The organism is Psychrobacter sp. 2Y5 (genome assembly GCF_051847375.1).
Lineage (GTDB): Bacteria > Pseudomonadota > Gammaproteobacteria > Pseudomonadales > Moraxellaceae > Psychrobacter.
Genome location: NZ_JBPYDA010000002.1, coordinates 115,343 through 230,685, shown reverse-complemented (window position 1 = coordinate 230,685; position 115,343 = coordinate 115,343). Strand labels below are relative to the sequence as shown.

The 115,343-nt window shown below is 44.1% G+C and carries 89 protein-coding genes and 1 pseudogene (2 of these 90 running past the window's edge); 51 read left to right on the top strand and 39 right to left on the bottom strand.

The window, feature by feature from the left end; all coding sequences use genetic code 11:
- From ACS8E3_RS02880 to ACS8E3_RS02865, 4 genes are all read left to right on the top strand, one after another.
- A protein-coding gene (locus ACS8E3_RS02880; RefSeq protein WP_439241028.1) for a BCCT family transporter crosses the window boundary here: on the top strand, positions 1 to 1,387 show its 3' portion. The gene continues 659 nt to the left of window position 1, outside the view; only the last 1,387 of its 2,046 coding nucleotides appear in the window; its start codon lies off the left edge, out of view; its stop codon occupies positions 1,385 to 1,387.
- A gap of 308 nt (positions 1,388 to 1,695) precedes the next feature.
- A complete protein-coding gene (locus ACS8E3_RS02875) occupies positions 1,696 to 3,774 on the top strand; it encodes a BCCT family transporter (RefSeq protein WP_439241026.1) in 2,079 nt (692 codons plus the stop codon).
- Positions 3,775 to 3,873: 99 nt separating this feature from the next.
- Entirely contained in the window at positions 3,874 to 4,911 is a 1,038-nt protein-coding gene (dusB, locus tag ACS8E3_RS02870; protein WP_439241024.1) for a tRNA dihydrouridine synthase DusB, read from the top strand.
- Positions 4,912 to 5,168: 257 nt separating this feature from the next.
- Positions 5,169 to 6,056: an SDR family NAD(P)-dependent oxidoreductase gene (locus ACS8E3_RS02865; protein ID WP_299039571.1), complete on the top strand. Its 888-nt coding sequence runs from the start codon at positions 5,169 to 5,171 to the stop codon at positions 6,054 to 6,056.
- Positions 6,057 to 6,382: 326 nt separating this feature from the next.
- Here the strand turns inward: ACS8E3_RS02865 and ACS8E3_RS02860 are convergent, their stop codons facing one another.
- Complete coding sequence (locus tag ACS8E3_RS02860) at positions 6,383 to 7,300, bottom strand: DMT family transporter (RefSeq protein WP_439241021.1); 918 nt, start codon at positions 7,298 to 7,300, stop codon at positions 6,383 to 6,385.
- Positions 7,301 to 7,448: 148 nt separating this feature from the next.
- Between ACS8E3_RS02860 and ACS8E3_RS02855 the strand changes: the two genes are divergently transcribed.
- Both ACS8E3_RS02855 and ACS8E3_RS02850 read left to right on the top strand, forming a co-directional pair.
- Complete coding sequence (locus ACS8E3_RS02855; RefSeq protein ID WP_299039575.1) at positions 7,449 to 7,904, top strand: Lrp/AsnC family transcriptional regulator; 456 nt, start codon at positions 7,449 to 7,451, stop codon at positions 7,902 to 7,904.
- A gap of 88 nt (positions 7,905 to 7,992) precedes the next feature.
- Positions 7,993 to 8,664, top strand: a complete 672-nt coding sequence (locus tag ACS8E3_RS02850) for a hypothetical protein (RefSeq protein ID WP_439241019.1) — start codon at positions 7,993 to 7,995, stop codon at positions 8,662 to 8,664.
- Between the two features lie 10 nt (positions 8,665 to 8,674).
- On the opposite strand, the pseudogene ACS8E3_RS02845 reads toward ACS8E3_RS02850, so the two are convergent.
- A pseudogene (locus ACS8E3_RS02845) lies at positions 8,675 to 8,953 on the bottom strand (IS1595-like element ISPssp3 family transposase); the annotation flags it as partial.
- Positions 8,954 to 9,175: 222 nt separating this feature from the next.
- Between ACS8E3_RS02845 and ACS8E3_RS02840 the strand changes: the two are divergent.
- Together ACS8E3_RS02840 and ACS8E3_RS02835 are read left to right on the top strand one after the other, a co-directional pair.
- A complete protein-coding gene (locus ACS8E3_RS02840) occupies positions 9,176 to 9,604 on the top strand; it encodes a hypothetical protein (protein WP_238062387.1) in 429 nt (142 codons plus the stop codon).
- Between the two features lie 277 nt (positions 9,605 to 9,881).
- Positions 9,882 to 10,538: a tetratricopeptide repeat protein gene (locus ACS8E3_RS02835; protein ID WP_439241017.1), complete on the top strand. Its 657-nt coding sequence runs from the start codon at positions 9,882 to 9,884 to the stop codon at positions 10,536 to 10,538.
- A gap of 148 nt (positions 10,539 to 10,686) precedes the next feature.
- Here ACS8E3_RS02835 and ACS8E3_RS02830 read toward each other — a convergent pair whose 3' ends face one another.
- The 3 genes from ACS8E3_RS02830 to lipB form a co-directional block, all read right to left on the bottom strand.
- Positions 10,687 to 11,151, bottom strand: coding sequence for a hypothetical protein (locus ACS8E3_RS02830; RefSeq protein ID WP_299039589.1), 465 nt, complete (start codon positions 11,149 to 11,151; stop codon positions 10,687 to 10,689).
- Positions 11,152 to 11,376: 225 nt separating this feature from the next.
- On the bottom strand, positions 11,377 to 11,907 hold the full coding sequence (locus ACS8E3_RS02825; protein WP_439241014.1) for an inorganic diphosphatase: 531 nt from the start codon (positions 11,905 to 11,907) through the stop codon (positions 11,377 to 11,379).
- Between the two features lie 172 nt (positions 11,908 to 12,079).
- Entirely contained in the window at positions 12,080 to 12,880 is an 801-nt protein-coding gene (lipB, locus tag ACS8E3_RS02820) for a lipoyl(octanoyl) transferase LipB (protein ID WP_439241012.1), read from the bottom strand.
- 357 nt (positions 12,881 to 13,237) lie between these two features.
- Between lipB and ACS8E3_RS02815 the strand changes: the two genes are divergently transcribed.
- The 5 genes from ACS8E3_RS02815 (at position 13,238) to pncB (ending at position 21,531) form a co-directional block, all read left to right on the top strand.
- The gene (locus ACS8E3_RS02815) at positions 13,238 to 14,734 is read left to right on the top strand and encodes a coniferyl aldehyde dehydrogenase (RefSeq protein ID WP_439241010.1); all 1,497 of its coding nucleotides are present in this window, start codon (positions 13,238 to 13,240) and stop codon (positions 14,732 to 14,734) included.
- A gap of 281 nt (positions 14,735 to 15,015) precedes the next feature.
- Positions 15,016 to 16,986, top strand: a complete 1,971-nt coding sequence (locus tag ACS8E3_RS02810) for a glycine betaine ABC transporter substrate-binding protein (protein ID WP_439241008.1) — start codon at positions 15,016 to 15,018, stop codon at positions 16,984 to 16,986.
- Positions 16,987 to 17,058: 72 nt separating this feature from the next.
- Positions 17,059 to 17,952, top strand: coding sequence for an ATP-binding cassette domain-containing protein (locus ACS8E3_RS02805; RefSeq protein WP_439241006.1), 894 nt, complete (start codon positions 17,059 to 17,061; stop codon positions 17,950 to 17,952).
- A gap of 452 nt (positions 17,953 to 18,404) precedes the next feature.
- A complete protein-coding gene (gene msrAB / locus ACS8E3_RS02800) occupies positions 18,405 to 20,174 on the top strand; it encodes a bifunctional peptide-methionine (S)-S-oxide reductase MsrA/peptide-methionine (R)-S-oxide reductase MsrB (RefSeq protein ID WP_439241341.1) in 1,770 nt (589 codons plus the stop codon).
- 130 nt (positions 20,175 to 20,304) lie between these two features.
- Positions 20,305 to 21,531: a nicotinate phosphoribosyltransferase gene (gene pncB / locus ACS8E3_RS02795; protein ID WP_439241004.1), complete on the top strand. Its 1,227-nt coding sequence runs from the start codon at positions 20,305 to 20,307 to the stop codon at positions 21,529 to 21,531.
- Positions 21,532 to 21,630: 99 nt separating this feature from the next.
- Here the strand turns inward: pncB and xseB are convergent, their stop codons facing one another.
- The 3 genes from xseB to ACS8E3_RS02780 all read right to left on the bottom strand — a co-directional run bounded on the left by xseB (position 21,631) and on the right by ACS8E3_RS02780 (position 24,060).
- Positions 21,631 to 21,876, bottom strand: coding sequence for an exodeoxyribonuclease VII small subunit (xseB, locus tag ACS8E3_RS02790; protein WP_439241002.1), 246 nt, complete (start codon positions 21,874 to 21,876; stop codon positions 21,631 to 21,633).
- Between the two features lie 49 nt (positions 21,877 to 21,925).
- A complete protein-coding gene (gene xseA / locus ACS8E3_RS02785) occupies positions 21,926 to 23,482 on the bottom strand; it encodes an exodeoxyribonuclease VII large subunit (protein ID WP_439241000.1) in 1,557 nt (518 codons plus the stop codon).
- Positions 23,483 to 23,661: 179 nt separating this feature from the next.
- Positions 23,662 to 24,060, bottom strand: coding sequence for a hypothetical protein (locus tag ACS8E3_RS02780; RefSeq protein ID WP_439240998.1), 399 nt, complete (start codon positions 24,058 to 24,060; stop codon positions 23,662 to 23,664).
- A gap of 290 nt (positions 24,061 to 24,350) precedes the next feature.
- Here ACS8E3_RS02780 and ACS8E3_RS02775 point away from each other — a divergent pair, with 290 nt between their 5' ends.
- The 11 genes from ACS8E3_RS02775 (at position 24,351) to purF (ending at position 35,726) form a co-directional block, all read left to right on the top strand.
- Complete coding sequence (locus tag ACS8E3_RS02775; protein ID WP_439240996.1) at positions 24,351 to 25,010, top strand: alpha/beta hydrolase; 660 nt, start codon at positions 24,351 to 24,353, stop codon at positions 25,008 to 25,010.
- A gap of 312 nt (positions 25,011 to 25,322) precedes the next feature.
- Positions 25,323 to 26,423, top strand: a complete 1,101-nt coding sequence (gene zapE / locus ACS8E3_RS02770) for a cell division protein ZapE (protein WP_439240994.1) — start codon at positions 25,323 to 25,325, stop codon at positions 26,421 to 26,423.
- Positions 26,424 to 26,710: 287 nt separating this feature from the next.
- The gene (locus ACS8E3_RS02765) at positions 26,711 to 27,340 is read left to right on the top strand and encodes a nitroreductase family protein (RefSeq protein ID WP_439241339.1); all 630 of its coding nucleotides are present in this window, start codon (positions 26,711 to 26,713) and stop codon (positions 27,338 to 27,340) included.
- A gap of 144 nt (positions 27,341 to 27,484) precedes the next feature.
- Positions 27,485 to 28,870 (top strand): NAD(P)H-dependent glycerol-3-phosphate dehydrogenase, encoded by a 1,386-nt coding sequence (locus ACS8E3_RS02760; RefSeq protein WP_439240992.1) that lies wholly within the window; start codon positions 27,485 to 27,487, stop codon positions 28,868 to 28,870.
- Positions 28,871 to 28,915: 45 nt separating this feature from the next.
- A complete protein-coding gene (locus ACS8E3_RS02755) occupies positions 28,916 to 29,401 on the top strand; it encodes a SixA phosphatase family protein (RefSeq protein ID WP_439240990.1) in 486 nt (161 codons plus the stop codon).
- 70 nt (positions 29,402 to 29,471) lie between these two features.
- Positions 29,472 to 30,683, top strand: coding sequence for a type II secretion system protein GspL (gene gspL / locus ACS8E3_RS02750; protein WP_439240988.1), 1,212 nt, complete (start codon positions 29,472 to 29,474; stop codon positions 30,681 to 30,683).
- Positions 30,684 to 30,763: 80 nt separating this feature from the next.
- Positions 30,764 to 31,339, top strand: a complete 576-nt coding sequence (gene gspM / locus ACS8E3_RS02745) for a type II secretion system protein GspM (protein ID WP_439240986.1) — start codon at positions 30,764 to 30,766, stop codon at positions 31,337 to 31,339.
- A gap of 168 nt (positions 31,340 to 31,507) precedes the next feature.
- Positions 31,508 to 32,053 carry a DUF4870 family protein gene (locus ACS8E3_RS02740; protein ID WP_439240984.1) on the top strand — a complete coding sequence of 182 codons (546 nt, stop codon included), beginning with the start codon at positions 31,508 to 31,510 and terminating at the stop codon, positions 32,051 to 32,053.
- A gap of 194 nt (positions 32,054 to 32,247) precedes the next feature.
- Positions 32,248 to 33,306: a quinone-dependent dihydroorotate dehydrogenase gene (locus ACS8E3_RS02735; protein ID WP_439240982.1), complete on the top strand. Its 1,059-nt coding sequence runs from the start codon at positions 32,248 to 32,250 to the stop codon at positions 33,304 to 33,306.
- A 138-nt stretch (positions 33,307 to 33,444) separates the two neighbouring features.
- Entirely contained in the window at positions 33,445 to 33,942 is a 498-nt protein-coding gene (locus tag ACS8E3_RS02730) for a CvpA family protein (protein WP_439240980.1), read from the top strand.
- A 248-nt stretch (positions 33,943 to 34,190) separates the two neighbouring features.
- Positions 34,191 to 35,726 carry an amidophosphoribosyltransferase gene (purF, locus tag ACS8E3_RS02725; protein WP_439240978.1) on the top strand — a complete coding sequence of 512 codons (1,536 nt, stop codon included), beginning with the start codon at positions 34,191 to 34,193 and terminating at the stop codon, positions 35,724 to 35,726.
- 149 nt (positions 35,727 to 35,875) lie between these two features.
- On the opposite strand, the gene ACS8E3_RS02720 is transcribed toward purF, so the two are convergent.
- From ACS8E3_RS02720 to yajC, 6 genes are all read right to left on the bottom strand, one after another.
- Positions 35,876 to 36,235 carry an AzlD domain-containing protein gene (locus ACS8E3_RS02720; RefSeq protein WP_439240976.1) on the bottom strand — a complete coding sequence of 120 codons (360 nt, stop codon included), beginning with the start codon at positions 36,233 to 36,235 and terminating at the stop codon, positions 35,876 to 35,878.
- Positions 36,228 to 36,872, bottom strand: coding sequence for an AzlC family ABC transporter permease (locus tag ACS8E3_RS02715; RefSeq protein ID WP_439241337.1), 645 nt, complete (start codon positions 36,870 to 36,872; stop codon positions 36,228 to 36,230). The genes ACS8E3_RS02720 and ACS8E3_RS02715 overlap by 8 nt, the downstream gene beginning before the upstream one ends.
- 202 nt (positions 36,873 to 37,074) lie before the next feature.
- On the bottom strand, positions 37,075 to 38,505 hold the full coding sequence (locus tag ACS8E3_RS02710; RefSeq protein WP_439240974.1) for an MATE family efflux transporter: 1,431 nt from the start codon (positions 38,503 to 38,505) through the stop codon (positions 37,075 to 37,077).
- Positions 38,506 to 38,804: 299 nt separating this feature from the next.
- Positions 38,805 to 40,067 (bottom strand): protein translocase subunit SecF, encoded by a 1,263-nt coding sequence (gene secF / locus ACS8E3_RS02705; protein ID WP_439240972.1) that lies wholly within the window; start codon positions 40,065 to 40,067, stop codon positions 38,805 to 38,807.
- A gap of 9 nt (positions 40,068 to 40,076) precedes the next feature.
- Positions 40,077 to 41,954 carry a protein translocase subunit SecD gene (gene secD / locus ACS8E3_RS02700; protein ID WP_439240970.1) on the bottom strand — a complete coding sequence of 626 codons (1,878 nt, stop codon included), beginning with the start codon at positions 41,952 to 41,954 and terminating at the stop codon, positions 40,077 to 40,079.
- Positions 41,955 to 42,143: 189 nt separating this feature from the next.
- The gene (yajC, locus tag ACS8E3_RS02695) at positions 42,144 to 42,482 is read right to left on the bottom strand and encodes a preprotein translocase subunit YajC (protein WP_439240968.1); all 339 of its coding nucleotides are present in this window, start codon (positions 42,480 to 42,482) and stop codon (positions 42,144 to 42,146) included.
- A gap of 697 nt (positions 42,483 to 43,179) precedes the next feature.
- Here yajC and ACS8E3_RS02690 point away from each other — a divergent pair.
- From ACS8E3_RS02690 to ACS8E3_RS02680, 3 genes are all read left to right on the top strand, one after another.
- Positions 43,180 to 44,376: a CNNM domain-containing protein gene (locus ACS8E3_RS02690; RefSeq protein ID WP_439241335.1), complete on the top strand. Its 1,197-nt coding sequence runs from the start codon at positions 43,180 to 43,182 to the stop codon at positions 44,374 to 44,376.
- 128 nt (positions 44,377 to 44,504) lie between these two features.
- The gene (locus ACS8E3_RS02685; protein ID WP_439240966.1) at positions 44,505 to 44,999 is read left to right on the top strand and encodes a nuclear transport factor 2 family protein; all 495 of its coding nucleotides are present in this window, start codon (positions 44,505 to 44,507) and stop codon (positions 44,997 to 44,999) included.
- Between the two features lie 406 nt (positions 45,000 to 45,405).
- Positions 45,406 to 48,372 (top strand): LysM peptidoglycan-binding domain-containing protein, encoded by a 2,967-nt coding sequence (locus tag ACS8E3_RS02680; protein ID WP_439240964.1) that lies wholly within the window; start codon positions 45,406 to 45,408, stop codon positions 48,370 to 48,372.
- 135 nt (positions 48,373 to 48,507) lie between these two features.
- Here ACS8E3_RS02680 and ACS8E3_RS02675 read toward each other — a convergent pair whose 3' ends face one another.
- Together ACS8E3_RS02675 and ACS8E3_RS02670 are read right to left on the bottom strand one after the other, a co-directional pair.
- On the bottom strand, positions 48,508 to 49,707 hold the full coding sequence (locus ACS8E3_RS02675) for an MltF family protein (RefSeq protein ID WP_439240962.1): 1,200 nt from the start codon (positions 49,705 to 49,707) through the stop codon (positions 48,508 to 48,510).
- Between the two features lie 733 nt (positions 49,708 to 50,440).
- Positions 50,441 to 51,355: a Nif3-like dinuclear metal center hexameric protein gene (locus ACS8E3_RS02670; protein WP_439240960.1), complete on the bottom strand. Its 915-nt coding sequence runs from the start codon at positions 51,353 to 51,355 to the stop codon at positions 50,441 to 50,443.
- Between the two features lie 524 nt (positions 51,356 to 51,879).
- Between ACS8E3_RS02670 and ACS8E3_RS02665 the strand changes: the two genes are divergently transcribed.
- A complete protein-coding gene (locus ACS8E3_RS02665) occupies positions 51,880 to 53,193 on the top strand; it encodes a S1C family serine protease (RefSeq protein WP_439240958.1) in 1,314 nt (437 codons plus the stop codon).
- A gap of 210 nt (positions 53,194 to 53,403) precedes the next feature.
- Here the strand turns inward: ACS8E3_RS02665 and yfaE are convergent, their stop codons facing one another.
- The 13 genes from yfaE to ACS8E3_RS02600 form a co-directional block, all read right to left on the bottom strand.
- Positions 53,404 to 53,670, bottom strand: coding sequence for a class I ribonucleotide reductase maintenance protein YfaE (gene yfaE, locus ACS8E3_RS02660; RefSeq protein WP_439240956.1), 267 nt, complete (start codon positions 53,668 to 53,670; stop codon positions 53,404 to 53,406).
- 145 nt (positions 53,671 to 53,815) lie between these two features.
- Positions 53,816 to 54,949, bottom strand: coding sequence for a class Ia ribonucleoside-diphosphate reductase subunit beta (nrdB, locus tag ACS8E3_RS02655; RefSeq protein ID WP_439240954.1), 1,134 nt, complete (start codon positions 54,947 to 54,949; stop codon positions 53,816 to 53,818).
- A gap of 85 nt (positions 54,950 to 55,034) precedes the next feature.
- Entirely contained in the window at positions 55,035 to 55,190 is a 156-nt protein-coding gene (locus ACS8E3_RS02650) for a hypothetical protein (protein ID WP_439240952.1), read from the bottom strand.
- 87 nt (positions 55,191 to 55,277) lie between these two features.
- Positions 55,278 to 55,637, bottom strand: a complete 360-nt coding sequence (locus ACS8E3_RS02645) for a hypothetical protein (RefSeq protein ID WP_439240950.1) — start codon at positions 55,635 to 55,637, stop codon at positions 55,278 to 55,280.
- A gap of 39 nt (positions 55,638 to 55,676) precedes the next feature.
- Positions 55,677 to 55,964 carry a type II toxin-antitoxin system RelE family toxin gene (locus ACS8E3_RS02640; protein ID WP_439240948.1) on the bottom strand — a complete coding sequence of 96 codons (288 nt, stop codon included), beginning with the start codon at positions 55,962 to 55,964 and terminating at the stop codon, positions 55,677 to 55,679.
- On the bottom strand, positions 55,954 to 56,205 hold the full coding sequence (locus ACS8E3_RS02635) for a type II toxin-antitoxin system Phd/YefM family antitoxin (protein ID WP_439240946.1): 252 nt from the start codon (positions 56,203 to 56,205) through the stop codon (positions 55,954 to 55,956). Before ACS8E3_RS02635 ends, ACS8E3_RS02640 begins: the two co-directional genes overlap by 11 nt.
- Positions 56,206 to 56,289: 84 nt before the next feature.
- A complete protein-coding gene (locus ACS8E3_RS02630; RefSeq protein ID WP_439240944.1) occupies positions 56,290 to 56,508 on the bottom strand; it encodes a hypothetical protein in 219 nt (72 codons plus the stop codon).
- A gap of 102 nt (positions 56,509 to 56,610) precedes the next feature.
- A complete protein-coding gene (locus ACS8E3_RS02625; protein WP_439240942.1) occupies positions 56,611 to 57,498 on the bottom strand; it encodes a hypothetical protein in 888 nt (295 codons plus the stop codon).
- Positions 57,499 to 58,135: 637 nt separating this feature from the next.
- Positions 58,136 to 60,412 carry a class 1a ribonucleoside-diphosphate reductase subunit alpha gene (gene nrdA, locus ACS8E3_RS02620; RefSeq protein ID WP_439240940.1) on the bottom strand — a complete coding sequence of 759 codons (2,277 nt, stop codon included), beginning with the start codon at positions 60,410 to 60,412 and terminating at the stop codon, positions 58,136 to 58,138.
- A gap of 577 nt (positions 60,413 to 60,989) precedes the next feature.
- Positions 60,990 to 61,370: a YbeD family protein gene (locus tag ACS8E3_RS02615; RefSeq protein ID WP_439240938.1), complete on the bottom strand. Its 381-nt coding sequence runs from the start codon at positions 61,368 to 61,370 to the stop codon at positions 60,990 to 60,992.
- Between the two features lie 142 nt (positions 61,371 to 61,512).
- Entirely contained in the window at positions 61,513 to 63,435 is a 1,923-nt protein-coding gene (rpoD, locus tag ACS8E3_RS02610; RefSeq protein ID WP_439240936.1) for an RNA polymerase sigma factor RpoD, read from the bottom strand.
- A gap of 432 nt (positions 63,436 to 63,867) precedes the next feature.
- Positions 63,868 to 65,976, bottom strand: a complete 2,109-nt coding sequence (locus ACS8E3_RS02605; RefSeq protein ID WP_439240934.1) for a DNA primase — start codon at positions 65,974 to 65,976, stop codon at positions 63,868 to 63,870.
- A 197-nt stretch (positions 65,977 to 66,173) separates the two neighbouring features.
- The gene (locus ACS8E3_RS02600) at positions 66,174 to 67,403 is read right to left on the bottom strand and encodes an outer membrane protein assembly factor BamD (protein WP_439240932.1); all 1,230 of its coding nucleotides are present in this window, start codon (positions 67,401 to 67,403) and stop codon (positions 66,174 to 66,176) included.
- Positions 67,404 to 68,108: 705 nt separating this feature from the next.
- Between ACS8E3_RS02600 and ACS8E3_RS02595 the strand changes: the two genes are divergently transcribed.
- From ACS8E3_RS02595 to ACS8E3_RS02570, 6 genes are all read left to right on the top strand, one after another.
- Positions 68,109 to 69,257, top strand: a complete 1,149-nt coding sequence (locus tag ACS8E3_RS02595; protein WP_439240930.1) for an RluA family pseudouridine synthase — start codon at positions 68,109 to 68,111, stop codon at positions 69,255 to 69,257.
- Between the two features lie 66 nt (positions 69,258 to 69,323).
- Entirely contained in the window at positions 69,324 to 70,364 is a 1,041-nt protein-coding gene (locus ACS8E3_RS02590) for a polyphenol oxidase family protein (protein ID WP_439240928.1), read from the top strand.
- A 41-nt stretch (positions 70,365 to 70,405) separates the two neighbouring features.
- Positions 70,406 to 71,011: a flavodoxin family protein gene (locus ACS8E3_RS02585; protein WP_439240926.1), complete on the top strand. Its 606-nt coding sequence runs from the start codon at positions 70,406 to 70,408 to the stop codon at positions 71,009 to 71,011.
- A 673-nt stretch (positions 71,012 to 71,684) separates the two neighbouring features.
- Positions 71,685 to 73,127 carry a cytochrome c gene (locus tag ACS8E3_RS02580; RefSeq protein WP_439240924.1) on the top strand — a complete coding sequence of 481 codons (1,443 nt, stop codon included), beginning with the start codon at positions 71,685 to 71,687 and terminating at the stop codon, positions 73,125 to 73,127.
- Between the two features lie 302 nt (positions 73,128 to 73,429).
- Positions 73,430 to 75,031, top strand: coding sequence for a flavin monoamine oxidase family protein (locus ACS8E3_RS02575; RefSeq protein ID WP_439240922.1), 1,602 nt, complete (start codon positions 73,430 to 73,432; stop codon positions 75,029 to 75,031).
- A 73-nt stretch (positions 75,032 to 75,104) separates the two neighbouring features.
- Positions 75,105 to 75,737, top strand: coding sequence for a c-type cytochrome (locus ACS8E3_RS02570; RefSeq protein WP_439241333.1), 633 nt, complete (start codon positions 75,105 to 75,107; stop codon positions 75,735 to 75,737).
- A 159-nt stretch (positions 75,738 to 75,896) separates the two neighbouring features.
- Here the strand turns inward: ACS8E3_RS02570 and ACS8E3_RS02565 are convergent, their stop codons facing one another.
- The 4 genes from ACS8E3_RS02565 to tolQ form a co-directional block, all read right to left on the bottom strand.
- Entirely contained in the window at positions 75,897 to 77,234 is a 1,338-nt protein-coding gene (locus tag ACS8E3_RS02565) for a translocation protein TolB (protein ID WP_439240920.1), read from the bottom strand.
- Positions 77,235 to 77,360: 126 nt separating this feature from the next.
- Positions 77,361 to 78,344, bottom strand: coding sequence for a cell envelope integrity TolA family protein (locus tag ACS8E3_RS02560; protein WP_439240918.1), 984 nt, complete (start codon positions 78,342 to 78,344; stop codon positions 77,361 to 77,363).
- 44 nt (positions 78,345 to 78,388) lie between these two features.
- Positions 78,389 to 78,844 carry a protein TolR gene (gene tolR, locus ACS8E3_RS02555; RefSeq protein ID WP_439240916.1) on the bottom strand — a complete coding sequence of 152 codons (456 nt, stop codon included), beginning with the start codon at positions 78,842 to 78,844 and terminating at the stop codon, positions 78,389 to 78,391.
- The gene (gene tolQ, locus ACS8E3_RS02550) at positions 78,841 to 79,563 is read right to left on the bottom strand and encodes a protein TolQ (protein WP_439240914.1); all 723 of its coding nucleotides are present in this window, start codon (positions 79,561 to 79,563) and stop codon (positions 78,841 to 78,843) included. The genes tolR and tolQ overlap by 4 nt, the downstream gene beginning before the upstream one ends.
- Before the next feature lie 815 nt (positions 79,564 to 80,378).
- Here tolQ and ACS8E3_RS02545 point away from each other — a divergent pair.
- The 11 genes from ACS8E3_RS02545 to ACS8E3_RS02495 all read left to right on the top strand — a co-directional run bounded on the left by ACS8E3_RS02545 (position 80,379) and on the right by ACS8E3_RS02495 (position 100,932).
- On the top strand, positions 80,379 to 81,674 hold the full coding sequence (locus ACS8E3_RS02545; RefSeq protein ID WP_439240912.1) for an NCS2 family permease: 1,296 nt from the start codon (positions 80,379 to 80,381) through the stop codon (positions 81,672 to 81,674).
- Positions 81,675 to 82,485: 811 nt separating this feature from the next.
- A complete protein-coding gene (gene putA / locus ACS8E3_RS02540; protein ID WP_439240910.1) occupies positions 82,486 to 85,740 on the top strand; it encodes a bifunctional proline dehydrogenase/L-glutamate gamma-semialdehyde dehydrogenase PutA in 3,255 nt (1,084 codons plus the stop codon).
- An 11-nt stretch (positions 85,741 to 85,751) separates the two neighbouring features.
- A complete protein-coding gene (locus ACS8E3_RS02535) occupies positions 85,752 to 86,444 on the top strand; it encodes a 1-pyrroline-5-carboxylate dehydrogenase (protein WP_439240908.1) in 693 nt (230 codons plus the stop codon).
- A 631-nt stretch (positions 86,445 to 87,075) separates the two neighbouring features.
- Positions 87,076 to 88,725 (top strand): xanthine dehydrogenase small subunit, encoded by a 1,650-nt coding sequence (locus ACS8E3_RS02530; protein ID WP_439240906.1) that lies wholly within the window; start codon positions 87,076 to 87,078, stop codon positions 88,723 to 88,725.
- Complete coding sequence (gene xdhB, locus ACS8E3_RS02525; protein ID WP_439240903.1) at positions 88,725 to 91,319, top strand: xanthine dehydrogenase molybdopterin binding subunit; 2,595 nt, start codon at positions 88,725 to 88,727, stop codon at positions 91,317 to 91,319. Before ACS8E3_RS02530 ends, xdhB begins: the two co-directional genes overlap by 1 nt.
- Positions 91,312 to 92,328, top strand: coding sequence for an XdhC family protein (locus tag ACS8E3_RS02520; RefSeq protein ID WP_439240901.1), 1,017 nt, complete (start codon positions 91,312 to 91,314; stop codon positions 92,326 to 92,328). The genes xdhB and ACS8E3_RS02520 overlap by 8 nt, the downstream gene beginning before the upstream one ends.
- A gap of 262 nt (positions 92,329 to 92,590) precedes the next feature.
- Positions 92,591 to 94,003, top strand: a complete 1,413-nt coding sequence (guaD, locus tag ACS8E3_RS02515) for a guanine deaminase (protein ID WP_439240899.1) — start codon at positions 92,591 to 92,593, stop codon at positions 94,001 to 94,003.
- Positions 94,004 to 94,223: 220 nt separating this feature from the next.
- Entirely contained in the window at positions 94,224 to 95,192 is a 969-nt protein-coding gene (locus tag ACS8E3_RS02510; protein ID WP_439240897.1) for an alpha/beta fold hydrolase, read from the top strand.
- A 130-nt stretch (positions 95,193 to 95,322) separates the two neighbouring features.
- Positions 95,323 to 95,640, top strand: a complete 318-nt coding sequence (locus ACS8E3_RS02505; RefSeq protein ID WP_439240895.1) for a hypothetical protein — start codon at positions 95,323 to 95,325, stop codon at positions 95,638 to 95,640.
- Positions 95,641 to 95,802: 162 nt separating this feature from the next.
- Positions 95,803 to 100,074: an ATP-dependent RNA helicase HrpA gene (gene hrpA, locus ACS8E3_RS02500; RefSeq protein WP_439240893.1), complete on the top strand. Its 4,272-nt coding sequence runs from the start codon at positions 95,803 to 95,805 to the stop codon at positions 100,072 to 100,074.
- Positions 100,075 to 100,332: 258 nt separating this feature from the next.
- The gene (locus ACS8E3_RS02495) at positions 100,333 to 100,932 is read left to right on the top strand and encodes a class I SAM-dependent methyltransferase (RefSeq protein ID WP_439240890.1); all 600 of its coding nucleotides are present in this window, start codon (positions 100,333 to 100,335) and stop codon (positions 100,930 to 100,932) included.
- Between the two features lie 128 nt (positions 100,933 to 101,060).
- Here the strand turns inward: ACS8E3_RS02495 and ACS8E3_RS02490 are convergent, their stop codons facing one another.
- The 6 genes from ACS8E3_RS02490 to pnuC form a co-directional block, all read right to left on the bottom strand.
- Positions 101,061 to 101,432 (bottom strand): MliC family protein, encoded by a 372-nt coding sequence (locus tag ACS8E3_RS02490; RefSeq protein ID WP_439240888.1) that lies wholly within the window; start codon positions 101,430 to 101,432, stop codon positions 101,061 to 101,063.
- 167 nt (positions 101,433 to 101,599) lie between these two features.
- Positions 101,600 to 102,553, bottom strand: coding sequence for a DMT family transporter (locus tag ACS8E3_RS02485; RefSeq protein WP_439240886.1), 954 nt, complete (start codon positions 102,551 to 102,553; stop codon positions 101,600 to 101,602).
- Between the two features lie 126 nt (positions 102,554 to 102,679).
- Complete coding sequence (locus ACS8E3_RS02480) at positions 102,680 to 103,300, bottom strand: hypothetical protein (protein ID WP_439240884.1); 621 nt, start codon at positions 103,298 to 103,300, stop codon at positions 102,680 to 102,682.
- A gap of 154 nt (positions 103,301 to 103,454) precedes the next feature.
- Positions 103,455 to 105,074, bottom strand: coding sequence for a cell envelope integrity protein CreD (gene creD / locus ACS8E3_RS02475; protein WP_439240882.1), 1,620 nt, complete (start codon positions 105,072 to 105,074; stop codon positions 103,455 to 103,457).
- A gap of 197 nt (positions 105,075 to 105,271) precedes the next feature.
- Positions 105,272 to 105,877 carry an AAA family ATPase gene (locus ACS8E3_RS02470; protein ID WP_439240879.1) on the bottom strand — a complete coding sequence of 202 codons (606 nt, stop codon included), beginning with the start codon at positions 105,875 to 105,877 and terminating at the stop codon, positions 105,272 to 105,274.
- Positions 105,822 to 106,550 carry a nicotinamide riboside transporter PnuC gene (pnuC, locus tag ACS8E3_RS02465; protein WP_439240877.1) on the bottom strand — a complete coding sequence of 243 codons (729 nt, stop codon included), beginning with the start codon at positions 106,548 to 106,550 and terminating at the stop codon, positions 105,822 to 105,824. Before pnuC ends, ACS8E3_RS02470 begins: the two co-directional genes overlap by 56 nt.
- Positions 106,551 to 106,834: 284 nt before the next feature.
- Here pnuC and ACS8E3_RS02460 point away from each other — a divergent pair, with 284 nt between their 5' ends.
- The 6 genes from ACS8E3_RS02460 to ACS8E3_RS02435 all read left to right on the top strand — a co-directional run.
- Entirely contained in the window at positions 106,835 to 107,980 is a 1,146-nt protein-coding gene (locus tag ACS8E3_RS02460) for a beta-ketoacyl-ACP synthase III (RefSeq protein WP_439240875.1), read from the top strand.
- 201 nt (positions 107,981 to 108,181) lie between these two features.
- Complete coding sequence (gene prfA, locus ACS8E3_RS02455) at positions 108,182 to 109,270, top strand: peptide chain release factor 1 (RefSeq protein ID WP_439240873.1); 1,089 nt, start codon at positions 108,182 to 108,184, stop codon at positions 109,268 to 109,270.
- Positions 109,271 to 109,394: 124 nt separating this feature from the next.
- Positions 109,395 to 110,942 carry a lysine--tRNA ligase gene (gene lysS / locus ACS8E3_RS02450; protein ID WP_439240871.1) on the top strand — a complete coding sequence of 516 codons (1,548 nt, stop codon included), beginning with the start codon at positions 109,395 to 109,397 and terminating at the stop codon, positions 110,940 to 110,942.
- Between the two features lie 203 nt (positions 110,943 to 111,145).
- Positions 111,146 to 112,417 carry a hypothetical protein gene (locus ACS8E3_RS02445; RefSeq protein ID WP_439240869.1) on the top strand — a complete coding sequence of 424 codons (1,272 nt, stop codon included), beginning with the start codon at positions 111,146 to 111,148 and terminating at the stop codon, positions 112,415 to 112,417.
- A 200-nt stretch (positions 112,418 to 112,617) separates the two neighbouring features.
- Complete coding sequence (gene dnaX, locus ACS8E3_RS02440; RefSeq protein WP_439240867.1) at positions 112,618 to 114,720, top strand: DNA polymerase III subunit gamma/tau; 2,103 nt, start codon at positions 112,618 to 112,620, stop codon at positions 114,718 to 114,720.
- Positions 114,721 to 114,931: 211 nt separating this feature from the next.
- On the top strand, positions 114,932 to 115,343 hold the start of the coding sequence (locus ACS8E3_RS02435; protein ID WP_439240865.1) for a LysR family transcriptional regulator. The gene runs 488 nt beyond the window's last position; only the first 412 of its 900 coding nucleotides appear in the window; it begins with the start codon at positions 114,932 to 114,934; its stop codon lies beyond the right edge, outside the window.

Below are 115,343 nucleotides of genomic sequence, written 5' to 3'. Positions count from 1 at the left end.
GTTGCCCAACATGGTTCCTGTGAGTACAACGGTGCAGGTCATTATCATTGCCTTGGTAACGTCGGCAGCGCTACTCTCGGTATTGGCTGGGATGGATAAAGGGGTTAAACGGTTGTCTATCCTAAACATGGTGTTGGCAACTGCGTTGATGATATTTGTGTTTATCGTTGGTCCATCGGTATTTATCCTCAATGCTTTTATGGAAAATACAGGCAGCTATTTGGGCAATATCGTTGAGCGCACCTTTAGCTTACAAGCTTATCAATCGAGTGATTGGATCGGTAGCTGGACGCTATTTATCTTTGCATGGACCATTGCATGGGCTCCTTTTGTCGGTCTGTTTATTGCTAAGATTAGTCGCGGCCGCACCATTCGTGAGTTTGTAGTGGGTGTGATGTTGGTGCCAACTCTCTTTACTTTCTTTTGGTTTTCGGTATTTGGTGATACTGCGCTACATATGATTATGGTTGACGGTTATGACGCCTTGATTGGCGAAGTGCAGAACAACCAAGCGATAGCGTTATTTAAATTATTAGAGAACTTACCCTTTACCCAGATAGTATCGTCCTTGACAGTATTGTTGATTATCACCTTCTTTGTCACCTCATCAGATTCAGGGTCGTTGGTTATCGACTCGCTTGCTGCGGGTGGACGTAGTGATACGCCATGGTGGCAGCGCTCGTTTTGGGTGGTAACCGAAGGTGCGGTCGCCGCAGTTTTACTCATCGCAGGTGGTTTAAGCGCGTTACAAACAGCCGCTATCGTCAGTGCTTTGCCGTTTGCGGTCATTATATTGATTTCGACATTTGGTATGTGGCGTGCGCTACGTATCGAAGGACATCGTAATCAGAGTTTAGCCAATGACAATCATTTGCCGCCCCATTTACTTAAACTCGATGCATGGCGTGACCGTATTGACTACATGACCAATCAGCCAACTCGCGATAAAGTGCTTGATTATATCAAAGGCACAGTTATGTCATCAATGAATGAGGTTGCAGAGAAGTTCAAAGAGACAGGTTGGTTGCCTGATGTTAATTATGATGAGGTCAATAATCGCGCAGTGCTTGAATTAAGACGTGGCGAAAACGTTGAGTTCTGGTACGAGGTTCGTTTGTCTGAGCATGACATTCCTGATTATTATACAGAGGATACGGCGAATTCATTGCCGCAAGAGCACCATCATCGTGCTGAGGTATATCTGCGCCGTGGTGGTCAAACCTATGATCTATATGGCTATCAGTCAGAGTCGGTGATTAACGACATCATCGATCAGTTTGAAAAATACCTACACTTCGTTAATGTCTCCCCAAATATTCTGCCTTGGCGTATGCAAGAGCATGATGAAGACATCACACTTGAACAGGGCAGTGTGTTTGATAAGTAGACCTTTTGTTTTTAAATGAAGAAAGGCAGCTGAAAAGTTGTCTTTTTTTAGGGCCAAACTATTTCTCATGCTTTATTTTTCTATAAAGGTAGTTTTACTAATAGATCTATCAATACGGATTTTTACATGAGTCACGTATGTAATGGCAGTTAGCAGTCATTTTTAGGTGGTTTTTTATCATTTTAAAGGCGTTTTAATTATCAACAACTGTTATTTGTGAATACAATAGACACTTTAATACTTTGAAAAATTGATGGTTATATAACAGTATTAGACGCATATACCATTTTATTATTTGAGAGCATTTTATGAGCCAGTTATCCCGCTCCACGATTTTGATGCCAGTCTTTATACCGACTGCCATTGTGATGATTTTATTAGTCATTGGTGCTTCGGTGAACCCCCAACTGGCAAGCGGTCTATTCGAGCAAGTGCTTATCTTTACCACTGAGAGTTTCGGTTGGTTTTACATGCTTGCCACCGCGCTGTTCTTAATCTTTATTGTGACCTTGGCGTTTTCGCCTTATGGTAGCATTAAGCTTGGGCCGGATCATGGCGATGCACAATATAACTTTATCGAATGGTTTTCGATGTTGTTTTCGGCAGGCTACGGTATTGCGTTGCTGTTTTATGGGGTCGCCGAGCCGGTATTGCATTTTGCTACACCGCCGCTCTCCGAGCCACAAACGATTGCCGCTGCCAAAGAAGCCATGCAGATTGCTTATTTTCATTGGGGATTCCATATTTGGGCGATCAACGGTGTTGTTGCGTTGACATTGGCTTATTTCGCGTTTCGGCAGGGTTTGCCTTTATCGATGCGCTCAACGCTTTATCCTATTATCGGTGACAAAATATATGGTCCTATTGGGCATGCAGTCGATGTGTTTGCTATCTTGGGCACCTTGTTTGGATTGGCAACCAGCTTGGGTATATCGGTCTCGCAGATTAATACCGGCTTGAATTATTTAGTGCCAAGCATCCCTGTCAATACCACAGTACAGGTCATTGCGATTACTCTGATTACTGGTTTGGCACTGATATCCGTATTGGCTGGGATGGACAAAGGGGTAAAAAGACTCTCCATCTTGAATATGATATTGGCGACATCGCTGATGTTGTTTGTATTTATTGTTGGTCCTTCCGTGTTTATTCTCAATGCCTTTATGGAAAATACAGGCAGTTATTTAGGCAATATCGTTGAGCGTACCTTTAGTCTACAAGCCTATCAGCAAGGCGATTGGATCACTAGCTGGACACTGTTTATCTTTGCCTGGACGATTTCATGGTCGCCGTTTGTCGGTATCTTTATCGCCAAAATATCTAGAGGTCGCACCATCCGTGAGTTTATCGCCGGTGTCATGTTGGTACCGACTATTTTTACTTTCTTTTGGTTTGCGGTTTTCGGCGATACCGCCTTAAACATGATTATGGTACAAGGTTATGAGACACTGATTAGCGAGGTACAAAATAATCAAGCGATTGCGCTATTTAAGTTACTAGAAAACCTGCCCTTTACACAAATCGTTTCAGCATTAGCAGTGGTGTTGATTATCACCTTTTTTATCACCTCGTCTGACTCAGGTTCATTAGTGATTGACTCGCTAGCGGCGGGCGGTCGCAGTGATACACCAGCATGGCAGCGCACGTTTTGGGTACTTATATTAGGCGTTGTGGCTTCTGTACTTTTGCTAGCAGGGGGTCTACAGGCTCTGCAAACAGCAGCTATCGTCAGTGCTTTACCATTTACCATGATTATTCTGATTGCGATGTTTGGCATGTGGCGCGCGCTACGTATCGAGGGGCATCGTAATGAAAGCTTAGCCGATAATAATCATCTACCGCCGCATCTGCTCAAGCTTGAGGCTTGGCGAGATCGTATTGACTATATTACCGACCAGCCGAGTCGTGAGGAAGTGCTCGCTTATATTAAGGGTACGGTGATGGCCTCGATGACTAAGGTCGCTGAGAAGTTTGCTGAGAGAGGCTGGGTACCTGAAGTCAATTACGATGACACTAATAATCGCGCGGTACTAGAGCTGCAACGCGGAGATGATGTTGAGTTCTGGTACGAAGTGCGCTTATCTAATCATGAGCTGCCCGATTACTATGCCAAAGACGCTTATGGCTCAACAGATGACAATGCAGCAGTAGATAAAACAGAAGAAGCAACGCAAACTCATCAATACCGCGCTCAAGTGTACTTGCGCCGCGGCGCCCAAACTTATGATCTGTATGGCTATCAATCGGAGTCGGTCATTAACGACATCATTGATCACTTCGAGAAGTACTTAAAGTTCTTACATGAATCACCCAATAGTCTACCGTGGCGCATGCAAGAGCACGATGATAATATTACTTTAGAGCAGGGCAGTGTGTTTGATAAATAGTTTAGTCATGCATGTTAATCACTTGCAATAAGGATATTAATCCTTAGAATAACGGTTTGTTTTCATTCACTTATTTTTATGAAGGGCAAGCCGTTTTTTATGTCGATAGATATCTTAGCTCATCCTAATGTGCAATCGCTTGCTGTTGACGATCACTCGTTATTGCAGCCACTAAAAATTGGCGACTTAACGATAGAGAATCGTCTGATGGTTGCGCCGATGGCAGGGGTCACAGACAACCCTTTTCGTAGGCTTTGTAAGTCCTTTGGCGCCGGGCATGCAGTGAGTGAGATGATTATCGCTGATACCGCGCTTTACGCTCGCAAAAAATCCTTATATCGAGCCAATTTCGATGGTGAGATTGCGCCAATATCAGCGCAGATAGCGGGCGCTGAGCCGGATAAACTTGCTGAGGCGGCGCGTTATCAGATCGACAACGGCGCCCAGATTATCGACATCAATATGGGCTGTCCGGCTAAAAAAGTCTGCCGTAAGCTCGCAGGATCGGCGCTATTGCAGGATGAGGATTTGGTTGCGCGTTTGCTTGATGCGGCGGTAAATGCCGTTGATGCGCCTGTGACGCTAAAGACGCGTTTGGGCTTTGAAAATGGCCGTGAAAATATCTTGCGAGTTGCCAAGCGCGCAGAGCAAGCAGGCATAGCGGCTATCGCCATTCATGGGCGTACGCGCGAGGATATGTACACAGGTAATGCCCGTTATGAGCTGATTCGTGAAGTCAAAGACAGCATCAATATTCCGGTGATTGCTAATGGCGATATCGATAGCGCGCAAAAAGCGCAACAAGTGTATGAGCTGACGGGCTGTGATGCGGTGATGATAGGCCGTGCCGCACAAGGCCAGCCGTGGCTGTTTCGCGATATTGAGCACTACTTGCGTACCGGTGAACAATTAGCTGCGCCTACTATCCGCGAGATCAAAGATATAGTGTTAGCGCACTTGCAAGAGCTGTATGACTTTTATGGTGAGTATTCAGGATGCCGTATCGCGCGTAAACATATCGCTTGGTACACCACAGGTATTCCTAGTTCTAACGCCTTTCGTCAAGCGATGTATGGCGAGGAGAGTACAGCAGGACAGTTTCGAGTAGTGGAGGAGTTCTTACAAGCGCACGAATGATAGTAAGCCTTTATTTTTCTGCTCAAACGGTATGCAGCGTCAAAGCTGAGATGAAGTCACTAGATAAAACGTTCTCAAAGCACCTTTTACGCTTAGAGTGTCTCGATGACCATTGTATATATTCTCCAAATCAAGTAAAGTCAAAGATGCAGGTCTTACTATGTAGTCTTTATAGGAGTAGGGGCTATATTCTGCTCGAGGTTACGCTGTACACACAGCCAGTCACGTATACAATAATTAAATAACAAGGATGTTTTATGGCAAACCCTTCAAAGAAAAAAATTAGCAAAGTCGTCAAAGGTAAAAATATTATCATCACCGGTGCTTCAAGTGGTATCGGTGAGCGTACGGCTTTTTTACTTAGTGAGTGCGGTGCACACGTTATCTTACTTGCCCGTACTGAAGAGAAGCTAAAAGTCGTCAAAGAAAACATCGAAGTATTAGGCGGTAAGGCCAGCTACTATCCTTGTGACTTGACCGACATGGACGATATCGAAAAGACCAGTCAGCTCATCCAAGAAGACTTCGACAGTATCGACGTACTCGTCAATAATGCAGGCCGCTCCATCCGCCGCTCCGTTCACGAGTCAGTCAATCGCTTTCATGATTTTGAGCGCACGATGGATATTAACTACTTTGGCGCAGTTAAGATTATCTTGGCTTTCTTACCTGGCATGATAGAGCATAAAACCGGTCAAATCGTCAATATCTCTTCGATTGGCGTACTAGCCAATAGTCCACGTTTTGGCGCTTATGTCGCCTCAAAATCTGCTCTAGATGCTTTTAGTCGCTGCTTAGCTGCTGAGGTCAAAGGCGATAACATCACCATTACCAATATCTTTATGCCGCTGGTGCGCACACCGATGATTGCACCGACCAAACTATATCGCTACATGCCAGCACTAATGCCTAATGAGGCGGCTATGATGGTAGCCAAAGCTATCGTGAAAAAACCCAATAGTATCGCCAGCGGCATGGGTAAGTTTGCCTCTGCAACTTATTCGCTAGCGCCAGCCATCAACGTTGGCATTCAGTCTATCGGCTATCGTATCTTCCCAAGCTCATCGGCTGCGCAAACGACAGATACTAAGCCTACTTTAGCGCAGCGCGCCTTTGCTAGAATCCTGCCAGGCGAGCATCATTAAAATAGCATTTTAGTTGACTTGGTATGAATAAAAAGGATGCTTCGGCGTCCTTTTTAGTTTGTCGTCAGTTTTGTTAAGGGAGCAACGAGTGGTTCCCTAGTGAGGATTTGAACCTTTGTCTAGGAGCTAATGATATCAATATCTCTACTCATTGAAACAGCTTCGGTTTACCTAACCTATCATGCATACTCTATTCGTAATCGGTACGCTATAGATATTAACTTGGGAGGTTCTAGTTATATAGCTCAACAATAATAATCAAACCAAAAATTATGCGTTTATTAAAATCAGCTCTACGGTTTTTTAGCAAGCTTACTGGTTTTCATTTACTTCACTCGATTAGATAAAATAACGCCAATTGAGCTTAACATTATGCCGCATACCACTACTATTGTTAAAGGCTCATGAAGTATTAACGCTGCAAGTAAGGCGGTCAGTCCAGGAGACAAGGAACCAAGTAGCAAGGTGCGAATAGAGCCCAGCTTGTTGACTGCATAAGAAAACCCAATGGTTGAGACCACCCCAACACCAACGCCTTGTACCAAAATAAAAGGTAGCGCGTCGTCAAAAGAAACGACTCCTAGGTTTGTCTTTAGAATGCCAACAAGAGCCATTACTAATACTATAAAAAATGATGTGTAAGAAAGTACGATAGCCACCGCTATTGGACTTAACTTTGTATTTTTAAGACCCAAGGTATAACCTGCCCAGACCAAGCTTGCAAGCAATAAGAAGGCCACGCCATGTAGCAAACTTTCAGGCGAAGACCCTGCATTCCCTATAATCATAGCGGTTACACCAAACAGAATCAGCATGAATGCCAAAAACTTTTTTAACGATATCTTTTGACGATAAAAAATAAAAGATAAGAGGGCGGCAAAGAATACTGGCGTCCCTGTCAAAATAGTACCAACGTAAGCAGCAGGAGCAGTTCTTGCGCCAAAGGAAGCTAGTAAAAGAAAGGGCACGCCGCCACATAATATAAATAAGACATCAAACCATTTGATATTTTTGATCTCCTTCAAACTGGAGTATGCCCAAGGTGTCAATAAAAGTAATGGCACGCTAAATCGAATGAGCATGACATCAGCAATACTTAGCGATGACCCACCAATAGCTCGGACAGTCAATGCAAAACCTGACCAAATAAGTAGCACGGCAATCATAGCCACATAGCCTTTCGCTAGCGGAGACATTGCAAATGAGGTGTTTTTGCGCGGAGATGATTGAAAGATTGTATTCATGTCGATATCTTAAGCTTATATACAAAGCCTAATTATCAATCAAATATCGCGCTTTTATCTTTATTCTTTTATTGCAAATCTATACTTATTTAGTGGATAATGCCAATTAATGTAGAATTATTGGCTTAAAAAACCAGAAAGGCAATACATGGATAAAATCGACCGTCATATTTTGGAAGTGCTTCAGAAAGAAGGACGCTTATCGACAGCTGAATTAGCTGAGCGCATTGGTCTGTCACCCTCACCTTGTGCTAGGCGCCTGAAACGTTTAGAAGATGAATCCTATATAGAGGGTTACCAAGCGAACGTTAGTAGAGTGAAAGCTGGCATTAAGATGAGCTTTTTTGTGGAAGTCAGTCTCAATAATCATCAAGAAGCGTCAATTATCGCTTTTGAAAATGCGTTATCTGAGATGGAGGAAGTCATTAATGGCCATGTGGTCTCGGGCCCTTATGATTACTTATTGGAAGTAGTCAGCGCAGACCTCAACGGTTATGAAGAGTTTACACGTAAGTTGCATAAGCTGACTAGCGTTAAAGACATACATACTCACTTATCAGTGAGAAAAGTGGTTAATAAAACAACGTTGCCCATTTTTACATGATATCTTTTGATGCCTATTAGGGTCTGTGCTCAGTTTAAAAAACAGTCATTCAAATGACTTAAATAATTAATAAACTTAAGAAGATGCCATGAAGACTTTACAACTCAGCTCAATCATTTTATTAGTAGCCTTATCTGCGCTAACCGGTTGCCAAAAAACTGACAAAGCATTAGAGACATCACTAGAAACACAGTCCCCTAGCGTCATGAAAAAGTTATTCAATATTGATGTTGGTAAAGCATTTTATATCACTTTTCCCGATCATAAGAATCAAATCCAATTGACAGAGTTTACCAAGTTGAGCACTAGTAAAAATGAAAAGCCTTATGTAAAAGGCGTCCTGTCAAACAATGAACATTATGCAGCATGGCTTGACTATACTAATATCACTGCGTTGAACATTTCAAATGATAAAAACATTTTTAAGTTTGTTGCGCCTTATACTCTAACGAATACCAATCCTGATACGGATAAAAAATCCAGTCTAGATAGCCCTAATCTACCTAGTAGCGCACTCTATCTAGGTGCTTTTGAGCTAGATTACCGTACTAATGACATCAACCAATACGGGCAACAGCTCTTAGGTAAGTACAGTACACTGACTGCGATAGATTATGATGGACAAAAGACTGTTGATGTCACTATACGTCAGTATCCAACACAGGCTGACCAAGATAAGGAAATCAACTCAAGTGCTCATAGGCTAACGTTTGATGTAGATGAAGGGTTGAGCTTAGTTGATGACGTTATCGTAGAATAAGCGTTAATGGCTTTAATAGACCAAACACAGGCACTTTGCTACCAGCACCTCGCCCTCGCTTGCCTTTACGAGTTCCACCAAAGTATGATTCGTCTACTTCGATTTCGCCTTCAAATAGACCAGGGTCTTGGCTATTCGCGTAAATAAGCAGTCTTAGCCTATGAAAGTAATAACTGGCTGTCGTTTTATTAACACCAACTAAGCTTGCTGCTGTTCTCGCGGTAGAACCGGCAACAAATAGCTCGATTAGTCTGTTTTGTTTATACCAACTTAGTTTACTCTTTCTCATAGTGCTATCCTAAATAATTTTACTTATCTAGGACAGCCCCAATTTTATAGATATGTTACATTAGAATTACTAACATAAAGAGTGTATCGGTAAGGTACTAATGGGCATACCTGTAATGAATAGTGTGAACCAATGCGCTAGCCAAAACCTGAATTTCATCACGTAAACCAAGAGAATACTGCTAGATAGCAGTGTTCTCTTATTATATTCAAAGGGAAAATCATGCGTTCTTTGCTTCTAACGACAATATGCTTAACGGGCAGTTTAGCTCTAGTGGCGTGTAATAACCATCGAGCCGAAACCACGGATCTTAGTCAGCAATCTACAATGAAAATGCCGGTAGCATCAGCGGCATTTACCGCTTTTGGCAATAAAGGAAAAAGTTGGCGGACAGTGGTTAAAGGAAATAGATTAAGTGTAGAAGCAGATTTCTTAAAGCCCACAACAGTTGTGGTAGTGGGCTCCGCTAATACTAACGGCTTTGAATACGAGAGCACAATAAACGGGCAACCTATTATTTTGAATATACGAAAAAATATCTGTATTGATGACAATGGCTATCAAAATGAATTTATTGCCACATTAAGCTATGCAGGTAGAACATATCAGGGTTGTGCTGTTGCCGGTGCAATAGAAATTGCGCCCACATAGAAGATAAGTCTAAGCGGTATCCAACGTATGCCTATGACAAACCAATTTCACTGGTTCGGTTCCCTAGTGAGGACTTGAATACTAGGCTGTGTGCTAATGATGTCAACATTTTAACTCACTAAGATAGTCGCGGTGTACTTCATGGTGTACCTACCATACATATTCTATCTATGATCGATGCGCTATACAGGCATAGAAGCTAGCGTTAGATATGAGTTTAATGGCTATAAATCGATGGTATGATTAACGAATAAACCACAGTTAGTGACGCGACTCTATGATCTTTCCTAAATCCAAAATGACAACTGCCTTTCTTTTTCTTTTATCCTCACTATTTCTGCTGATAGGTTGCCAACAAATTCAAAGTGCAACTAATCAACAAGCTTCTCAGACGCAATTAAGTCATAAGGAAAAAAGTGACGTTACAAAACTACAAAAATTGGCCGAACAAGGTGATGTAGAAGCTCAGTTTGAGCTCGCTGAGAAATATAGAGAAGGTACAGAAATAAATCTAGATACTGTAAAAGCAGTCTATTGGTACACAAAAGCAGCCGATCAAGGAAATGTAGCGGCTCAGTCTAACTTAGGCGTGATATACGGTTTAGGTTATGGCGTATGTCAAAATACTATGAAAGCAGTCTATTGGTATACAAAAGCAGCCAATCAAGGAGATGTAGCGGCTCAGTTTACTTTAGGTGATTTGTACCACAAAGGTTCTAGTGTGCCTCAAGATTATAATAAAGCAATTTATTGGTACAAAAAAGCAGCTAATCAAGACTATCCGTTTGCTCAATATGCTATAGCCACTATGTACGAAAAAGGTCAGGGCGTACGTCAAGATTATGCTATTGCTAAAGAATGGTATGACAAAGCATGTGATATTGGATTTCAATCATCAGGTTGCGATGAATATAAGACTAATTATAGTAAATAGTTTTGAATACAGAAGAATTGATTTAGATTAGTCTTCCTGAGGTATACCCCAGCGGAACCAGTCATTTCACCCTTCAAACCTATTAACAGACTACTTAAAACAGACCACTATTAAACAACCACCTATAACAGACTCACGAAACTGTCATCTAGCCAAAAATACGCCACAATATCCAAAACAACCCTAACATCACGACAGCGATAATTAATAGGCGTTTAGCCCAATAGGGCAGTAGGGGTTTTTTATAGCCGATATCATCGAGCTTACTATCGACACCGCGCTGCAAGCTCTTAAACCCTGCTTCAGGAGGCGTAGATTTCACCCGTTGTTTTTGTAGAGGTGCAGTATCTTCATTAGCGACCTCTCTATCTGAGCTAATAGCACTATTTGGAATGCCTTGCTTACTGGCGATAGAAGTGAGTTGTTGGTGTTGTTTGGTTTTGAGGGCGGCTTCATATTCATCGATACACGCTTTAGCGGCGTCCATACTGATACCCTCGTCAGCGGCTAATGTCTTGATGGCCATGACAAGATTACCTTTTTCGATCATTATGACGACCGACTTTGGCAGTTTTTTACGGATGGCTTGAGAGCTGGCGTCTGGATTAAACATAAGGAGCCTTTTTTGATAGTAATATTTGGTCAGATAGGGTTTATTATAGCAACTCTAAAAGCGCTAAGGGATAAGCAAAACGTTACCTAAATTTGTATATAGAAAAATTATGCAAAAAAAAGCCGCAATCCATTCGGATCGCAGCAAATAAAAACTCGCTCTCAAATACTAAGCGACGACAGTAACGATTAAATTGAGAGCGGCGTCATAAACGCAAGTCTTAACTTATAGATTTTTCCAGCGTTGGATAGATTCTTTGATCACTTCTTTGGCTTCCGCAACATCGCCCCAAGATTCAACGACAGTAGTACCGGCTTTTTTCAGGTCTTTATAATGACTGAAATGGAAGTTCAGCTGATTGATCAGCTGCTTAGGTAAGTCCTCTAAGCTGTTATAAGCATTGCCCGTATCGCGATCATCAGCAGGCACGACAACGATCTTATCATCGACTTCGCCATCATCAACGAACTTCATAACGCCGATGACTTTAGCTTTCAAAAAGATACCCGTCGGTAGGGGCTGCTCAGTGATGATTAGCGCATCGAGTTCATCGCCATCTTCATCAAGGGTCTGCGGGATAAAACCATAGTTACAAGGCTTAGCAAAGATTTGCGGATCGATACGGTCAAGCTCGAATACGGCAAGCTCACGGTTCCACTCGATTTTGTGGCTGCTACCAGTAGGTATCTCAACGACCACATTGATAACGCCGCCATCAACATCACCAGCATCCAAAATCTGATTAAAATCTGCCATAAAGGGTCTCCAACTGTTGCTATTATTGAATATTAAAAAGGGATTTGTATGTATATCGCGCCATTAAACGACAAATATCATAGCGCTTAATGGTTGCCGAGTGCGAGTATAGCAAGTTTGCATTTATTTTTCTTGTTTGCCTTAAGTCTATACTGGCACGATATTATGCAGTCTAAGACTTTGGACCTACAGGACGCAGAACAATATCGCCGGTATGACGTTGAGCAATATTATCAATAAGCAGTTGGGTGACTTGCTCGTAGCTGAGTGACGCTTTGTTGTCATCCATAGAGATAAAGTCTGCTAACCGTAACATTTGCATGCCAGCATAACCGCAAGGGTTGATCGCGTTAAAAGCTGATAAGTCGCAGTTGATATTGAGCGCTAGACCATGATAACTAAAGCCATGTTTAATCTTGAAGCCTAATGACGCCACTTTACCTAGCATAATACTATCAACCTCTTTTACGTCAGCATTAGCTTCATCACAGCTCATATCTGAATACAGATAAACGCCTGGGGCATCGCGGCGAGCTTGAGCCATGAATCTGGAAGCTGAGCTTTCACTTAAGCCGTAACTCCTGAGGCAATCATTGATCACGTCTTCTAATGCTTGTTCTGCATGAGAGACTAAGTTACGTACGCTCCAGCCTAAGCTGTCTAAGTCAAACAGCCAATAGATCACTAACTGGCCATGTCCATGCCAAGTCACTTGTCCGCCGCGATCGGTTTGAATGATAGGGGTGTCTGTCTGCTGCAGTATGTGCTCTTTTTTGCTTGCTTGTCCTAAAGTATAGACATCGTTGTGATCGACGATCCACAGCTCATCGGGGGTACGCACGCCTTGCTGCTGCTTTAGCGCAATACGTTCTAATATGCGCTCTCGCATAGCATCATTGGTCGGAATATAGTCAGCAGCATTTAGGGTCTTGCTAACGAGCGTATCGGTAATCTTCAGCATTGGTTTTGCCATTTTTATCTCTATTTTCAAAAACAGGACGCGCCTTACTTATCAGCCTGACGTAATGGAAATAATTAGGAGATTTAGTGTAGCAGTTTTTATAACAGACGTATAAAAAGATGAGCAAAAAGTTGTTTTAGTAGGCGCTTAAACACGGTTTAAAGGAGCAAGCTCACCTTATTTTCCTCGCACAAAATCGCAGCGTAGTTAAAGCTTAATTATGGTCGAAGTAGATAAATGACAAACGAAGAAAATAGATTCGAACCTATAAGTCTGTTAATCGTGCTTTTCATTCGCCAATCAATAGGCTACATTAGATAGCAACCCGCTAGTGCGTCTTGACGCTAGCTTTTATGACAAGGACGACAAATGACAGATACACAGCAAACCAACTATCAAGCTGATGATCATATTATTGAGCAAGCCGGTGATCATATGGCAGACAAACCAAGTAAGTCGCCTAGCATTGCGACGACTATTGATGAGATGCAAGCACAGTTTTCGCGCTTATATAAGCTGAGCCGCGATCAGCCTATCAATGATTGGGCCACTCGTGATGAGCAATTAGATAACTTGGAGCTGATGTTAAGCGACAAGCAACATAGCTTAGCGCAAGCGATCAATGCCGATTTTGGCTATCGTAGCGAATCTGAGACGCAGTTTGCAGAGCTATTTCCAAGCTTTACCGGTATCAGCCACGCAAAAAAATACGGTAAAAAATGGATGAAGCCGCGCCGCGCTGCCATCTCGGCGCTCTATATGCCAGCTCATAATGAGATTCAGCCGCAGCCACTAGGCGTGGTCGGTATTATGGTGCCATGGAATTATCCGCTATTCTTAGCCGTAGGGCCGATGATAGACGCTCTTGCGGCGGGTAATCGCGTCATGGTAAAAATGAGTGAAGCGGCGCCGAAATTTGCGCAAGCATTTGCAGAGGCGGTGGCGCGCTATTTTTCGCAAGATATGGTCTGCGTAGTATTAGGAGAGGTTGATATTGCTGAGGAGTTTAGCAAACTGCCTTTTGATCATCTGCTCTATACCGGCTCAACCGCCGTCGGCAAAAAGATAATGGCAGCAGCAGCACCTAATCTAACGCCAGTGACGCTAGAGCTCGGTGGTAAATCGCCGGTTATCGTTTTAAATGGTGCCAATCTTGAGTCAGCGGTCAACCGCGTAATGATGGGTAAAACCCTCAATGCTGGTCAAACTTGTATCGCCCCTGATTATGTCTTGGTACAGCGTAAAGATCATGAGGCATTTATTAGCTTAGCCAAAGAGTGGATGGATAAGCACTATCCTAATATTGCTGATAATCCAGATTATTCCCGAATCATTAATAATCAACAATTCAAACGCGTAAAAGGCTATCTCGATCAGCTATCTGGTGAAGGCGTGCATCAATTAACCGATGCCCAGCCTAATATCGACACCCGCTTGATGCCGCCAGTTATCGTCAGCGAGCCTAATGATGATAGTGAAGTCATGCAAAATGAGATTTTTGCCCCTGTGCTGCCGTTAGTGCATTATGACACGCTAGAGGACGCTATCGACTATGTCAATGCGCGCCCGCGTCCACTTGCGCTATATGTCTTTGGTGATGATCAAAATGAGATTGAGCAAGTGCGCTCGCATACAGTATCAGGTGGTATGTGTATCAATGAAGTCGTGCTACATGTCGCGCAGCATGATTTACCGTTTGGCGGTGTGGGTCATTCGGGGACTGGAGCCTATCATGGTCAAGCAGGTTTTGAGCGCTTAAGCCATATGAAGCCTGTCTTTATCCAAAGTAAAGTCAATGGCTTGAACTTACTATTGCCGCCTTATGGTGGGTTCTTTAAACGAGCAATGGGCTTGATGCTAAAGTAGCTTTTGCTTTAAATGACTTGAAGTAGATAATAGCGTTTATTTTGATAAACGCTATTTTTTTGAAAAAATACTGTCAAAACTCGTGAAGGTTATACATACTATTTAATACCCATATTTCATGGTACTGCGATCACTGTCTAATGACTATAAGCTAACGGCTATAAAAACGAATAGCTATGAAGACCAGTAGTTATATAGACTAATAGGCATAAAGACTAATAGCTATAAAAGTTCGCCTTGATCATGAGTAGACATCGCTAAAATAATAAACAGGATTTATTATGCGCCAATGGATTGCTTTTAGCTTACTACTATTAAGCTCACTATTACTGCCTCTATCTGCCTCAGCTGCGGATTCTTTATCGTCTTGTCAGACCCCTATAAAGTTTGGCTCACTCACTTGGGAGAGCGGGCAATTCACCACAGGTGTCCTCAAATACATCACCGAAAGTGGCTACGGCTGCGTCGTTGAAGAAGTACCAGGAGCGGGGCCTGCGCTTGAGAACGCGCTATTGCAAGATGATATACAAGTCATCGGTGAGCAGTGGATAGGGCGTTCCCCCATCTTAGAGCAAGCTATCGAAGATAATAAAGTGACGATCATTGGCGACACGTTAGAAGGCGGTGCGACGCAAGGCTGGTACGTTCCGCAATACGTGATGGATGATAATCCAGGTCTACGTCGCTATCAAGACCTGCCTGATTATGCTGAGCTATTCACCGATCCTGAAAACCCTGGCGAAGCTCGTTTTATGAACTGTCCTGCAGGCTGGGCTTGTGAGATATTCAATGTGCGCTTGCTCAAAAATACCGGCTTAGATCGTATCTTTAATGTCACTAGCCCTGGAACAGGAGCGGCACTCGACGCTGAGATTTCCTCAGCGTTTGAGCAGCGTAAGCCGTTATTGTTTTATTACTGGCAGCCGACAGGGCTGATGGCGAAATACGACTTTGCGCCGCTCAAGTTTCCGGCACATGATGAGAAGTGTTGGGATGATTTATTATTAGCTAATGGTACCTCCGATTGTGTGACTGGCTTCCCCGTTTCCCCGTTAGCTATCGCGGTATCTACTCCGTTTCTCGATAGCAATCCAGAATTGACGCAAGCCTTCAAAAAAGTACAGTTCACTCCCGACCAGCTCAATGGCGCTATCTTGGAGATGAGTGAAAATAAGCGTAGCGGTGATGAGCAAGCTCTGCTGTTTTTGCAACAGAACCCTGATATTTGGCAAAACTGGCTCTCTACAGAAGCCGCCACTGCATTGGCGACTGATCTAGGTATTCGTTTGACAGGTACAACTGCTGGGGATACGAATATTGACTCGCCGCTAAATGACGCTACCCAATCGGGTAATTTATTAGGTCTGTCATCGAGCTTTCCAGAATGGTCGCTTGAGACCCCGCTTAATAAGACGCTAGCATTGGTGGTTCGAGATTATGGAGAGGTGTTTCGTAGTATTAGTCGCGTGACCCTAACATATTTATTATTGCCTATTGAGCGCTTGTTGACAGTGATTCCCCCTTGGCTGATTATTGCGTTAGTGACTGTATTAGCTTGGTTTGGGGTGCGTAAAGTATGGTTTGCTATCGCTTGCGGAGTCGGGCTGTTTTTGATTGGCGCTTTTGGGCTGTGGGGCGCTTTGATCGATACCTTGGCTTTATTGATCGTCTCAGTACTAATCACTGTAGTCATCGGTATTCCTATCGGTATTGCAATGTCGGGGAGTGTCTTATTACGCAAAATCGTTACCCCCATTCTCGATGTCATGCAAACCATGCCAAGCTTTGTCTATCTGATTCCAGTGCTGATGCTGTTTGGTATCGGTAAGGTGCCGGCGCTATTCGCTACTATTATTTATGCGCTACCGCCTTTGATACGTTTGACGACTTTAGGAATCAAGCAGGTCAATCATGAAATGATCGAAGCGGGTCGCTCGTTTGGTAGTACGCACTGGCAGCTGCTGATATGGATTAAGCTGCCGCAAGCGCTGCCGAGTATTATGGCAGGGATCAATCAGGCAGTGATGATGTCGCTGGCGATGGTAGTACTAGCCTCGATGATTGGTGCACCGGGGCTTGGCGAAGATGTACTACAATCTATTCAAACGCTCAATATCGGTCAAGGGTTACAAGCAGGTACAGCAATCGTCATTGTAGCGATTATTATTGACCGTATCAGCCAAGCTTTTGGTCAAGGTAAGCGTGCGCGCCAAAAGACTATTGAAGAAGGCAGGCGCCCAACGATTGGTTAAGTTGCCCTTTTTGTTGTGCTTATACGTCTAAATCGCAAACACGGACATGAATAATAAATATTGAGAAAAATGATGGATCATATTAAATTAGAAAATATCAGCAAGATCTATAATGCAAGCCCCAAGCAAGCGCAGTCTGCCTTAGACTTATTGGCTGAGGGAATGGATAGTACGCGTGTTAAGGCGCAAACTGGCTATTCGGTCGGTCTATACGATATCAACTTATCAATCGAAGCTGGCGAGCTGCATTGTATTATGGGCTTATCAGGCTCAGGTAAATCAACCTTGATACGCCACCTCAATCGCCTAATTGATCCTACTACCGGTAAGATTTGGGTCAATACGCAACAGGATAGCGGCGCCACTCACAAGCCAAGTGAGACGAGTCAAAAGCCTTCATTAGCTCACAATACCAGCTCTGAAATCAATATCTTAGATTTAGATGATAAAGGCCTGCAGCAGTATCGCCAGCATACGGTTAGCATGGTGTTTCAGCATTTTGGGCTGATGCCGCATATGACGGTGATACAGAATGTCGCTTATGGACTGCGTGTGCGTAAGATGAGTGTCAGCGAACGTCATCAGATTGCTCGTCATTGGCTAAATGAAGTCGGTTTGCCCAATCTTGAGAATAGCTATCCTGATGAGCTATCGGGCGGTATGCAGCAGCGGGTAGGGTTGGCGCGCGCTTTAGCCACTGACAACCCAATATTGCTGATGGATGAAGCCTTCTCCGCACTTGATCCGCTTATACGTGGTCAACTACAAGATCAGCTATTAGAGCTACAAGCTCGGCTGAATAAGACCATCGTCTTTATCACACATGATATCGATGAAGCGGTCAAAGTCGGTCAGCGTATTAGCATCTTAAACGGCGGCCGCTTAGTACAAACAGGAACGCCAAATGGGCTGCGAGACCATCCTGCCGATGACTATGTCGCGCAGTTTATGAGCGCTAAGCATTAAGCCACGATAGATAATGATATTTCGCGCTAAAAACCTGTCTAAAGTAAGTTTTGTATAGCGCTCTTTTGAGTAAAATATCATTACTTATTAACAGAATCTTAATATTCAGACAGTATTGTTAACATTACCTCATTGTTTTAGCTTATTAATGCTCATATTATATGGCTAAAACAAGCTGCTTAACATAGCGTTAATTCACTTTAGAAATAACGTAGCACGCTTAAATGCACAATAGTCTTACTTTAGAAAAAAAAGATCAGCCAAAGCTCTTTTCTCTTCAACACCTATTCTATACAGCCCATAAAACCTTCTTTAAGTTGGCTCTCGTTTTTCAAGAATCCGTAATAACCTTTTGATGTTAAAGCTGTTATACAAAAGACTTTGCCAAAAATAAATATTGCCTATAAAAGAATGACCGACGCTATAGATAATGAATTTGGATAAATAACATGATGACAAATAATAAGCCTCGTCCGCTTTGGCTCAAGCAGATCAGCGCTGCAAGCTTAACAACCGTATTGAGCGCCGGATTATTACTAGCCTGCGGTCAAGTCAGTAACGCTGAAAGTGGCGCGAGTAACACGCCAAAAAGTCAAAACAAAGGGGTGAGCCGTTCACGTGATATGCTGCCATCTGACATGTTAAAACAAATGCAAGCCTTGCCGCAATTGACACAAGGACTAGGTAGCAGTGGCTCCTCAGTTATTGACCCTAACAAGCCGACCTTGATAAAGTTTTGGGCAAGCTGGTGTCCGTTATGTTTAGGCACGCTTTCGGAAACCCAAGAGTGGCGCACAGATCCTAAGTTTGCGGATCTAAATGTCGTCACCGTAGCCAGTCCGGGACATCTCAACGAAAAAGCTGCAGGCGAGTTTGCAAGCTGGTACGCTGGTATCCAAGCCGACTATCCTCAGCTGCCCGTATTAGCAGATGCTTCTGGTCAGCTAATTAGCACCCTTGGCGTCCAAGTCTACCCAAGCTGGGCGATACTCGATAAAAAAGGCAATCTAGTACATCTGGTTAAAGGCAATATTTCAGCCGAGCAAGCCTATGCGCTAGCGGATAATGCGGACAATGACTTTGCAGAACTCAAGAGCGGGCAAACCAAATCGGTACAAGCGCAGACCTTAGATAATAACCCTAAGATAGAGACTATCAAGCAAAAACAGGGCGTTTATTATAATGATAAAGGCCTGCCAATTAAGACACGTAGTATCTACTTAGCCGGTGGCTGCTTCTGGGGTGTAGAGGCTTATATGGAGCGCGTCGCTGGCGTCGTCGATGCGGTATCCGGCTACGCCAATGGCGATACTGCCAACCCAAGCTATGAAGAGGTTATACGCGGCTCAGGGCATGCTGAAACGGTAAAAGTCACTTATGACGCCGATAAGACCGACTTAGAGACTATTTTGAAATACTACTTACGTGTGATTGATCCGACCAGTGTCAATAAGCAAGGTAACGATCGCGGCGTGCAGTATCGCTCAGGGATTTATTATACTGATAAAAAGGACAAGGCTGTTATTGATGCGGCGCTGACACGAGTGCAGAGTCAATATAAGCAGCCCATAGTCGTTGAAAACGAAGCGCTCGATAATTTTTATTTAGCGGAGATGTATCATCAAGATTACTTGGCCAAAAACCCTAACGGCTATTGTCATGTTGATTTGAGCTTAGCTGATGATAAGCTGGAAGAGAGTGGCAGTAATAACAGTAACGACATTCAACCAACCAAACTTGCGCCTGTCAGCACCGTTGCTGAGGCTTTAGATCCAAAACGCTACAGTGGCTATAATAAAAATGCACTAAAAGATACTCTGACGCAAGCGCAATATAATATCACCCAAGAGGCGGGCACTGAGCGCGCGTTCAGTCATGAATATGATGACTTATTTGCACCCGGCATTTATGTCGACGTGGTGAGTGGTGAGCCGTTATTTTTATCGACCGATAAATATCAGTCGGGCTGCGGCTGGCCGAGCTTTACTAAGCCTATCGACAAGCAAGTGATCACTGAGCGTGATGATTTATCTTATAACATGGTGCGTACTGAGATTCGCTCGCGAGTAGCCGACTCACATTTGGGTCATGTGTTCCCAGATGGGCCGAAAGATCGCGGCGGTTTGCGCTATTGCATTAATGGCGGAGCGTTACAATTTATCCCCGTCAGTGTCATGCCGCAATCAGGGTATGCACCGCTTGTGAAACTGGTTAAATCGTAACCGTCTTAAGGTTATTAAGCGGCAAATAGGCAAATGCTAGATAATGGCGTTATACTTAGGCTTTGATTTGTTTATCGTCGTTTGTTGCAAAAGCCCTTTATTACAAAAAATCATATGCTAAGGTTACCGCATGGCTGTTATTCATACCCCAATTATTACCTCATTGCTTGACAATGATCTCTACAAGTTCACTATGCTACAAGCAATGCTGCATCAGTTTCCGCAGACGCATGGGGTATATCGTTTTCGCTGCCGCAATAACAATGATGTCGCTTATCCACTAGCGACTATCAAAGACTCGCTAGAGCAGCAATTAGACAGTTTATGCCAGCTGCGATTTTTGCCTGATGAATTAGAGTACTTGCGAACGCTACGCTTTATGCGCTCAGATTTTGTCGATTATTTAGAGCTATTTCAGCTCAAGCGCCGCTTTATCACTGTGAGTACTGATAGCAAAGGGCGCTTGTTTATCGATATCGAAGGACCAATGATTCAAGCGATGTTCTTTGAGGTATTTGTTCTAGCTATCGTCAATGAGCTATATTTCAATGCGTTATCCAATCCGCAAGTCATCGCAGAAGGGCAGCGCCGCCTAGATGCCAAAGTGGCTTTGCTGCATCAGTATGCCGAGCAGCAGGACAACAATGAGCGTGATGTACCGCGCTTTATCGTTGCTGATTTTGGCACGCGTCGGCGCTTTAGTAAACACTGGCAAGCGCATGTAGTCAAGACTTTGCATCAGGCCGAACCCAAAATTATCAGTGGTACCTCTAATGTTCTCTTGGCAAAGACACTAGAGATGACGCCAATAGGTACGATGGCGCACGAGTTTATGCAAGCGTTTCAGGCCTTAGATGTGCGTCTGCGTGACTCGCAAAAGGCAGCACTAGAAGCTTGGGTGCACGAGTATCGCGGCGATTTGGGTATAGCCTTGACCGATGTGGTAGGGATGGATGCGTTCTTACGCGATTTTGATTTGTACTTTGCTAAGCTATTCGATGGCCTACGCCACGATAGCGGTGATCCTTATCTTTGGGGTGATAAAGCTATTGCCCACTATAAAAAGTTAAAAATCGATCCAAAAACCAAGATTATCACTTTCAGCGACGGCTTAAACTTAGAAAAAGCGTGGGAGCTGCATCAGTACTTTAAGGATCGCATCAGAACCAGCTTTGGTATTGGTACTAATCTCACCAATGACATGGGGTTGACGCAATTAAATATTGTTCTCAAACTGGTGGAGTGTAATGGTCAGCCAGTTGCGAAAATATCGGATAGCCCTGGCAAAACTATGATTAATAATGACACTTATCTGGCTTATTTACGGCAAGTGTTTGAGGTGGATGAACCAGAGTAATAGAATTATTTACAAGTAAAATCTCTTTAACAAGTAGCATTAGATCTAGATGTAGGGTTCGTCCCACGGACCCTACAAAAATTTTATTATCTAGTTCAACTACTGCTCTTCATTCTTCTCAATTACCTCTTCAGCGAAGGCGGCATCTAGCGCTTGCTGTACGGCGTTGATTCGAGTCTCACAGACACGGTAGGCCGCTATAGACTCTTCGACTGTGGTCATAAGATTGTCGATATCTGGCTCATCCTGCTGTTGTAGCTCTGCGGCATTAGTTTTTAGAATATCGTAGGCCGCCTTAAAGGTTTTTGGGGCGGCTTTTTTACGTCTGCGAGTCGAAGTGGCCATAAGGTTTCCTTGATTGCTGTTAAATTAAAATCATTGTAAATGAAAATTTCTATAGAGTGTTATTGTCGTCGTTGGTACGACTATTAGCTTCTAAGCTTTTGACGTTTAAGATTTGCGCCGTTGCTTGCCCATCTTTTAGCATAATCTTAATAGTTTGGTCAGGATAGAGCTGACTGCTACTAGTCAATACTTGCTGACCTTTATCAGCCATTAGCATACTATAGCCTTGTTTTAGTACTCGCGTAGGCCGATGCAGTAGGACAATATCGCGTAGATGTTCGCTGTTGCGCTGCGCTTGCGCTAGTTGCTGCTCGGCGCTATGTAGTAACGTTTTTTGATAGTTTTTGGCTGCGATACTGGCCGCTGTTAAGTGCTGGTGCGCGCCTTGCTGTATTTGAGCTTGCCAGTCGCTAGTCACTCTAGCCGCTTGTTTGACTTGACGCTGCGCGCTTTGCTGAATGCTTTGCCAAGCGTAATTGCTGTCTTTTTTCAGCGCGGTAAGTTGCCCGATAGTCTGTGATTGTAGTTGGCTCAGTTGTCTCACGCTTTGCTGCTGAGCAACTTTGAGCTGACGCTGCGCCGCTTGCTTGATCTGTGCTTGATAAGTCAAAGTTTGCGCTGTTAGGCGAGCTAAGTGAGCGATAATTGCGGCTATCACTTTGGATGGCGTATCAAAACTGCTATGCGCCACTTCATCTAAGATAACTTTATCGCGCTCATGACCGATACCGACCCAAACCGGTACCGGCTGCTCAGCGACTAATGCTGCAAGCTCGTAGTCATTGAGATAAGCTAAGTCGCCAACCGCGCCGCCACCACGAATAATCACTAGAAGATCAGGCAGACGCTGATAGCGCTCATAAAACTGCTGCTGAGCGCTGACGATAGCTTGGCGTATCTCGCTTGGCGCGTGATTGCCCTGAAAAGTGGCATGATGATAATGAAATTGGCAAGCACCAGTTGTCGCTAGACGATTGGCATCCGCTTGAAAATCACCTAGTCCGGCGGCTTTTTCTGGCGCAATGACAATCACGTGCTCGATATCGAAAGGAGCTTCTAGCTGCTGATTGAGTTGCATTAAGCCTTCGCCGCTCAAGCGATCGACCATCTGCGCGTATTGCCGCGCCAGATCTCCTAGCGTGTAGCTTGGATCAATATCTTCAATCGTTAAGGAAAATCCATATTGAGGGTGAAAGTTCGCTGATACTTTAAGTAGGACGGTCAGATCACGACTGAGCGCCATACCCGTAGCGCGTTCAAACTTAGCGAGTACGCGCGCGGCTTTAAAGCGCCAGAGGTTACCTCGGCAGCTAGCAACCACTTTGCCATCATCATCCTTTTCGGCTAATTCAAAATAATAGTGGCCGCCTTTGCTAGAGAGGTTACGAATCTCAGCCTTCACCCAAACCCGGTGGGCGAAGGTTTGCTTGACGACCATCTCAACTGCGCTCAAATAGTCGCTTAAACGTAGCACGGTGTCTTCAAGGTTATTTTCCAGACTACTCTCAACCTCAGCCAATTCTGCTTCTAAAGTCGCTAAATCTTTGGCAGGCGCTAAAGTTTTGGCATTAGAGGGCTTAACAGAGCTGAGGTTAGGTTTGCGCATAGAATCAGACCGAGTAGGGAGAATAAAAATAAACGATAATAAGTTGCTACGACATTTAAGCCCTCTACTTTACCTTAAAACATAGCGCTAAGCTAAACCAAATTGAGAAAATGGCTCAAGTTTGAAGAGGCAGCTAATGTGTTTAAGGGAGGGATCAAACGCTAAATAAGCTTTGAGCCTTACTGGCAGCGAAAGTTAATCGTATATTCATAGTCATCATCGCGTGACAATTCAGGCGAGCCTGTCCCAAATATAGTTCCTATTACCGCGCCAGCCTGTCCAACCATACGGCCAGTACGCTCATTCAAAATTCCATTATATTTAACGGTGTCTTTGACGACGATGACTTGTTTACTACGACAAGTTTTATTAGCACTAGTGATGGCATTTTGCTGAGCTTGTATCTTTGTTTCGCCAAGTCCAGTGGTCTCATAAGTTGAGTCAGCGCGCTGGATAACTGGAGATGAGGGCGTACTTTGACAAGCGCTCAGCGCCAGTGCTGCTATCAGGGTTGCTGCCAAGCTTATAGGCTTTGTCATGCTATGAGTATTGCTAGGTGCTATATTAAATATTGTCATAAGTTACCTTCCTGTTCATATTGAAAGACGAGTGTTAAGAGACTAGAGTCAAAAGCCGAGCATCTCTAAAAGCTCAAAAAGTTACTAGTCGTTATTGACGCTATATATTTAACCCATTTGTCGCCTTAACGTCTAGGGGCTTACTGTATGTACTTACTTGCTGTCAGTGCCAAGGCCGAGTATTAAGCCGGCCATGATTTAGTGGCAGCAGGATTAAAACAGCAAATCACTTGAAATATAGCAGATTTCTAGCATAATTGACCTCACTCTCTTAACTGATCGTTACTATTATGCCCTTAATTCCTGCTCCTGCTGGTGTGCTAGAAGTTGATGCGCTTTGGCAACAAGACAATCCTTGCAACCCTAATACCGATACTGTAGCGCTATTATGTCATCCGAACCCGTTATTTGAGGGCACGATGAATAATAAAGTAGTCACTACCATGTACCGATTTGCCCGCGACAACGGCATGCACGTAGTACGTTTCAACTTTCGCGGGGTGGGGCAATCGACAGGAGAACATGACTATGCTGAAGGTGAAGTTGTCGATGCCATGACCGTGTTACAATGGTTAGCAGGACAGACCGATGCCCGCAAGCTGTGGCTAGGAGGCTTCTCTTTTGGCGGGTATGTGATTGCTCGTACCGCTGAGCAAGTCTTAGTGTCGCCGCACGTCTGGGGGTTAAGCGATTTTGAGATTGCGAATGTCGCGCTCATCTCGCCTTCAATCGAAAAAAACGATAGTGAGCATATTGCTTTGCCGATTGAGAAAACGTTTGAGATTTATGGCGATGCTGATGAGGTCATCTCACCTGATAACATGCAAGCTTTTGCTGAGCGTTTAGGGATTGATGTCAGTGTAATCGAAGGCGCGGGGCATTTTTTCCACGGGCGTTTAACAGAGCTAAAAAAGCTATTAGAGCAGCATAGTTTCGGTTCTGACAGCTAGCTGAGTGCTTACAAAGCGTAGGTACTACTTACAAAGTGCAGGTGCTATATAATAGCTATAGAATAGTAGACCTAGAGCACGTTATAGTATTCGTATAGCTAGAATAATAATTATTGCTTTATATAAGTTGCAATATAGTCGTAAACATTTAGCCGTGTTGGTCTAGAGGGTAGGGTTGGTATAGCAAGCACAACTGCTTCAGCACACCTTACTTTGACGAGTCTATCCTTATTGTCTCAGTGTAAAAGACATAAGTTAGTAAGAATAGACGGCCAAAACACTTTTTTACTTTTGTTAAATATGAGTCGTATTATGAGATTATCTCCATTACAGCGCTACGAGCAAGCCATCAGCTCTGAAGACTTTACCCGAGATGAACAACAATATATAGCAATGAGCTATCTTGATGATCTTTATCATCAGCTTAATAATACGGTCGAAGAAAAAAAGGGCATTTTTGGGTTTTTTAAATCTAAACCTGCCGCGCCAAAAGGCCTATATATGTGGGGCGGCGTCGGCCGCGGCAAAACCTGGATGATGGATATGTTTTATGATTCGCTGACCATAGAGCGTAAGATGCGCCAGCATTTTCATCATTTCATGCAGCGAGTGCACAAAGAGCTTAACCAGCTCCAAGGCCAAAGCGATCCTTTAGAAAAAGTAGCCGATATTATCTATGACGAAGCCGTGATTATCTGCTTCGATGAGTTTTTTGTCTCTAACGTCTCAGACGCGATGATATTAGGCGACTTGTTTACGATGCTTTTCAATCGCGGCGTCACTTTGGTTGCTACCTCAAATATTGAGCCGGCAGGACTGTACAAAGATGGCCTGCATCGTGACCGCTTTATGCCAGCTATCAAAGAGGTTGAGACGCATACTACGGTGATGAATATCGACTCCGGTATCGATTATCGTTTGCGTGTCTTGCAGCAAGCAGAGCTATACAAATCACCTATGACGCGTGAAAACCATAATTGGCTTGCCAACCGTTTTGCTAGTCTATCGAACAATCTTAAAATCAGTAGCGAGCCTATCACCGTCAATGGCCGCGAGATTAAGATTAATGCCCGCACCGAAGATATCTTGTTTTGCGACTTTCGCCACTTATGTATGCAGCCGCGCTCCGCTGCTGATTTTATTGAAATTGCCAATCGTTTCAGCACCGTTCTGATTAATGCTGTCCCGGCGTTAGATGATGACCTGCGTGACCCGACCCGCCGCTTTATCTACTTAGTCGATGAGTTTTATGATCGTAGGGTTAAACTTTTGGTACGTGCTGAGCAGTCTATCCTGGATCTCTATCAAGGAGAGAAACTAGCCTTTGAGATTGAGCGTACTCGTTCACGCTTGCTTGAGATGCAATCAGAGGACTATCTAAAAATGAAGCATCGACTTGATGATGCCGCATAAGCATTTTATAGGTTTAAGTGCCTTACAAGCTTAAGCACCTTAAAAATCAAAGGATAATAGTGTAAAACTTCTCGATAAAATGATAACGGTAAAAGAGCTATTTATACCCATAAAAGCAATAATAATCATAATAGCCGACTACTATAAAAGGATGACAAATGAGTACGCCAAGAGAGCGCTTAATCACCGAGGAAGATGAACAGAGCGTAGCAACCAAAGAAACTTCTAATCATGAGAGTGACAGTCTTGAAACTAACCTTCGTGAAAATAGTAATGATCAAAGCGATATGGAAGGCAAACAGTTGCTAGATGAGACAGCACTTTCGGAGAGTATGATGCTCAGCGATGAGCAGTTGATAGAGTGGATTAAGTCCAGGCGCACCATTGGCAATCTACAAGAGCCGGCGCCTACTCACGAACAAATCAGAGCAGCGATTGGCTGCGCGGCAACAGCACCCGACCACAAAAAACTGCGGCCTTGGCGTTTTATCGTGAGCGAAGGTGAAGCGCGTCAGCAGCTAGGACAAGCATTACTTGAGGCAGCAGAAGCGCAGGCGGCGAGAGCAGGCGTGACGCTATCGGATAAGACCCGAATAAAGACCGCCAATCTGCCAATGCGAGCGCCAGTGATTATTACGGTCGTCACCAAGATGCAAGAGCATAAAAAAGTTCCGCCCTTTGAGCAGATGCTTAGTGCTGGGTCAGCGGTGCAAAACCTACTATTAGCGTTGATGGCCCAAGGCTTCGGCACCGTATGGCGCACGGGTCTGCTATGTAACGAGCCTGCGGTTAAAGCTTATTTTGATGTTGCTGATGATGACTATGTGGTCGCCTTTATTTATACTGGCACGAGTCCAAAAGCAAAACCTCGCAGAAAACCTATGGACATAGAGCCGCTGCTGCGTTTTGAGTCTTAAAGACTTATTGCGGCTAAGAGTAATGATAGTTGCCCTAGATTTGCGCCAAAAGATTTGCGCCAAAACATTTTTGATGAAGAAGTATAAAGTGCATGATAGCTACTCGATTCATCCTTTAAGCACTGACAATATGGATATAAGTATATGACAAGCTCCTCAGATACAGATAGGCAAGATAAAAATGCTGATAACGCAGAGCTCGAAAATAATCAAGCTAAAGAAACTGCAGGCCGCGACAATCTTAAAAATAACGACAATAGCAATGAAAACAAACCTACTGGCCTGATAGCTAGTATCCTTGATCGAGCTACTAAATCAGGATTTGGTCGCAAAAAATTAAACCCTAATAAAGTTGAGGCGGCGGTAGCCAAACAAATGGATCAAATACATAAAAACCCAGAAAAGATACGTCTGACAGTATTGGGCGGCGGTAGTTTCGGTACCGCAATGGCAAACCTAGCAGCGCGAAACGGCTGTGACACCACACTTTGGGTACGTAATAAGCGCACCGTCAAGTCTATGGCAAAAACGCAGATGAATAAAAAGTATCTGCCCGGGTATAAGCTAGACAATCGCTTAAAGTATAGCTACGACTTAGAAGCTGCGGTGAAAAATAAAGATATTATCTTTTTAGCAGTACCCAGCTCAGCCTTTCGCGAGACTCTCAAGAACATCAAACCATTTATCAGTGGCCAATCGATTGTTTCGCTTACGAAGGGCATGGAAAAAGACACCTTTGCAATGATGAGCGATATCATTAAAGATGAGTTGCCGGAGGTGAACTTTGGGGTAATGTCAGGGCCAAACTTGGCGGTTGAAATCATGAAAAATATGCCGTCAGCGACGGTGATCGCCAGTGAGTCAGAGCCGCTACGGCATGCCGTACAAGCGGCGTTACACAGCGCTTTTTTCCGAGTATTTGCTAGTGATGATATTCGTGGTGTTGAGCTTGGCGGCGCGCTTAAGAATATTTATGCTATCGCTATGGGCATGGCCGCTGCCTACGATGTTGGTGAAAATACCAAAGCGATGCTTTTGACGCGCTCACTGGCTGAGATGAGCCGCTTTGGCGTAGAAGAAGGCGCGAATCCGCTTACTTTCTTAGGTTTATCTGGCGTAGGCGACCTTTATGCTACTTGTAATTCAGAGCTGAGTCGAAACTTTCGAATTGGCAACATGCTCGGACGCGGTATGAATATCGATGCGGCGGTCAAAAAGTTAGGGCAAACCGCTGAAGGGGTCAATACTATTCAGCAAGTACACGAAAAAGCCAGTAAGCAAGGTATCTATATGCCCATCACGCATGCTCTGCACGCTGTCATCTACGAAGACAAGGCGGCGTTAGGAGTCGCGCTACATTTGATGGAAGCAGGCTTTCGCAGTGATGTAGAGTTTGTCATGCCGCATGACCATAGTAATGCGTCGCTTACCGCGCAGATGAATGCTGCTAGCAGTACTAACGACAGTGGCGAGGATAGTCGCGACAACAGCATTGACAACAATGACAGTAATAACGACAAAAATAAATAATTATTATTAAAAGTAAATCAAATAATGATTAGCAAAGGGAGTGCTATGAAGATTATACTTATGCGCCATGGACAAGCTGAAGACTATCCGCATCCAAGCAGTACTCATCCAGAGGATAATCGATCCGACAGCACTCGGCAGTTGACCGAATACGGTCGTCAGCAAGCAGCGCAGACGGCTGATTATATTATGGAACATTATCGTCCTGACTATTTTGTGGTCAGTCCGTACGATAGGGCGCAGCAGACGCTAGCTGAGCTCCAAGCGCGTGCGACCGATGTGCCAGCTAGTATACAAGATAATATTACGCCCTCAGACGATGCTCATGCAGCACTGATAGAACTTGGACATATTGAAGCAAACTGTCTGGTAGTAGTTTGTCATATGTCTATTATAGCTCATATTGCCAGCTTACTAACCGGCGCTAGCCCTGAGGCGTTTTCATTAGCTGAAGCGCGAGTGTTTGAGATGGAGTTTGTGATGTCAGGAATGGCCAAAGAGAGTGACCGTTTTGTGCCTATGCAGCTTTAGTCAGCACTAATAAATCATGCCTTCTCAAAAATAGTCAACTTCAACCGCTAAATATCAAAGGACACCTCTATTGTTACATGTTTGGTTAAGAGAGCAGCATAGCCCACTCGCAGTTTGGCAAGCAGAGGCTAAGCAGTGGCAGCTAGTAGATAACTGGCAGCAGCTGCAAGAGCGTTATAACAGCTATAAAGGTGGTAACGCCAAGCGGTTATGTCTGTATTTTCCTTCTAGACATGTGCTACAAGTGGATACTGAGCTAAGTGCTAATCAGCTTAAGCAGTTAGGCGATACTGGCAAGCAGTACTTATTTGAAGAGACCTCAATCACACCAGTCGAGCAGCTGATGGTGCGTCAGCAAAGTTACGCGAGTCATCATCATCTCTATGCGCTAGCGAAAGAAGATATTGACTCATGGCAACAAAGCGCGATACTGGCAGGGTTTAGTATTGGCGCGCTGCTGCCTGATTTTTTGTTGTTACCGGTTCCAGAGGAAGGTGCAGGTCAGCAGGTAGTGCTGTATGAAGATAAACACACCACTTTACTGCGTCAGTCGTTGCAGCAGGGCATGGCAGTCAGCTACCTGCCACTGATGGTTGAGCGCTTGCCTCATCTCAGTGAGCTATGCCTAGTAAGCGCTGTCGATGACTCTGTAGCGAGTATAGAGTTGTCACAATTCGCCGCCCAGCAATTACTATTAACTCAGATTGCTGCTCAGCCTGAGCCCGTCGATATACCCGATCGTCACGCTTTGAACTTTTTTATAAAAACCTCAGACACTAAACTATCCCCTTATTTACGGGTGGCTGCTATGGTGGCGCTATCAGCACTGGTATTACAAATGGCTGCAGATGGTTTACAAGCCTATCGCTATAACCAAGCAAGTGTGGCAACCCAAAGCGCTATCGGCAAACAATTTCAGTCTTGGTTTCCAGAAGATCGCCTTAATTCGCGTACGCTACTACAGACGCAAATGGAAGCAAAATTGCGCAGAGATAGCCAAGCTCAGTCTTCCCACATAGCAACTCTAGCGCGTATATCGCCTCTCATTAAACAGTCTTCATTAACTGCGCAAAGCCTAGTTATGCAGCCAAGCTCTCTTAGTTTTACGCTTATTGCGCCGAATCGCAATAGCCTTGATGAGTTTGCTAATACGCTAGTCACTCAAGGAATAGCGGCCAGCTTGCAAAGCGTCAATGGCAATGAGCAAGGCGAGTTCAGTGGCCAGATAATGGTAAATATAGGGGATAATAACGTTGAAACTGGCAAATTATCAGCCTCTTAATCTAGTTGTTCAGTGCCATACGATATGTCATTTTTAATTATTTATAACTTATTATCATTTAGGTAAAATAAGGTTCAGTGATGAATAGACCGCATCGCCGTAATAGCACTAACTCTTCAAATGCTTCAAATATGGCGACTAGCAGTAGTGGCTCTAGTCATACTTTTTCTGAGCGTTTAAGTCGCTACCAATCGATATTATGGACACGCTGGCAAGCGCTTTCTCCACGCGACCAGTTGGCTTTAGGAATCTTGTCGCTATTTTTATTGCTGTTTATTGGCGGTTATGGCGGCTATAGTGTCAATCAAGCTGCGAAAGATAGTAAGGCGCAGTACCAGCGGCAAGTGGCTGATTATTTTTGGTTGCGCGCGCAAGCGAGCAATATCGACAACAACGCGCTCAATGCTAATACTGATGGCGCGATAGTTGCCCCTGCGACGACGGTCAGTTCTCTGTTAACCAATGCGGGTATTGCTAATGCTCAGGTTGCTGCGGTTGGCGATACGGTGCAATTAAGCTTTACCAACCCGAGCCAAGCGCTTGTCAGTAGCGCGCTTGGTAAGCTTAGTGAGCAAGGTTGGCAGTTCACTCAGCTCGAGATGCAGCAAGATATCAATACCAAGCAAATTCAAGTACAAGCCACGCTTGCTTCTTAACGGTTAGGTTGGCCTGCAATCTTGAAAATCGTTTTAATAGCCGCAATATCAGATAGGTAGGCGCTACTGAGTATTCAAGCTTTATTATTAAAGCTATAACTTGGTTTTATGATTATGCGCCTTAATTTTTTGTCATCATTACGGTCAAGCGTGATAGGGATACTTATTATGACCTCACCTTCTAATCCTAATTCTGATAACTCTGATGATTTTGCATCTCAGCCAACCTTAGAGAAGTCAGGGTCTCGCTTTGAAAATAACATTGATGCTGAAGAGACCCATGACCTCACACGCTCAAGACAAAATACTACTCTCAATGATAAGCAGCAGCGCTCGTTAATCACTTATAATCATCTCACCTATCTACTTTATGTCATCAGTTATCTAACGGCAGGGCTGCTATGGATTGTGCCTATTGCTATGAATTATGCTAAGCGTCACGATGCTGATGGCACTTGGCTGGCCACGCATTTTGATTGGCAAATCAAGACTTTTTGGTATAGTATCGTCTGGTTCGTTATCGGTCTTATCATAACGCTAATGGCAGTTGGCGGCTTAGGTATCAGTGTGCTAGCCGAAAGCAATAACCTAGCTATTGGCTCAGGGTTATTTACCGGGTTAGGAATCTTGATTATCTTATTTACGATCATTTGGCATTTATATAGAATTGCTCGTGGCTGGATAGCTTTGAGCGATAAGCGGCCAGTGCCTTGATGGCTGCTGTGTTTGATAAGTAATGTTGAATAACGCTCAGTCTATCTAACTATCAAGTCGTCAGTAGCTACAAATTTATAGAATAATATTTAGGGTTATTTTGGCTAAGCCTAAAGCAAGCTGATATAATCGCAGCGCTCTACGGCAAGCATTTTGCCTTTTTATTCACTCTTTGATCAGGGTTTATTGTCACTATGTCCTACGCCTTACTTCGTCCGTTTTTGTTTAAGATGGATCCTGAGCGCGCTCATGATATGACGCTGTCTTTATTAGACAAAGCGCACAAAGCTCGCACCTTAGGCTTAGTTTATGGTCAGCCGATGCAGCCCACCACTTGTATGGGTCTACAATTTGCCAACCCAGTAGGACTAGCCGCAGGTTTGGATAAAAATGGCGATTATATCGACGCTTTAGCCGAATTAGGTTTTGGTTTTATTGAAGTTGGCACGGTGACGCCGCGTCCGCAAGAGGGTAATGACAAACCGCGCTTGTTTCGGCTCAGACAGGCTGATGCTATTATCAACCGTATGGGGTTTAACAACCAAGGCGTGGATTATTTAATTGATAATGTCAAACGCTGCAAGTATAAAGGCAATATCGGTATCAATATCGGTAAAAATGCTAGCACGCCTGTTGAGCAAGCCGCTGATGATTATGTGTATTGCTTAGAGCGCGTCTATCCCTATGCTTCTTATATTACTGTCAATATTTCCTCACCTAATACCGCCAATCTGCGCGATTTACAAAGCGGTGAAGCGTTGACCCAGCTACTAGATACTATCAAAAATCGTCATAGCCAACTGGCTACTGAATACGGCTTTTATGTGCCGTTAGTGCTAAAAGTCGCTCCTGATCTGGAGCCGCCGCAAGTCGATTATATCTCGCAGCAGCTTATAGATTTTGATATTGATGGCTTGATTGCGACTAATACCACCTTGAGCCGAGTCGGGGTAGAGGACTTGCGCGATGGCGATCAAGCGGGCGGGTTATCTGGTCGTCCGGTGAGTCATACGAGTACCCAAATCTTACAGCAATTCTCTGATCAGCTAGAGGATAAGGTTGCACTGATTGGCGTTGGCGGTATCGATAGTGGTGATAAAGCAGTCAAAAAGATCAAAGCTGGCGCTGAACTAGTGCAACTTTATACTGGCCTTATCTATCGCGGACCAGGATTAGTACAGTCTTGTATTCAAGCTATCGGTGGTTATTACGATACTATTTATGATACTCCCTATCATACTACGCAAGAGTGATTAGTAGGGTCTGTTGCACATCCGGCCTTGGTACTGATAGAGGCTAACCGTTTATCTATGTATTTGACTGATATACTTAGCGATAGATATGGATAAAAATACTTTTATACCTTTCCCTAAACGAATGAGGCAGTAGAGATGAGTGGTCTAGATATTATCATTGCTATCGTAGTACTCATTGGTCTATGGCGCGGCTTTCAGGTAGGTTTGATCAAAACGGCGGTGGGATTAATGGGCTGGTTTGTCGCTCTGATTGCCGCCACTCGACTAGCAACGTCAATTGCTCCGCAGTTATCAAGTCTAGTTGAAAATCCGGTACTGCAGACCGCTTTGGCTTTTTTGATAGTAGTGATCGTCATTTTAGCTATTATGCATGCACTAGCGTTTATCTTCTCAAGCGCGCTTAAAACATTAAATCTTAGCGTGCTCGATAAGATGGCAGGTGGCGTATTAGGAGCGGCCAAGAACGTCTTGATGGTCTTAGTAGTACTCAGTATCAGTGCGCCTTTATTGGTACAGTTGCCGCAGTGGCAGACCTCAGTACTCGCTCCTGAGCTGATGCCCTATGCTCCAATGGGCAAAGAGCTGGCTACCGACATGCTAGGCGTGGCTTGGGGCCAGATTAACCAATCTTAGTAAATTTATATTAGCTGCAGATCAAGTTCATTTTTAATCTCATTATTCTCTACTCATGGTTAGAGAATACGGTGCTATTTAGTCTTCAGCATAGTGATTTTATGGAATTAAACTAAAACATATCTTACGAACTTGCGTTATTACGGTAAGATTCACTCTTTAATTTTAGACGTTTCAACATCATATAGCCGTTGCATTATTTCTAAATTTTCTCGTTACTAATCTTTGCTCTAAAATAGGACATAACTATGTGTGGAGTCGTTGGGGTTGCAGCTCATGAGCCCGTTAACCAAATTCTTTATGATGGCTTGACTATGCTTCAGCATCGTGGTCAGGATGCAGCAGGTATCGTCACTTTACAAGATGGGCGTTTATTTTTGCGTAAAGAAAATGGCATGGTGCGCGATGTGTTTATGAACCGTCATATGATCAAGTTGGTTGGCGAATATGGTATCGGTCACGTACGCTATCCGACAGCCGGAACTTCTAGCAGCGCTGAGGCGCAGCCCTTCTATGTCAACTCACCTTACGGTATTACGCTTGCGCATAATGGTAATTTGACGAACGCTGAGAGCCTGGCGAAAGAGCTGTATAAAGAGGACCGTCGCCATTTAAATACTGACTCAGACTCTGAGGTTCTATTAAACGTACTTGCGCATGAGATGCAAAACTTAGGCAAAAATCATCCTAGCGCTGATGATATATTTGAGGCAGTAAAAGCGGTCTATAAGCGTTGTGAAGGGGCTTACGGCGTGGTGGCTTTGATTACCGGTCATGGCTTATTAGCCTTTCGTGATCCTAACGGTATCCGTCCGCTGGTGTTCGGTGAACGCTTGGCCGCTAACGGCGGTACAGAATATATGGTGGCCTCAGAGTCAGTAGCTCTAACAGGCTCAGGGTTTACGATCATTCGTGATGTGAAACCAGGCGAGGCGATTTTTATCGATTTAGATCATAATCTGCACACCCATCAGTGCGTTGAGCAACAAGAATATACGCCTTGTATCTTCGAGTACGTCTATTTTGCGCGTCCCGATTCAATTATGGATAATATCTCAGTCTATAAGTCGCGTCTGCGTATGGGCGAAAAACTAGGCGATAAAATTCTGGCTGAGTGGGGCGAAGATCATGATATCGATGTAGTCATTCCTATTCCTGATACTTCGCGTACCTCAGCGATGGAACTGGCGCTGAAGATGAATATTAAATACCGTGAAGGCTTTATGAAAAACCGTTACATCGGTCGCACTTTTATTATGCCAGGTCAACAGCAACGCAAAAAATCAGTACGGCAAAAGCTCAGTGCCGTGCCGTTAGAGTTTAAAGGTAAAAACGTGTTATTGGTGGATGACTCTATCGTGCGCGGTACCACTTGTCATGAAATCATTCAAATGGCGCGTGACGCTGGCGCGCGTAAAGTTTTCTTCGCTAGCGCCGCGCCGCCGGTGAAATATCCCAATGTCTACGGTATCGATATGCCAGTGCGTAGTGAGCTTATCGCCTCTGGTCATAGCGTGGAAGAAGTACGCAAAATTATCGGCGCGGATCGTCTAATATTCCAAGATTTAGATGACTTGATTGATGCGGTAAAAGATACTAAGCACAGTAAGGTGGAAGGCTTTGATTGTGCAGTATTCAATGGCTGTTATATCACCGGACAAATTAACGAAGCTTATCTTGATCATCTGCAGGCTCAGCGTAATGATACCGCGAAGACTGGTAAGAAAGGCGTACAAATTGTCGCTGATACACCAGTCGATATGATGGGTATTGAGGAGATATAATCCTTATGTTTATATCATAGTCAATGCTTGTCGTACTCAAAAAAAGCGAGCTTCTCTACTTAAATTGGAGAAGCTCGTTTTTTTATGGTGATATTTAATTGCTTGATGTTTGAGTATCCGCTTTTAAGGACGCTGTTAATGAGTAGCGTTCAAATCAAGAACTGAGCAAACACCCACAGAAAACCATTTAGAGCTGCTATACCGACTATCATACTTACTAGCAGCTGTTTACTGAAATGATAAATTAAAAATACCAGGGCTAATGCGCCAATCTGAGCTAACAACAGTTGCACTTCAGGACTGGCTAAACTGTGACTCAGCGACAAGTCTTGATAAGCTAAACTAGTCAAAATAAGCAGCACCATCACCGATAAGGGTAAGCTCTCATTAAGCCTGTGTAGCCAAGGCGTATCTAGGATTTTTTTAGGAATTAAAGCGGGGACAGCTCGGGTAATAAAAGTCACGGCTGCCATAGCGAGAGTGGCTATGATTAGATATTGGCTAGTCATCAGAGCTCTCTCCCAATACATGGTACTGCAACCAAAAACCTCGCGCTAAGATAAGTAGCATACAAAAGCTAATAGCGACTAATAACAGCCAATCATTGGTGAATAAGGAAGCCAATACAAGACCAATAACCGCTATAACGATAGGAAAGAGCCGCTTAACATTTTGAAACTGCTCGTAGGCCAAAATCGCAAATAAACAAACTAAGGCAAAGTCTAAATGCGGCACTAAATCATTAAGAGCGCTACCTATAATTACCCCAATGAGAGACGCTAGTACCCACCAGCTTTGATTAAATAGACTGATAGGCAGAATTAACGCTTGGCGTTCCTCGACGGGTAAGCTCGTCATTACCGAAAAGGTCTCATCGGTCAGCGCGAATAAGCAATACGTCTTAGCAAGCTTTTGGGTGGGCATCGTTTGCAACAGCGGCATAGCATAGAAGACATGACGCAAGTTGATCGCGGCAATGTTGGTTGCGATACTACCCACAGGCAGACCAGCGCTTAGCATGGGCAAGCAAGCATACTGCGCCGCGCCTGCATAAAGAAATAAGCTAAGCATCAAAGTCGCCCAAATAGGAATGCCAGCCACTTGTGCGAGGACGCCAAAGGCAATACCAGCAGGCAAATAGCCCATTGCCACAGCCAAGCTTTTCTTGAAGCCATCTGCCCACCGGTAGGAGACTTGTGTTTGTTGTTTGGAATAAGAAGCTGTCACGTTAGGTCCTAAGTTTTTCAATATTTTTATATATTAGATGCGGCCTGTATTTACAAGGTTTAGTGCTTTTAGTAACGTTACATTTGCGGCTACAACTCTATTTTTTAGCTTATTCTAATTTTTAATTAGGTTGCAGCTGCTCATAATTGCCTGTCCGATAAGCACGATATAAAAACCCACCGAGAATGACCAAGCGCAGTGCTAATAAACACCAAACACTGAGCCAAATACCGGTCATATCATAGCGCTGATAGAGTAGCCAGCTGATAGGGAAGAAGACTACTGCTAAGAGTAGGGATGCATTACGAATCACGCTACCCGCAGTTAAACCAAAAAATATACCATCGAGCCAATAAGCACCTACGCCTATCAGCGGCAGTAGTATCGCATAGTTCTGATACTGGCGGGTGAGTGTGAGTACCGGTTCGATATTGGTCATCGTCTGTAGATAAGTGGGCATGGCCAGTAACCAAAGCAGGCTGAGCAAGAGTGCCAAAGCGTAGCTGACGATACCTGTCCGCTTGACAATAATAGCAAAGCGTCGCCAATCGCGTCGTCCGGCGGCTTGTCCGGCGAGTGTTTCTGCAGACACAGCTACGCCATCTAAAGCAAAGGCTGAAATACTGAGAACTTGTAGAAGAATAGCGTTAGCGGCCAAAACAAGGTCGCCACTTTGCGCTGATAGCCGAGTCACCCAAGCAAAGCTCAAAGTCAAAATAAGCGTACGAATAAAGATATCTTTATTTAAAGAAAATAGCCTAAGCATTTTCGAGCGAGTAAAATGCTCTGCATCGGTAGTGAATAATGCATGCCATGACAGCTGCAAATGCTGACGACTCAGCCAAAGCGCTAATACTACCCCTGACCAAAAAGCGATGGTTGTCCCTAACGCGACACCGGCTAATCCTAGACCCATACCATAGACAAAGAATAGCGTCAGTATAATGTTTAATAGCGCAATAAAGCCTTGCTGATAGAGCATGTAACGCGTCTTGCCTTGCCCTGCGAACCAGCCAATAAAAGCAAAATTCATCAGCTCAGCAATGACTCCCCAAAAGCGTACGTCTAAATAAGTTTTGGCAGCGATCTCGCTCGCTGGGTTAGCCGATAACGCTCGTAGACCATACTCGATGAGCCAAGGTTTCGCTAATAATAATAGCGCTCCGATAATAAAAGCTAATACCAAAGCTCGCTGTAAAATAGACAATAAGGCCGAAGCCATTTGCTTCGAGCTTGAGCTATTATTTAAGCTATTAGCTGTTGCGCCGCTAGATGAGTTACTAGTACTGAGCTGACCCAAAGCTTGAGCCGATAGGCCAGAGGAGGCGTATTGTAAAAAGTTAAAACTAACTAATAATAAAGATAATAGCTGTATCGCAAGCCCCATACCGGCAAGATTTGCCGCCTCATTCATATTACCAACGACTGCAGTATCGATGAGGCTTTGTAGCGGCATAGCCAAGTTGGCCAACATCACAGGCACGGCGATAGAGATGATATGCCGATAGCGGGTATCGATAGGTTGTGTCGTTGCTGCTGAGGTTATGGTCATATCATATCACTACTTTTTAGATGTTTTATTTTTTGAGTAATCAAGAACCATACAAAAATAAAAGCACCCAACACTCATCAGTAATGAGTCAGGTGCTTTTATAAAAACCGTCTAGCTGCTAATTATTGTTGATCATTAGCAGCTAAAAAAAATGGCAAGAGTCAATCCACTATAAAAAATACAGTGCTACTGGGATGAATGTTGTGCAGCCTCTAGGAACACAGCACGCAAATAAAATTTATACCAGTAGCACGCTGTCGTAGCTGTAAAATTTTGATTAAGGATTCATTATACAAAAGTTATTCAAACATTTTTGGATCATTGAAGCTGACGATTTCTTCTTCAAATTCAGGTTTTACTTTTACCACAAAATCATCGCGCGACAGACCCATGGCTAGTGGAATAGAGCTGGCGATATAAGTAGAAGAATAAGTACCAGCAAGCAGACCGATAAATAACGCCACTGAGAACCAGTATAAGCCATCACCGCCTAAGAACATCATAGCCAGCACCACTAGTAACACTGTTGAGATGGTCATGATCGTACGGCGCAAGGTCTCTGTTAATGACAAGTCGATAGTCTGACGCGGAGTGATACCGCGAACCCGGCGGAAATTCTCCCGGATACGGTCATAAACAACGATAGTATCATTCAGTGAGTAACCGATCAGCGCGAGTACCGCTGCCAACACTGTCAGATCAAATGGGAAACCAAAGAGCGCAAAGACCCCGATAGTAACAATAGCATCATGAAATAACGATAATACTGCGCCTAATGATAGCTTAAACTGAAAGCGTAGCGCGACGTAACCTAGCATACTGACTAAAGCTAAGGCCAGCGCCATGACTGAGTTGAGATAGACTTCATTACCCACTTGGCTACCGATAATATTGACATTACTAATGCTAGCCGGATTATTAGGTAAGTCCAATGCGGTGTCTAGGCTAGTATTGAGACCATCGATATTATCAGATTGCGGCGGCAACCGTACTAGCAGCTCTTTGTTAGTACCTAAGTACTGAACGACAGCGTCATCGAAACCGTTATCGGCCAAAGCCTCAACCACAGCTACCTGCTCGACGGATTGCTCGTAGCTGACATCAGCTGAGACCCCGCCGGTGAAATCAAGTCCTAGGTTCAAGCCATTAACGGCAATGGCAATAATACTAGCGATAACCATAAAGATAGAGAGTAAGCCCATAGGCTTTTCTAACTTCATAAAAGGAATAATGCGCTGATTGCCAATGGCTTTTATGCCGCCTTCAGCTAGTGCTGCAGCGTCGTCAGCGGCATCGCCTTCAAATCGACTAGGATCTAAAGCATTGGCAGGCTCTAGTGCTTGTGAGTCTTTAGCGCTGTCACGCTTACTCCCTTTGGACGTTTTATTTAAGGTATTGGTTTGAGTATTGCTACCTTTACCATCACGGCGCGGCTTATTACGGCGGCGACGCTTGTTGCCTTTTTGATTGTTATCTGAGCCACTGCTACCTGACTGATTGCCTGAGCTATTTGAGGTTGGCAGGTTGTCTTTATTGTTCGGATTATTCTGATCGATCGCCATAGTAGTCTCCTAACCGATGCTCAAACGTTTAATAGATTTGCGCTTACCGTAAGCGATTTGTACTAGCGCTCGCGTCACCAAAATAGCGGTGAACAGTGAGCTGACAATACCAATCGCTAAAGTAATAGCAAAGCCTTTGATCGGACCGGTACCGATAGCGAATAAGATAAAAGCCACCAACAGCGTGGTAATGTTGGCATCAAAAATACTACTAAAAGCACGATCAAAGCCAGCCACGATAGCGGTTTTTGGCCTTACTCCATTTGCTAATTCCTCGCGTATACGTTCAAATATCAGTACGTTGGCATCGACCGCCATACCGATAGTCAAGACGATACCCGCAATACCGGGTAGGGTCAGCGACGAGCCTAATATTGACATAATAGAGATAATGATAATTACGTTAATAGCCAAAGCGACGTTAGCAATTATACCGAACAAACGATAGAAAATAATCATAAAGACGAATACTAATAGATAGCCAACTTGCGTTGAGAACAGACCTTTATCGATATTTTCTTGACCGAGTGAGGGGCCAATAGTACGCTCTTCTACAAAATACATCGGCGCAGCTAGAGCACCTGAGCGTAGCAGTAGAGCAAGCTCAGCAGCTTCAGCGCTACTATCTAAGCCTGTAATACGGAACGACGAGCCAAGTACCGCTTGAATATTGGCACGATTAATCACTTTAGTTTCAGCGTATGGTGTACGAACTTCAGTCGTCTCCCCAGTCGCCGGATCTTCTTCATAAGTGATGCGCTGTTTATTTTCAATAAACAGCACCGCCATTTGCTCGCCAACTGAGGTGCGAGTGGCGTTTTGCATGAGTCTACCGCCAGCACTATCTAAGGTAATGTTTACCTCAGGCGTGCCGCTCTCATCGACGCCTGTCTGCGCATTAGTGACTTTGTCACCGGTGACAATAGCTTGACGCTCTAAGAGTACTGGTGGGCCATCTAGCGATTGAAAAGGGAAGGCTTCAGTGCCAGCAGGAGGAATGCCGCCGGTATAATTTTCGGCATCTTTAGCGACCATGCGAAACTCAAGGTTTGCGGTACGACCGAGTACCCGTTTGGCTTCAGCTGTATCTTGTACGCCCGGTAACTCCACTACGATGCGGCTAGCGCCTTGCGACTGTACTAATGCCTCCGCTACCCCAAGCTCAGCAATCCGGTTACGCAAAGTCGTTAAGTTTTGATTGACGGCATAACTGTTAATCTCATCGACCATCGCATCGTTATAGGACATAACCAGCGCAGGACCCTGATCGTCGATAGTCGACTGTAGCGTAAAGTCATTACCCATGGACGCTTGTAAAATATTCTGTGCGCGCCCGCGGGCTTCGGTGTCAGAGAAGTGTAGAACGATGCTTTGACCTTCGGTCTTGATACCGGTTACTGCGACTCGTTCAGCACGCAAATCTCGGCGCACATCACGGCTGGCGCTGCTAAGACGCTGCTCTAGTGCCTTATCCATATCCACTTCTAGCACGAAGCGTACCCCGCCGCGAAGATCCAAACCAAGCTTCATAGGCTTAGCACCAATATCGCGTAACCATTGCGGCGTCGTTTGTGCTAAGTTCAGCGCGACGACGTAATCATCGCCCAAGTTTTGGCGTAAGACTTCCTGAGCTTTTAGCTGCGCATCTGGAGTATCTAAGCGTACTAAGGCGCTGTTGCCCTCAAAGCTACCATCGTGAAAGTCGATATTGGCTTCGTTAAGCAGACGTTCAGACTCGGTTAACACTCCCTCAGACAGCTGAGTACCTGCCGCAGCACTTGTAATCTGCACCGCAGGCTCATCAGGATAAAGGTTAGGAGCCGCGTAAAGACCTGCCACGATAAGCACGACAATGATAACTAGGTATTTCCATGCGGGATATTGCATAATGACTTCTTTATATTGATAAAAGACTGGTGATGCAGACCATAAGTGTGTAGATAACAGGGTAGCTAATAGCCAAAAATGACCGTAATCAGTGAACGGTCATTACAATATAAGTGACTACAAAAACCGATTATAATCTATCAAGAACTATAATCTAGCTTATATTATCAAGCAGCACCGAGCTGAGACTTAAACGCTCTCAATAGTGCCTGCAGGAAGTACTGAGATCACAGATGCACGCTGCACTTTTACATCGGTGTTATTGTTTAAACTCACAACGGCGTAGTCGCCTTCGATTTGCTTGATGCGGCCCATCAAGCCACCGGCGAATATAACTTCGCTGCCTACCGTTAGCGAGCTGACCATAGCGCGATGCTCTTTGGTACGCTTAGACTGCGGACGAATAACCAAAAAATAAAAGATGGCAAAAAAAGCGACGGGCAATAATAACTGACCAAATAGTGACGCACCACCGACGGCGCTACCAGCTGCTTCAGCGGCATGGGCTGACTGGATAAAAAAGCTCATAATTTCTCTCAATAAGTGATGTACAATAATAAAATTAGACGCATAGTAACAAAAAATCTGAGACTTAGTAACTGTTAATCATAGCATGAGCGTATTTTTCTTAGACTGATAACGGGCGTAGCGCTTGTGAAAGCGACTAGAACAGTGAGTATCAGCGCAGATAAGTGCTTCTAAATGCTAGTTTTAGACCTAAATTGAGACTAGACATAAACAGCGCAAAGTAGGTTAGGGTTCGTATAATTATAAACCGCATACTAGAAATATAATATAAATACAGTATAAAAACTAAGTTACCCAACTTAATAAATTACTCAGCTCAATAAATACGGCTACAAGTGTCAGTATACCGATAAAAATGCTGCCAGGTCTGCTAAATTCAAGGCTGTATCGTCCGTAGCTCTATCGCGATCGCGTGAAGACAAAATATTGTGAAACCCGAGTATCAATGATAATATCGAATGCTTATAAAAGTGTTGGCTTTATAGCGGCGCTTTATTTTTTCGCTTTACCCTTTCTTAAATCATTATTTAGGTTACCCGACTTGCTGCTTACCTCTTTGGTTACTTCTCGTTTATATCGTTCGCGCGCTTGTCGTCAACAAGCTTCAGCGGAGCCTCCCCCTATAAAAAATTCAAGCTGTTATAAATGGTTGCTATCGGTTTGTACTGCTATATTATTTAGTAGTTTATTGCTTTTGCTGCCGACTTCTGTACTAGCAGCGAGCTCAGCTGCAGCGGTAGACGTCGCAGCACAAGCGACTACGAGCAGTGTGCTACTACTAGTGCTATTTGTATTGCTAGCGATTGGTATCTCGTTTGTCTGCTCCCTTGCAGAGTCAGCACTACTGACTATGACTCCTTCTTATATCGCTGATGTACAAGAGACGAACCCTAACAAAGCTTTGATGCTTAAACGACTTAAAGTCGATAATATTGATCAGTCGCTTGCGGCTATCTTAACTTTGAATACGGTAGCGCATACGGTTGGGTCTATCGGCGCCGGCGCGCAAGCGACAATCGTTTTTGGTAGCGCTTGGTTTGGCGTGTTCTCAGCATTTATGACGTTGGCTATTTTATTCTTATCTGAGATTATTCCCAAAACGCTAGGAACGGTTTATTGGCGTCAGCTCAGTGGTATGGTTGCTTATTTTGTTCGCGGTATTATTGTGCTTTTATATCCGCTGATATGGGTATCAGAGCGCCTCACTAAACTGCTGGTAAGAAGCAAAGAGAGCGATGTCTTTAGTCGCCGTGAGTTTGCCGCACTTGCAAGCATAGGTGAGGAAGCCGGTCAGATTGACCCGCTAGAATCTCGTATTATTCGTAATCTTCTAGCATTTGGCGCCATAAAAGTCGAAGATATTATGACTCCGCGCTCAGTGATGCTAGCTTTTGAACAAAACAAAACCGTTACTGAGCTGCTAGCGGATCGGCCCAAACTGACTTTTTCACGGCTGCCTATTTATGATGGCGACTTGGATAATATTACCGGTTTTGTGCTAAAAACAGATATATTATTAGCAAAAGTTAATCATGCTACCCATAAGCCTTTAACTCAGTTTCAACGAGAAATAACCTTTGTTTTCTCCAAGATGAAATTGTTTGACTTACTGGAGCTGATGCTAAAAAATCGAATTCATATTGCTATTACCGTCGGTGAGTACGGTGAAGTCAAGGGACTAGTGACTTTAGAAGATGTGTTTGAGACCTTATTAGGCCTTGAGATTGTCGATGAGATCGACCGAGTCGAGGATATGCAAGCATTAGCTCGGCAAATGATGGATCGCCGCGTTGAACGTTTAGGAATGAAGCTCAGTGACGACGAGCATGAGAATTATTCTGGAGCGGGTGAGTATCATAATACTGACAAAAGTACTGACAAATCTAAGCCCTAGTGATTCAAATAGGGGTGATAGGCAAGATAGGCTAGCGCTTTAGACATGCAATTATCACACAGGGTGTTACATGACTGTGAGAAATTAGTGATAGGCTAAAACTTTCAAGATAACCGCTGAGGATGAAGATGAAACGATTAAGCAGTAAGGGTCTACTGGCTTTATTGATTAAGAGTGCAAGTGTTACTACCATTACGGCTCTAGCTAGTATGGTCGCTATTAGTGCACAAGCCGCTACGATGAGTCAAAGCTTAGTACAAAACTATGCCAGCTCTATGAAGACTGCGGCTAATAACAAAAATATTAGCCAAGTGTCGCGTTTGGTGTCTGACGATGCGCTTATCTCTTTATCCAGAAAAGGTAAATCAACCAGCCTTGATAAAGATGCATATCTAAAATTATTACAAAACAGTTGGAACCAGACCTCTAACTACCGCTACGACATTAATATCGATAATATTGTCATTACCGGAGACCAAGCCAAAGCCAATGTCAACACTACGGAGAGCTGGGTTAAGGATGGCAATAATGTCTCATTCGTGACTACCTCAAGGGTGACGTTAACCTTATCAACGGGCAATGCTGTACTATTAAGAGCAGTATCACAAGTGACTATTAATTAATAAGTCGTAACTAATTAGTCATGACGAATAAGCTGTAACTGCTGAACGATAAGTCGTGAATGATAACTAATGAATTGATATGATTTATTGAATCATTTGCTAAAGCTTTCGATACGGTTACTAAGGTATAAAACGCCACTTTAAACTTATCGAAGTAAGCGAAAAGACACATGACAGTTATACGCTTAGCCAGCAATTATCTGTGCGATAGTTATGGTTTTTGTCTTATGTTGCGTACTATACTATCTGCTAAAAGCTAACTTTGTTAAAAGCTATACTATGCTTTATTAGAGCTTACTCTTATCTAAGTCTTGAGGATTCATCTTAAGTCAGCTTTTTTTATCTATTCTCAATTTTATCTATTCTCAATTTTATCTATTCTTGTTGCTAGGAAGCCGCCATTATCATGTCTATTGTGCCGTCAAACTCCCGTTCGTTCATCGCATTGCCCTTGACTCTTGCCGTGTCAGCTCTACTTATTAGTGCCTGTAGTAACACCTCAGCAGTAAAAAACACGGGCGCTAAAAACCAAACCCCTGTCGTTGTTAAACGGCCAACTGTGGCGTCGAAAACAACAGCTAGCGATGATTATTCAACGGCTTATTTGGATGCCGAAAGCTTAGATGAGCTGGCAGATCTATTAGAAGCCAGCGACATGACTATGGTTGAGGGTAATAAACTTGCTATTCAACAGTACGGTGATTTGTGGAACCGTCTGCGCGCCGGTTATCGCATGAATGCTGGACGCCCTATCTATAATCAACGCATTGAAGGGCAGAAAGGCTGGTTTACGAGTAGACAAGACTACTTAAACCGTTTGACCGCGCGCGCCAGTCGCTATTTATATCATACGGTGCGCGAGGCGGAGCGTCGCAACATTCCTACCGAGTTGGCATTGTTGCCAGTTATCGAGAGCTCGTATGATCCTAGTGGTACTAGTAGTGCCGCCGCCGCAGGCTTATGGCAGTTTATCCCAAGTACGGGCCGTATCTATGGCCTGAACCAAAGCAGTACTTATGACGGTCGCCGTGATGTTATCGAATCGACGCGGGCTGCTTATGACTTTTTGACCGCGCTGCATAATCAGTTCGGTAGTTGGGAGCTAGCTTTGGCGGCTTATAACGCAGGTCCTGGACGCGTACAAAAAGCCATTGATGCCAATGCTGCACAGGGATTACCAACAGATTATTGGTCACTAAGATTACCGACTGAGACGATGAACTATGTGCCGCGGTTCTTAGCAGTCGCTGAAATCGTCGCAAATCCATCACAGTTTGGGGTTTATCTGCCTGCCATCGCTAATCGTCAGCATTTTCGCAGTGTTCCTGCCAACTATGGCGTCAGTTTGGCTGAAGTCTCACAAATCACTGGTGTCAGCTACGATGAGCTTGAAAGATTAAACACCGCACTTACTTCTGGCCGTATTGATGGCTCAGGCCCACAGCGAGTCATTATCCCTAACGATGTCGATGTCAATATCGACGCAAAACTAAGTGCACTACGAGGTAATGGCAGTAGTAATGTCATAGCTTCAAGTACCGCTGCTACGCCAAGTACCTCAGGATCGACTATTTATAACAGCAAGCCTTATAGCAGCGGATCACTGCCTTCAACGGGAGGCGGACTGGCTGAATATGCTGCTAGCGCCAGCGTACCGCAGCAAACGACCAGTTATATCTCGCCGGCTGCTACGCCTTCGAGTAGCTCAGTATACAGCAGTACTAGCAATACCAGAACTGAGCCGCCAATCACTAGCAGTGAAACCCAAAAAATCAACGCCGAGCTAAAAAGCAGCAACAGCTTACCGACGACTTCAGCGCAGATAACAAGTAACAATACTATCGTGCAAGAGCCGCCGCTTAGCCAAGAAGAGCGCGACTTTATTGCCAAGCAGATTCAATTACAAACCCCAGATCAGCGTGAGGTGGTCAGCGCGGTTGATGGTAATATTAAACTGTCTGCCGTACAGACTCAGCAATCTGTGTTAGAGGCTAGTGGTAAAGAGAAACGGCTTAGTTTTGCAACCAGCGCTAACAGTAAAGCAAAGCCACAAGGCAAACGTAGCACTTATACCGTAAAACGTGGTGATACCTTGTCTAATATTGCAAGCCGTGCAGGGGTGAGCTGGCGTGATATTGCCGAGTGGAATCAAATAGACTCTAAGGCTAACTTACTCTCTGGCAGTACTCTATACTTATATAATGCCAAACCTATCGAGCCTTTAAGCAGTGTTAATACGCCAGCTCAACCTGAAAGTTATGTGGTGCAAGGCGGCGATACACTGATAGGTACAGCGAATCGCTTTGGCTTATCAGTCACTCAGTTAGCGACTTATAATAATCTAAGTAGCCGCGCTGATTTGCTGCGGGGTCAAAAGCTTTGGTTAGTACCAGGTAAAGTAACCGCGCCTGCTGTTACTCCTGCTGCTCCTTCACGTAACCGGGCAAAATCGACTACCGAGACCAAGAGCTATAGAGTTAAATCAGGCGACGGGCTTATAGCACTTGCTAAGCAGTTTGGTATCTCAACTCAAGCTTTAGCTGATCTCAATGGTCTAGGCAGTACAGATTCGCTATATGTGGGTCAAACGTTAAAGATACCGGCAGACGCGGATACGACAGCGCCAAGTAGTAGTACCGCTAGTGCTAGCAGCTCGGTGGCAACCAGTAATTATAAGGTAAAATCTGGGGAGACGCTCATAGGTATTGCTAATAGTTTGGGTGTTAGTGCGGCGCAAGTAGCAGCCGTTAACAGTAGCTTTGATGAAAGAGCTCGATTGCAACGCGGTCAAACTATTAAAGTACCAGTAACAGCATCACAAGTGGATAATAAGCTCAATGATAAACCTATTAGCTATAAGATTCGCTCGGGTGATACCTTAATTGGCGTAGCCAACCGCTATAAAATTGGCGTTAGTGATTTGGCCGCCGCCAATAATTTAAGCACCACCTCAAACCTTATATTAGGGCGCAGTTTGACGATTCCAGCTGCGGGCAGTCGCTCTAATACTACGACAAGCGCTGCTAGTAGCGTTTCATCGACTAGTAAGGCCAGTACGGGTAAAAGTCTGAATAATACTGAGAACTACAAAGTACAATCAGGCGATGGCTTGATAGCTTTGGCAGCACGCTTTGGGGTACCAGTTGCCGATCTCGCTGCTACCAATAACTTAGCCACAAACGCGCAACTGCAGCGCGGGCAGACGATTAAAGTGCCAAAGATGACTGTTAGCTACACCGTGGGTTCTGGTGATAGTTTGATTGGACTGGCGCGTAAATATGGCGTCTCTACCAAAGAGCTGGCTGATATGAATAATATCGCCCCTGATACGATGCTACAACGTGGTCAGCGTCTAACCGTACCTAATCACTAGTCGTGCCTCAAGTTGGTTCTATATTAATGAGCTCATTAATATAGAATAAAAAAAGCTGCTCTTAATAATAAGAGCAGCTTTTTATTGCTAAATACTTTTTATAAAGTAAGCTTTATAAATTAAGCATCCTATCTATTACACGCTATAGGTCTTGATCGTTTCAAGATAACTTCTGATATTACTGACATAATGCATGGCTTGACCGTAACGGCTGTTGGAAGCTCTGTTATCTGATAAGTAGGCATATACGTTTGCCCAGCTTTTATCATCGATACCTTGCTCACGCAGCTTACGCTGAATACGTTTGACTGCATTAGGCCCCATATTGTAGCCGGCAAGCGCAAACCAGATCCGATCTGATTCTGGTACATCAGCAAAGTCAGCTTTTACTTGCTCTAAGTAGCGAGCGCCGCCGCCAATGCTTTGATACGGATCGACGCGATCAGAGACGCCCATAGCTTTTGCGGTGCTATTGGTCAGCATCATGATACCGCGTACTCCAGTGGGGGAGACGGCGTTAGCATCTAGATGTGACTCTTGATAGCCCATCGCTACTAGTAGCTCCCAGTCATGATTATAGTTCTGTGCTTGCTGCTCGAACTGAGTCTGATAATCAGGTAGCTTCTCCGTCAAGGTCTGCTGGAAGTGATTTTGACTATAAGCGTCTTTGAGCAGTTTTTGGTTATAAAAAGCGGCGAGTTTCTGTGTGTTATTGATCTTGATATTATCACACAGATAACTACTAGCCGTTTGTGATAACAAATCACTAGCATCGTTGAACGTCCAGCTTACCTTTGGATTTAGACCGTTATTAGTCAAGCTAGTATCATAACCACAGCTTAGATTCACTGAAGCAAGATTAAGCTGATTGGTTAGCTGAGTACTAGCGGTAGTCAAGGCCATATCGGCCTCACCATTCTTTAATGCCGCAAGCGCCGTCTCTTCTGTCGCATAAGCTTTTAGATCGACAGTGACGCCAAGCTCGTCAGCATAACTGCGGACCAGATCATAACCAAAACCATGCTGAAAACCATCAGTAGCAAAGTAGGTGCTATCCCCAGGTACAGCGGCTATGGTTAAAGTTTTATCTAGCATGACCTGATCATAGGTCGGTACTGGCACCTCCATAGTAGTAAGGCTTCTAGCGGGTAAAGACAATAACGCAATACTAGATACTTGAGCGATTTTTTTGGATTTGGCAAAACGAGTTACTTTAGCCGATGGAACGATCTTACTTTTGGTGCTAAGTGTACGGCTAGCTGGACGTAATATATATGAAATACGACGTCTAGCACCTTGCGCGGATACTTTTACACGATAAGTAATACGCTGCATGGATGTCTCCTAATTGTAGCCATCCTACTTACCCTTAGACTGAAATATATACTCAAACCTTCGTCTTCGTATAAATTTAGGTCTTCAACACTTTTAAACTCATCGCTAAGGCAATAGCTTAATTATAGTAGTCTAATAAGCAAAGTGTCACTTGGCACCTCTATAAGATAGTCGACTGAACGAGCTTGTCAAACCTGCTGGTTAGAGCAGCACTATCGATAGCCTCTAACATCCATAAGCTTAAGGACGCAATAGGATTAATGAAGAGAGTAACTAGGTATAGTTTCTTCACTAGACGTTAGGACTATAAGGTACTAAGGTAAGGCCATGAAAAAGTTATTGCATAAAAGCAGAAGCAATAGACCTGATCAAAGGTAAGATAGTAAACAAACCTTTAACAGTACTTCCTTCTACAAATAGCGAGCCGTTAATAGTATTACGACTGCCACTCATAAGCTCTTATCCAGCGCTAATGCTAGCCTTTCGATGACAATGATCTACCGAAGTAGGATGCCTTGAAAGGACTAACATCTCATGCAACATTGAAGTGAACACCCAGATAACTATGAAAATCATCACAACTAAAAACTAAACGGTACTCAATCAAGGTCATAACCGGAGGCTTTATTAATGGAAAGTCTCATGGCAAAACATTCTCTTACAATTATACTTTATGAGGAATATATAGCAATTATTCAAGCTACGTTAACAAAGCAGTAATAAAACTTAACGGTCATGCAGGGTTGACAATATCGACAAAAGTCACAGGCAAATCAAACTGTTTCGCAACTAATTCTCCTAGCGCTTGTATACCGCTGCGTTCGGTCGCATGATGACCACAAGCAAAGTAATCAATGCCCAATTCGCGAGCACTGTGCGTGGTACGCTCAGATATTTCTCCTGAAATATAAGCGTCGCAATTCATAAGAGCAGCTTGTTCAATCATATCTTGCGCGCCCCCAGTACATATGGCGATACGCTCAATATACTTGGGCGTTGTTTTTGCTGAAGGGGTAGCACTGGTTTTATTGTTTCTTATGTTTGGGGCAAGTGACTGATCAGTGTTGCCGCAAGCGAGCGAAAAGTCACTTGCAATGTGCAAAGGTTTACGCTTTAGAGTCTGGGTAATCGTCTCAACCAAATCTGCTGCACTTTGCGGCTTACCAGTTGCTATATTACCAACGGGATGGGTCTCATGAGGGTAGAGCGCACCAGTGATGGTCAGTCCTAGACTTTCGGCAAGCTTGGCGTTATTGCCTACGACCGGATGCGCGTCAAGCGGTAGATGATAAGCGATCAGTGAGATGCCATGCTGCATCAGTTTACGAATACGCTTGCCTTTCATGCCTGTGATAGGCTCAGGCTCGCCTTTCCAAAAATAGCCATGATGCACCATAATGGCATCAGCGTCAGCTTCGATGGCCGCATCTATAAGAGCTTCACAAGCGGTTACGCCAGTGATAATACGCTGAATAGGACGCCCGCCATCGACTTGTAGACCATTGGGGCAGTAGTCTTTAAACGCATTGGCGTCTAGATAATCATCACAGAATTTGGCCAAGACCTGTGCGCTTATCGATGGTACTTCGCTCTTGCTGGTGTTACTAGCATTCGGGCTAGTAGATTCTAAATTATGCTTTTGGTTCATAAGTTCTCCTGGCTGTTTTAATTATGACTTTCATTGTTTGACGGCTTTCATTTCCTAGATAAGTAGGACAAATAAATAAGTAGTAAAAAGGTTTTGCGTTGCAGCTGAAATGAAGCACTTAAATGGAGTCTAGTTTAACATATCGCTATTAAGTCAATTCATTATGCTTATTTGAAGCGGATATAGTCCATCCACTATAAAATTTATACCAGTAGCACGCCGTAAAAGCTGTACTCTTTTTATTTAGCATTCACTATAGCTGGTACCGTTAGACCGAGAGTCATTGTATTGAGTGCTACTAATCAGTTTAGACTCTCATAAAATTACCTTTGAGCATAATAACTGAAAGGCTACACGATGCCTCACTACTGTATAATAAGCGAAGCTATAATTGGTGAGCGTAGCTATTGCATATAGTCTCTTTCATTTAGCTTTTGCCTTTAAAAAAGCTTATCGTAGCCCTATCTAAACTATAATATTTATCAGCGTTTTATTCATTAGCATAACATTTACAGAGGTTCTCTATGTCGTCTTCCCCAAAGCCTAACAGCCAGGTATCGCTTTTGAAGTGGTTACCTTGGGCTTTATTATTAATAGTAATTGCAGCGTTTGTTTGGCTATTTATGAGTATGAAGACGCCCTCGAAGGCAACGTGGGAGCCACCAAGAACGACACCTACTGAACAAGAAGCCTCAGCGCCAGTCGCTGATACGCCAGCGCCAATCTCCTCTTATCATAATGCCGTGGCGCGTGCTTCGCAGTCGGTGGTCAATATCTATACCACGCAAGCGATGGCAGAGCATCCTTATATTGATGATCCAGTATTGCGCCGATTCTTTGAAAACCATGGTGACCAGCAACAAGGCCCAGGACCTACTAACTTAGGCTCGGGCGTTATCGTCTCTGAAGATGGTTATATTGTCACTAATGCGCACGTGGTCGAAAAAGCCGATGAGATTACCGTTGCCTTTAGCGATGGTCGTAAGAGCCGTGCTAAAGTCATCGGTACCGATCCAGATAGCGATCTAGCAGTGATTCGCGTCGATATGACCGGGCTGACACCATTAGGGTTTCGTGAAGAGCCTATTCGCGTCGGTGATCTTGCGCTAGCGATTGGTAATCCCTTTGGCGTTGGTCAAACGGTGACGCAAGGCATTATCTCAGCCACTGGTCGTACAGGACTTGGTGTCAATAAGTTTGAGGACTTCATCCAAACGGACGCCGCTATTAACCCAGGTAACTCAGGTGGGGCACTTGTTGATGCACACGGTGAGCTGGTCGGTATTAACACCGTTATCTTTTCGCGATCAGGCGGCTCGATGGGTATCGGCTTTGCTATTCCAACCGCGCTGGTTGAGCAAGTGATGAACGCGCTGATCAAAGATGGCCGCGTCAGCCGAGGTTGGCTCGGTATTGAGATTCAGTCGCAGCTGCGCGATCCGACTCAGCTTGAGACCTCAACAGGCGTCGAAGTGCTCAACGTCGTACCGCAAGGGCCTGCCGCGCTCAGTGGTTTAGAGACTGGTGATATTATTTTGACTATCGATGGCGTTGAGATGACTGATGCCAATACGCTAATTCAGTATGTCGCGCGTAAACCGCCTAATACGATACTAAATACGCAAATTTTACGTAATGGCAAAAACGCTAGTATCGATGTGACTCTAGCAGAACGGCCTACACAAGAAGTGGTACAGCGTCCTGTCATTATGGAAGGTGGCCCTGAAGAGAATTATCACAGTGAGTCACAGGAGCGTCCGATGATGACTGAGGAGGAGCGTGACCGTATGCGCGAGGAGCTGATGAAGCTATTCGAAAACGAAGGCGCCCCTCAATAATGGTTTAAGTTGCCTAAGCACTCCTGTTTAAGCAAGATTAATTATCTAAGTAATACTAATAGACGTCCATAAAAAACGCCCTGTCTGATGAGATAGGGCGTTTTTCGATTTACTGGATTGTTTGCAGGCCATGCTGATTATGAGTATTTTTACAGGAAGTAAATAAAACAGGCAAGAAATAAAGGGACGGTTACCAGCTAAAATAGATTCTTAGTCCTTTATCGTTTCATGATCGATATAGATAACCCCTTGTACGCGGCAGCAGCAGGGCAATATCTCATTGTCCTCAATCATTGCCAGTGGCGGGAAGGGGTAATCGACCACATGCGAGCTGGCGATACGACGTACGCGGCAGCTACCACAATAGCCCTCACGGCATTGAAAATTAACCTCATGGCCAGTACGCAAAAGCCCATCCAAGAGACTCTCGTCATCATGTAAATAGAACTGCTGCTTACTGGTCATTACCCATGTCATAATTCACCTAACATTATTCATTTAGCATTATTCACCTAGCATTATAAATAATGCGTCATTAGTTCATAATAAAGCCTAAACTTGGCTGCGAGTATAAAACCTAAATCAAAACTCTTTATAGCTCAAAATCTTATAACTCACAATCTTATAATTCAAAGTCATCGAAGTCGCTATCCGATAAGTCGGAATCAATCTGACCGACCAGATATGAGCTGATCTCAGTCTCTTGCGGTGCCACTTGCACGTTGTCAGACGACAGCCAAGTATTGATCCAAGGAATCGGGTTGGACTTCGAATTTGGAAAGGCGGAGGGTAGACCGACCGCTTCCATACGCAAGTTAGTGATGTACTCAATGTACTGGCAAAGGATATCTTTATTGAGTCCGATCATTGAGCCATCTTTGAACAAATATCCCGCCCATTCTTTTTCTTGCTCAGCAGCCTTCCGGAAGATCTCAATGCCTTGCTCATGGCACTCAGCGGCAATCTCCACCATCTCTGGATCATCTTTACCATTACGCATAAGATTGAGCATGTGCTGCGTACCGGTCAGATGTAGCGCCTCATCACGAGCAATTAATTTAATAATTTTGGCATTGCCTTCCATCAGCTTACGTTCAGCAAAGGCAAAGGAGCAAGCGAACGACACATAAAAACGAATCGCCTCGAGCACGTTGACCGCCATAATGCACAGATATAATTGCTTCTTTAATGAGCGTAAATCAACGCTGATCTCTTTGCCATTGACGTTATGCGTGCCGGCACCGTATAAGCTATAAAGCTGCGAGTTGCGATACAGCTCATCATAGTAGCCTGCGATGTCGGAGGCGCGCTCTAAGATATGCTCGTTCTGCATAATATCGTCGAACACCACGCCCGGATCATTGACGATATTACGAATGATATGGGTATAACTGCGCGAGTGAATGGTCTCAGAGAAGGACCAGGTCTCAATCCACGTCTCAAGCTCCGGTATCGACACCAGTGGCAGCAGTACGATGTTAGGGCTACGACCTTGAATCGAGTCAAGCAGAGTCTGATATTTGAGATTACTGATAAAGATATGCTGCTCATGCGAGGACAGATTGCTATAATCGATACGGTCTTTTGAGACATCGACTTCTTCAGGACGCCAAAAAAACGACAGCTGCTTTTCAATCAATTGCTCAAAGATAGGGTGCTTTTGTTGGTCATAGCGGGCGACGTTAACCGGCTGACCAAAAAACATCGGTTCTTTCATCGCATCATTTGCGGTTTGATTAAAGATTGAATAAGTCATGAAACTGCCTTTATAGGTTATACGGTTGTTAGTTGGTGTAGGCTGAGGCTTTAGCCCAGCAAAAATAAAAGTGTTCGTTATACAATTATAAATCGTCTAAAGTTACTCGTACTGGTAGTTGCTCGTCATCTATACGAGCTTCTATTATTGCAATTAATTCTACATCGCTCAGCTTTTCACAATTCCCCAAATCCTGCGCTGATTGTGATACGTTTTGCTTCTTATTATCTACATCAGTCATCGTCTGCGCCTTTATAGAAGGTTGTTCAATATCGTTTAATTATAGCAACTTCCTATAGCTATTTGAGTTTGATATAGATTGCATACCCTACAAGTTCTCCAAAGATATCTGCCCTTCGTTGACATAAGCTTTGAGCATCTCGCTGAGCTCACCATCATCTAAGGCTTCCAATTCATCGATAGCGCTTTTACGCTGTGGGCTTAATCCTTCGTCTTGAGGCTGTTTTGCCGCTGTTTTCTTAGTGACACGCTTTGCTGGTTTCTTTGGTGCTTTCGTCACTTCTTTTTTTATGCCTTCTTGGTTTAAGGCAACGCTTGGGTCTAATTGCTCGCGTGCGGCTTCGATGTCCACTTCTATTTGCACAATGTGCGAGCTACCATCATTAATCTCTGAAAATACGTTAGGGATAAACAAACCACCGTCTTTGATAATTGCGGTATAGTGCACGTCTATGACCTCCGTTTTTGTTTTGTCTGTATGTTCCAATTATGGTTTTCGTGTCGCAAGACTGTCGTATACTTTATTATTTTCTCTTTTACCTACGGCTAGCACATAAACGACCACTACATCATCTTTGACGATATACACCAGACGATAGCCTATGGTGCGTAGTTTGATTTTATAGGCATCTGTATGTCCTGAAAGTTTTGACGCAGGAACACGAGGGTTTGATAAGCGCTGCTGCAGCTTCTTCTTAAACTGCTGCTGAATACTGGGCGCGAGCTTTTTCCATTCTTTTAATGCGAGAGGATGAAACTCAAGACTATAAGTCATCCAATGTAACCTTTATAGGTACTTGCCCATCATTCGTTCGTGCGCTAACGGTTTGGCTAAGTGCCATATCGTCCATGGCTTCCATCATACGCTCATACATATCGGTTGACACTAAATATGCCACGGGTTTATTGTGATTTAAAATAGCAACGGATTCACCATCCGACTGTTTAATCAGTGCCGAAGGGTTGGTCTTGAGCTCTGAGATGCTAGCTGTCTGTGTCGCAAATATCGGTTGCATGATTCATTCTCCACTAATATTGTGTCCTAAATATAGGGCTAATTTTAGCACGAAAATTAGGTCTTATTTGTTAATCTATTAAACTTAACTATTTAAGTAGCCAATCCCGCCTTCCGCTTGTATCTGCCTAGCCGCTGGCGTGCAGTCTATCGTGTCTGGCCGCATTCCTGTTGCCTCGATACTACGTCCAGCCACAGACTGCATCGCCATCGTCGTTGGCAGGATACCGCTACAGTCGGGGCTAAACGATCGTGTTAAGACGTCTTTCTTTTTTCTTAATGACTCTTCCTTCCGTTTGGGCATAGTTTATAGGGTGCACCTCGCGAACTTCTAAACACAATTTCCATATCATTGGTGTCCTAGGCTAACCCTATAACTAAGAAAGATTCGCTTGACCTAGGCTTATTAGCTTTCAAAACAATGATTTAAAAACCTTTTTAATTTTCTATGCTTTTTGCTACTTATCAAAGGCGTAAATTGTCTCATATTATCTGCACTAAATAACTTAAAGCCATCCGTAATAATACTATGAGCTTCACGAACACTATCGTTTAATTTTTCATTCTCTTTGATCATTTTGCTAAGTTCTTTGAGAGTTGTCTTGTCCTCGTCAAAATCATTTAAACGATCAAGAGTTGTTTTGTTGTTTAGAATGATGGTCTTAATTTTGATTCTATCAGTAAGATAGTTTAGACCTTTCAAGTCACCTAAGTTATCAGAAATATAGAAAGGGTCTTGAACATCTTTTCCTGTTCTAACCTCTTCAATCTCAATCTCAGATTTTGTAGCTCTACGCTGTATTGCAATAATAGAGCTCTTACTATGTTCCATTTGTTCTAACTGGTCGTATAGCCTATCAAGACCTTCAGATTTTATAGCTCTATAAACGCTTTCAATATTCTTCCAATCAGCTTCTATTGCATTTAATTTTCTATAATTTTCAGCAATATTCAATTTAGCTAATTTTATATTCTCGATTTTGTTTGAGTAATCAATCTCTTTGCTAAGTTTGTTACTCAAAGACGTAAAGTTTTCTCCAAAATACTTCTTGCCACAGTCATTTCCTAAATTAGTCAACCTACCAGATTCAGTTTCAACAATACATCCAATATTGTGAGGTGTGCGACAATTTGATAAACCGCATCTACCCTTGTTTGGAAGTTCATATTTATTAATAACTTGCTTTAATTTTTCCTTCTTAGGATCTAATGAGTCAGTATATCCACTCATTTTATAAATATCATCCCAAGTAGTAATTCTCAAAAAATGTTTTTTACTAACTGAAATATTCAAATTCTTATCCCTCTTAGCAACTTATACTTAATAGTGCTAAGGTGTCGAAGCACCCTAACACTAAACCATTAAGGTCATACCAAATACCTATGCTATTTTTCTAGCATAAGTATGTTTAGCGTTTAAGTTTATGTATCTGTTAAGCCCATTTCCCATTCTAGCCAGTCTTACCATATTATTGACATGGTGAGAGCCAGTTGTGAAATAGTTATACAGATACGTACCACCTTTCGTAAAACGTACAATTATAAAGTCGGTACCGACTTCAAACGCGCTTACGCCAGAATCACTATCGGTATCACAATAAATCTCCATACTCATTACTCCTGAGTTGAAATATTTGTGACCATCACTTCACGGTTTGTCTTGGACAAGAGATAAGTTTTGAATTAGAATAGCTGCCTTACAATGGAAAGTTATTCTGTTTTCTTACCACTTGTGGAAGTCGATAGTCTTAACTCCCTGATATTAGATACGCCAATATTTAATATCTCCAATGGCAAAGATGAGAAATCGTCTTTGCCATTTTTATTGCTTGATACTTGTCATATCAAACAAATTTTAAAACTTTCCAACTATATGTTAGTTATAGATAACGGACTTAACTCCAAAAGCCAAGCCCGCAATTCAAGTAAATCTAAATCTTACAAGCCCCGCCAGCACAATCATCTTCCATATCCGCTTGCGCATCATTGGCACCATCACGCGTGTTGTGATAATACAGCGTCTTCACGCCTAGCTTATATGCGTTGAGCAAGTCTTTGAGCAAGATTTTCATTGGTACACGGCCGCCTTCATAACGAACCGGATCGTAGTTAGTATTGGCCGAGATACTTTGATCGACGAATTTTTGCATGATAGCGATAAGCTTGAGGTAGCCATCGTTATTTGGCATTTGCCACAGAAGCTCGTATTGACCACGCAATTTCTCAATATCTGGTACCACTTGCTTAAGGATGCCGTCTTTTGAGGCCTTGATAGAGACCAGACCACGTGGGGGCTCGATACCGTTAGTGGCGTTAGCGATTTGGCTTGAAGTCTCAGACGGCATCAGCGCGGTGAGGGTAGAGTTACGTAGACCATGCTCAGTAATCTCGCCACGAAGCGTTTCCCAATCGAGATGCAATGGCTCTTGGCAGATGTTATCCAAGTCTTTCTTATAAGTATCAATCGGCAAGATACCTTGCGAGTAAGTGGTCTCGTTAAAGGCTGGGCACGCGCCTTGCTCTTTAGCGAGTTTGTTTGACGCTTTGAGTAAATAGTACTGCAGTGCTTCAAAGGTTTGATGGGTCAGGCCTAGTGCTGAATCATCTGAATAGCGCACGCCATTCTTCGCAAGATAATAAGCGTAGTTGATGACGCCAACGCCAAGGGTACGGCGGCGCATACTGCCATTTTCAGCGGCTTTGACTGGATAGTCTTGATAGTCGAGGAGAGCATCGAGGGCGCGCACGATCAGCTCAGCTGGCTCTTCGATATCGCTGACGCTCTCGACTTTACCTAGATTAACCGCCGATAGCGTACAAAGCGCGATTTCGCCGGTTTCGTCATTGATGTTATCAAGCGGTTTCGTCGGTAGCGCGATTTCCATACATAGATTAGACTGACGAATCGGCGCGATGCTGGCATCAAACGGGCTATGGGTGTTGCAATGGTCGACGTTTTGGATGTAGATACGGCCAGTGCTAGCGCGCTCTTGCATCATGAGACTAAATAGATCCGCCGCTGGTATTTGGCGCTGACGTACGGACTCGTCACCTTCGTACTTGGTATATAGCTCTTCAAATTTGTCTTGATCTTCAAAAAAGGCATCATAGAGACCAGGGGTGTCATCAGGCGAGAATAGGGTGATGTCTTGGCCTTTAATCAAGCGCGTGTACAAGGTTTTATTAATCTGTACGCCGTAATCCATGTGACGTACTCGGTTGTCCTCGACGCCGCGATTGTTTTTTAGCACTAGTAGCGACTCAACTTCTAAATGCCATAGCGGATAGAAGAGGGTGGCCGCGCCGCCGCGTACCCCGCCTTGTGAGCAGCATTTTACTGCGGTTTGGAATAGCTTATAAAAAGGGATACAACCGGTATGCTGAGCTTCGCCGCCACGGATTGGGCTACCAAGGGCACGGATACGACCGGCATTAATACCAATGCCGGCGCGCTGCGACACATAACGGACGATAGCGCTAGTGGTAGCGTTAATAGAGTCAAGGCTATCACCGCACTCAATGAGTACGCACGAGCTAAACTGGCGCGATGGTGTACGTACGCCCGACATGATCGGCGTCGGCAGTGAGATTTTAAATTGTGAGGTCGCATCGTAGAATCGTTTGACATAGCTCATGCGCTCAGCTTTATCGTAATTGGCAAATAGACACATGCCAACGAGCATATAAAGGAACTGCGGGCTCTCGTAGACAGTTTTAGAGACGCGGTCTTGCACGAGATATTTACCTGCCATTTGCTCAACGGCAGCATAAGCAAGATTCATATCGCGCCAGTGATCGAGGTAGGCTTCTAACTCATCAAATTCCGCGCGGCTGTAATCTTTTAGGATATGTTCGTCGTACTTGCCTGCTTCGGTTAAGGTGGTGACATGGTCGAATAGATGCGGCGGCTCGAACTGGTTATAAGCGATCTTACGTAGGTGGAAGATTGCGAGGCGCGCGGCTAGATACTGATAGTCGGGCGTCTCTTCTGAGATCAAATCAGCGGCTGACTTGATGATAGTCTCGTGGATATCACGGGTTTTGATGCCTTCATAGAACTGAATGTGCGATTTGAGCTCTACTTGTGAGACTGACACATTATTTAAATCGTGAGCGGCCCATTCGATCACCTTATGGATTTTGTCCAAATCTATTGGCTCTAGGCGTCCGTCGCGTTTGGTTACTTGGATATTATCAATATGTGTCATACCGCCCTCATAAATTATCAATTGTTAGTCGTGTTACCCAGTCAAAAACTGGCCTATAGTGTTATCGACTTCTTTTATTAAGCAAGCTATAACCAGAAAGCTTCCGTGCTTTTTTTAGGCAAAAGAATACCGAAGGCTCTAGTAAGGTACAAAACCTCTGAGCACTACATATAGCGTATTTGTTAGTAAGTAGACACAATATAGCGGGAATATTTTGAAAATGCTATATTGATTTTAGATTGAATTTATGTTGTTGAGGCGCTGAATTTAAGCAAAGAGCGATGGTATAAGGCTTAGAAGATATGTAAAGATTAATAAAATTTTTTATAAAAAATAGCTTGCTTGTTATTTTTGCTAATTTGATATCTCTGACACAGATAACAGCAGTGCGAAGAGCAAAATAGCGGCAGAGATTGTACCCGATAAGCCCAGTCAATGCCATAAAAAATCGTCACCTAAACAGTGACGATTTTCGATGTGCTTTTCGATATACAAAGAGGTATGACTCACCAAATAACGGCTTAGCTTAGATAGCTCGGTAACTCGTTTTGGCAGCAGCTCGCAAGAGACTTGCTTTTTATACCACTATACGTACCGTTTGGGCGTTATCGAGCGCCGCGTAAAGCTCATTAACTTGCTCAACGCTAGTCAGATACAAATTGACCCGCGCTGAATGAAAGCGATTCGTCTTTGAAGGTTTGACTTCGATAGAAGCTAAATCAAAATCAGGGAACTGACTGCCTAAAATAAGTTTAAGCTCATTAAGTAGAGTCTCATGCTCGCCCTCATGACCGATCACACTCATCGGATAGTTCATGGGAAATTCCCACAGCTCTGGGTTTTGAATGTCCGTTTTTTTACCTTTTAAGATGCCGTCATTGGCCACTAATTCGGTGACTTTGACGTCTCTTTTGTTGGCTTGCTGATTGTCAGGATTGTTTTTTGGATCGTTACTCATAATGAAACCCTTATTGTTTTTGAAGATTAATATCTTTTAGCTGCACACAAAAAAGCTGAGACTCGCTCAGCTTTTTTACTTTTGCTTGCTACTGTCTTGCCTTCTTTATAAGGCTTCAACAGCGCTTTTTCAAGAACCTATGTTAGTCATTTTCAAGGAATGAACGTAGGTGCTCAGAGCGAGAAGGGTGGCGCAGCTTACGTAGCGCTTTGGCTTCGATCTGACGAATACGCTCACGAGTAACGTCAAACTGCTTACCGACTTCCTCTAGAGTGTGATCGGTCGGCATATCGATACCGAAACGCATTTTGAGCACGCGTGCTTCACGCTCGGTCAAGTTACCTAGTACATCACGAGTGGCTTCACGTAAACCCGCTGAGGTTGCGTCATCAACAGGGCTTGAGATAGTACCATCTTCGATAAAGTCACCTAAATGCGAGTCTTCATCGTCACCGATAGGTGTCTCCATAGAGATCGGCTCTTTGGCGATTTTCAGTACTTTACGGACTTTAACTTCGTCCATCTCGAGACGTTCGCCTAATTCCTCAGGCGTGGGCTCGCGGCCCATTTCTTGCAAGAGCTGACGCGAGACGCGGTTGATTTTGTTGATCGTCTCAATCATATGCACCGGGATACGAATGGTGCGCGCTTGGTCGGCGATTGAGCGGGTAATCGCCTGACGGATCCACCAAGTGGCATAGGTCGAGAACTTATAACCGCGGCGATATTCAAACTTATCGACCGCTTTCATCAGGCCAATGTTACCTTCTTGAATGAGATCCAAGAACTGTAGACCACGGTTAGTGTACTTTTTGGCGATCGAGATGACTAGGCGTAAGTTAGCCTCTACCATCTCTTTTTTGGCGCGGCGTGCTTTGGCTTCACCAACCGCCATACGGCGTGCAACATCTTTCATGTCGTGAATTTCCATATCGAGCTGCTGCTCATAATCACGGATTTTACGCTGTAAAAGAATCACATCGTCAGTGACTTTCTCTAAAGTCTCAGCAAAGGCAGGCTTACCTTTGAGGCGCTCTGTAAGCCAGTCGACGTTGGTCTCATTACTTGGGAAGGTCTTACGGAACTCGCTACGCGGCATACGTCCACGGCGAATGACCAGACGCATGATCTGACGCTCTTGCTTACGCACATCATCATAGACATCGTGCATAATCGCCATGACTTGATCAGACATGCGATTGTTCAGCTTGAGCATCATAAAGCGTTCAGCAAGTAAGGCATAAGCTGCTTTTGCTTGCTCGCTACCTCGGCCATATTCGATCAAGGCTTTTTTGGCAGTGATAAATAAACCTTCGATCTCCTCAACACGTAGGCGGACGGCTTCTGGGTCGATACCGCCGCTTTCTTCCTCTTCTGCTTCTTCTTCCTCGACGTCGTCTTCATCTTCGTCTTCGTCGTCATCGAGTTTGCTCTTATCTTTGGCTTTGATGACAGGCGCTTTTTCTTTCTCTTCGCGGGCTTTTTCTTTTTCTTCCTTAACGCGATCTTTTTCTTCTTTTGCTGCCAGGCGATCTTCTTCGGTCTCAGGATCTAAAAAGCCGGTGATCACATCAGAGAGTTTTTTCTCACCCTCTTGAACCTTTTGATATTCATCAAGCACGAACTGTACCGTGCCTGGCCAGTAGGCCATCGCATGTTGCACATCGCGGATCCCTTCTTCGATACGTTTAGCGATAGCAATCTCGCCTTCACGAGTCAGTAGATCGACGGTGCCCATCTCACGCATATACATACGTACAGGGTCGGTGGTGCGTCCAGGTTCTGTCTCCACAGAAGCAAGTACAGCTGCTGCTTCATCCGCTGCCATATCATCATCGCTTGAATCATCACTCATCAAGATATCATCAGCATCAGGGGCAGATTCAAAGATTTTGATCCCGACGTCCGTCAGCATTTGTACGATATCTTCGATCTGATCGCTTTCGGTAATAGAGTCTGGAAGTTGATCATTCACCTCAGCATAGGTGAGATAGCCTTGCTCTTTACCCATTTGGATTAAGGTAGCTAGCTGGGAGGTGGAATTAGATAAGGACTTATCGTTCATAATTACTCGCTTGCATCGGGCATTGTCATAAAAAAATATAAAGGCTAAACGCTTGGATTGACCAGTGAGCTTAGCGATTAATCGTCATCTGTTATGACAATGAGTTGATATGAATAAGGGCTCAAAAACATCAATACTGTAAATAAACTATAAATAAAAATAGCAAAAACAAAATAATAAAAAATTGGTTCAAATCGCTCAAATCAAGCTGATAACGGCGTAGTTTAACACAGACCTATGAAAACAGAATACGGCTAATCAGCGCAGACGCTAGAATCTATAGTTTTTTAACCGCTGATCTTGAAAGCTTGTTGAGCATTATCATAGATGATGGGGTCAGCCTCTAGGGTTTTAAAGGGCTTCGCTAAGATAAAAAGTAAATTAAACCCGTCCTAGCTAATCTATAGCGATAGGCAAGTCGCAGAAATCTACTCAGCTGCCGATCATTTGCGCGGATTGTTCGGCCTGCTGCGCCCGCATCCAATCATTGAGGTGCTGGGTTTGTTTTCTGACGATGGCTAATTTGACATGATTGGGGTTTTTTATCAGCTCTTGGGTCTTTTTTTGCATATGTAGCTGCAGTAGTTGCATGACTAGAGTCTCAATCAGCGCGTCCAAGCTCAAAATGTTTCTGGTATTTAAGGTTTTATAAAAAGGACCCCAGCTGCGGCTTAGTGACTCTTGAGTGCTAGCTGCAAGATTGGATAATATAAAATGCGCCGCAGCGTTGGCATCTTTTGGCAAATAATTCATACAGCGCTTAATCGTACTAACCACATCTATGAGAGGGGCATCTTGCAAATCCTCCCAAACCAAAGCTCGCATGGCGTCATTCGAAGCTTTTTGCTGAATGTGGGCAGGCAAGTGTAAGCTATTGAGCCCTGCTTGCTGCCAAATCATCTCAATAGGATCTTCACTCAAGGCTAGAGGCTGGAATAAAAAACACAGTTGCAGCTGTTGGCTGATGGTCATATCGCCATCAAAGTCTAACAGGGCATCCTTAGCTTCGCTGTTTTGACTGCGTTTGCCTCCCAATTTTTGATAGATATCGTTGTTAAGCAAATAGCGAAAGCTACTGCCTTTTGGCAAGGATGCCGTCAGTGTTCGCACTTGCGACATGAGCTTCGCTTTGCCTTCTGCTAAGCTCATGTCATAACGCTCGCTTAAGTAAGCAAAGATATATTGCGACAGCGGCATGGCGTTTTTGATTTGCTCGCGCATAGCTTCATTGCCATGAGCTTTAATAAAGGTGTCGGGATCATGGTTATTCGGCAAGGTCAAAAACCTAAGCTCTTTGTCATCGGCGAGTACCGGTAGCGCCACCTCGAGCGTACGCCAAGCGGCTTTTTGTCCGGCGCTATCGCCATCGAAGCTTAAGGTGAGTGTCGGATTTAAGGTCAAAAGTCTCGATATTTGACTCTCGTTGATCGCCGTACCCATAGAGGCCACCGCGCCATAAATGCCCGCTTGATATAGCGCGATGACATCCATATAGCCTTCAACGACGAGCCAATCATTAGCCCGCTGCTGGCGCGACTCATAATAACCATAGAGCACATGCTGCTTATGAAAGACTGGCGAATCTGAGGAATTAATATACTTAGGCTTGACCTCATCATCGAGAGCGCGACCACCAAAACCAATCGTCCGCCCTTGATTGTCACGAATCGGGAAGATGACGCGATCACGCAATAGATTATAATCACGACCTGACTCCGACTGGCGCACCAGTCCTAAAGCCTTTAGCCCTGCTATGTCTTGTGGAAATTCATGTTCAAGATGCTGCCAGCCAAAAGGCGCGTAGCCTAAGCCAAAATCCTCAACACTCTGCTCAGTGATACCGCGGGCGCTAAAGTAATGCTTGGCGTGCGGATGCGTGCGCAAATTACGCTGATAAAACTGCTGAATCTGAGTCAACAGCTCATATAAGTTACCGTCTTGTTCATTGACGCTATTATCTACAAGCGTCACCGAATAATCATCAGCCATAAGCCAATCAGGCGGCTGTTGATCATCGATAGGGTTATAATCTGTAGGGTAAGCTATAGCTGCGGACATGTCGCTAGTATAGCTATCAGAATAATCACTATTTTCACGGTTATCATAGAACGCGTAATCGCTATGATAGTCAGGTGCAATATCAGAAGTTTGCTGAACCGGCGCAGATATATTTTCTACCGCTTTATGAGACGAGGGTTGAGCAATGGGCTTAGGCTTAATGCGCTGGTAGCTGACGTTTTTTTGCTCGTCTTTTGGGACTTCGATGCCCGTCTGCTTAGACAGCTCGTTCACTGCCTCCATAAAGGTGAGGTTTTCATAATCGCGCAAAAAACTAATCGCATTGCCGCCGACGCTACAACCAAAGCAGTGATAGATGTTTTTTTGTGGATTGACGTAGAAGGAAGGCGATTTTTCACCATGAAAAGGGCAGCAGCCTTTGTACTCAGAGCCCGCCCGTTTGAGCGTAGTATGCCGACCAATAATGCTGATCAAGTCAGCTTGGCTATTTAATTGCTCGAGAATATGGTTAGGAATACTCATAAGGATAATTATTTTAGCACAGAGTCCGAGCGAGATTATGCTCAGCAGTTGGTTTTGATGAAATATTTAGGGATAACTTTACCCATATTTCATAATGAAGCTCGCTAATATTAGCTCAAAATAAATAAGGCCAACGATAGCGTTGACCTTATATTTATCCACTTACGTCATAATTTAATACAATATTAGTCAGCAGACTATTCAGCGTCTTCTTCAACGACATCAGTATCTGCTGGCGTGAGCTGAATACGCTCGCTAGTATTATCATCAGGTAGCGTAGAGCGGCGCACAGGGTTAGTGGTTTGCGGATTGACAATAGCGGATCTGGCAGTAGAGCCGGTGCTCGCTTGGTCGGTGATGCGCTCGCTTTCATTTTCAGGCAGACCTAGACCGATATTGACACCGCGATTTCCGCCTGTAGCAAGGTTACTTATAGAGGCATTGGCATCGCTAGTTGCTGCTGCATTGTCGCTTGGCAAGCGTAGCTGAGTGGCACTACGAACGATCTGCTCTTTGGTCGCGCCAGTATATTGGTCCGTTGCTATAGACGACTCGCTAATACCGGAACGACCAAGCTTGCCAAAGGTCAGCTTATTTATCCAAGAGCTATCACGTTTGGTATTGATTTTAACCCGGCCATCATTAGTTAACCAGCTTGGATAGTTGATCTGTAGTAGCGTTTGGTACTCTTGCGCAAGATCAGTAATACCAAGCTTTTGATGCGCGTAAGTTAAGATAGCTAGCGCTTCAGGAACGGACTCACTCAGCGGGTAATACTGTACGACCCATTTGGCACGGTTGACGGCAGCGACATAAGCTTCGCGCTCGATATACCAGTTAGCCGCCGTCAGCTCGCTTTGTGCAAACTGATTGTAGATAAAGGTCATACGTTGAGCGGCGTCAGGAGAATAAGGGCTATTAGGGTACTTATTGACCAGCTCTTGGAAGTTGGCAAAGGCAAGACGTAAATAAGCCGTATCACGCTCCGCTTGATTGACTTTGAAGATTTTTAAGCCATCAGATGAGCCTTCCATATTAGCTACTCCGCGTACGTAATAGGCGTAACTGACTTGCGGATTAGAAGGATAAAGACGAATGAACTGTTCGGCGCTGGCGGCAGCGAGCTCATAGCTACCATTAGCGTACTGAGCGTACATCACATCAAGCAGTGCTTGCTCTGCGTAAGGCCCAGTAGGATAAAAAGTACGCAAGTTATTCAAGTCATCGATGGCTTGGTTATAACGGCCTTTGTCGATTTGTGCAATGGCATCGTTATAATAAGCTTGTTCAGACTTTTCAGCCGTTTCGACGGCATCTACATCATCGCCTGTTAGGTTTTTGAAAGTCTGGCAGCCGGCCAAGCTTACACTTAAGGTAAGCAAGGTTATTGAAGATAGTTTGATAAACGTGTTGCCTACAGGGCGCATACTTCTCTCCGCACAAAAGGCATAATAGCAGCGACGCTACTATGCAACATAACAGGTTAATGATAAAAGTCAGTAGTAGCACCAATCGATAGGCTACTAGCAAAAGTTCTGCCTACTTTATAGAATAATGCAAGCTTCGTCTATTTTTTCACAGTTTATTTTCGCAAGCTTAGCGATTTTACCTAACATAATTTCCAACACCTAACATTGTGCCTAGCTTAGTATACTCAACTGAATATATAGCCGAACCCAAATAAACTAGAGTAAGACGGTTATCAATTATATCATTAAGCCTAAGTTAAATAAGCGCTACTGAATGAAGGTAAATAAAGCCCAAAACCGCTACGGCAACAGTTTAGCATGAGCGGCATCAATGAGCGATAATGAAAAGAGCAACTGGGGGTAAATATACAGGAAGTTACTACGATGTTATATTCCAGAGATATGAGCGCGTCTATTTTGGGCAGACTTTGGTAGCCAGATTTATAGAGAGCGTTCTAACTAGGCAATAAATGCATGTGAACTACTTAACCGCCCTAATAACAGATAACTTAATGACGCTGTAGGGTCTGAGCGTTTGCCATGCTACAATATAGCATTAATTAACGGGTATTTTATTTTGATAGTTAGTGATTTTAATTATCAAATAATTATCTACATTTCTATAAAGTGCACTATGGTGACTTTACGACGACTGAATATGCTATGAATGATAATGCCACAAATACAACCCTAAATGCTGATGATGACCTGATCGAAAATGAAACAGTGTTAGCAGACTTTGAAGATGACTCTCTTGCTGATGATGGTCTTATTGATGAAGAGATAGAAGACGATGAAGAATCGGGCGATGAGCAGCAAGGCTCTCAGCTAGCGGGTCAACGCGTATTAGAAGTCATTGATGTAACGCATACAGTGACTGAGAAAGAGTCAGGCCTACGCATCGATAAGCTCGCCTCACAAGTCTTTACTGATTTCTCGCGCGGGCAGCTTCAAGGATGGATCACTGACGGTAGTTTGCTGTGCAATGGCAATGTAGAAAGACCCAAATATCGGGTAAAGGATGCTGACGTTTTACATTTATCCACGACGCTACAGCAGCATAGTGAAGATCAGCCAGAAAATATCGCTATCGAAGTCGTCTATGAGGATGAAGCGGTACTCGTCATCAATAAGCCAGTTGGCATGGTGGTGCATCCTGGCGCCGGCAATCAAACAGGCACGCTGGTTAATGCGCTATTATATCACTATCCGCAGCAGCACCATTTGCCGCGCGCAGGTTTGGTGCATCGTATTGATAAAGACACCTCAGGACTGCTATTGATCGGTAAAACGAAACCGGCGCAAATGGCGCTGATGGAGCAACTTAAAGATAAGAGTGTATATCGTCATTATCAGTGTGTGGTGGCCGGGGATCAGGCCAGTTTGAGACGGCATCAAAGGATCGATGCGCCTATCGGTCGCCACCGCAATCAGCGCACCAAAATGACGGTTATGACTGCTGGACGCGAAGCAGTCACCCATCTATTGAAGATCACCCCTTTGAATGAAAACTACTGTTTATTAGATGTCGCGCTTGAGACCGGACGCACGCATCAAATCCGAGTGCACTTGAGTCATATCAGCCATCCTATCGTTGGTGATCGGGTCTATGGCGGTCGTCGTCAGTTGCGTGCTGGCTTAAGCGAGGAGCAGCGCCAAACTATCGGTAGTTTTCCGCGTCAAGCTTTGCATGCTTACGCTTTAGGGTTTGTGCATCCGTTTACTGGTGAGGACATCGAGGTCACCGTGCCGATCCCAGAAGATATGCAGCAGCTTATAGCGGTGTTGAGCGATGATTATGATTCAGAATAACCGTTGGTAAGCTAAGCTTTTAAGACAGCTTGTTAAGCCAATTTAAATCTATATGAAGCGTAGAATATGACAGACAAGACAACCGCTTTAGGCAAGCCCCCAGTGCGATTAATCGCTCAGCGCGAAGGCGTTTATGTTTTTCAGACAACAGCGCTTGCAAAGACTGCTGATGATAATGACCTGCTCGCGGCCAAAAGCGAGCAATTGCAAAAAGCCCAGGCAAGCTACGGGGAGTTTAATCTAGGCTTACATGTCAATGACGCTAGTCTGGCCGTATTGATGAACCGTATGCGCTTATTAGGTACAATCAATAAGCAACTAAGCGTGCATCACTCAAGCGCGCAACCACCAATAATTGATAGCTTACACTGGGTCAATCAAGTGCATGGCAAGCAGGTTTATGATATTGATAACAGCGCTGATGATGCACTTCATAACGTCAAGCTGAGCATGCGCCCAGTAGATGCTGACGCGATGATTAGCCGGCAAGCTGGTACGGCTTTAGCGATTATGACTGCAGATTGCGTGCCTATTGTATTGTACCAGCCGGCGACTAAGCAGATTGCAGCGATTCACGCTGGCTGGCAAGGTTTAGCGTACGGAATTATCAAAGCGACTACTGAGCGTTTCGATAGCAGTGCACCTATCATAGCTTGGATAGGGGCTTGTATTAGCCAAGCCAATTATGAAGTAGGTCGCCAAGTGTTAGCAAAATTATTAGCTGGCTGCACTGATAATCAGTTACTAGACTCGAGAACTCTCAATAATTTTGCCTCTTTTTTTAGTAGCTCCACTTTGACGGAAGCAGAGATGAGCGATGACAGTCATCTTGATAATAGAATCAATAGTAGTGATTTACATAAGCGTATTGCTAAATTATCAAATCGCGCTACCCTAAGCACAGATAAAAACTCTATCGATAAAATTAAGCTCAACTTACCGAAGTTAGCTGCCGCACAACTAGAGTATTCAGGGGTACAAATAGCGAATGATGCCGCTATTGATTGTAGCTATGAAGATATTCATTATTACTCTTATCGCCGGCAGACCCATTTACAACAGCCAGCTACTGGGCGCATGGCTTTAATTATTGTCCGCGGCTACTAATTGCCACTTATTCCATAAACCAATTCATTATTCGAGCTCGTATGACCACATCTATAGCCGCGACGGCAAATCATCTTGATAGAACCTCTAACTTATCCATAGCTGTTGTTTATCACAGTAATTATGGCCATACCAAACGTGTTGCAGAAGCTATCGCTACAGGCGCTCGTCAGCAGTTGGCAGATACACAAGTAAAAGCTATCGATGTCCATGAGGTCGATTGGGATTTTTTGGATCAAGCCGATCTGATTGTGCTTGGCAGTGCGGTATATATGGGCAGCTTAACGGCGGGACTTAAGATCTTTATGGAGGAGACCTCAAAGCGTTGGTTCCATCGCAAGTGGGAAGGCAAGTGGGCGGCAGCCTTTGCGAACTCAGGGGGGCTGAGCGGCGATAAGCTCGCGGTACTACAACAAATCAATCTGTATTGTATGCAGCACGGGATGAATTGGATTGGTTTGCCACTTATGCCAACGGGACACGGTGAGAATGATCTAAACCGGCTATCGAGCTATTTGGGCTTAATGACGCAATCTGCTGATGGGCCGCCAGAGGAAACTCCTGGCAAAGGCGATATAGATACTGCGATATGGTTTGGTAATCATTTAGCCAAGACGATTATCAAGCATCAGCCAATAAACGATTGATAGTTTATAAAAAACCACTAAGTAGCTAGCCGTGCAAAAGGGCAGATATCATCTAGATACTTGCCTTTTTTTATGCGTTTTTACTTATTGAGACTCGTTTTGAGTGGTGGGATGAGATTATAGTCTGACTTTCTAGACGAGTATTACGGCTGAGCATAAACGTTATAAGAGATAACAGGAATAGGGCTAGCACCAAACTGCATAGACTGACAACCGCTTTGCAGCGTTGCAGACATAATGACAGCGCTGAGGATAAGCGCGCGTATAACAGGAATTTTAAATATTGTTTTCAAAATAATAAGTCTCTTAACGTACATAAAAAATGGATAGTTGAAGTATACCTGATGCGAGCAGCCGCGAGTTGTTAGCTATTAAAACAAAACGTTTGTACAGAGGTGAACCATATAAACTAGTCTAATTTTTGTAAAGTATTTGAAGGAATACGTTAATAAACTAGCAATACTTTAGAAATAATATAAAGTTGACTTAATAAGATATTAAATGACGTTGATAGGGCGCAGTATTCAGTATAAAGGTGTTATAGCTTTTCAGAACACTAAGTTAAGAGTATTGTTAAAAGTACTATGTTAGTTAAGAAGTTAAGAACACTGTGCAACCCAGTCAACGCAAAACAACAAATTAAAAATCAAGCTGCTAGCTATACGAGGATATTATGAAGCCACTTTATCTGATGCTATCGATGTTTGCTATCGGTCTCACCTCTACTGCTGCATTAGCAGAAGCTGCAAGTCTACCTGATGCTGCAAGCCTACCTAATGTTAGCCCTGCCAACAGTGATCTTGTCAATCGCGGTGCTTATATTGCTCGCGCTGCTGACTGCATGGCCTGTCATGGCGATGACTACACCGGCGGTAATGCTATCGAAACGCCTATGGGCGATATTTATTCAACAAATATTACTCCCTCCAAACAATACGGCATCGGTAAATATACTGAAAAAGATCTGAAAAATGCGCTGAAGAAAGGGCGGGCGCCTAATCATATGATTTATCCCGCTATGCCATATCCCTCTTATAGCGGCATGACTGATGAAGACATCAGCGCCTTGTTTGCTTATCTACAAACGGTACCGGCTTATGACGAAGCTCCTGATTATAAGACCAGTTTGCCATTTCCCTTTAACTTTCGCTTCTTAATGCTAGGCTGGAATGTGCTCAACGTACCTTCTACTGAAAATCGCGAAGGTCTAAGCGCAACTCAGCAGCGCGGCGAATATTTAGTGAATAACCTTGGCCATTGCGGTACTTGTCATACGCCGCGTAACAGTACCATGGGTTTTGATAAAGACAAATACTTATCAGGGGCCGAGCTTGGCAACTGGTATGCGCCTAACATTACCCCTGATGAGTCGAGCGGTATCGGTAGCTGGAGTGAAGAAGATATCGTCACCTATCTGCGCACTGGCCAGCTTGATCAACGCGCTTATGCTGGCGGGCCCATGGCGGAAGCGGTGGCCCACAGTACTCGTTATTTGAAAGATGAAGATTTAGGGGCTATTGCTTCTTATCTAAAAGTAGTACCTGTCGTACAAACTGAAGATAAAGTGAGCCCGGTAGACGCCTCGCGTTTGCCAAGCCCAATCAATGAGTCTATTACTCATGATCTGCTAGCTCAGGATGATTATCTTACCCAAGCTAAAGCGCAAGTCACTGGCGGTAGTAACTCTCCTGAAGCGTTATATTTAGCAGAATGTGCAAGCTGTCATGGCGTTAACGGTTATGCCCAGCCTGATGCCCGCTACGCACCTATCGTAGGTCTAAGCAGCATCCGCAGTGATAATCCTAATGCTTTAATCAATGTCATCGTTCACGGCGCAGAAGGCGCGACCGATACCACGCCTAAGATGCCAGGATTTGAAGAAGAGCTGAGTAGCGAGCAGATTGCTAATATTGCCAACTATGTCAGAGTTAAATTTGGTAGCTTGCCTAGCAGTAATTTGACTGCGGATGATGTTGATCAAGTGATAACAGCTGAACCTGCGCAGCCCTTTTTAATAAAATATGCCGGTTGGTTGGCCGCTCTTGGTATCATCGTTGCTATCGTGATTATATTCTTTATTATTCGAGCCATTATACGCCCAAGACGTAATAGCTAAGATGGACTTTTATGCTCAATAATGGGTTTTATTGAGCCGCTTAGGACAAGTTATGACTAAGCTTAGCAATAGTTAGCGTATGAATTATCGCAAGACTACTCAGAGTAATACTAGCGATATGCAAACCAAAAACATCGTATTTAAAACAATAATAGGGTAAATGACCAAGTAATAATAACTGATTTAGATAAACTCATTTGATCTCTCATCCACACTCACAACTTCGAGATCATTGAGCTCATAGAGAAATAGCATCAATCAGATATTAGGTAGTATGACCGTCATACCAAAAGGACAACATCATGAAAGATATGCTTCAATCACCAACACGTCGACAACTGCTCTCAATGATCGGCAAGACTGCTGGAGCCACGGCTATGTATCAAGCCATGACTACTTTAGGATTTGCCTCAGAGTCTAGCTTCAAAGAAACCGTGGATCTTAAAGGCGCTCCTCCAGGTGCTAGTATCGTCATCCTTGGCGCCGGTCTTGGTGGACTAACCGCAGCTTATGAGCTACGCAAAGCCGGTTATGATGTCAAAGTGCTCGAATATCAAAATCGCGGCGGTGGCCGGAGTTGGACGCTGCATAGTGGTGATAAATATACTGAGCTTGGCGGCGAAGAGGTGACTTGTGATTTTGCAGAGGGTAATTATTTCAATGGTGGACCTTGGCGTTTGCCCAGTCATCACTATGCCGTCTTTCATTATTGCAAAGAGTTTGGCGTTGAGATGCAGCCTTTTATTCAGACCAATGATCGCGCTTATCTACATCGTAGCACTCACTTTAATGGTGTACCGCAGCGTTTGGGTGATGTAAAAAACGATATTCAGGGTAATTTAGCAGAGTTGCTGTCAAAGTCAGTGAACGTTGGTGGCCTTGACCGTTCGGTTAATAAAGAGGATAAAGAGAAGCTGCTTGAAGGCTTAAAGGGTTGGGGTGTACTTGATAAAGACTATCGCTACCGTTCCAGCAATGCTACTAGTAAACATCGCGGTTATAGCGTTTTTCCGGGTGGTGGTTTGATGCCAGATGAGCAGCCCTCTAAGCCTTTACCTATTAGTGAGATATTAGACTCAGGCATGTGGGCAGATATTTATGGCAACCATATGACTTACGCCCATCAACCGACTATGTTTCAGCCGGTTGGCGGTATGGGTAAGATCGGCGATGCCTTTACTCGTGAATGCCGTGAGATGATCGAGTTTAATGCTAAAGTAACTAAAATTAATCAAGACGATACTGGGGTTACGGTAGATTACGTCGACAGCAATAGTCCTGATGGTGCAACTAAATCAGTACGTGCGGACTGGTGCATCTGCAACATACCACTTACGGTATTGACTCAAATCGATATCAATGTTTCACAACCAATGAAGCAAGCGATGGCGGCAGTACCTTATGAGACTTCTTATAAGGTTGGTTTAGAGTTTAATCGCCGCTTTTGGGAGGAGGATGAGTGGATCTATGGTGGTCTCACTTATACTGATATGCCTATTGCGCAGATTGCCTATCCTTCAGAAGATATGTTCAATGATGGTCCTGGGGTATTATTAGGAGCTTATGGTTATGGTCCAACCTCTTATAAATTCAATAGTTTAACCCCAAAAGAGCGTATCAACGTCGCGTTAGCCTACGGCAAATATATTCATCCCCAGTATCCTGAAGAGTTTAAAGCAGGGACATCAGTCGTTTGGCACCGTATACCGTGGACATTAGGGTGCTATGGTATTTGGAATGAATCGACTCGTCGTCAACATTACGATACCTTGTGCAGTATTGATAACCGTATTGTACTAACAGGCGAGCATTGCTCACATATCCCAGCATGGCAAGAAGGCGCTATTTTATCTGGTATGGATGCAGCGAAGCGTCTCCATAAAAAAGCAAAATTGTTAGGTTAAAGACTAGGTTAATGTGAACAACTATAAAAATTCAGAGGCAATCATGGACAATGCAATCGTGAAAAAATTAATCATGAAAAACATGACACCTAAGCTGCTGACTGTGATGTTGCTGAGTGCGATGGGCAGTACAGCACTTTTAGGCTGTAGCCAACAGTCAGACGATGTAGAGACTGTAGCTAGTATACAAGAGCAAGACTCGATAACGACAAATGACTATCAAGCGAGCCGTAACACAGGGGCTTGGGGCGGTGTCTACATGAGCCGTGAAGAGCTGGCAGCACCTGCTGTCAATATCGTCGATGACAGCTCGCTCCCTGATATGGAAAACGACCCTAGTATTGCTGAATGGGAGGTAAAGTTTGAGGGGAAAAATGCTTTTGTGACAACGGATGGCAAAAATCTGTATCATGATTCTTGTGCTGCTTGTCATATGCACAAAGGCGAGGGAGCTTACGGTGCAGGCTACTATCCTCCATTAGCTGATAACAGTAAGATGCAATCAAAATATTATATTATCGATATTTTGATTAATGGTTTCCGGGGCATGCCGTCATTTCATGGAATGATGAACGATGAGCAAATGGCGGCAGTGACTCAGTATGTGGTCAGTGATTTAAATGGTTTTAACGATACCGTCACTGCTGAAGATGTCGCGCAGCTGAGACATGCTAAGCCACCAGCGGGTGATCCAAGCGATGAGTAAGTGTCTAATCAATTAATTAACACCTTTTAAGCTTTTAGTATATTTTCTATTATCAGAAATCTCTAATTGCAGTAAGCTGAAACCAAAAGCGCCTAATGATTTATTAGGCGCTTTGTTGTATTTAAAGTGCTATGAAACTGCAGAACTGAGGCTAATCCGCTATTTAGGACTGGCTGACCAAACAGGCGAGCGCACTGTGCCACTGCTAGGTACATTTATAGCGTTACCACCAGTTAAAGACTTAATAGTTAAGACCCCTTTGCCACCTTGTCTTGAAGCATACACAACGCGTTTACCATTAGGTGAGAAGCTGGGCGCTTCATCAATACCGGTATTCCCCAAATTTGCAGTTACCCCGCCGTTACTATTCATAACAGCTGCTGAGCTGCCGTTCAAAAAGGCAATCTGCGTACCATCACTACTGAACTGCGGGCTTGTGGCATAGCTGCTATTGGATACTTTAGTGGTGCGCCCTGAGCCAAACTCATAACGATAGATTTGCGGCCTATTAAAGCCCGCTTTATCAGAGACAAAAACGAAGGATTGGCCGTCAGGCGCATAGTTTGGCTGTACTTCGCTACTTGGCCAGCTGATGAGCTTACGTAGATTACCACCATTAGTATTTATCTGATAGATATCAGCGCTACCCTCAAAGCTGCTAGAGAATAAAATCTTGTTGCCATCAGGAGAGAAGGAAGGACTTAAGTTGCTGCCTTGATAATTGGCTATAGCCGTTGCTCCGCCGCCACTGACATTTTGAATGTAGATGACTGGATAGGACTTTTCGCGCTGCACCGAATAAGCGATACGGTTACCATCAGGAGACCAAGCAGGCGAGAAGATAGAGCCTTGTACCTCTGTCATCGTTCTTGCATTCTCGCCATCAGCGTCCATCACCTTTAAGCGTGAGACTTTATTTTTACCGGCTCCAGTTTCCTCAATATAAGCGATACGACCCGAAAAATCACCTGGCGTACCAGTGATGAGCTCGTAGATCTTATCTGCTATCACATGACCGGCATAGCGCATACTTTGGGCATCATTCTTAGCAGTTAGGCTTTGTTTGCCTTGAATGATACGACCAGATTTGACATCGATTACCTCATAATCTGTAGTCACTTGACCGCGATTGCTGCGAGTGCTACCGACGACTAAGTAGGGGATGCCCATACTTTGCCAAACTGGCAGAGTACCTGCAAGCTCACTACTACTACGCGGCTGCTGCGGCAGACCCTGGCTGGTGACCTTTAACTCAGTTCGGCTCAAATCGTTTAAAATAATAGAAGATAAAACACTGTCACCTGCAAAGGGTACAAAGGCGACTTGGTTTTGTTGTCTCGGCGCTACGACGGTGACATCGATCTCCATAGGCGCAGCATTAGCAGAATATAGAGGAGCAAACATCAATGGCGTTATCAACAACGAAGCTGACGCTATGTTTAGAGCTGAGAAGGCTGCTAGCTTTGGGGTTGTTAGCTTTAAAAGTAATAATTTCATAGGTTAGTGCCCTAGGTTAATAATAGTTCTAAAATAATCGGCGGCGAGAGACAAATGTCAAAAGGCTCTAATTTAGTCATCTTCAACACTATGTTCAAATATGCCCAAAGTCATGTATACCTTAATCTATTGAACCACAACGTTGATATTTAAAGCCGCGAAGCTGGCAGGGTTGGCTAAATCAATTGGTAAGGGGCTTGCGGCAAAAGCGGCTTTTTCTGCGGCATTATTAACCGCGCTATTGGAGCCAGTGGCTTCGGCGGATAACACGTTACCTTGATTATCTAACCTTAAAGCCACTTTAGCAGTAATACCTTGGGTTTCAAGCGGCGCTTTTAAATTTCTCTGAATTTTAGCTGCTATGCTTTTTTTAAAATCACCAGTAGAACGTGAAGCGCTACTATTATTATTAGCTGATCTGCTATCAGCCGTTGATTGACCTTCTGATAAATCAAAGGTTTTGCCCGCGCTGCTCGGAAGCCCCGTTTCTATCTCTATATTACGATCAGATTTGCTAGGGCGATTGATTCTAGGGTTTGTCGTGTTTCTTTGTTTATTACGATACTCTTTGAGTCGTTCGCGCTCTTCTTCACTATCTTCTTGCTTACGCTGTTCGACTTGCTCGAGCCGCTCGCTCGCTAATGCCTCGGACTGAGCATTCCATTCCGCTAGATTGCGCTCATAATCTGCTGATTGTTCAGCCAGTCGCTGTTGCTGATCTTCGCTCATGAGTATAGGCTCATCAGCCGCGTCATCAGAGCGCATAAATACGGGCACTCTTTGTGAGCTTGATGGCGCAGAGTCTGAGGGATCTGCAGAAGAATTGCTAGCAGCACTCTCAAAGGTTTCAGCTGATAAAGCACTATTGGCTTGACTAGCCGCTTCAGCAGCTGCGCGATTGCTCAATATTTGAGACTGCATCTCAGCTAATTGCTCAGGCGACACCATCGTTGTCTCAATCGCGCCGCTCGTCTCTAAACTTGGCTGCTGATAGGTGTAGATCAGGAGACCGAGCACTATACCGTGCGCGAGCAAGCTTAGCAGCGTAGGCATCGTTAGCCCATCACTTTCAGGCTGAGTGGGGATATAGACTAGGGGCGCATTATTCATAAGTATGAGGGGGCATTTAAGTTAAAGGGCATGGATAGCATTTTTTATTGTGGCATAGGCAGAGGTGGGCCTGTCAGTAGTCCGACTTTTTCAATACCGGCTTGTTGCAAGTTTGCCATCAGCGAAACGATAGCGCCGTATTGATTGTTTTGATCAGCATTGATCATAATTTGTAATGGCTGTCCTGTTTCATTATTACTTTGCGTTTGTAGATTGAATAGAGTGTTAATCAGCTCAGGCTCACTGATGGGCACATCTATATTATCCTCATAACTCATAAAAATCTCACCACTATCGGTCAAAGAGACAATAATCGGCAGCTGGTTTTGGCTCATGCTTGCCGCTTGCTCTTTGGGCAAGTCTACTTCTACGCCAGTTGTCAGCATCGGCGCGGTTACCATAAAAATCACTAACAGTACCAGCATCACGTCGATATAAGGCACGACATTCATCTCGCTATTGAGCGTGGCTTTTTGACGCTTATAAGGACTTGGCTTCATAGACCAGCACCTTGAGCGCTCTTCATAACCTGAGTGGTAGCCGTTGGGTTTTCAATACTGGTTTCGCGCTGAAGCATGCCGGTCATCTCATCGCAGAACAAGGCGCGCGACTCATAAAGCCGTGCTGACTTAGCCGTGAAGTGATTGTAAGCTAAGACAGCAGGAATAGCAGCAAATAGCCCCATAGCGGTAGCGATTAGCGCCTCAGCGATACCGGGTGCGACAGAGGCGAGGGTGGCCTGATCGGTTTGTGATAAGCCCAAAAAAGCATTCATAATGCCCCAAACCGTACCGAATAGACCAACATAAGGAGCGACTGATCCTATACTTGCCAGCGTAGTCAGACCTGACTCTAACAACTGCTGCTGACGGCCAAGACCAACGCGCAGCTTACGCTCAACGCCGTCGATAATATCGTCTTTAGGTTGGCGCTTTTTGTGCATTCTTAGATATTCAGAGAACCCAACATAAAAAATCTGTTCAAGACCTTGTCGATCAGGTGAGCCTTGTACGCCTTGATAGAGCTTCGCTAAGTCTTCACCTGACCAAAACCAAGTCTCAAACTGCTCATCGAAGCTTTTGGCACTACCTAAACGCGCGCTGAGCCGAAAGATAACCACCCAACTAAGCAGTGAGGCTAATAATAATAAGGCCATTACGATTTGTACTAGCAGGCTCGCTTGGGTAATAAGGCCGATAATATTTAAAGATTCAGGCATCTAGTGGACTCACAATAATTAACGATAACTAGCAATAGCTAAAATAGACAGCATACTCAGACCCAATTAAAGGGCGTAAAAGCAAGTGAGTAACTGAATGATTATAAATCAATATTGCTGACAATATTAGGTGTTATAAAATAACAGAGCAAAAAAGAGATTGAGTATTTAAATGCTTCTAGGTCATATGAACTCGTTAGTGTACGTCTAAATGATAAAAAGGTCATTATTAATGTATTAAGTAATTACTAATAATTGATTTCGCTAAATAACGGATGACAACACGTCGTAAATATAATATGGTTTAGCTTGCAGGTTGAATTGTAGTTTTAACTTACTTAATTGTCACAAAGTATATTTTTTTATATACTACGCCTTGAGGCAAGTTATCACTAATTTTAAATGTGTTTATTCTACAAAGCACCACTGCTGATAGCGACAACCTTGTCAAAGCTGAGGCAATGTAAAACGCAAAATCAGACCTTGTTATCATAACTGATTTTGTTACGGAGAATGAGATGATAATGACGTCAACTTTATCTTAAAGACGGAGGCGAGACTTCTAAAGACGTTACGTTATAAACTCATTCGGCTAGAATGACTAAACTAGATAAGCTTCTTCTCGTATCGCTTAAAAACCATTCTACATCACATCATGAGCTAGTAGCATGATGATAAAACATGTTTAAAAATACACTCATTGAGTTAAAAACGCCAAGTTAATTTTGGTATGGATAGCTTTTTGATCGACCTGTTAAACAATGAGGTTTTAGTTTGGAAGCGATACTTAATTAATGCAACTTGGAAGCGACACTATGAACGCAATTGAACGATATTATGGGATTACTGGTGAAAACACCACCATAAAAACAGAACTTCTCGCCGGTTTAACAACCTTTTTGACCATGGCCTACATTATCTTTGTCAACCCGAACGTCTTAGGTGATGCGGGTATGGATAAAGGCGCGGTCTTTGTCGCTACTTGCTTAGCTGCGGCGATTGGTTGTTTTATTATGGGTATTTATGCCAAGCTGCCAGTCGCACTAGCGCCTGGGATGGGGCTTAACGCCTTCTTTACTTACGGCGTTGTTTTGGGTATGGGCTATACTTGGCAGGTTGCACTTGGAGCGGTCTTCTTATCTGGGTGTATCTTTGTAGTTTTGAGTCTATTTAAGATACGCGAAATTATTATTAACTCTATACCCAACTCACTAAAGCAAGGGGTTGTGGCCGGTATTGGTGCTTTTTTGGCTTTTATTGCACTCCAAAGTGCTGGCGTCATCGTCAATAACGATGCCACTTTGGTCGGCCTAGGGGATATGACGACCTTCTCTCCTGCTATGGCAGCTTTTGGCTTTATCGTTATTATTGCTTTAGCTTATAAAAAAGTACCTGGCGCTGTGACTATCGGTATATTACTCGTTGCGCTCATCAGTTTGTTAACAGGTAATACCCAATTTACAGGGATTATTTCAGCGCCGCCTTCTATGGCACCGACTTTCATGCAGGTTGATATTGCAGGCGCTCTAAATGTCGGCATGATCAGTGTTATCTTTGCTTTCTTATTCGTTGATTTATTCGATACCGCAGGGACTCTAATTGCGACCACTAAGCAGGCAGGTTTAGTCGATAAAGATGGTAATATACCTAATATGGGTAAAGCGCTATTAGCTGATTCTACTGCAACTGTCGCAGGTACTGTTTTGGGTACTTCATCAACGACTAGTTATGTTGAGAGTGTCTCTGGTATTGCGGCTGGTGGTCGTACAGGCTTAGTCGCGGTGACAGTCGGGGTGCTATTTTTACTGAGTACGTTCTTTGCACCACTTGCTGGCATGATTCCCGCTTATGCTACTGCTGGCGCTATCTTTTATGTCGCAGTACTGATGCTAGCCACGCTAAAAGATGTGGAATGGTTTGACTTAACTGAAGCCGGCCCAGTCGTCGTTGTGCTACTATTTACGCCTTTAACGTATTCTATCGCTGATGGTATCGCACTTGGATTTATCACTTATACTGCTGCTAAAGCATTAACAGGTAAGTTTGCCGATATTAGTATAGCGGTTTGGATACTGACGATAGTACTGCTTGGCAAAATCATATTTGTCTAAAGCCGGGTTATAAGTTTACGAAAGAGTCACTCCAATCTAACCCTTCTTATCACTCCTAGATAAGAAGGGTTTTTTATGAGCTTTCATAGCTTTTTAGGAGGTTTTGAATGGATAGAACGCACTCTTTTATTGAGTGCTGCTATCGTTTGTTAACCTTTAATTGTCATATTATAAGCGTGGATACAGTCATAAAGTCGACAAAGAGTAAACAAAAAAAGATATCTTGAGCGTCAATAGCAAGATGAATATGGTATCTAATTGTTTTTAAAGGTAATAGTAGTTGAAAATAAATCTCGGCTAACCATAGTTTGATTATTTTTTTCATGATAATATGACCGAGTTAAGCGCATCACCTCAAGCAACGCCGTAGAGGTTTTTCTTACAGTGAATTTGCAACACCCTGATCATATATTCACCGCTATCAGAACCATCAGCTCAGACTATGATCGCACTCCTTCACTACCGACAAGAAGAAGGCACTAATGCCGCTTAACATTATTTTGCCTTTGTATTGTTAACGTAGTCCGTTTAACACGCAACGATCTACTTAACCGTATCCAGCTTTTGCTGGATGTGCTCGTTTTGTGATAGCGCCGTCTGGTCTTTTATAATTTGGTTTTTGTCTTTATCTATAGCTACTTTAGAGATCGCATTTAGAGAATTATTTCTATCTTAGATATCTCTCTATAAGTGAATGATTATATTTTTCATCGCTCTAAATACCTAATAACATCAGTATAAAGATATGAGATTATAAAAATCTTGACGCTCTATTTATCATAGTTTTTTAAACGATAATTATGGAGTTGGTATGCACCCAATAGATCAGTTTACCCCACAAGAGCCAATACTATTTAAGCCAACAGAGCTGCTTTCGCCTGATTATATTAAACAGTCAAGTGATGAGCTGTATGCGCGTATCTCACCATTATACAGTGTCGATGAGGAGCGCTGGCTGTCAGAGCTATTGCCTTTGGCTAAGCCAACCGACGCAGAGCGCGACGCGGCAAGTGAGCAGACGCGCAAGCTCGTTGAGTATGTGCGCCGTGATAATAAATCAGTCAAAATGGTAGACTCGCTACTATTAGAGTACAGCTTGGATACGCAAGAAGGCATCCTACTGATGAGCTTGGCTGAGGCTTTGATTCGCGTACCAGACAACTATACGGCTGACGCGCTTATTCGTGACAAGATGAGTGTTGCCGATTGGAAAAAACATCTCAAAGATGATAATGGATTTATGGTCAATGCCTCCACTTGGGGCATGATGATGACCGGGCGGGTGGTTAGTATTGATAGCAGTACGACGGCGTCAGGATTTTTGGATCGCATGACCAAAAAAATGGGCGAACCTATGATCCGTAGTGCGATGCAAAAAGCTATGCGGATAATGGGTCATCAGTTTGTCTTGGGCGAGACCATTGAAGGCGCCAATAAAAACAGCCAGCCATATCGCAATAAAGGCTATACCTATTCATTCGATATGCTAGGTGAAGCGGCTATCACTAACCGCGATGCTGAGAAATACTTCAATGATTATCTGCATGCGATTAAGTCTACGGCTACTATTAAAGTAAAGGAAAGTATGCCCAAACCTTCAGTCTCCATCAAGCTATCAGCGCTACATCCGCGTTATGAGGCGACCCAAGAGTCGCAGGTACTTGGACTATTGCGTCAGCGCTGCGTGCTACTCATTGAGGCTGCCCGCGAAGTCAACGTCGATCTAAGTATCGATGCCGAAGAAGCCGATCGCTTAGAGATCTCTTTAAAGCTATTTGAATCATTATATCGCGATCCTATTACTGCTGGCTGGGATGGTTTGGGTCTTGTGGTACAAGGCTACTCTAAGCGCGCCATCGCGATCTTTGCTTGGCTTGCACGCTTAGCGACTGAGGTTGGCGACCGTATTCCACTGCGTTTGGTCAAAGGTGCGTATTGGGATACTGAGATTAAGCTGGCTCAGCAAAAGGGCTTGTCAGGCTATCCGGTATGGACACGTAAAGAAGGCACTGATACCGCATATCTAGCCTGCGCGCGTTTCTTACTCTCAGATCATCTGCGTGGTCTGATTTGGCCACAGTTTGCCACTCATAATGCGCATACTTTGGCATCTGTCATGACCATGAGTAGTCACAGAGATTTTGAGTTTCAGCGTCTACACGGTATGGGCGACGCGCTCTACGATCTTATTTTGCAAACCTATCAGATACCAGTACGTATTTATGCCCCAGTTGGCGCGCATCAAGACTTGCTGCCGTATTTGGTGAGACGTTTACTAGAAAACGGCGCGAATAGCTCATTTGTGCATCAGTTGTTAGATAAGTCTTATCCTATCGATAAGCTCACCGTGCATCCTTATGACAAGCTAGTGGCGAATGAGTATCTGCATAATCCAGAGATTCCATTGCCATTAGAAATATACGGCGAGCGTAAGGCGAGCTATGGTCCTAATATCTTTGTTGAGTCACAGTGGCAACCTTTCGAAGCGGCGATTGCAGAGCAGCGCAAAAAAACTTGGTCGGCGACCTCAATTATCGATGGTCAAGCGATCAGTGAGTATACAAAAGATGGCAGCACCCATCAGCTCGATAGCCAAACTATCCGTGCGCCCTGGAATCATGATGTTAAAGCTGGCGACGTCAAATACGCTAATGCCGATATTGCTAACCAAGCCATTGATGCGGCAGTAGCGGGCCAACAAGCATGGCAAGCGGTTCCTGCTGCGAGGCGCGCTGAGATACTACGTAAAACGGCAGACTTGTATGAGGAAAACTACGCCGAGCTGATGGCGCTTTGTCAGCTTGAAGCGGGTAAAACCATGCAAGATAGTATTGATGAGATCAAAGAAGCGGTGGATTTCTGCCGGTTTTATGCTGATGAAGCGGAGCGCTTAGCGGCTGAGGTTCATGAGTTGACTGATTTATCTGGCAAGCCGCTGCGTCAAGTGTATAACGCACGTGGCACCTTTGTCTGCATTAGCCCTTGGAACTTTCCTTTAGCGATTTATACCGGTCAGATTGTTGCCGCGCTCGCTGCTGGTAATACGGTAGTGGCAAAACCTGCTGAACAGACCAGCTTGATCGCTCATTTTGGCGCGCAGCTCATGTATCAAGCGGGCGTACCCGCTGAGGCACTACAGTTCGTAGTTGGCGCAGGGGAGGTGGGCGGCGCTCTGACTGCCTCTGATAAGATCGCAGGCGTCATCTTTACCGGCTCAACGCAAACTGCTCAGCGTATCAACCAAAGTTTGAATAATCATGCGCAGACAAGTGGTGAGCTGCCGATATTGATCGCTGAGACGGGAGGCCAAAACGCGATGATCGTCGACTCAACTGCATTGCCTGAGCAAGTAGTCACCGATGCCGTGTTATCCGCGTTTGGCTCAGCAGGTCAGCGCTGCTCGGCTTGTCGTATCCTTTGTGTACAAGAAGATATCGCCGATGGCATCATCGAGCTACTACAAGGTCATATGGCAGAGCTGGTAGTGGGCAATCCGACTTATGTTTCAACTGATGTTGGCCCTGTCATTGATAGTGATGCCAAAAAAGGCTTAGAGGCGCATATTGCACGGATGCAAGACGAGTCGACCGCGACTATTTTGGGACAAACCCCTATGAGCGCAAGCTCAGTCGTTAGCGAAGACGAAGCGACCTTTGTATTGCCTACCGCGATTGAGGTGAACAGTATTGATGTCATCGGTGGTGAGCATTTTGGTCCGATATTGCATGTACTACGCTACCAAGCGCGTGACCTCGATAAGCTGATAGATGCGATCAATGGTACGGGCTTTGGTTTGACTTTAGGCATTCATAGCCGTATAGAAAATATCGCTGAGCATATCGAGCGCCGTGTGCTAGTCGGTAATACTTACATCAACCGTAACCAAATCGGTGCGGTGGTCAATGTCCAGCCTTTTGGTGGTACTGGTCTATCTGGTACGGGACCCAAAGCTGGCGGACCGCATTATGTCGCGCGTTTAATGAAGCTCAGCGCTGAGCAAAGCGCCGCTGACGACAATGCACATAGTATAAACAATCAATCATCCACGCAAACAGAGCTCGCATAAGGAGTAGCAAGATGGCAAATGAATTCAAAAAAAATCATGCTGGGGTCTGTGAAGCTTGGCGATTATTAGGTGCCGTCAAACGTTCGGCGTACTTGGAAGCAGCGATACCTAAGCTTGCTTTGCTTACTGGCGATGCCAATAAGGCGCGGCGTCTATTTCAGCATTTACTAAGCGCAGCTCCAAAGCTTGATGAAGTTCAGCGGATGACTGGCGCTACGGGCGAGTCCAACGATCTATATGTCACCGCTCGCGGCAAAACTATGGTCATAGGCGGTGAATCTGCTAGAGCGATGGCGGTCTTGGGTCAGCTCATTGCCGCACTGCTAACAGGCAATGAGGTGATTTTGCATTGTCCAAGCCAAATCGATATGTGCGAAGAAGCGGCGAAGATACTTTATAATGTGGGGATCAGCGATGATGTGCTTAGTGTCGCTAATGACTCACAAACGATCACCCTGTTATACATTGATCGCCTTGCGCAGGTGGCAGTAGCAGGTAGCCAAGCAGAAGTGCAAAGCATCAGTCAAGAGCTTGCTAATACAGATGGTATCTTGACGCAGGTGATTGCGGTAACTGATATGGACGGCTTCTCTGAGATGCTAAGTCTTGATTATCTGCACCGCTTCGTCACTGAGCGTGTTATCACCATCAATACTACAGCTATCGGCGGTAATGCTAGCTTACTTGAGCTCGGTAATGATTAACCGTTCAAGATAAATCCTATAAGTCTAAACATCACAAGTTTAAATACCGTAGCCAGCGTTTGTTCATTAGTTATTTTGAGAAATGAACAAACGCTGGCTTTTTTGTGCGGCTAGAAACAATAGATGATAACCAGTAACTTTAAACTTATTGAAATTATTTAGTATAAATACTGACTTTGAGTTGTAAAATAATTAAATATAATGCTAGTATTATAATGTTAACCAAATAGTCAGCTTCAAAGCAGAGGTTTGGCTAGTTAAATAAAATACGGAATATTGATTGGCGAGAAGCTAAAATAAATGGACGTTTTTTTCAATCTTCGTAACTATGACAAGCGCTTAAAAAAGCTTGGATAGATACCGAAGCTCCATCCTAAATAAAGATTAAGTCTGAACCAGTCAGCAGTCTCATAGGCAGTCAGCTTATTCAATACCTGTATAACTATCAGTATTGATGTAGGTATGATGATCGTCGTATAAATTTTATTACTATAATAATTGAATACTACCTTATGGCAGTGTCGCTGTATGCGCCTGACCTTTGATATATTGATTGTTAACATATTATTATCCGATTAAAGATAAAAGTTTACTTTTTATCTTCCTTTTATCCAGACAGCCGAGTATAGCTATGATTCGTTTTTATCTTAATGGCAAGCCGCATCAAGTGCGTGATATCAACCCTAATACTACCGTGCTTGAGTATTTACGTTTGCATGAGCGTCAGACTGATACTAAGGAAGGCTGTGGTAGTGGCGATTGCGGGGCGTGCACGATTATGGCTCAGCGCCTACCTCCGCAAGATACTACCGATAGTGCCCCTTTCTATACCTTCAACTCTTGCATTACACTACTGTCACTGATGGATGGTCATCATTTATTGACGGCTTCTTATCTAGCGGATAATCCTAGCAACCACCCCGACCGGGCATTATTGCATCCCGCGCAGCAAGCGATGGTTGAGTGTCACGGCTCGCAGTGTGGGTTTTGTACGCCGGGCTTTGTGATGTCATTGGCGAATCTATACGAAAATAGACGCCTGCAAACAGATCATGATTCAAACGCAAACGCCGACGATACAGCCTTTAACTACGATGAGATCGTTGCTTCTATATCAGGCAATTTATGCCGCTGTACCGGCTACCGACCCATCATAGATGCGGGTCTAAAAATGCAGCAAATCGGTCAACAGCTCGACAGTGCAAATACGCCATCAAAAGTGCTAAGTTTGGCGACAAATGTTATGGCTAATAATGCTTTTCAAACAGATTCCAATAATCAGGCTGAGTCAAACTCTCAATTCGACACTATAGAGCCTGCCTTGATTGATGGCTCAAAGCAGCTATTTATACCGCGCTCTATCAGTGAGCTTAATCAATTACTAGCCGTGTATCCCACTGCCACGATCTGGGCAGGAGGCACTGATTTAGGACTGACCATTACTCAGCGCTTGATGGATCATGAAGTTATTATCCAGCTCTCAGCGCTCAATGAGTTACAACAATGGTCGCTATCAGAGTCTACTGATACGCAAGAGTTGAGCTTTGGCGCGGGCATGACCTATCAGCAGATGCTTCCGATTCTAGAGCAACATTTTCCTGCTTTTGCTGATTTATTCGCAAGAACAGCCTCACCGCAGATCCGTAATATGGGCACGCTTGGTGGCAATATTGCCAATGCTTCACCAATTGGTGATCTGCCGCCTGTGTTGTTAGCATTAGAGGCGCGAGTGCATTTACGTCATTGTGATGCCATTGGTAAAGAGACTGTCGCTAAAGAAGCTAGCGCTGAGCAAAATAGTAAAAAATCATTTGAAGTCTCTGATGAAACCATCTCTTTAGCTGAGTTTTTCTTAGAGTATAAAAAAACCAAATTGCGTCCAGGCAGTTATGTGGTAGCGGTGCATATTCCTTTGATGCAAGCGCATCAGCACTTATTTATTCACAAAATTAGTAAGCGTTACGAAGATGATATCTCAGCCTGTTTGCTAGCGGCGAGAATTGATTTGTCTTCAGATACTACGACTATTGTTAATGCAAAAATTGGCTTAGGCGGTATGGCGGCGATTCCTTTATTAGCGCAGCATTGTCAGCAGACTTTGATAGGACAAAAAGTTGATATCGCTAGTTTTAAAACAGCAGCTAACGCCCTATCTTTAGATGTGTCGCCTATGACTGATGTGAGAGCGAGTCGTGAGTACCGTATGCACGTGGTGCAGCGCTTATTGGTTAAATGTGCCAAGCAATTAATAGTGGATATACAAACGCAGGGAGCAGCATAATGAGTCATCATTCAAGCCTTTTTGACAGCTATAAGATCCGCCGAGTACGTCCACCTAAAAACAAAATTGGCACCTCCGCCAAGCATGATAGCGCCATTAGTCATGTGATGGGGACCGCGACCTATGTCGATGATATCCTAAAACCGCAGGACACACTGCATTTGGCAATCGGTAAAAGCACTCATGCTCACGCGCGCCTTGTCAGTATGGACTTAGATGCAGTAAAAGCGGCAGAAGGAGTGATTGACGTTTTTACCTTTAAAGATTTACCTGCGGCAACGGATATTGGACCTGTGTTCGATGGCGATCCTTTGATGGTCGATACCATTACAGAGTATGTCGGTCAGACACTGTTTGCAGTAGTAGCCACAACCCACCGCGCAGCCAAAAAAGCCGTTTTAAAAGCTAAGGTCGAATATGAGCCGTTGCCAGCGATAGTAACGGTTGAGGCCGCTTTAGAGCAAGAGCAGTTTGTACGTCCAAGCCATTTTATGCAGCGCGGCGATAGTGAAAGCGCCTTGAGTAGTGCTCCTAAACGCCTGCAAGGTCATATTCATATGTTAGGCCAAGAGCACTTTTACCTTGAAGGTCAAGTGTCTTATGTGGTGCCTTGTGATGATGGCGGCCTTGAAGTTTATACCTCCTCTCAACATCCTAGTGAAGTGCAGCAATTAGTCGCTGAAGTAGTCGATCTGCCTTTTCATGCGGTCAGCACTGTAGTGCGTAGAATGGGTGGCGGCTTCGGCGGTAAAGAAACCCAAGCTGCGGCATGGGCTTGTCTGAGTGCTATCGTTGCCAAGCGCTACAATGTGCCTGTGAGTATGCGCTTAGATCGTCAAGATGACATGGTGGTTACTGGTAAACGTCATGAGTTCTCCAACCGCTATGAAGTCGGTATTGATGAGTCTGGACACATTTTAGGCGTCGATATGCAATTATCAGGGCTATGTGGTTATTCACCTGATCTGTCTGATGCTATTGTCGATCGCGCGATGTTCCACTGTGATAATGCTTACTATTATCCTGCGGCAAAAGTTGCCGGTCACCGCTGTAAGACGCATACGGTTTCAAACACCGCTTATCGCGGATTTGGTGGGCCGCAAGGTCTGATGACTGCTGAATATATGATGGATCATATTGCTTATACGTTAGGTAAAGATCCGCTAGAGGTGCGTCTAAATAACCTTTATCAAGACGGTCAAACGACCCATTATGGTCAACCGATTGAGCATTTTGATTTGGCCACTTTGATGGACACTCTAGCCAAAGACTGTGATTATGAGGCTCGCCGTCAACAGACGATCGAATTTAATAAAAAGGCTGAGGCTGAAGGTAGCGATAAACGTCTAGGTTTAGCCTTAACGCCTGTCAAGTTCGGCATCTCTTTTACTGTGCAGCATCTAAACCAAGCGGGTGCGTTAGTGCATGTTTATACCGATGGTACCATTCAGATTAATCATGGTGGCACGGAGATGGGGCAAGGCTTGTATATCAAGATCGCTCAAATCGTCGCTAATGAGTTTGAAGTGGACTTAGATACGGTTAAAGTCACTGCGACGCGCACCGATAAAGTACCCAATACCTCACCAACTGCCGCCTCTTCCGGTACCGATATTAATGGTAAAGCCGCGCAAAATGCTTGTCTTACTGTCAAGCAGCGTTTAGTTGAGTTTGCCGCTGAGCATTTTGAGGTGCCGTCCACTGCGATAATGTTTGAGAATAATCATGTGCAGATTGGCGATAAAGAGACTTTGACGTTTGCAGAGCTGGTATTACTGGCCTATCAGCACCGCATTAGCCTCTCTGCTACTGGTTACTACAAGACCCCAAAGATATTTTATGATCGCTCCAAAGCTTGGGGCCGTCCTTTCTTTTACTTCGCCTTAGGAGCTGCCTGCGCTGAGGTTGAAATCGATACTTTGACGGGGGAGTATAAGGTGCTACGCTGCGATATTTTGCATGATGTTGGGCAATCGATTAACCCCGCTATCGATATTGGGCAGATCGAAGGCGGCTTTGTACAAGGCATGGGCTGGCTAACCACAGAAGAGCTCACATGGGACGATAAAGGTACGCTTGCTTCCAACAGTCCGGCCAATTACAAAATCCCAACTTCGCATGATTTGCCCAAACAGTGGCGCGTTAAGCTGTTCGATCGCAAAAACGAAGAGCAGACCATTTATAATTCCAAAGCGGTAGGCGAGCCGCCCTTTATGCTAGCCGCTAGTGTTTGGTGCGCTATCAATAATGCGGTGGCAAGCTTAGCCGATTATAAAGTCAATCCTGATCTGACTATGCCAGCCACTAGTGAGGCCGTGCTAAAAGCAGTGATGCGCTTGCAAGGGGAGGAGTGGGAGATACCTGCGAGCAAAAATCATACTGATGACATAAATGCTGATGACCTCCCAGAAGTAGAAGAACAGTTCAGCGCCGATGGCAAGGTGAAGATGGATAATAAAGATAAAGCGCAGTCGGTACCCCATGCTGAGGACAGCAATCCCCCTAAATCGGCAGGCGAGCAAGTTGATGAGCAGCCAGAGGCAATAAAAGATCCTAATGTTTCGGTTGCTAGAGGTCCGGCGCACAGTGAGTAATCTCTCTGCGCTGCCGCCTGAGCGTTGGTATGAGGCGCTAGCACGTTGCCAGCAGCGGGGAGTGGCGCATGTGATGGCGACTGTGGTCGCTATCAATGGCTCAGCCCCGCGCGCGCTGCAGGCGAAAATGATCGTAACGCTCGATGATTTTAGCGATACCTTGGGCGGCGGCGGTTTAGAGCATGATGTGATAGCAACGGCAAGGCAATTACTAAAGGGGGAGATTGATGTTAAGGAGCAAAAGCTTAATAACAAACTCTCCAAATCCCTAAAAGTTAAAAACGCTGATACAGCTGCAGAGCAAACGGCTAATGACTCAGCCCCCTCAAGCTCATCAAAATCAAAGTCGGTGCGCCGTGATAGTGTCTATACTAAGCATTATCCGCTAGGGGCTAAGCTTGCTCAGTGCTGCGGTGGTAGCGTCACGGTGATGTTTGAGTGCTTCAATGTGACGCCGCCACTCTCGTTATTGGTTTTTGGTGCTGGGCATGTGGCCGCGGCGCTGATGACCATACTAGCCGAGCTTCCTTGTCAGGTAGATTGGGTCGATAGTCGGCCTGAGATGTTTGAGCGTTACTTGACTGCCTCAAACAGTAATGACTCGCCATCTTATACCTTGCCAAAGCATATCCGCGTGCATATCGATGATGATCCTATCGATTTTGTTCGCCCCTTTATAGAGCAAGGTGGCAAACGCTTTATGTTAGTCATGACCCACGATCATAGTATTGATTTTGAGTTAGTGCGAGAGGCGTTAGAGGTGCTCAGAGCTGAAGAGAGCTCAGTTAATACAGATAACTTTGCAGCACCCGCTGCTTATATAGGCTGTATTAGCTCTGCTACCAAAGCCAAACGTTTCAAAGATCGCCTGCTACAGCGTGGTTATAATCAGCGGTTAGTCGATCAGTTGACTATGCCTATAGGCTTGCCGCTAGGGGGTAAGGAGCCAATGGCGGTAGCCGTATCTATTGCCGCGCAAGTCATGCAGCAGCACTATTTACAGCCCTAAGCTATCACTACCAACTAGTACTATAAAAAGATAAAGCACTGTACCTAAGCGTCATTAACTATCCAATACTTAGCGGTAGTTTAGCTACCTAAACTACTTGCTACTGACTATCCTCACTGAGCTATCTGTAAGTGCCGATGAAGAGTACAACATAGCCATAAAAAGTAACCATTTTTACGATTTTAAGCCCTTAACCCTTTCTTATTCTATGAGCAATAGCCTATAAATATAAGCGCTATGACTTGAGATGTGAGACTTTTTTATGACTATCCATATTTACCAAGCGCAATTATTACATTATCTGACGGAAGACGAGTTTGCTAAAAGAGTAGCACGCACCAATGCTGAAAGTTCTGCTCCTCTTGATACTACCGTCGTTGAAAAAAATGTAACTTTATTACCAGTTATGGCTGGGGTGACCATCCATCCTGAGTATATCGCTAATGGTGCACTAGTTGTTGATGATGAAACGGGTCTAGTTGTTGATTATGGTCATAAAGAAGCGATCATGACCGATTATGCCAATGCTAACGAGGGCAAAGCGCCGGTACAGATTCATGATTACCAGCATAAGCTGATTATGCCAGGCTTTATCGATACGCACGTGCATTATCCGCAGATAGATATGATTGCTTCTTACGGTGAGCAATTACTCGATTGGCTCAATAACTATACTTTTGTCACAGAAGCAAACTTTGGTGACCCAAAAGTCGCTCACGATACCGCCAAATTCTTTTTAGACCAGCTCCTTGCTAACGGCACGACTAGTGCTTTGGTATTCTCAACTAGCCATCCTGAGTCTGTTGAGGCGTTTTTTACCGAAAGCGCGCGCTTGAATACACGAATGATTACCGGCAATGTACTGATGGACATCAATGCGCCTGAGCACTTATGCGTGCCAACAGAGCAGGGCGTTCGTGATAGCCAAAACCTTATTGATAAGTGGCACAATCGCGGTCGTCAGCATTTTGCCATTACGCCAAGATTTGCCATTACCTCAACGCCAAAACAGCTAAAAATGACCGGCGAGCTTTATGCAAGTTATGATAGCGTTTATCTACAAACCCATTTAGCCGAAAACCATGCCGAAATTGCCTTTGTGCGCGAGCTTTATCCCAATCATAAAGGCTATCTCGACGTCTATGACGATATGGGCTTTTTAGGTCGCTATACCACTTTTGCGCATGGGATTCATCTTGAAACTTCAGAGTACGAGAGATTACGGGATACCGGCACCCAAATCGCACATTGCCCAACGTCTAATCTATTCTTAGGCAGTGGTCTATTTGATTTGCCAAAGACTCTAAGCTACACCGGTGTGAGTATCGCAACCGACGTAGGCGCGGGCACTAGTCTCTCGATGCTGACCACTCTAAATGAGGCTTATAAAGTACAGCAATTACAAAGCAATCCGTTATCCGCGCATCAAGGGCTATACCAGATCACCTTAGGAAATGCGCAATCATTGGTATTGGACGATAAAATTGGTAATTTTATGCCTGATAAAGAGGCAGATTTTGTCGTTATTGACTTAGCAGGCACGGCATTGTTAGAGCGTCGTATGAGTCAGACTAAAACCTTAGAGGAACAGCTGTTTGTACTGATGATGCTCGGTGATGATCGAGTGATTGATGAGACGATCATTGCTGGGGTGAGTCGTTATAAAAAAGCTTAATGCTTAAAATGAGTTTTGAAGCTGCCGTTTTTATAGCACTATTTTTTAGTAGTCCTGTTTTTTAATGGTGACATAATTTGATATAGTCAGCGTTTATTTACTAAACAGGTCACTTTAGTAAATAAACGCTGGCTTTTTTTATCTATAAGCGGTAAATAAGTATTCTATTAGGATATGTACTTTGTCTTAAATTATACCTAATCTATTGAGTATCTATTAAATGTCAAAACGTTTAGCCAAAATAATTTTATTTTCTATATTAGCGACAGGTATTTCACTGGCTGCGCTAATAGCTGTTTATTGGGCATCTGATAAAAGCGTTGAAGCGCTTAAAAAATGGCAGCTCCCCGATAGTGAGTTTATCGAAATCGATGGGATGCAAGTTCATGTGCTGCGCTCTGCTAAATGCACTAACGTAGATAATGCAAAGACTATCGTTTTACTGCACGGCACCTCAGCAAGTTTGCATACTTGGCAAGGCTGGATAGATGAGCTTAGTGATGAGTATTGTGTGGTCAGTATGGACTTGCCAGGCTTTGGCTTGACTGGGCCTTTTGTAGATGAGACTACTCAATATACTAGCGTCAACTACGCCGCTTTTGTGATAAAAGTGTTAGATAAGCTCAAGCTAGATAAAGTGATACTAGCAGGTAATTCTTTAGGCGGTAAAATAGCTTGGCGCACCGCAGCGCTATATCCCAAGCGGGTGGATAAGCTTGTCTTAGTCGATGCGGTGGGTTATCGGACCACTCCGAAGAGTATTCCCATCGGTTTTAGACTCGCCGCCTATCCAGCATTGAAGCCTATCTTAAGCAATATTTTACCGCGCAGCTTAGTCAAAAAAAGCATTCTTAGTGTCTACGCTGATAAGAGTAAAGTCGATGACGCTTTAGTCGATCGCTATTATGAGCTGTCATTACGTACCGGTAATCGCAGCGCGTTAGCCGATCGATTGCGTGAGTTCGATAATGTTGAAGATCAGGCGCAAATTAAGCAGTTAACGCAGCCAACGCTTATTTTATGGGGCGCGCAAGATAACTTAATACCACTCGAAAATGCTGAGCTTTTTTATCGAGATATCAAAGGTAGCCAGCTAAAGATATTCGATAATTTAGGGCATGTGCCGCATGAAGAGGATCCTAAAGCGACGGTCGCTGTGGTTAAAGAATTTTTAGCGCAAACTGATTAGGATCTCACCGTTCTTTAACTTTTAGTGGTAATAAACTCCACCGTTGAGGATAGCCCTAAATTTACACATACTGATAATAATAAAGAGTATGTCATAATGAGGTGTTTGTAACCAAAGCAAGGGAGTTCGTATGGCTTTAAATATGTATTATAAAAATGGTATGTTTCGTAAGACGCGCTGTCAAATCTCTGATGAGCTCGTACCTACACTTTATCAGGTTCATAACAGTGCCGACTTTCCGCAATTAACTTGGCTCATCGATACTCTATATGACAACCCACAGATTGAGCCTAACATTGCTAAGGCTCTAGCTGATGAGATGGTAGCATTTGAGAGGGTGATACTCTCCTTGCAACTGCCTTTTCCTAGAGTGCCACTACAAAAGCTGCACGACTTTTTTGCAAAAGCCGCTAGAGATGAACAGAGGATTTATACCAGTAGCGATTGATTATTTAAACGGTTCCTATACTTTTATAGAATCTAGAAAGGAGCATCTAAAAAGGTTAAGAGCAAATCTAAGCTGCCAAGCAAACACTATAACCACCTTGAATCCCGCCCAAAATACCCCCATACTCTTAGCACTTATAAACAATAAATAGCCTAAGCAAATATGTCTAACACTTTGAAGAATACGCCAAACTTAGCAGAAGATAACTCAGCGAAAAATCTAAATGATACGATTAACAATCTAGCTCAAATAAAAGATGCAGATAGCTTCACAGAACTACCTGTGCTTGCTAAGGATAGCCACTATTTAGGACGGTTAGAGCGTGAGCTGGCGCGCGCGGCTGTATCTAAAAACAAGAATTCAAATACTGATGATAAGCAAGAAAAAGCGCAAAAAGAGCTGTCTAAAAAGCGCGCGCAATACGACAAAATAAAAACCCGCTCACAGCAGACAGTGCAAGCACGTATCGACAGTATTCCGCAGGACCTTCCAGCGAAGCTCAACCTTGATCTGCCAGTAAGCCAACGTGCCGAAGATCTAGTTCAAGCGATCATCGATAACCAAGTGATTATCGTGGCGGGTGAGACAGGTTCGGGTAAAACGACACAGCTGCCGAAGCTTGCGATGTTAGCAGGTCGCGGTATTACAGGGCAGATCGGGCATACGCAGCCGCGCCGATTAGCAGCGCGCAGTGTTTCTAACCGTATTGCCGAAGAGCTTGGCGAGAAGTTAGGCAATACCGTTAGTTTTAAGATTCGCTTTAATGAGCAGGGGACGGCGCAGTCGGTTATCAAGCTGATGACCGATGGTATTTTGCTAGCTGAACTCGGTCACGACAGATTCTTAAGTAAGTACGATACTATTATTATCGATGAGGCGCATGAGCGTAGTCTTAATATTGACTTTATCATGGGCTATCTCAAAAAGCTGCTGCCTAAGCGCCCTGATCTCAAAGTCATTATTACCTCAGCGACGCTTGATACTAAGCGTTTTAGCGAATACTTTAGTCATTATGATAGTAAGCTAAAACGTAAAGTCCCTGCGCCTATCTTCAACGTCGAAGGTCGTAGCTTTCCGGTTGAAGTGCGCTATCGTCCGCTGACTGATGAGCCAGTGACTAGCTCGGATGATGATAGCTATGACGACTTCGAAGAAAACTTGCCGCGTGCGGTTGTCGCAGCGGTAGAGGAATGCTTTAGTGATGCGCAGAGTAAAGGGCATGCCGATCAGGCTGATATCTTAATCTTTGCCGCGACTGAGGCTGAGATTCGTGAGCTACAAGATGTACTTATTCAGTATGGGCCCAAGCACACCGAAGTGCTACCACTCTTTGCGCGCCAGACTTATGAAGAGCAGCAGCGTATTTTTCAGCCTTCCGGTCGTGGGCGCCGTATCGTTATTGCCACTAACGTTGCCGAAACTGCACTAACCGTACCCGGTATTCGCTATGTGATTGACTTAGGCTTTGCACGGATATCGCGTTATTCCTATCGCTCGCGCGTACAGCGCCTGCCTATCGAGGCGATTTCACAAGCGGCTGCTAATCAGCGTAAAGGACGCTGTGGTCGTGTTGCCCCTGGGGTTTGTATTCGCCTTTATAGCGAAGAAGACTTTAGTGGTCGTCCTGAATTTACTGAGCCTGAGATTTTGCGGACTAATCTTGCCTCGGTTATTTTGCAAATGGCGAACCTGCGTCTAGGTAGTGTCGAGGATTTTGAATTCATCGAGCCGCCCGATAGCCGTTTGGTTACCGATGGTCATAAGCTACTCGATGAGCTTGGCGCGATTACCTCAAAAAACGACAAAGCCAATATTCCAAAGCGCAAGCAAACTTTAGATCATCTACGTCTGACCCGTATCGGGCAAAAAATGGCGCGTATGCCTATCGATCCACGGTTAGCTCGTATGTTAGTGGCGGGCAGCGATTATGATTGTATTCGCGAGATGCTGATCATTGTTGCCGCTCTAGCAGTACAAGATCCACGCGAACGCCCTGCTAATAAGCGTCAACAAGCTGATCAAAAGCACGCTGAATTTCGTCAGGATGACTCGGATTTCTTATTTTATTTGAGTTTATGGAAGGCGCTGTTTGAGACTGACGAGAATGGCAATAAGCTCTCTGGTAATCAGCGTAAAAACTTCACTAAGAAAAACTATCTTAGCTTCCCACGTGTGCGTGAGTGGAATCAAACCCATCGCCAACTGGTGCAGATGGTCACTGACTTAGACCTAACCGATGTGAAAGAAGTAAAGGGTGATGGTAAAATCAAGCAAAACAATGCTAAAAACGCTAATAGAAAACAGAATAAAAAGAACAAGACAAGCAGCGACCCCACCGTAATTGAAGATGAAGAAGTCAAAGCGGTTAAATATGCCAATTTGCATCGAGCGCTACTAACAGGATTGCTTTCTACCATCGCGCACAAAACCGAAAGCCGCGGCGAGTATCTGGCCGCGCGTCAACAAAAAGCCAAGATATTCCCAGCCAGTACCGTATTTAAGCAAATACCGCCTTGGGTCATGGCTTTTGAAGTGGTTGAAACCTCGCAAGTGTTTATGCGTACCGTTGCCAAAATTGAGCCTGAATGGATTATCGCCGAAGCGGGCAATCTGCTTAAATACCATTACTTCGAGCCGCATTGGTCAAAGAAAACCGGCCGCGTCAAAGCTTATGCACAGATTAGTCTATTTGGTTTAATTATTATCCCAAAGCAGCTCACCAACTATGAGCAAGTTAACCTCTCTGAGTCGCGCGAGATCTTTATTCGTGATGGTTTAGTGACCGGTAATCTAGGCCGGCAAGCGCCGTTCTTACAGCACAATATGGACAAGATCGCTCATGTCGAGCGTATCGAGGACAAGCTGCGTCGCCGAGATTTGCTAGTCGATGAAGAATCGCTGTATCAGTTCTATGAGAAAAAAATCCCTGAGCATGTCGCTAGCCGCAAAGCTTTTGAAGACTGGCGCGCGGAGATGGAAAAGAGCGATAGTGAGTTTTTATTCTTTACCGATGACGATGTGCTTAATAGCCAAGCACCGACTACAGGCGACTTCCCGGAGGTTTGGCAATTAGGCGATCTGCGTTTGCCGCTCCGCTACGTGTTTGATCCTGCCAGCGACGATGACGGCGTGACCATTCGTGTTCCATTGGCTGCACTGCCGCAACTAGACGCCATTGAGCTACTGTGGGGCGTCCCAGGTTGGCGCTACGAGCTAGTACTACAATTGCTCAAATCTCTACCTAAAGACATTCGCCGTCAAATTGTACCGATTCCAGATACCGCTGATAGCTTGTTCGATGAGCTCAAGCCTGAAGGCGAACAAGGTCTGCTTAAGCAGCTTTGCCATGCGCTGAGTCGTCGCGGTATTACATCGGTGACGCCTGATAAATTTGACCCTTCCTCTATTGACCGCTACTTGCAGCCGCAGATTTCGGTTGTCGATGATAAAAACCGTATTATCGAAAAAGGCCGTGATCTACAAACTTTGCAAATTCGTCATGCTAGTGAAACCAGTCGAGCGGTGACCGAACAGCAAGGTGCGCATACGAGTTTCCCTGAGCACTTTACTTTTAGTAAAAATCGTCATAGCGCTGGTGTGGTGATGAAGCAGTTCTCTGCTTTGGTCGCTGACGAAGCAGGCACAGCGGTATCGATTCATCAATATACCGATGTTAATGCGGCATTAGAGGCGCATCGCACGGGCGTGTTGACGCTAATTAAAGCCAAGCTCGGCGCTAAGAAAAAGCAGTTGACGAGCCAAATCGATAAGATCTTTAAGCTTGCCTTTGCCCCCCTTGGCGATATGGAAAAGCTTAAGACTATCGTTATCGATGCGGCGCTCGATGCGACTCTTGAGGAACACTACGTATTATTCGACCATAGCACTGATTTGCCTGAGAGCGCTGATAGTATCGCGGTTGGCTTAGCTGAGGAGCTACCATTTACACTAGAGGAGTATCAGCAAACCCAAGAGGTAGTGGTCAGTAATTTCCTGCTGACGGGTCAAAGCGTTATTAAAACTCTCAAGGAAGTTTATACACGCTGGCAGCGTATTCGCCAAAGTCTACTGATGCTCGATCGTGAAGTTTTTGGTGAGTCCATTGACGATATCGAAGATCAGCTCTCAGACTTGTATCTAGCGGACTTTGTATACCGTATGGATTATAGCCATTGGCAGCAGTATCCACGCTATTTGGAGGCGCTAGAGCTAAGGATTGAGCGGCTTGAGCATAATCTTGAGTCTGATCTTGAAGGTGTCTATGCGCTCGATTTGCATATGGAGCGACTGGTCAATCGTGCCAGTGACGCCGCTATTAGCGAATACCGCTGGATGGTAGAGGAGTATCGTATTCAGCTATTTGCACAACCGATGAAAACTCGTATGGCCGTTTCACCGAAACGCCTTAAAAAGGTTTGGGATGAGATACGTTAAAAAATTACATGACAATTTTAGTGTCGCAAGTAAAAATTTCTTAAAGGGAATGTTTTGGACACGTTAAAAAATTGCATGCTGCCAGAAAATCATAGATTTTCTCTTGCGCTAGGAGCTACCTATTAAAATCAGCCCTTAAAGAAAGCTTTTTGGACGCTTTGAGAAACCGCATTAAAAAACGGTCTGTTTACTTTAAAACTTGACATGTTTTTTTTGGTTAAATTCTTACTTATAAGTTTGTTAAACAAGGTGAATAAAATGTGGGATGAACGCTACAGTGAACCAGGCTTTGCTTATGGTACTGAGCCTAATGACTTTTTGAAAGCAGAGCATGGAAGAATACCTGCAGGCGGGCGCGTCTTATGCCTAGCAGAGGGCGAGGGCAGGAACGCGGTATTTTTAGCGGAGCAAGGTTATGAAGTCACGGCGATGGATTTATCCAAAGTTGGCTTACGTAAGGCGCAGCAATTAGCTGACGATAAAGGCGTAACGATTACTACGCAAGTGGCTGATTTAGCTGATTATGCGTTTGAACCCAACAGTTGGGACAGTATCGTCTCGATTTGGGCGCATGTTCCTGAGACCATTCGGCAGAAAATCCATACACAAATTGCTCAAGCCTTAAAGCCCAATGGCGTATATTTACTCGAAGCTTATAATTACGAGCAAACTAAAATGGATGCGGTTGGTGGGCCGCCTGCTGATCAACAAGATCGTTTCGGCTCATTGATAAACTTACGAGCAGAGCTTACAGAGTTAGAAGAAATCATAGGCATTGAGAAACAGCGCATGATATCAGAAGGCGCGCATCATCAGGGGTTAAGAGCGGTCGTACAGTTTATCGGTAGGAAAAAATAGTCAAAAAAGATATTTTATTTAACTGATTATTTATTTAAGTAATTATATAGTAAATATTTCTGCCCTAAAAAAGGGTGATAGACTTTGAATCTATCACCCTTTTTTATTCATGAATGGTATCTTATCGATTACATAGTGCAGTTTACACTGTATTCTTTACCATTAGCGAGCTTTGCGCTGATGATGCCGTAGTCTGCTTTGGTTTGCCATTGTAGGTTCATTTTAGGATTGTCGTTATTAACATAGCGTGCGCCAGAACCAGATACCGCTTGCGTCATGATAACTTTTTGATTGCTAATACCGAATTTTGGCATAGTAATATTCAAGTTAGCAGCGCTACCGTCTGCAGCATAAGCTGCCGTGACTTTACCATTACCTTCGCAAGTATAAGAGTTGACGACTTGATTAGTAGCACCTGTTTGATCATTACCCACGAATGGATTGTTCGCACAAGCGGCTAAAGCTAAAACAGCTGGTGTTAGTACTAATAATTTTTTCATAACTTTCCTCAAGAAATTTAAGAATGAAGTGTTTAAATCCCAACGAGTATCCTACACTTTAATAAAAATATTCTCGTTATCATTTGATATCTGTCTCGTAAACATCGTGTTTCAAAGTGTATAAGTTTAAATTTTAAGCTAGCTAGATTTGAATAATTAAGCTCTAGTTATGACTCTATAATGACAGCAGAGTCTTTATAGTTATCAGGCTGCTTATTCAACACAAACACTAGTACCGCTCCCAAAATAATGATACTAGCGATAATAAAGCGTAGACTCAGAGTTTCTGATAAAAACAAAACACCTGCTAACGCTGCGATTATCGGTACACAAAGCTGCACCACCGCAGCTTGAGTATTTTTTAATAATGGCATAGCCACATACCATATACAGTAGCCGAGGCCAGAAGTAATCGCGCCTGATATGACTGCTAGCATCACCCCTTGCATACTTATCTCTACCCAATAGCTAATAGCGACTATTAATAAAAAAGGAATAGCGACTAAGCTTCTAATAAAGTTAAACCCTGTGGCTCGTAGCGGCGAGAAACAAGCTTTGCCGCGTATGCTATAGATGCCCCATGCTATACCGCTAAGCGCCATAGTCAGAGCGCCTGTAAAGGAGGGTATAGCCGCTGAAGGGAGCATCAAATATACAAAGCCAATAAGCGCGCAAGCTAGCGCTAGCCACTGCAGCACAGTCAATTGCTCCTTTTGGTAAATACCCCAACCTATCATCGTCAGTTGTACAGCGGCGAACAATATGAGCGCCCCAGTGCCTGTATCTAGATCGACATAAGCTAGCGAAAAGCAAAGCGCGTACACTACTAAGCTGATACTACTAAGCCAGCTGCCTCTATCAGCTAAAATAGCAGCAGTAGAGGCGTTGTTATTATTGTCAGTGCTAGAGGCACTGCTGAAAGAAGTAGCGGTTTGTACTTGGTGTTTTAGGCGATGTGTATGAAGGGTTATGATAAAGCCTAGACAAATAGCGCCACTCAGCAGCCGCAAAATTGTAAAGTTCCAAGGATCGATAGCATCTTCAATTAAGGCCATTCGGCATAGCAAAGAATTGGCGGCAAAGGCGAGCAGGGCGATGATAGTATAAACAGTAGCTTTCAAAATAATCCTTTAGTACTGAGCTTCATTAAGCTTCAAAAGAGGCGGTTAAACTTGGATAAAAGTTAGACCCTAAGCTAATGTCACAACACTCTAATTAGAGCGATAGCAAAAATCATAATAAAGAGGCTATCGCGCGCTTACTAGACGTAAATCTGCGATCATTTGCTCTAAATGCGCTTTGCTTTGCGCGCTCCAAACATTATAGAAGCAGTTATTCTGCGTTATGATGATATAGGCTAGCCAATTAGCCTCAGGGTTACCACCTTCATGACCGTAGCTTGCCATGCTGCCATCTCGATACACCACATTGAATGGCCAGTTATTATAAGACTCATTCGGATCAAGCGTGCCTGTATTGGCGACGCCATAAGCACTGCGTAGAGTAGGCAGGTCATAAGCCACACCCCAACCCCCAGCGAAGTTAGCTCGGCGTGCGCTGAAACCTTGCAAATGTGCTGAAGATTGTTTTGGTAGCGCTAAAATAGGACAGGTACCTCGGCTTTCGGACTTTAACCATTCCTGCCGGTAAACTGTATCAATTTCGCTATCACTAATAGGAACCTTACTCCAAGGCGCCTGCTTCATGGTGCTTTTATTCGCTTGATTAATAATAGTCGTACTCATGGTTGCTGGTTTATCGTCCGCTTGAGCTATAGGGGTAGCTTGGCAAGCACTTAAAGTCAGCGTAAGAAAGATCGAAGATAAAATAACTGCTACAGTAGCTCTAGGTTTAGTGATAAATGCCATCGGAAGACCTCAATCAATCGTTTAGAATGTCAGTTATATTGTTAACCGCTCTTACACTTTTGTCTGTGTGTTTTGGTTATTGCTAGGCTCAAGTAACTCTTGCTATCACAGCACTGATAGCAAGATTATAGGTATTATATTTAGCAGCCTTTAGCTAAGCGACTTTATACCAGTCAATTTTACGGGTCATAATCATGACGCAGGCGAGAAGTATAAAGCAGAATACCGCGCCTAACAGCAAATTTAAATCCTCGGTGGTGAGAATACCGTAAAAGGCGGCGTAGAGACCGGCTAATATAGTCGTAAAGATAACCGCACGTTTGACGCCGTCTAAGACATAATAAGTGTACCAACCGATCAGCCCAACGCAGCTACTGCCAGCAATAGCATAAGCTTGCCAAAAAGCGATTTGTTCAGCCAAAGGTAATAATAAGACGTAAAAGGTCAATAGCGCGCAGCCTACTAACAAATATTGAATCGGATGGATACGACTAGATTTAATCACTTCGAATAAAAAGAAAGTGCCAAATGAGATCAAAATTAAAAGTAGAGCATATTTCATGGTACGTTCTGTTTGTAAATAAACATCGTTAGGTTCTGCGAAACTGACGCCAAAGCTATTTAGACGCACGCTATTTAGGTTGCTGTGGTTGACGCTATCTATGCTACCGGAAGCTTCTTGTACGACGACTGCCGCCGCCTCATAATCAGCATAATGACCACTCTCTAAGCGCGCCTTGCTATCAACGGTGCAGCTGTTGTTTGGCGTGCTCAAGCACTGCGATAAATATTGATTATTAGCCACAGTAAGATACTGGTTTTGCCAATTAGCAGTGAAGCCCTCAGCGCTAAAGTCTTTAGTATTCGGTAAGGCTTTACCTATAAAGTTGGGCGCATGCCAGTTGCTTTGCATGCTCAAGTCAAAGTTTGAGCCGGTAGGTACAGTGTTTAGATTACTAATACCGGATAGAGGCAAATCAATATTGATCTTAATGTTTTCGTTAGCGTCAAGTCTATTGTCTGCGGTGATAGACGCAGTCGTAGCATTGGCTTTTAATTGAGCTATAACATTTCTTGGTAAGGCAACTTCTACGTAGCTCAAGCCGTTAAGCATAGACATGCTGGGATAAGTTGCCTTGATAGTTTGCTTGTCGATGGTGACGGTAGGCAAGGTGGGCACGCCGCGTAAGTCTGACACTGGAATGATAAGCTTAGCTTGATTCCAATGAGTAGTCGTCTGTCTGGCAGATGATAAGGTATTATTCGCTACAGTAGCACTCAATAGGTTGGTTTGCACATCAGTAGTCTCAATAGCTTCTGCATCTGTATTTTGGGTTATATTCAAATCAGCTGGTGCTAAGGAATTTACAGTTTCATTGCTTGTCTGCAGCTTATAGCTTTGCTTAAAGATTATATCGCCATTATAACTAGTCGCGTGATAAATGCCGCGCTGATAAGTGTCGGTACTGACGGCAAGGTTTTGAGTAGTTGAGGTTTGCGCTGCGAATACTGTCTTTATGGTTGTGAAAGGCGGCGCGCATTTATTCGCTTTATCGGCGGCGCTTGTACATTCTGGTGTCGTTGTGACCGGAATGGCAATGAAGGGAGTAATAATCTCTTGTGGATTAACATGCTGATCGGCTATTTCGCGGACCACAGAGTTGGCATAGTACTGTCTTTCGGTAATGACAGTACTGAACATCGTCAGGCCAATAGCGAAGATCACACAGAGGCTAGCGATGATAGAGAGTTTTATAAATAGGGTTTTTTGCATGCGGATTATCCTCAAGCTGATGATTTAATTGTCGACTGAGCTAACAAGCCGATAAGATTAAATAACAGCGTAGAGGAGCTATGCTAAAAAGAAATGCAAGAAAGATGGAGAATTTATGAAAATAAATTGGCTGACTGATATTGGCAGGTTTTGACGTTGTTTTAATAGCTTAGCTTTTATAAATAGCCTAAGCAAAATTAAGTTAAACTTTCTAACCAAGTTGCTACTTGTTGGACTCTCTGTTTTCTATCGCCACCGATACGTCGGAACGCTTTATGATAACCATTCAACTCATTTTCAAAGCGCGTACTAATAGCCTTACGATCGTAAGGACTATCACGCAAATCATCAGCAACCCAAGGCGTGTCTACTTCTGTTAATAAAATCAAATCATAATTATGGGTTAGGGCTGCTTGGGTCAGCTCGTTTGGGCAGTCGCCATAATACCAATTGGCATAAACCATCAGCTCAAAAAGACTGGTATCACAAAATAAATAACGGTTATCGGCTATGTTATTTGTTTGCGCGACTTGCTGAGCGAGCCTGTTCTCAAGCTCAATTTGACCTTGGGCGATAGGAATTAAATCCTCCCAAGTACAAGTCGATTGCTGCTGATTCCATTTCGCCTGCAAATAAGTACGCATATATTCAGGTACCCACAGGCTATCAAAGTGCTCGGCTAAATCACGACATAAAGTAGTTTTTCCGGTACTCTCTGCGCCCAAAATAGCCACTGTTATGACAGAATTAGGCGTACGTTGCCTCAAACAAGGACTGACTGCGGTAGCGTTGTTGCCATTCATAATAAGCCCAAATTGCGATCAAGGTGAATATCACATATTGAAATGCGGTGAAAGTAAAGCCTTTATAAAAGTACAAGGGAACGGAGATAGCGTCAGCGACTATCCACAGCAGCCAGTGCTCGATTTTTCGCCGAGCCATCAGCCACATCGCCATCAAAAACAGCGCTGTGGTGAGCATATCGGTATAATCCACCCAAGTAAATAAGGCTAGATCTAAAACGACGCCATCGAAGCTAAAACTATTATTAATAACGGGCCTAAAATAATATACTAACGCGACAAAGGCCATAGTCGCTACTGCCAATAGCGCTAATATCGGCAGATCCTGTTTGTTAATATGCTCAACTTGTACCTCATGCTCAGAGCTGTGCTTAGTATTGTTTCCAGTATTCTGCTGAATATTGGCTTTATTCTTAGTCCAATTAAACCAGCCGTACAAGCTCATAACGGTATAATAGGCATTGATAAACATATCGCCAAACAGCTGCCATTGCCACAACAAGTAGACAAATATCGCTGTGCTAATAAGACCAATGGGAAATACTAATACATTGAGCCGACTAGCCAACAATACGCTTGCGACGCCGAAGCTGACAGCGATTAACTCTAAGCTAATAAATAGGGTGGAGTAGTCCGCATATTGACCAAATAGCCAATTAAAAAGTTCTACCATGGTAGTTTCCAGAAGTCTAATAGCGTGAGGTCAGTCATAAATCATATTCAGATTGTCTTATTATAGCTTAGCTAAGCACAACAGCGATAATCTATACAGCCAATAGGTAGTTGATAGTTATTTGTAACAAACTATTAGCAAAATTATAATAATCAGGCATAATAACAACAACCGTTTAAGTTTACAGTTATTCACTGAAAAAAGACTCTCATAACTAATGATTCTTATTTTCACAAATTTTATGCTCATCAAAGACAACACAGTAGTAGACAAGGAAGCTTATCATGACGACTTGTATCACCGGCACTGGCCTGTATATCCCTCCCTATAGCATCAGTAATGAAGAGCTAGTTGAGTCCTTTAATCAGTATGTAGAGAACTATAACCAACAACATGCTGACGATATTGCTAATGACACTGTCACCGCCCTTGAGCCTTCATCGGCTGAATTTATCGAAAAAGTCTCAGGCATTAAATCACGTTATGTGATGGAAAAAGACGGCATTCTTGACCCTGAGATTATGGCGCCCGTTATCGCTTATCGTAATCTGGGCGAAGAGCTATCGGTTATGGCCGAAATGGGTGTGGCCGCATTGAATGACGCCCTAGCGGATGCAGGGCTTGAAGCGAACGATTTAGATGGCATTATTTTAGCCTGTTCTAATTTTCAGCGCACGTATCCTGCGGTCTCCATCGAGATTCAGGACGCTATCGGTATGGTAGGCGGTTTTGCTTATGACATGAACGTCGCTTGTAGCGCCGCTACTTTCGGCTTATCGCAAGCGCATGGTTCTATCATTTCGGGACTAGCTAAGCGCGTCGCCGTCGTCAACGTCGAGATTACCTCAGCGCATCTGAACTGGCGTAACCGTGACAGCCATTTCATCTTTGGCGATGTGGCAACAGCTAGTATCGTTGAGGAGTTAGACACTCCAAAAGGCTATGAGATTCTAAACTCTAAGCTATTTACTCAGTTTTCAACCAACATCAAGAACGAATATGGCTTTATGGATCGCTCCGAGTTCTTGGCCGCTGAGACTGAGATGTATCCAGATATCAAAGATCCAGTAACGGATAAATTGTTTCTACAAAATGGTCGTAAAGTCTTCCGGGAAGTCTGTCCAAAAGTGTCGGAGATTATCACCGAGCATTTAACAGAAAACGACTTAGCAGCTGATGATGTGAAGATGATGTGGCTACACCAAGCCAATGCTAATATGCTTGATTTAATCTTGCGCACGGTGGTGGGGAAAGAAGCAGATAAGGCTATCGTGCCAAGTGTCATCGATGAGTTTGCCAATACCAGCTCGGCAAGTCCCATGATTGTTTTTCACCGTTATAAGGATGACTTACAATCAGGTGATTTGGGCGTGATTTGCTCATTTGGTGCCGGTTACTCTATTGGTTCGGTGTTGGTACGTAAGGTATAAAGCGAGTTAAAGTAATATTAGATTTATCTTAATAATAGCCAAGAGTACTCTTGGCTATTTTTTTGGTTTTGCATGAGCTTATACCTTTATAGACATGTAGTTTAGGGCTTAAACAAGAAGATTACTCAGTGTTTTTAATATAAGGGCAAAAATTTGCTATAATTGCTCTCTTATTTTACTTAGCTAATAAAAAGATTTTTTATGAAAGAATCCTTACGCCTGCGCTTAGATCAAATGGTAGACCGCTATGAAGAGGTCACCGCCTTGTTATCCGACCCCGGTGTCATCAGCGATAACAATAAATTTCGTGAGCTATCCGTTGAGCACAGCGACTTGATGGATATTACTACTTTGTGGCTCAATTATGGCCGTGCGGAGACCGATCAAGCCGACGCCGAAGCTATGCTTGAGGACGCATCAGACCCTGAAATGAAAGAGATGATGCAAGATGAGATTGATAGCGCTCGTGATGCTATCGTTAAGATGGAAGAAGATCTCAACGTCATGATGCTGCCAAAAGATCCTAATGATAAAGTGCCTGCTTTCCTAGAAATTCGTGCGGGTACGGGCGGTGATGAAGCTGCTATCTTCTCAGGGGACCTGTTTCGCATGTATCAAAAATACGCGCAAAATCAAGGCTGGACGATGGAAGTATTGTCTGCCAATGAAGGTGAGCATGGCGGCTATAAAGAAATCATCAGCCGCATCTCGGGCAATAGTGTCTATGGTCGTCTAAAGTTTGAGTCAGGTGCGCACCGTGTACAGCGAGTACCTGAGACCGAAAGTCAAGGCCGAGTGCATACCTCAGCGTGTACGGTAGCGGTGATGCCAGAGGTTGAGATTGATGACAGCGTCGATCTTAACCCTGCTGATATCAAGATGGATACTTTTCGCGCAAGTGGCGCTGGTGGTCAGCACGTTAACACAACGGACTCAGCGGTACGCTTAACGCATATCCCTACTGGGGTAGTAGCAGAATGTCAGCAAGAACGCAGCCAGCATAAAAACCGCGCCAAAGCGATGCAAATGCTCATCTCGCGTATTCAGCAAGCCAAAGTACAAGCGCAAGTTGATACGGCAGATGAGATGCGCCGTGACCTTGTGGGTAGCGGCGATCGTAGCGAGCGCATTCGTACTTATAACTTTCCGCAAGGGCGCATGACCGATCACCGTATTAACTTGACCCTTTATAAGCTAGATTCCATTATGGAAGGCGATTTAGATGAGCTTCTAGATGCGCTATTACGCGAACATCAGGCCGATCTGATGGCGAGTATAGGCGGTGAGTAGTCTTATGCTATTTCATAAGCTTAGCTTTCGGCGTAGGCTAGGTTTTTAGCCTAGAATCTTTTAATCTAGTATCATAGTTTTATCAGTTTCCAAAAAGAACAAACCCATCAAATTTGAGAATGTTATGTCAAAGCCCAACAATCAAAACAATCAAGACCAACAACAAGCGCCTACCGTCGAGGAAGCCAATGAGCTCATCGCACAATTGCAAGCTAAGCTTGATGATATTGCATCTTCTGGTAAAACCCCTTATCCCAACCAGTTTAAACGCACTGACTATGCGCAGGATTTGCAAGCTGCGTTTGAAGGTATCGACAAGCAAGAGATTGAAGAAAAAGCGGCCAATGGTGAGAAGACGCAAGTTAATGTCGCAGGACGAGTGATGCTCAATCGTGGCTCTTTTATTGTTATTCAAGATATGACGGGACGCATTCAGCTCTACGTCGCTCGCAAAGAGCTAGATGAAGAAACACGCGCTAGTATTAAATCGCTAGACTTGGGCGATATCGTTGGAGTATCAGGTTATATTGGGCGTTCGGGCAAAGGCGATCTTTATGTGCATATTGAAGAGTTTACGCTGTTGACTAAAGCGCTACGTCCTATGCCTAATAAATTCCATGGCTTAGCCGATATCGAAGCACGTTATCGTAATCGCCATTTAGACTTGATGACTAATGAGTCGACGCGCGATACTTTTATGATTCGTAGCCAAGTCATCAGCGGTATCCGTCAATTTATGCTGAATGAGCGCTTTATGGAAGTAGAGACACCGATGATGCATCCGATACCAGGCGGCGCCGTAGCTCGTCCGTTTGAGACTCATCACAACGCCTTGGATATGCCGTTATATTTACGTATCGCTCCAGAGCTATATCTCAAGCGCCTGGTGGTTGGCGGTTTTGAAAAAGTCTTTGAGATTAACCGCAGCTTTCGTAATGAGGGTGTATCGACTCGCCATAACCCAGAATTTACCATGATTGAGTTTTATCAAGCTTATGCGGATTATCATGACTTGATGGATCTGACCGAGCGTTTATTCCATAAGTTAGCGATTGATATTTTAGGCACTACTGAGCTGACTTATCAAGACGAAGCTATTAGTCTAAAAGCGCCGTTCGCGCGCTTATCGATGTCTGATGCGATCGCTCAGTACGCTGAGGGCTTTGATATGAAGCGCATTGACGATCGAGAGTATTTGGCAGACTACGTTGGCAATACCCTTAAGCAACCCGTGAACGATGTATTTGGCGTTGGTAAACTCAAAACGATCGTCTTTGAAGAGACCGCTGAGCACCAATTGCGTCAGCCAACCTTTATCACCGAATATCCGGCAGAGACCTCGCCGCTGGCACGCCGTAATGACGATAATCCTGAGATTACCGATCGCTTTGAGCTGTTTATCGGTGGTCGTGAATTGGCTAATGGCTTTAGCGAGTTAAATGATCCTGCCGATCAAGCAGAACGTTTCCGTGGCCAAGTTGCTGAAAAAGACGCGGGTGATGACGAGGCGATGCATTTCGATGAGGATTATATCGAAGCTTTGTCTTATGGTTTACCACCAACTGCCGGCGAGGGTATCGGTATCGATCGCCTAGTGATGTTATTTACCGACTCGGCTAGTATTCGTGACGTGATATTGTTCCCGCACATGCGCCGCAAGATCGAAGACTAGTCTTCGAGGCTAATTTGGCAATTAGTTGCTTATTGGACATAAATCTACTATAACGTTTAATTGACGATATAATCATCGTCAGTTTTTGAAATAATGCTGGTGAGTAACCGTATAGGGAAAGATTCGATACTGCCCTATGCGGCTTAGTTACGAGCAACGATTTTAGAGAAGTTATTTATAGGGATATCATTTATAGGGATATTATGGAAAATTCGCAAAGCGCTTCATCTTGGCAGGCACTGATTCGTCAAAGCTTTTTATCTTTGTATGAAGTCAGTGATCAAAACGCTACTAGCAGGGATTATTTTCAAGGCTATGACTTTGTTTTTGAGTTCTCCGAAGCGGTGCTTTATGTGCTAGTGAATGAGGTCACAGCTGAGGTTAGTCAATACGATATAGATGCCTCGCAGATAAGAGTTTGGAGAAAGGATGTTGTTAATCAGCTGATGAAGCGCCATGCGCAAGTCTACTTAAGCAACGAGAGCCTCATGGATAGGCAGAGCACTCTAAATGCGGATAAAGCTGTATATTTTATCGGTCTAACGTCCCTAACGATTAAGCATTTGAATAATCAAGGCAACACTCAGAGCAATAGCTCGTTACATGACGTGCAGTACGAGTACGGTAGTCCGTTCTTTGCAGAGGACTGTGTGCTCGATTTGGATGATGAGGAAAGGATTTTACAGATATTTAGTCAGCATAATTTCAGTAAAATTTTAAAACAATTAAAAACTCCTGCCGATGTCACGGCATTTTTACAGTTTCACCGCAGCCATTTGACAGCACTTAAGTCCTTTACTGATGAGTCGACACTTTTAGAAGATTTCTTACAATCAGCAGACTTTTATCAAAAAGCGCTACAAGTGCAGCAACAGCTAGTAGAAAATAACTTGTTAGACCAGATTGAGCCGCGTTTACTGGAGATAATGCATGCTTCGACATCAGCGTCTATTGAGGGAGTATCCGCCGATATTCTTAAAAAGTCTGACATGTGGTACAAGCTTTTTAATAGCCTTGTGCAAGATTACTATGAAGCAGGATCGCCTCTGCCAAAAGAGCAAGTTGAATTATTAGTAGATGAATCCATCTATACTTATGCCAGTTTGGTAGAGCGAATATTAGACTATAAGTATAAGGATGGACAAGCGCGTTGGAATGGTTATATCGATCATCAGCCCTCTTATAATCGCTCTGGTTGCCACTATATGCTGGTGTTTTACGCGCAATACGAAAGTAGCCCGCTTAGCGCTGATAAGGTTCGTGCCAACTATCGAGATTTATTATCAGAGCTCAATGCGCATCTCCAAGAGCCTATTATGGAAGATTTGTTCTTAATTGGGGTAGAAAATAGAGACTCTAAGGAAAGCGTAAACACTGAAATAATGATTGATATTTTTTATCAAAGTGGCGCCATTATAAATGCAGAAATGCAGCGCTTATATGAGCAATTAGCTGAGTTAAAATTACAGTCTTAGTATCTATAAGTGACTCAATTCTGTTTAAACGACATAAACAACAGATTATAGGCGTTTGCAAACGATCTATACTTTTATGACTAAAAACAGGTATTGCTAGAAATAGGTATTACTAAAAGTATGATTATCAATACCTAAGCCCATCTGTTAATGATAAACCTCTATACTTCTTATTTGGCACTGCTATATTGGCAACTATTATGACGCAACAGTATCAAGTTTTAGCTCGAAAATATCGCCCAAAAAACTTTCATGAGCTTGTAGGGCAGACACACGTCTCACAAGCCTTGATCAATGCAATTGACTATAATCGTCTGCATCATGCTTATCTGTTTACCGGTACTCGCGGCGTCGGTAAAACCACTATTGCGCGTATTTTATCGAAATGCTTGAACTGTGATACGGGCATTACTAGCACGCCTTGCGGAATATGTGATAACTGCGTGGCTATCGATCAAGGACGCTTTATTGACCTTATTGAGATCGATGCGGCCTCTCGCACCAAAGTTGAAGATACCCGCGAGCTATTAGACAATGTACCTTATGCACCAAGCCAAGGACGCTACAAGGTTTATCTCATTGATGAAGTGCATATGCTATCGACGCACAGCTTTAACGCGCTGCTCAAAACCTTAGAAGAGCCACCTGAGCATGTCAAATTCTTACTCGCGACGACTGATCCACAAAAGCTGCCGGTTACTATTATTTCGCGCTGCTTACAGTTTGTGCTTCGGCCCTTACCGCAGACTTTGCTTAGTGAGCATTTGGCAAAGGTATTAACCCAAGAGCAAGTGCATTTCACGCAGCCCGCTCTTTGGCAACTGGCGAGCGCAGCGAAGGGCTCAGTGCGCGATGCCATGTCATTGACCGACCAAGCGATTGCCTTTGGGCAAGGAGCGCTTGATGATGAGACGGTCAATGCCATGCTTGGTTTGATTGATGCTGCAGACTTAGTGCGCTTGATTACTGACATTTATCATCATGATACAGTAGCGGTAGCCGCACATATTGAGCAGATGCGCGCGCAAATGGTTGATGCTTCTAGTATGTTCGATGGACTGGCTGAGCTGCTGCATCAATTGGCGTTGACTCAGCTGTTGCCTGAGGTGGCTCTAAACGTCAATGAAGCGCAAGCACAAACGATCAATGAGTTGGCACAACGTATAAGCCCTGATGTATTGCAGCTATATTATGAGATTGTGGTGCAAGCTCGTGAAGGCATTAAGCTGGCGAGTACTCCCATGCAGGCGCTGGAGATGTGTATTTTGCGCCTGCTAGCCTTTCGTCCGCTGCCGACTGATGAGGTATTGACGTCTAGCATTGCTCGTGATGGAAAGACTACTCCTGTGGTAAGCTCTATAGTCAGCTCGCAACAGGATTCAACGTCCTATGACATCGATCATGAAAACACTTATGAGCCAAGTTATGAAGAGCAAGACTCTGAAAACGCTAGCGTTGAGAACCAGTCTGAGCATGAAGCAATGCCAGATCATAAGCAAAATATAGAGAATGAAAACGCTGAAGTTGCTAATTCACCAGTAGCAACCGCTACTGAACCTGAGCTTATTGTTGAGTCTGTTGTTGAGCCTAAGATTGCAGTTGTTGCTGAGACTGAATCTATTGCTGAAATTGAACCTACTACTGAACTTGAACCAATACCAAATCAAGGACAAGGGATAGGTAACGAAGCAGTTGATACTCCTGATTTAACGTTAGAAACCGTTGCTGAAACGGAAATGGAAGCTACTGTCGAGCTAGAGCCTAGCGCTGATCTAGAAGCTATTATTGAGCCTGATACTACTGAAGATTTACAGCAAACTAACTCGCACAGTCATACTCAACACAACTCTCAGTTAGCCCTTGATGATCCAAGATCCCTGCTGCGCTGTGCGCCACAAGAGCTAGCAGGCGAGTGGACGCCTGAGAAGTGGGATTATTGGCTACAGACTGCACGCGAAGAGGATGTTTTGGCCTCAGATGAGCTAGCTTTAGCTCGTCAAGGGACAATGGTTGGTCTGTGCGATGGTCGCTCTACTTTTTTGACTAATATTGATAGTAAGCATTTACAAGCCACTTTTCAGCAGCTAGCCGCGAAGCTTAAACAGCAGTTTACTCAAGCAGATATCAGTTTGGAGATAGACGACAGTGCTCAGCGAACTGCAGATAACACACCCGAAAGTCGTCAAAAGTTACGACTTGAACAAGCCGCACAAAGCGCGCAAGAGCTGCTATTAGCGTCACCAGTGATGCGTTATCTCACTGAGCGTGGCGAAGGTAAAATGGGTAAAGTGAAGCTCACCTAAATTTGGGAATCCACTTATGACTATAAATTTAAAGTTCTTATAGACAACCATATAACTTAGTCAAAGGTCATTTTATTGATATATATCATTTTATTAAAATATATGACTCATTAAGTGTACGCTTTAGATATATTAAAGATAGGTAAAGTTTTTTTAATTAGTTATAATGGTTAAGTTATATTAAAAATTAAAAAAGAGTTTAGGTGACAATATGTTAGATAATTTACGCGGTATGGCCGTGTTTGCTAGTGTGGTCGGGCACGGCTCTTTTAGTGGCTCAGCGCGGGAGCTTGGCATTACTACTAGTGCCGTGAGTCAACAGATACGCTCATTAGAAAACGAACTAGGCGTGGTGCTTTTACATCGTTCTACTCGTAAGCTCAGCTTAACAGAAGCTGGCGAAAGCTTTTATGAAGCGGCAAAAGATGTCGTTAGTGCCGCTGAGCAAGGCCGTATAAAAGTTAATCAATTGCGTGATGAGCTGGCAGGTAGTTTACGTATTGCTACCACGCCTGAGCTTGGTGTTCATCATATATTACCAGCGTTATCGACTTGGATGGCGGCTCACGATGATTTGAGTATTACTTATCTAGCAGACAACCGTTACGTGGATATGATTGATG

What these genes read in the sequence shown, in the direction of transcription:
- ACS8E3_RS02780 (WP_439240998.1), bottom strand. Translation starts at nt 24,060, where the DNA reads ATGACAATATTTAATATAGCACCTAGCAATACTCATAGCATGACAAAG.
- ACS8E3_RS02765 (WP_439241339.1), top strand. Translation starts at nt 26,711, where the DNA reads ATGGAAGGCAAACAGTTGCTAGATGAGACAGCACTTTCGGAGAGTATG.
- ACS8E3_RS02530 (WP_439240906.1), top strand. Translation starts at nt 87,076, where the DNA reads ATGATTCGTTTTTATCTTAATGGCAAGCCGCATCAAGTGCGTGATATC.
- nrdB (WP_439240954.1), bottom strand. Translation starts at nt 54,949, where the DNA reads ATGACTTATTCAATCTTTAATCAAACCGCAAATGATGCGATGAAAGAA.
- ACS8E3_RS02740 (WP_439240984.1), top strand. Translation starts at nt 31,508, where the DNA reads ATGACCTCACCTTCTAATCCTAATTCTGATAACTCTGATGATTTTGCA.
- ACS8E3_RS02595 (WP_439240930.1), top strand. Translation starts at nt 68,109, where the DNA reads ATGAATGATAATGCCACAAATACAACCCTAAATGCTGATGATGACCTG.
- ACS8E3_RS02685 (WP_439240966.1), top strand. Translation starts at nt 44,505, where the DNA reads ATGAAACGATTAAGCAGTAAGGGTCTACTGGCTTTATTGATTAAGAGT.
- dnaX (WP_439240867.1), top strand. Translation starts at nt 112,618, where the DNA reads ATGACGCAACAGTATCAAGTTTTAGCTCGAAAATATCGCCCAAAAAAC.
- ACS8E3_RS02680 (WP_439240964.1), top strand. Translation starts at nt 45,406, where the DNA reads ATGTCTATTGTGCCGTCAAACTCCCGTTCGTTCATCGCATTGCCCTTG.
- ACS8E3_RS02675 (WP_439240962.1), bottom strand. Translation starts at nt 49,707, where the DNA reads ATGCAGCGTATTACTTATCGTGTAAAAGTATCCGCGCAAGGTGCTAGA.
- creD (WP_439240882.1), bottom strand. Translation starts at nt 105,074, where the DNA reads ATGCAAAAAACCCTATTTATAAAACTCTCTATCATCGCTAGCCTCTGT.
- pncB (WP_439241004.1), top strand. Translation starts at nt 20,305, where the DNA reads ATGGCTGTTATTCATACCCCAATTATTACCTCATTGCTTGACAATGAT.
- secD (WP_439240970.1), bottom strand. Translation starts at nt 41,954, where the DNA reads ATGCAATATCCCGCATGGAAATACCTAGTTATCATTGTCGTGCTTATC.
- ACS8E3_RS02865 (WP_299039571.1), top strand. Translation starts at nt 5,169, where the DNA reads ATGGCAAACCCTTCAAAGAAAAAAATTAGCAAAGTCGTCAAAGGTAAA.
- ACS8E3_RS02775 (WP_439240996.1), top strand. Translation starts at nt 24,351, where the DNA reads ATGCCCTTAATTCCTGCTCCTGCTGGTGTGCTAGAAGTTGATGCGCTT.
- lysS (WP_439240871.1), top strand. Translation starts at nt 109,395, where the DNA reads ATGTCAAAGCCCAACAATCAAAACAATCAAGACCAACAACAAGCGCCT.
- ACS8E3_RS02840 (WP_238062387.1), top strand. Translation starts at nt 9,176, where the DNA reads ATGCGTTCTTTGCTTCTAACGACAATATGCTTAACGGGCAGTTTAGCT.
- ACS8E3_RS02755 (WP_439240990.1), top strand. Translation starts at nt 28,916, where the DNA reads ATGAAGATTATACTTATGCGCCATGGACAAGCTGAAGACTATCCGCAT.
- ACS8E3_RS02545 (WP_439240912.1), top strand. Translation starts at nt 80,379, where the DNA reads ATGAACGCAATTGAACGATATTATGGGATTACTGGTGAAAACACCACC.
- ACS8E3_RS02490 (WP_439240888.1), bottom strand. Translation starts at nt 101,432, where the DNA reads ATGAAAAAATTATTAGTACTAACACCAGCTGTTTTAGCTTTAGCCGCT.
- dusB (WP_439241024.1), top strand. Translation starts at nt 3,874, where the DNA reads ATGTCGATAGATATCTTAGCTCATCCTAATGTGCAATCGCTTGCTGTT.
- gspM (WP_439240986.1), top strand. Translation starts at nt 30,764, where the DNA reads ATGAATAGACCGCATCGCCGTAATAGCACTAACTCTTCAAATGCTTCA.
- xdhB (WP_439240903.1), top strand. Translation starts at nt 88,725, where the DNA reads ATGAGTCATCATTCAAGCCTTTTTGACAGCTATAAGATCCGCCGAGTA.
- ACS8E3_RS02570 (WP_439241333.1), top strand. Translation starts at nt 75,105, where the DNA reads ATGAAAAACATGACACCTAAGCTGCTGACTGTGATGTTGCTGAGTGCG.
- ACS8E3_RS02850 (WP_439241019.1), top strand. Translation starts at nt 7,993, where the DNA reads ATGAAGACTTTACAACTCAGCTCAATCATTTTATTAGTAGCCTTATCT.
- ACS8E3_RS02825 (WP_439241014.1), bottom strand. Translation starts at nt 11,907, where the DNA reads ATGGCAGATTTTAATCAGATTTTGGATGCTGGTGATGTTGATGGCGGC.
- msrAB (WP_439241341.1), top strand. Translation starts at nt 18,405, where the DNA reads ATGACAAATAATAAGCCTCGTCCGCTTTGGCTCAAGCAGATCAGCGCT.
- ACS8E3_RS02560 (WP_439240918.1), bottom strand. Translation starts at nt 78,344, where the DNA reads ATGAATAATGCGCCCCTAGTCTATATCCCCACTCAGCCTGAAAGTGAT.
- ACS8E3_RS02460 (WP_439240875.1), top strand. Translation starts at nt 106,835, where the DNA reads ATGACGACTTGTATCACCGGCACTGGCCTGTATATCCCTCCCTATAGC.
- ACS8E3_RS02635 (WP_439240946.1), bottom strand. Translation starts at nt 56,205, where the DNA reads ATGCAACCGATATTTGCGACACAGACAGCTAGCATCTCAGAGCTCAAG.
- ACS8E3_RS02860 (WP_439241021.1), bottom strand. Translation starts at nt 7,300, where the DNA reads ATGAATACAATCTTTCAATCATCTCCGCGCAAAAACACCTCATTTGCA.
- ACS8E3_RS02585 (WP_439240926.1), top strand. Translation starts at nt 70,406, where the DNA reads ATGACCACATCTATAGCCGCGACGGCAAATCATCTTGATAGAACCTCT.
- ACS8E3_RS02605 (WP_439240934.1), bottom strand. Translation starts at nt 65,976, where the DNA reads ATGAGTATTCCTAACCATATTCTCGAGCAATTAAATAGCCAAGCTGAC.
- ACS8E3_RS02470 (WP_439240879.1), bottom strand. Translation starts at nt 105,877, where the DNA reads ATGAATGGCAACAACGCTACCGCAGTCAGTCCTTGTTTGAGGCAACGT.
- tolR (WP_439240916.1), bottom strand. Translation starts at nt 78,844, where the DNA reads ATGAAGCCAAGTCCTTATAAGCGTCAAAAAGCCACGCTCAATAGCGAG.
- ACS8E3_RS02670 (WP_439240960.1), bottom strand. Translation starts at nt 51,355, where the DNA reads ATGAACCAAAAGCATAATTTAGAATCTACTAGCCCGAATGCTAGTAAC.
- ACS8E3_RS02810 (WP_439241008.1), top strand. Translation starts at nt 15,016, where the DNA reads ATGCGCCAATGGATTGCTTTTAGCTTACTACTATTAAGCTCACTATTA.
- ACS8E3_RS02760 (WP_439240992.1), top strand. Translation starts at nt 27,485, where the DNA reads ATGACAAGCTCCTCAGATACAGATAGGCAAGATAAAAATGCTGATAAC.
- tolQ (WP_439240914.1), bottom strand. Translation starts at nt 79,563, where the DNA reads ATGCCTGAATCTTTAAATATTATCGGCCTTATTACCCAAGCGAGCCTG.
- ACS8E3_RS02575 (WP_439240922.1), top strand. Translation starts at nt 73,430, where the DNA reads ATGAAAGATATGCTTCAATCACCAACACGTCGACAACTGCTCTCAATG.
- ACS8E3_RS02535 (WP_439240908.1), top strand. Translation starts at nt 85,752, where the DNA reads ATGGCAAATGAATTCAAAAAAAATCATGCTGGGGTCTGTGAAGCTTGG.
- zapE (WP_439240994.1), top strand. Translation starts at nt 25,323, where the DNA reads ATGAGATTATCTCCATTACAGCGCTACGAGCAAGCCATCAGCTCTGAA.
- putA (WP_439240910.1), top strand. Translation starts at nt 82,486, where the DNA reads ATGCACCCAATAGATCAGTTTACCCCACAAGAGCCAATACTATTTAAG.
- ACS8E3_RS02735 (WP_439240982.1), top strand. Translation starts at nt 32,248, where the DNA reads ATGTCCTACGCCTTACTTCGTCCGTTTTTGTTTAAGATGGATCCTGAG.
- ACS8E3_RS02835 (WP_439241017.1), top strand. Translation starts at nt 9,882, where the DNA reads ATGATCTTTCCTAAATCCAAAATGACAACTGCCTTTCTTTTTCTTTTA.
- xseA (WP_439241000.1), bottom strand. Translation starts at nt 23,482, where the DNA reads ATGCGCAAACCTAACCTCAGCTCTGTTAAGCCCTCTAATGCCAAAACT.
- ACS8E3_RS02830 (WP_299039589.1), bottom strand. Translation starts at nt 11,151, where the DNA reads ATGTTTAATCCAGACGCCAGCTCTCAAGCCATCCGTAAAAAACTGCCA.
- ACS8E3_RS02495 (WP_439240890.1), top strand. Translation starts at nt 100,333, where the DNA reads ATGTGGGATGAACGCTACAGTGAACCAGGCTTTGCTTATGGTACTGAG.
- lipB (WP_439241012.1), bottom strand. Translation starts at nt 12,880, where the DNA reads ATGGCAAAACCAATGCTGAAGATTACCGATACGCTCGTTAGCAAGACC.
- ACS8E3_RS02815 (WP_439241010.1), top strand. Translation starts at nt 13,238, where the DNA reads ATGACAGATACACAGCAAACCAACTATCAAGCTGATGATCATATTATT.
- ACS8E3_RS02710 (WP_439240974.1), bottom strand. Translation starts at nt 38,505, where the DNA reads ATGACCATAACCTCAGCAGCAACGACACAACCTATCGATACCCGCTAT.
- ACS8E3_RS02715 (WP_439241337.1), bottom strand. Translation starts at nt 36,872, where the DNA reads ATGGGCTATTTGCCTGCTGGTATTGCCTTTGGCGTCCTCGCACAAGTG.
- guaD (WP_439240899.1), top strand. Translation starts at nt 92,591, where the DNA reads ATGACTATCCATATTTACCAAGCGCAATTATTACATTATCTGACGGAA.
- ACS8E3_RS02600 (WP_439240932.1), bottom strand. Translation starts at nt 67,403, where the DNA reads ATGCGCCCTGTAGGCAACACGTTTATCAAACTATCTTCAATAACCTTG.
- ACS8E3_RS02590 (WP_439240928.1), top strand. Translation starts at nt 69,324, where the DNA reads ATGACAGACAAGACAACCGCTTTAGGCAAGCCCCCAGTGCGATTAATC.
- ACS8E3_RS02730 (WP_439240980.1), top strand. Translation starts at nt 33,445, where the DNA reads ATGAGTGGTCTAGATATTATCATTGCTATCGTAGTACTCATTGGTCTA.
- prfA (WP_439240873.1), top strand. Translation starts at nt 108,182, where the DNA reads ATGAAAGAATCCTTACGCCTGCGCTTAGATCAAATGGTAGACCGCTAT.
- ACS8E3_RS02505 (WP_439240895.1), top strand. Translation starts at nt 95,323, where the DNA reads ATGGCTTTAAATATGTATTATAAAAATGGTATGTTTCGTAAGACGCGC.
- yfaE (WP_439240956.1), bottom strand. Translation starts at nt 53,670, where the DNA reads ATGACATGGGTAATGACCAGTAAGCAGCAGTTCTATTTACATGATGAC.
- purF (WP_439240978.1), top strand. Translation starts at nt 34,191, where the DNA reads ATGTGTGGAGTCGTTGGGGTTGCAGCTCATGAGCCCGTTAACCAAATT.
- ACS8E3_RS02580 (WP_439240924.1), top strand. Translation starts at nt 71,685, where the DNA reads ATGAAGCCACTTTATCTGATGCTATCGATGTTTGCTATCGGTCTCACC.
- secF (WP_439240972.1), bottom strand. Translation starts at nt 40,067, where the DNA reads ATGGCGATCGATCAGAATAATCCGAACAATAAAGACAACCTGCCAACC.
- ACS8E3_RS02805 (WP_439241006.1), top strand. Translation starts at nt 17,059, where the DNA reads ATGGATCATATTAAATTAGAAAATATCAGCAAGATCTATAATGCAAGC.
- hrpA (WP_439240893.1), top strand. Translation starts at nt 95,803, where the DNA reads ATGTCTAACACTTTGAAGAATACGCCAAACTTAGCAGAAGATAACTCA.
- rpoD (WP_439240936.1), bottom strand. Translation starts at nt 63,435, where the DNA reads ATGAACGATAAGTCCTTATCTAATTCCACCTCCCAGCTAGCTACCTTA.
- ACS8E3_RS02445 (WP_439240869.1), top strand. Translation starts at nt 111,146, where the DNA reads ATGGAAAATTCGCAAAGCGCTTCATCTTGGCAGGCACTGATTCGTCAA.
- pnuC (WP_439240877.1), bottom strand. Translation starts at nt 106,550, where the DNA reads ATGGTAGAACTTTTTAATTGGCTATTTGGTCAATATGCGGACTACTCC.
- ACS8E3_RS02650 (WP_439240952.1), bottom strand. Translation starts at nt 55,190, where the DNA reads ATGACTGATGTAGATAATAAGAAGCAAAACGTATCACAATCAGCGCAG.
- ACS8E3_RS02615 (WP_439240938.1), bottom strand. Translation starts at nt 61,370, where the DNA reads ATGAGTAACGATCCAAAAAACAATCCTGACAATCAGCAAGCCAACAAA.
- ACS8E3_RS02640 (WP_439240948.1), bottom strand. Translation starts at nt 55,964, where the DNA reads ATGACTTATAGTCTTGAGTTTCATCCTCTCGCATTAAAAGAATGGAAA.
- ACS8E3_RS02565 (WP_439240920.1), bottom strand. Translation starts at nt 77,234, where the DNA reads ATGAAATTATTACTTTTAAAGCTAACAACCCCAAAGCTAGCAGCCTTC.
- ACS8E3_RS02480 (WP_439240884.1), bottom strand. Translation starts at nt 103,300, where the DNA reads ATGGCATTTATCACTAAACCTAGAGCTACTGTAGCAGTTATTTTATCT.
- ACS8E3_RS02665 (WP_439240958.1), top strand. Translation starts at nt 51,880, where the DNA reads ATGTCGTCTTCCCCAAAGCCTAACAGCCAGGTATCGCTTTTGAAGTGG.
- ACS8E3_RS02510 (WP_439240897.1), top strand. Translation starts at nt 94,224, where the DNA reads ATGTCAAAACGTTTAGCCAAAATAATTTTATTTTCTATATTAGCGACA.
- ACS8E3_RS02720 (WP_439240976.1), bottom strand. Translation starts at nt 36,235, where the DNA reads ATGACTAGCCAATATCTAATCATAGCCACTCTCGCTATGGCAGCCGTG.
- yajC (WP_439240968.1), bottom strand. Translation starts at nt 42,482, where the DNA reads ATGAGCTTTTTTATCCAGTCAGCCCATGCCGCTGAAGCAGCTGGTAGC.
- ACS8E3_RS02875 (WP_439241026.1), top strand. Translation starts at nt 1,696, where the DNA reads ATGAGCCAGTTATCCCGCTCCACGATTTTGATGCCAGTCTTTATACCG.
- ACS8E3_RS02855 (WP_299039575.1), top strand. Translation starts at nt 7,449, where the DNA reads ATGGATAAAATCGACCGTCATATTTTGGAAGTGCTTCAGAAAGAAGGA.
- xseB (WP_439241002.1), bottom strand. Translation starts at nt 21,876, where the DNA reads ATGGCCACTTCGACTCGCAGACGTAAAAAAGCCGCCCCAAAAACCTTT.
- nrdA (WP_439240940.1), bottom strand. Translation starts at nt 60,412, where the DNA reads ATGACACATATTGATAATATCCAAGTAACCAAACGCGACGGACGCCTA.
- ACS8E3_RS02630 (WP_439240944.1), bottom strand. Translation starts at nt 56,508, where the DNA reads ATGCCCAAACGGAAGGAAGAGTCATTAAGAAAAAAGAAAGACGTCTTA.